General features: G+C 65.3%; 103 protein-coding genes, 2 tRNA genes and 1 other RNA gene (1 of these 106 only partly in view). 50 read left to right on the forward strand and 56 right to left on the reverse strand.

Features of this window, described 5'->3' with window-relative positions; all coding sequences use genetic code 11:
* Positions 1-238: 238 nt before the first annotated feature.
* The 3 genes from rnpB (at position 239) to ACP16H_RS14855 (ending at position 1577) form a co-directional block, all read left to right on the forward strand.
* Positions 239-652, forward strand: an RNA gene (gene rnpB, locus ACP16H_RS14845) — RNase P RNA component class A.
* 131 nt (positions 653-783) lie between these two features.
* Complete coding sequence (gene rpmG / locus ACP16H_RS14850) at positions 784-951, forward strand: 50S ribosomal protein L33 (RefSeq protein ID WP_008885060.1); 168 nt, start codon at positions 784-786, stop codon at positions 949-951.
* A 278-nt stretch (positions 952-1229) separates the two neighbouring features.
* Positions 1230-1577, forward strand: a complete 348-nt coding sequence (locus tag ACP16H_RS14855) for a hypothetical protein (protein ID WP_425072877.1) — start codon at positions 1230-1232, stop codon at positions 1575-1577.
* A 51-nt stretch (positions 1578-1628) separates the two neighbouring features.
* On the opposite strand, the gene ACP16H_RS14860 is transcribed toward ACP16H_RS14855, so the two are convergent.
* The 3 genes from ACP16H_RS14860 to ACP16H_RS14870 all read right to left on the reverse strand — a co-directional run bounded on the left by ACP16H_RS14860 (position 1629) and on the right by ACP16H_RS14870 (position 3296).
* Positions 1629-2093, reverse strand: coding sequence for a cupin domain-containing protein (locus tag ACP16H_RS14860; protein ID WP_425072878.1), 465 nt, complete (start codon positions 2091-2093; stop codon positions 1629-1631).
* A 107-nt stretch (positions 2094-2200) separates the two neighbouring features.
* Positions 2201-2941, reverse strand: coding sequence for a Bax inhibitor-1/YccA family protein (locus ACP16H_RS14865; protein ID WP_425072879.1), 741 nt, complete (start codon positions 2939-2941; stop codon positions 2201-2203).
* A gap of 142 nt (positions 2942-3083) precedes the next feature.
* Positions 3084-3296: a DUF1127 domain-containing protein gene (locus tag ACP16H_RS14870; protein WP_425072880.1), complete on the reverse strand. Its 213-nt coding sequence runs from the start codon at positions 3294-3296 to the stop codon at positions 3084-3086.
* 207 nt (positions 3297-3503) lie between these two features.
* Here ACP16H_RS14870 and ACP16H_RS14875 point away from each other — a divergent pair, with 207 nt between their 5' ends.
* A complete protein-coding gene (locus ACP16H_RS14875) occupies positions 3504-4394 on the forward strand; it encodes a LysR family transcriptional regulator (protein ID WP_425072881.1) in 891 nt (296 codons plus the stop codon).
* A gap of 6 nt (positions 4395-4400) precedes the next feature.
* On the opposite strand, the gene ACP16H_RS14880 is transcribed toward ACP16H_RS14875, so the two are convergent.
* On the reverse strand, positions 4401-4805 hold the full coding sequence (locus ACP16H_RS14880; RefSeq protein WP_425072882.1) for a hypothetical protein: 405 nt from the start codon (positions 4803-4805) through the stop codon (positions 4401-4403).
* A 54-nt stretch (positions 4806-4859) separates the two neighbouring features.
* The gene (locus tag ACP16H_RS14885; RefSeq protein WP_425072883.1) at positions 4860-5882 is read right to left on the reverse strand and encodes an alkane 1-monooxygenase; all 1023 of its coding nucleotides are present in this window, start codon (positions 5880-5882) and stop codon (positions 4860-4862) included.
* Between the two features lie 175 nt (positions 5883-6057).
* Here ACP16H_RS14885 and ACP16H_RS14890 point away from each other — a divergent pair, with 175 nt between their 5' ends.
* Positions 6058-7743 (forward strand): NAD(P)H-dependent oxidoreductase subunit E, encoded by a 1686-nt coding sequence (locus tag ACP16H_RS14890; RefSeq protein WP_425072884.1) that lies wholly within the window; start codon positions 6058-6060, stop codon positions 7741-7743.
* A 90-nt stretch (positions 7744-7833) separates the two neighbouring features.
* Here the strand turns inward: ACP16H_RS14890 and ACP16H_RS14895 are convergent, their stop codons facing one another.
* Positions 7834-8727, reverse strand: coding sequence for a lytic transglycosylase domain-containing protein (locus ACP16H_RS14895; RefSeq protein WP_425072885.1), 894 nt, complete (start codon positions 8725-8727; stop codon positions 7834-7836).
* 100 nt (positions 8728-8827) lie between these two features.
* On the opposite strand from ACP16H_RS14895, the gene ftsY reads away from it, so the two are divergent.
* The 3 genes from ftsY (at position 8828) to ACP16H_RS14910 (ending at position 11543) form a co-directional block, all read left to right on the forward strand.
* Positions 8828-9901 carry a signal recognition particle-docking protein FtsY gene (ftsY, locus tag ACP16H_RS14900; protein ID WP_425072886.1) on the forward strand — a complete coding sequence of 358 codons (1074 nt, stop codon included), beginning with the start codon at positions 8828-8830 and terminating at the stop codon, positions 9899-9901.
* Positions 9902-9984: 83 nt separating this feature from the next.
* A complete protein-coding gene (locus ACP16H_RS14905; RefSeq protein ID WP_425072887.1) occupies positions 9985-10887 on the forward strand; it encodes an EamA family transporter in 903 nt (300 codons plus the stop codon).
* Between the two features lie 74 nt (positions 10888-10961).
* Complete coding sequence (locus ACP16H_RS14910) at positions 10962-11543, forward strand: inner membrane-spanning protein YciB (protein WP_425072888.1); 582 nt, start codon at positions 10962-10964, stop codon at positions 11541-11543.
* A gap of 150 nt (positions 11544-11693) precedes the next feature.
* On the opposite strand, the gene ACP16H_RS14915 is transcribed toward ACP16H_RS14910, so the two are convergent.
* On the reverse strand, positions 11694-12128 hold the full coding sequence (locus ACP16H_RS14915; protein WP_425073039.1) for an Lrp/AsnC family transcriptional regulator: 435 nt from the start codon (positions 12126-12128) through the stop codon (positions 11694-11696).
* A gap of 107 nt (positions 12129-12235) precedes the next feature.
* On the opposite strand from ACP16H_RS14915, the gene ACP16H_RS14920 reads away from it, so the two are divergent.
* The 5 genes from ACP16H_RS14920 (at position 12236) to ACP16H_RS14940 (ending at position 18791) form a co-directional block, all read left to right on the forward strand.
* Positions 12236-13369: a type III PLP-dependent enzyme gene (locus tag ACP16H_RS14920; protein WP_425073040.1), complete on the forward strand. Its 1134-nt coding sequence runs from the start codon at positions 12236-12238 to the stop codon at positions 13367-13369.
* Positions 13370-13441: 72 nt separating this feature from the next.
* Positions 13442-15736, forward strand: coding sequence for a xanthine dehydrogenase family protein molybdopterin-binding subunit (locus ACP16H_RS14925; RefSeq protein WP_425073041.1), 2295 nt, complete (start codon positions 13442-13444; stop codon positions 15734-15736).
* The gene (locus ACP16H_RS14930; protein WP_425073042.1) at positions 15714-16769 is read left to right on the forward strand and encodes a DUF2235 domain-containing protein; all 1056 of its coding nucleotides are present in this window, start codon (positions 15714-15716) and stop codon (positions 16767-16769) included. The genes ACP16H_RS14925 and ACP16H_RS14930 overlap by 23 nt, the downstream gene beginning before the upstream one ends.
* 199 nt (positions 16770-16968) lie before the next feature.
* Positions 16969-17442 (forward strand): CoA-binding protein, encoded by a 474-nt coding sequence (locus ACP16H_RS14935; protein WP_425073043.1) that lies wholly within the window; start codon positions 16969-16971, stop codon positions 17440-17442.
* 386 nt (positions 17443-17828) lie between these two features.
* Positions 17829-18791 carry a pirin family protein gene (locus tag ACP16H_RS14940; protein ID WP_425073044.1) on the forward strand — a complete coding sequence of 321 codons (963 nt, stop codon included), beginning with the start codon at positions 17829-17831 and terminating at the stop codon, positions 18789-18791.
* A gap of 67 nt (positions 18792-18858) precedes the next feature.
* Here ACP16H_RS14940 and ACP16H_RS14945 read toward each other — a convergent pair whose 3' ends face one another.
* From ACP16H_RS14945 to ACP16H_RS14960, 4 genes are all read right to left on the reverse strand, one after another.
* Positions 18859-19170, reverse strand: coding sequence for a phosphoribosyl-ATP diphosphatase (locus ACP16H_RS14945; RefSeq protein WP_425073045.1), 312 nt, complete (start codon positions 19168-19170; stop codon positions 18859-18861).
* Positions 19171-19179: 9 nt separating this feature from the next.
* The gene (locus ACP16H_RS14950; RefSeq protein ID WP_425073046.1) at positions 19180-19587 is read right to left on the reverse strand and encodes a hypothetical protein; all 408 of its coding nucleotides are present in this window, start codon (positions 19585-19587) and stop codon (positions 19180-19182) included.
* Positions 19588-19644: 57 nt separating this feature from the next.
* Entirely contained in the window at positions 19645-20403 is a 759-nt protein-coding gene (gene hisF, locus ACP16H_RS14955) for an imidazole glycerol phosphate synthase subunit HisF (RefSeq protein WP_425073047.1), read from the reverse strand.
* Between the two features lie 295 nt (positions 20404-20698).
* Positions 20699-21154: a DUF4168 domain-containing protein gene (locus ACP16H_RS14960; RefSeq protein ID WP_425073048.1), complete on the reverse strand. Its 456-nt coding sequence runs from the start codon at positions 21152-21154 to the stop codon at positions 20699-20701.
* Positions 21155-21403: 249 nt separating this feature from the next.
* On the opposite strand from ACP16H_RS14960, the gene ACP16H_RS14965 reads away from it, so the two are divergent.
* The gene (locus tag ACP16H_RS14965) at positions 21404-21883 is read left to right on the forward strand and encodes a DUF302 domain-containing protein (protein ID WP_425073049.1); all 480 of its coding nucleotides are present in this window, start codon (positions 21404-21406) and stop codon (positions 21881-21883) included.
* 390 nt (positions 21884-22273) lie between these two features.
* Here the strand turns inward: ACP16H_RS14965 and hisA are convergent, their stop codons facing one another.
* Positions 22274-22996 carry a 1-(5-phosphoribosyl)-5-[(5-phosphoribosylamino)methylideneamino]imidazole-4-carboxamide isomerase gene (hisA, locus tag ACP16H_RS14970; protein WP_425073050.1) on the reverse strand — a complete coding sequence of 241 codons (723 nt, stop codon included), beginning with the start codon at positions 22994-22996 and terminating at the stop codon, positions 22274-22276.
* A gap of 145 nt (positions 22997-23141) precedes the next feature.
* Between hisA and ACP16H_RS14975 the strand changes: the two genes are divergently transcribed.
* Together ACP16H_RS14975 and ACP16H_RS14980 are read left to right on the forward strand one after the other, a co-directional pair.
* Positions 23142-23528 (forward strand): DUF2147 domain-containing protein, encoded by a 387-nt coding sequence (locus ACP16H_RS14975; protein WP_425073051.1) that lies wholly within the window; start codon positions 23142-23144, stop codon positions 23526-23528.
* Positions 23529-23617: 89 nt separating this feature from the next.
* Positions 23618-24004, forward strand: a complete 387-nt coding sequence (locus ACP16H_RS14980) for a DUF2147 domain-containing protein (RefSeq protein WP_425073052.1) — start codon at positions 23618-23620, stop codon at positions 24002-24004.
* Positions 24005-24010: 6 nt separating this feature from the next.
* Here the strand turns inward: ACP16H_RS14980 and hisH are convergent, their stop codons facing one another.
* The 9 genes from hisH to ACP16H_RS15025 all read right to left on the reverse strand — a co-directional run bounded on the left by hisH (position 24011) and on the right by ACP16H_RS15025 (position 32235).
* Positions 24011-24646: an imidazole glycerol phosphate synthase subunit HisH gene (hisH, locus tag ACP16H_RS14985; protein ID WP_425073053.1), complete on the reverse strand. Its 636-nt coding sequence runs from the start codon at positions 24644-24646 to the stop codon at positions 24011-24013.
* An 89-nt stretch (positions 24647-24735) separates the two neighbouring features.
* On the reverse strand, positions 24736-25323 hold the full coding sequence (gene hisB / locus ACP16H_RS14990) for an imidazoleglycerol-phosphate dehydratase HisB (RefSeq protein WP_425073054.1): 588 nt from the start codon (positions 25321-25323) through the stop codon (positions 24736-24738).
* Between the two features lie 128 nt (positions 25324-25451).
* Positions 25452-25526: transfer RNA gene (locus ACP16H_RS14995), tRNA-Gly, on the reverse strand.
* A 51-nt stretch (positions 25527-25577) separates the two neighbouring features.
* Positions 25578-25652: transfer RNA gene (locus ACP16H_RS15000), tRNA-Gly, on the reverse strand.
* Between the two features lie 104 nt (positions 25653-25756).
* Positions 25757-26146: a VOC family protein gene (locus ACP16H_RS15005; protein ID WP_425073055.1), complete on the reverse strand. Its 390-nt coding sequence runs from the start codon at positions 26144-26146 to the stop codon at positions 25757-25759.
* Positions 26137-26535: a rhodanese-like domain-containing protein gene (locus tag ACP16H_RS15010; protein ID WP_425073056.1), complete on the reverse strand. Its 399-nt coding sequence runs from the start codon at positions 26533-26535 to the stop codon at positions 26137-26139. Before ACP16H_RS15010 ends, ACP16H_RS15005 begins: the two co-directional genes overlap by 10 nt.
* A gap of 88 nt (positions 26536-26623) precedes the next feature.
* The gene (locus tag ACP16H_RS15015) at positions 26624-27136 is read right to left on the reverse strand and encodes a YegJ family protein (RefSeq protein ID WP_425073057.1); all 513 of its coding nucleotides are present in this window, start codon (positions 27134-27136) and stop codon (positions 26624-26626) included.
* Between the two features lie 201 nt (positions 27137-27337).
* Positions 27338-30781, reverse strand: a complete 3444-nt coding sequence (locus ACP16H_RS15020; protein ID WP_425073058.1) for a pyruvate carboxylase — start codon at positions 30779-30781, stop codon at positions 27338-27340.
* Positions 30782-31056: 275 nt separating this feature from the next.
* Entirely contained in the window at positions 31057-32235 is a 1179-nt protein-coding gene (locus ACP16H_RS15025) for an alpha-hydroxy acid oxidase (RefSeq protein WP_425073059.1), read from the reverse strand.
* A 133-nt stretch (positions 32236-32368) separates the two neighbouring features.
* On the opposite strand from ACP16H_RS15025, the gene ACP16H_RS15030 reads away from it, so the two are divergent.
* Both ACP16H_RS15030 and ACP16H_RS15035 read left to right on the forward strand, forming a co-directional pair.
* The gene (locus ACP16H_RS15030; protein WP_425073060.1) at positions 32369-33787 is read left to right on the forward strand and encodes a hypothetical protein; all 1419 of its coding nucleotides are present in this window, start codon (positions 32369-32371) and stop codon (positions 33785-33787) included.
* Positions 33788-33901: 114 nt separating this feature from the next.
* Positions 33902-36325, forward strand: a complete 2424-nt coding sequence (locus ACP16H_RS15035) for an ATP-dependent helicase (RefSeq protein ID WP_425073061.1) — start codon at positions 33902-33904, stop codon at positions 36323-36325.
* 193 nt (positions 36326-36518) lie between these two features.
* On the opposite strand, the gene ACP16H_RS15040 is transcribed toward ACP16H_RS15035, so the two are convergent.
* Positions 36519-37469 carry a methyltransferase gene (locus ACP16H_RS15040; RefSeq protein WP_425073062.1) on the reverse strand — a complete coding sequence of 317 codons (951 nt, stop codon included), beginning with the start codon at positions 37467-37469 and terminating at the stop codon, positions 36519-36521.
* 131 nt (positions 37470-37600) lie between these two features.
* On the reverse strand, positions 37601-38080 hold the full coding sequence (locus ACP16H_RS15045) for an Lrp/AsnC family transcriptional regulator (RefSeq protein WP_425073063.1): 480 nt from the start codon (positions 38078-38080) through the stop codon (positions 37601-37603).
* 118 nt (positions 38081-38198) lie between these two features.
* Between ACP16H_RS15045 and hppD the strand changes: the two genes are divergently transcribed.
* A complete protein-coding gene (hppD, locus tag ACP16H_RS15050) occupies positions 38199-39293 on the forward strand; it encodes a 4-hydroxyphenylpyruvate dioxygenase (protein ID WP_425073064.1) in 1095 nt (364 codons plus the stop codon).
* A 99-nt stretch (positions 39294-39392) separates the two neighbouring features.
* Here hppD and ACP16H_RS15055 read toward each other — a convergent pair whose 3' ends face one another.
* Entirely contained in the window at positions 39393-42794 is a 3402-nt protein-coding gene (locus ACP16H_RS15055; protein WP_425073065.1) for a hypothetical protein, read from the reverse strand.
* Positions 42795-42964: 170 nt separating this feature from the next.
* On the opposite strand from ACP16H_RS15055, the gene ACP16H_RS15060 reads away from it, so the two are divergent.
* Positions 42965-43663, forward strand: a complete 699-nt coding sequence (locus ACP16H_RS15060) for an SIMPL domain-containing protein (RefSeq protein WP_425073066.1) — start codon at positions 42965-42967, stop codon at positions 43661-43663.
* A gap of 48 nt (positions 43664-43711) precedes the next feature.
* On the opposite strand, the gene ACP16H_RS15065 is transcribed toward ACP16H_RS15060, so the two are convergent.
* From ACP16H_RS15065 to ACP16H_RS15080, 4 genes are all read right to left on the reverse strand, one after another.
* Positions 43712-45004, reverse strand: coding sequence for an O-acetylhomoserine aminocarboxypropyltransferase/cysteine synthase family protein (locus ACP16H_RS15065; protein ID WP_425073067.1), 1293 nt, complete (start codon positions 45002-45004; stop codon positions 43712-43714).
* Between the two features lie 87 nt (positions 45005-45091).
* Complete coding sequence (locus tag ACP16H_RS15070; protein ID WP_425073068.1) at positions 45092-45646, reverse strand: DUF421 domain-containing protein; 555 nt, start codon at positions 45644-45646, stop codon at positions 45092-45094.
* A 36-nt stretch (positions 45647-45682) separates the two neighbouring features.
* Positions 45683-46819, reverse strand: coding sequence for a WD40/YVTN/BNR-like repeat-containing protein (locus ACP16H_RS15075; RefSeq protein WP_425073069.1), 1137 nt, complete (start codon positions 46817-46819; stop codon positions 45683-45685).
* Between the two features lie 243 nt (positions 46820-47062).
* Positions 47063-48097, reverse strand: a complete 1035-nt coding sequence (locus tag ACP16H_RS15080; protein WP_425073070.1) for a hypothetical protein — start codon at positions 48095-48097, stop codon at positions 47063-47065.
* Positions 48098-48207: 110 nt separating this feature from the next.
* On the opposite strand from ACP16H_RS15080, the gene ACP16H_RS15085 reads away from it, so the two are divergent.
* Positions 48208-48714, forward strand: a complete 507-nt coding sequence (locus ACP16H_RS15085) for a hypothetical protein (protein WP_425073071.1) — start codon at positions 48208-48210, stop codon at positions 48712-48714.
* Between the two features lie 39 nt (positions 48715-48753).
* Here ACP16H_RS15085 and ACP16H_RS15090 read toward each other — a convergent pair whose 3' ends face one another.
* On the reverse strand, positions 48754-49446 hold the full coding sequence (locus ACP16H_RS15090; RefSeq protein WP_425073072.1) for a metal-dependent hydrolase: 693 nt from the start codon (positions 49444-49446) through the stop codon (positions 48754-48756).
* Positions 49447-49615: 169 nt separating this feature from the next.
* On the opposite strand from ACP16H_RS15090, the gene ACP16H_RS15095 reads away from it, so the two are divergent.
* The 5 genes from ACP16H_RS15095 (at position 49616) to ACP16H_RS15115 (ending at position 53679) form a co-directional block, all read left to right on the forward strand.
* Positions 49616-50344 carry a methyl-accepting chemotaxis protein gene (locus ACP16H_RS15095; protein WP_425073073.1) on the forward strand — a complete coding sequence of 243 codons (729 nt, stop codon included), beginning with the start codon at positions 49616-49618 and terminating at the stop codon, positions 50342-50344.
* Positions 50345-50522: 178 nt separating this feature from the next.
* Entirely contained in the window at positions 50523-50810 is a 288-nt protein-coding gene (gatC, locus tag ACP16H_RS15100; RefSeq protein WP_425073074.1) for an Asp-tRNA(Asn)/Glu-tRNA(Gln) amidotransferase subunit GatC, read from the forward strand.
* Positions 50810-52297 carry an Asp-tRNA(Asn)/Glu-tRNA(Gln) amidotransferase subunit GatA gene (gene gatA, locus ACP16H_RS15105; RefSeq protein WP_425073075.1) on the forward strand — a complete coding sequence of 496 codons (1488 nt, stop codon included), beginning with the start codon at positions 50810-50812 and terminating at the stop codon, positions 52295-52297. Before gatC ends, gatA begins: the two co-directional genes overlap by 1 nt.
* Before the next feature lie 51 nt (positions 52298-52348).
* On the forward strand, positions 52349-53014 hold the full coding sequence (locus ACP16H_RS15110) for a hypothetical protein (RefSeq protein WP_425073076.1): 666 nt from the start codon (positions 52349-52351) through the stop codon (positions 53012-53014).
* Positions 53014-53679: an N-acetylmuramoyl-L-alanine amidase gene (locus ACP16H_RS15115; RefSeq protein ID WP_425073077.1), complete on the forward strand. Its 666-nt coding sequence runs from the start codon at positions 53014-53016 to the stop codon at positions 53677-53679. Before ACP16H_RS15110 ends, ACP16H_RS15115 begins: the two co-directional genes overlap by 1 nt.
* Here the strand turns inward: ACP16H_RS15115 and ACP16H_RS15120 are convergent.
* Together ACP16H_RS15120 and ACP16H_RS15125 are read right to left on the reverse strand one after the other, a co-directional pair.
* Positions 53664-55064, reverse strand: coding sequence for a helix-turn-helix domain-containing protein (locus ACP16H_RS15120; RefSeq protein WP_425073078.1), 1401 nt, complete (start codon positions 55062-55064; stop codon positions 53664-53666). The genes ACP16H_RS15115 and ACP16H_RS15120 overlap by 16 nt on opposite strands.
* A 46-nt stretch (positions 55065-55110) precedes the next feature.
* The gene (locus tag ACP16H_RS15125; protein WP_425073079.1) at positions 55111-56337 is read right to left on the reverse strand and encodes a multidrug effflux MFS transporter; all 1227 of its coding nucleotides are present in this window, start codon (positions 56335-56337) and stop codon (positions 55111-55113) included.
* A gap of 267 nt (positions 56338-56604) precedes the next feature.
* Between ACP16H_RS15125 and ACP16H_RS15130 the strand changes: the two genes are divergently transcribed.
* The 10 genes from ACP16H_RS15130 to ACP16H_RS15175 all read left to right on the forward strand — a co-directional run bounded on the left by ACP16H_RS15130 (position 56605) and on the right by ACP16H_RS15175 (position 63835).
* A complete protein-coding gene (locus ACP16H_RS15130; RefSeq protein ID WP_425073080.1) occupies positions 56605-58137 on the forward strand; it encodes an acyl-CoA carboxylase subunit beta in 1533 nt (510 codons plus the stop codon).
* A gap of 11 nt (positions 58138-58148) precedes the next feature.
* Complete coding sequence (locus ACP16H_RS15135) at positions 58149-58520, forward strand: hypothetical protein (RefSeq protein WP_425073081.1); 372 nt, start codon at positions 58149-58151, stop codon at positions 58518-58520.
* The gene (locus tag ACP16H_RS15140; protein ID WP_425073082.1) at positions 58517-58978 is read left to right on the forward strand and encodes a DUF6497 family protein; all 462 of its coding nucleotides are present in this window, start codon (positions 58517-58519) and stop codon (positions 58976-58978) included. The genes ACP16H_RS15135 and ACP16H_RS15140 overlap by 4 nt, the downstream gene beginning before the upstream one ends.
* 205 nt (positions 58979-59183) lie before the next feature.
* Positions 59184-59330, forward strand: coding sequence for a hypothetical protein (locus tag ACP16H_RS15145; RefSeq protein WP_425073083.1), 147 nt, complete (start codon positions 59184-59186; stop codon positions 59328-59330).
* 84 nt (positions 59331-59414) lie between these two features.
* Positions 59415-59783 carry a hypothetical protein gene (locus ACP16H_RS15150; protein WP_425073084.1) on the forward strand — a complete coding sequence of 123 codons (369 nt, stop codon included), beginning with the start codon at positions 59415-59417 and terminating at the stop codon, positions 59781-59783.
* Between the two features lie 343 nt (positions 59784-60126).
* Positions 60127-60342, forward strand: a complete 216-nt coding sequence (locus ACP16H_RS15155; RefSeq protein ID WP_425073085.1) for a hypothetical protein — start codon at positions 60127-60129, stop codon at positions 60340-60342.
* Positions 60343-60501: 159 nt separating this feature from the next.
* Positions 60502-60711 (forward strand): hypothetical protein, encoded by a 210-nt coding sequence (locus ACP16H_RS15160; protein WP_425073086.1) that lies wholly within the window; start codon positions 60502-60504, stop codon positions 60709-60711.
* A gap of 131 nt (positions 60712-60842) precedes the next feature.
* Positions 60843-62843, forward strand: a complete 2001-nt coding sequence (locus ACP16H_RS15165; protein WP_425073087.1) for an acetyl-CoA carboxylase biotin carboxylase subunit — start codon at positions 60843-60845, stop codon at positions 62841-62843.
* A complete protein-coding gene (locus tag ACP16H_RS15170) occupies positions 62840-63250 on the forward strand; it encodes a hypothetical protein (RefSeq protein ID WP_425073088.1) in 411 nt (136 codons plus the stop codon). Before ACP16H_RS15165 ends, ACP16H_RS15170 begins: the two co-directional genes overlap by 4 nt.
* Positions 63251-63337: 87 nt before the next feature.
* Entirely contained in the window at positions 63338-63835 is a 498-nt protein-coding gene (locus ACP16H_RS15175) for a hypothetical protein (protein ID WP_425073089.1), read from the forward strand.
* Positions 63836-63941: 106 nt separating this feature from the next.
* Here the strand turns inward: ACP16H_RS15175 and ACP16H_RS15180 are convergent, their stop codons facing one another.
* A complete protein-coding gene (locus ACP16H_RS15180) occupies positions 63942-64394 on the reverse strand; it encodes a DUF4174 domain-containing protein (RefSeq protein WP_425073090.1) in 453 nt (150 codons plus the stop codon).
* Positions 64395-64560: 166 nt separating this feature from the next.
* Here ACP16H_RS15180 and ACP16H_RS15185 point away from each other — a divergent pair, with 166 nt between their 5' ends.
* Both ACP16H_RS15185 and scpA read left to right on the forward strand, forming a co-directional pair.
* Entirely contained in the window at positions 64561-65508 is a 948-nt protein-coding gene (locus ACP16H_RS15185) for a hypothetical protein (RefSeq protein ID WP_425073091.1), read from the forward strand.
* Entirely contained in the window at positions 65459-67600 is a 2142-nt protein-coding gene (gene scpA, locus ACP16H_RS15190; protein WP_425073092.1) for a methylmalonyl-CoA mutase, read from the forward strand. Before ACP16H_RS15185 ends, scpA begins: the two co-directional genes overlap by 50 nt.
* A gap of 110 nt (positions 67601-67710) precedes the next feature.
* On the opposite strand, the gene ACP16H_RS15195 is transcribed toward scpA, so the two are convergent.
* From ACP16H_RS15195 to nhaA, 4 genes are all read right to left on the reverse strand, one after another.
* On the reverse strand, positions 67711-68328 hold the full coding sequence (locus ACP16H_RS15195; protein ID WP_425073093.1) for a phage tail protein: 618 nt from the start codon (positions 68326-68328) through the stop codon (positions 67711-67713).
* A 35-nt stretch (positions 68329-68363) separates the two neighbouring features.
* Positions 68364-68954: a phage tail protein gene (locus ACP16H_RS15200; RefSeq protein WP_425073094.1), complete on the reverse strand. Its 591-nt coding sequence runs from the start codon at positions 68952-68954 to the stop codon at positions 68364-68366.
* A gap of 30 nt (positions 68955-68984) precedes the next feature.
* Positions 68985-69635, reverse strand: a complete 651-nt coding sequence (locus tag ACP16H_RS15205) for a phage tail protein (RefSeq protein ID WP_425073095.1) — start codon at positions 69633-69635, stop codon at positions 68985-68987.
* Between the two features lie 205 nt (positions 69636-69840).
* Positions 69841-71037 (reverse strand): Na+/H+ antiporter NhaA, encoded by a 1197-nt coding sequence (gene nhaA, locus ACP16H_RS15210; RefSeq protein WP_425073096.1) that lies wholly within the window; start codon positions 71035-71037, stop codon positions 69841-69843.
* A gap of 143 nt (positions 71038-71180) precedes the next feature.
* Here nhaA and ACP16H_RS15215 point away from each other — a divergent pair, with 143 nt between their 5' ends.
* From ACP16H_RS15215 to ACP16H_RS15235, 5 genes are read left to right on the forward strand one after another with little or no spacing between them, the layout of a single operon-like run.
* The gene (locus ACP16H_RS15215; protein WP_425073097.1) at positions 71181-71798 is read left to right on the forward strand and encodes a VOC family protein; all 618 of its coding nucleotides are present in this window, start codon (positions 71181-71183) and stop codon (positions 71796-71798) included.
* Positions 71795-72274, forward strand: coding sequence for an N-acetyltransferase family protein (locus ACP16H_RS15220; protein ID WP_425073098.1), 480 nt, complete (start codon positions 71795-71797; stop codon positions 72272-72274). The genes ACP16H_RS15215 and ACP16H_RS15220 overlap by 4 nt, the downstream gene beginning before the upstream one ends.
* 54 nt (positions 72275-72328) lie before the next feature.
* Positions 72329-73015 (forward strand): TerB family tellurite resistance protein, encoded by a 687-nt coding sequence (locus ACP16H_RS15225; protein ID WP_425073099.1) that lies wholly within the window; start codon positions 72329-72331, stop codon positions 73013-73015.
* Positions 73016-73022: 7 nt separating this feature from the next.
* A complete protein-coding gene (locus tag ACP16H_RS15230; protein ID WP_425073100.1) occupies positions 73023-74027 on the forward strand; it encodes an endonuclease/exonuclease/phosphatase family protein in 1005 nt (334 codons plus the stop codon).
* A 43-nt stretch (positions 74028-74070) separates the two neighbouring features.
* Positions 74071-74436, forward strand: a complete 366-nt coding sequence (locus ACP16H_RS15235) for a hypothetical protein (RefSeq protein ID WP_425073101.1) — start codon at positions 74071-74073, stop codon at positions 74434-74436.
* A 92-nt stretch (positions 74437-74528) separates the two neighbouring features.
* Here ACP16H_RS15235 and ACP16H_RS15240 read toward each other — a convergent pair whose 3' ends face one another.
* From ACP16H_RS15240 to ACP16H_RS15275, 8 genes are all read right to left on the reverse strand, one after another.
* Positions 74529-76067, reverse strand: coding sequence for a Ppx/GppA family phosphatase (locus tag ACP16H_RS15240; protein WP_425073102.1), 1539 nt, complete (start codon positions 76065-76067; stop codon positions 74529-74531).
* A gap of 85 nt (positions 76068-76152) precedes the next feature.
* Positions 76153-77451: a flagellin gene (locus ACP16H_RS15245; RefSeq protein ID WP_425073103.1), complete on the reverse strand. Its 1299-nt coding sequence runs from the start codon at positions 77449-77451 to the stop codon at positions 76153-76155.
* A 256-nt stretch (positions 77452-77707) separates the two neighbouring features.
* Positions 77708-79009, reverse strand: a complete 1302-nt coding sequence (locus ACP16H_RS15250) for a flagellin (protein WP_425073104.1) — start codon at positions 79007-79009, stop codon at positions 77708-77710.
* Between the two features lie 243 nt (positions 79010-79252).
* Positions 79253-80551: a flagellin gene (locus ACP16H_RS15255; RefSeq protein ID WP_425073105.1), complete on the reverse strand. Its 1299-nt coding sequence runs from the start codon at positions 80549-80551 to the stop codon at positions 79253-79255.
* Positions 80552-80915: 364 nt separating this feature from the next.
* Complete coding sequence (locus tag ACP16H_RS15260; protein ID WP_425073106.1) at positions 80916-83090, reverse strand: RNA degradosome polyphosphate kinase; 2175 nt, start codon at positions 83088-83090, stop codon at positions 80916-80918.
* Between the two features lie 270 nt (positions 83091-83360).
* Positions 83361-84077: a chromosomal replication initiator DnaA gene (locus ACP16H_RS15265; protein ID WP_425073107.1), complete on the reverse strand. Its 717-nt coding sequence runs from the start codon at positions 84075-84077 to the stop codon at positions 83361-83363.
* Positions 84074-85153, reverse strand: a complete 1080-nt coding sequence (locus tag ACP16H_RS15270; RefSeq protein WP_425073108.1) for an AI-2E family transporter — start codon at positions 85151-85153, stop codon at positions 84074-84076. The genes ACP16H_RS15265 and ACP16H_RS15270 overlap by 4 nt, the downstream gene beginning before the upstream one ends.
* Before the next feature lie 226 nt (positions 85154-85379).
* Positions 85380-87599, reverse strand: a complete 2220-nt coding sequence (locus ACP16H_RS15275; RefSeq protein ID WP_425073109.1) for a pentapeptide repeat-containing protein — start codon at positions 87597-87599, stop codon at positions 85380-85382.
* Positions 87600-87732: 133 nt separating this feature from the next.
* On the opposite strand from ACP16H_RS15275, the gene proS reads away from it, so the two are divergent.
* The 3 genes from proS (at position 87733) to ACP16H_RS15290 (ending at position 90655) form a co-directional block, all read left to right on the forward strand.
* On the forward strand, positions 87733-89073 hold the full coding sequence (gene proS, locus ACP16H_RS15280; protein WP_425073110.1) for a proline--tRNA ligase: 1341 nt from the start codon (positions 87733-87735) through the stop codon (positions 89071-89073).
* 311 nt (positions 89074-89384) lie between these two features.
* The gene (locus ACP16H_RS15285; RefSeq protein ID WP_425073111.1) at positions 89385-89906 is read left to right on the forward strand and encodes a DUF2937 family protein; all 522 of its coding nucleotides are present in this window, start codon (positions 89385-89387) and stop codon (positions 89904-89906) included.
* Entirely contained in the window at positions 89903-90655 is a 753-nt protein-coding gene (locus ACP16H_RS15290; protein WP_425073112.1) for a hypothetical protein, read from the forward strand. Before ACP16H_RS15285 ends, ACP16H_RS15290 begins: the two co-directional genes overlap by 4 nt.
* 70 nt (positions 90656-90725) lie before the next feature.
* On the opposite strand, the gene glmM is transcribed toward ACP16H_RS15290, so the two are convergent.
* The 9 genes from glmM to ACP16H_RS15335 form a co-directional block, all read right to left on the reverse strand.
* Positions 90726-92069 carry a phosphoglucosamine mutase gene (gene glmM / locus ACP16H_RS15295; RefSeq protein ID WP_425073113.1) on the reverse strand — a complete coding sequence of 448 codons (1344 nt, stop codon included), beginning with the start codon at positions 92067-92069 and terminating at the stop codon, positions 90726-90728.
* On the reverse strand, positions 92066-93082 hold the full coding sequence (gene folP / locus ACP16H_RS15300; protein WP_425073114.1) for a dihydropteroate synthase: 1017 nt from the start codon (positions 93080-93082) through the stop codon (positions 92066-92068). Before folP ends, glmM begins: the two co-directional genes overlap by 4 nt.
* Positions 93083-93132: 50 nt before the next feature.
* Positions 93133-94071, reverse strand: coding sequence for a dihydroneopterin aldolase (locus ACP16H_RS15305; RefSeq protein WP_425073115.1), 939 nt, complete (start codon positions 94069-94071; stop codon positions 93133-93135).
* A 108-nt stretch (positions 94072-94179) separates the two neighbouring features.
* Positions 94180-94827, reverse strand: coding sequence for a cell wall hydrolase (locus ACP16H_RS15310; protein ID WP_425073116.1), 648 nt, complete (start codon positions 94825-94827; stop codon positions 94180-94182).
* Between the two features lie 164 nt (positions 94828-94991).
* Complete coding sequence (locus tag ACP16H_RS15315) at positions 94992-97502, reverse strand: putative PEP-binding protein (RefSeq protein WP_425073131.1); 2511 nt, start codon at positions 97500-97502, stop codon at positions 94992-94994.
* Positions 97503-97796: 294 nt separating this feature from the next.
* Positions 97797-100022, reverse strand: coding sequence for a glycine--tRNA ligase subunit beta (gene glyS, locus ACP16H_RS15320; protein ID WP_425073117.1), 2226 nt, complete (start codon positions 100020-100022; stop codon positions 97797-97799).
* Positions 100023-100141: 119 nt separating this feature from the next.
* Positions 100142-101002 carry a DUF1206 domain-containing protein gene (locus tag ACP16H_RS15325; RefSeq protein WP_425073118.1) on the reverse strand — a complete coding sequence of 287 codons (861 nt, stop codon included), beginning with the start codon at positions 101000-101002 and terminating at the stop codon, positions 100142-100144.
* Positions 101003-101267: 265 nt separating this feature from the next.
* Entirely contained in the window at positions 101268-101786 is a 519-nt protein-coding gene (locus ACP16H_RS15330; protein ID WP_425073119.1) for a DUF6446 family protein, read from the reverse strand.
* Positions 101787-101789: 3 nt separating this feature from the next.
* On the reverse strand, positions 101790-102734 hold the full coding sequence (locus ACP16H_RS15335) for a glycine--tRNA ligase subunit alpha (protein ID WP_425073120.1): 945 nt from the start codon (positions 102732-102734) through the stop codon (positions 101790-101792).
* Between the two features lie 162 nt (positions 102735-102896).
* On the opposite strand from ACP16H_RS15335, the gene ACP16H_RS15340 reads away from it, so the two are divergent.
* The gene (locus ACP16H_RS15340; RefSeq protein WP_425073121.1) at positions 102897-104834 is read left to right on the forward strand and encodes a peptidoglycan-binding protein; all 1938 of its coding nucleotides are present in this window, start codon (positions 102897-102899) and stop codon (positions 104832-104834) included.
* Between the two features lie 110 nt (positions 104835-104944).
* On the opposite strand, the gene ACP16H_RS15345 is transcribed toward ACP16H_RS15340, so the two are convergent.
* Together ACP16H_RS15345 and ACP16H_RS15350 are read right to left on the reverse strand one after the other, a co-directional pair.
* Entirely contained in the window at positions 104945-106234 is a 1290-nt protein-coding gene (locus ACP16H_RS15345) for an MFS transporter (RefSeq protein WP_425073122.1), read from the reverse strand.
* 116 nt (positions 106235-106350) lie between these two features.
* Complete coding sequence (locus ACP16H_RS15350) at positions 106351-107256, reverse strand: DMT family transporter (protein WP_425073123.1); 906 nt, start codon at positions 107254-107256, stop codon at positions 106351-106353.
* Between the two features lie 204 nt (positions 107257-107460).
* Between ACP16H_RS15350 and ACP16H_RS15355 the strand changes: the two genes are divergently transcribed.
* Positions 107461-109080 (forward strand): FAD-dependent oxidoreductase, encoded by a 1620-nt coding sequence (locus ACP16H_RS15355; RefSeq protein WP_425073124.1) that lies wholly within the window; start codon positions 107461-107463, stop codon positions 109078-109080.
* 378 nt (positions 109081-109458) lie between these two features.
* Here the strand turns inward: ACP16H_RS15355 and ilvC are convergent, their stop codons facing one another.
* The gene (gene ilvC / locus ACP16H_RS15360) at positions 109459-110481 is read right to left on the reverse strand and encodes a ketol-acid reductoisomerase (RefSeq protein ID WP_425073125.1); all 1023 of its coding nucleotides are present in this window, start codon (positions 110479-110481) and stop codon (positions 109459-109461) included.
* Between the two features lie 130 nt (positions 110482-110611).
* On the opposite strand from ilvC, the gene ACP16H_RS15365 reads away from it, so the two are divergent.
* Both ACP16H_RS15365 and ACP16H_RS15370 read left to right on the forward strand, forming a co-directional pair.
* Positions 110612-111067 (forward strand): Lrp/AsnC family transcriptional regulator, encoded by a 456-nt coding sequence (locus ACP16H_RS15365; protein ID WP_425073126.1) that lies wholly within the window; start codon positions 110612-110614, stop codon positions 111065-111067.
* On the forward strand, positions 111064-111127 hold the 5' end (the start) of the coding sequence (locus tag ACP16H_RS15370) for an Lrp/AsnC family transcriptional regulator (protein WP_425073127.1). Its footprint extends 401 nt past the window's final position; 64 of the gene's 465 nt are visible here — the first part of the coding sequence; the start codon lies at positions 111064-111066; its stop codon lies beyond the right edge, outside the window. The genes ACP16H_RS15365 and ACP16H_RS15370 overlap by 4 nt, the downstream gene beginning before the upstream one ends.

A 111127-nucleotide genomic window follows, 5' to 3' on the forward strand; every position in this document is an offset into this window, starting at 1 on the left:
GGGGGGCCCCGCTGCTTTTGGCGGGTGTTGTTGGCGGGGGGGGGGGGGCGCCCCCCCCCCCCCCCCCGCCGGGGAGGCGCTGCCGCCCCGGACCCCTCCGAGGTATTTGCATCAAGATGAAGGCAGGGGCGGGTTTTGCGCCCTACGGGTGATATTCGTCGCTGCAGTCCGTTCACTGGGCACCATCGGCTGAACGAGGGCTTGCTTTGTGGCACGCGGCTTTCTATGTGGGGCGCGCGCGGAGGGCCGGACGGCCGCTTGGGGTAACCCGAGAGGAAAGTCCGGACTCACCGAAGCACCGGTGCCGGGTAACGCCCGGGCAGGGCAACCTGACGGAAAGCGCCACAGAAATGATACCGCCCCCGGGTTCGCCCGAGGGTAAGGGTGAAACGGTGGGGTAAGAGCCCACCGGGGGGATGGCAACATCGCCCGCATGGCAAGCCCCACCGGGAGCAATGCCTAATAGGGACCCCGCGTCCGCCTGATGCCTCCCCGGGTTCGCCCGGCTGGTCATATCGGGACAGGGCGGCTTTGGCCCGAGGGGTTCGGGTTGGCAGCTAGAGCCACGTGGCAACGCGTGGCCCAGAGGAATGGTCGTCGAACCGGGGGAGACCCCGGGGAACAGAATCCGGCTTACAGGCCCTCCGCGCATCAAAAACCTGCTTTATACGCAGGGCAGCCTGTTGACTCGGGCGCAGGCCCGAGTAAAAGGCAGGCTCCATACGATTTTCACGCGCGGGGCGCTCCCCCGGCGTTGCAAGGGACAACCCCGGGAGACCTACCATGGCGAAGCCGACCACCATCAAGATCCGCCTGAACTCGAGCGCAGGCACCGGCCACTTCTACGTGACCAAGAAGAACGCACGCACCATGACCGAGAAGATGACCGTGCGTAAGTACGACCCGGTTGCGCGCAAGCACGTCGAGTACAAGGAAGGCAAGATCAAGTGATCTTGCGTCCCTGACGGGACCTCACAGGATTTGAACAAGGCCGCGCGGGAAACTGCGCGGCCTTGTCGCGTTTGGCGGTGGTACAGCGATTTTGTGCAGGTGCAGAAACCGCTTGCCGGGTTTTGTCTACGATGGTATGCTGATAAGTGATTGATTTCACGTCATAACGGCTATGCGCTGTTGTGCGTGGTCCCGGTCTTACGTTTCTGTCATGCTGCGATGCAGAAGATTCACTGGCGGTCGGAAAGACTGCTGCGATCAGATCCGTGGAGATCCCCATGACCATCCGTACCCTTGCCGTGCTGGCCACTCTTGCCTTGCCGATGGCCGCTCAGGCCGAGACCGTGACCCTGAAGCAGATGGAAGGTGCAACCGTGCACCACGCCACCGTCGACATGTCCGTCTACTGGACCAAGGGCGCGGGCGAAGCCGTCGAACTGGTGGCCTACTACGCCGCAAAGGATGACGCGGCGGGCGGCAAGCTGCAGATGGCGCTGGTGGACGGCGACTCGGTGACCTTTGGTCTGCCGGGGCACGTGGGCCAGATGTTTACCTTTGCCCGCGAAGGCGACGTGGTGAGCGTGGCGACCACCGGCACCTCGCCGGAAACGCTGGCGATGAACTGACTTCTTTATGTGTGCCGAGTGACGGGCCGCGCGGGCAACTGCGCGGCTTTTTCATTTGGGAATGGGGTCTGCGGGGCGACCGTCTCCATGGGTCCAGCGGCGCTCGGCGGACGTTCGGTCCACATGCAGCACACGGTCGTTGTTCCGGGGATAGTGCACGCGGTCGCGCGGCTTGCGCGTTCCGATGACAAGGTAGCGGGCAGGCGCGTCGCTGCGGTTCTCGAGCCGATGCTCCCGCGCAGCTCCGGCGGCGAATGTCGCGGCCATACCGGGCAGAAGCGGGCTTTCGTCGCTGCCCTCGATCAGTACCACCTCACCGTCGAGCATGTAGACCATTTCGTCCTCCTCTTCGTGCCAGTGGGCATGTGAACTGCTGGCGCCCGGAGCGAGGATTTCGACGAAGGCGCCGAATTGCGTTAGCCCGCCGCTGTCCGAGAACAAAAGCGTCTCCCATTGACCCAGGGCCTCCGAGGTGCCGTTTTCGCGCGTAACCTTGTCTTCGGTGATACGTGGCATGGTTGTCCTCCCTCTCGTGCAGAGGGTAGCGCAAATCCCTGGCGGCGGGGCAAAAGAAAAGGGCCGGTCACTTGGACCGGCCCTTTGTCTGTCAGATGTGGGAACAATCAGTCGTCGTTGCCCATGAACAGGTACATGATCGAGCGGAACATCGCGATGAACGAGATGTACAGCTGCAGCGCGCCAATGATGGCGGCCTTGTCGAGGAACTGCTGCGCCTCTGCGCCGCCGTGCATGCGGGCTTCGAGGTAGGTGTTCTTGATCTCCTGCGTCGAGGTGGCGGTCAGGATCGCGAACACGGCCAGGATGGCGATGTTGTAGATCTGGAAGCCGCCCGACCCCATGCCGAAGAACATGCCGAAGATACCCCAGGCCACCAGGCCCCAGGTCATCATGCCCGCAACCTGGCCGATCGGGCCAAGGTTACGCTTCGTCAGGTAGCCGGTCATGGTCAGGCCGAGGAAGCCGACCGAGGTCAGCAACAGGCCGGTGATGACGTCCATCATGTTGAACATGATGAAGATGGTCGACAGCGACACGCCGGTCAGCGCGGCATAGGCCCAGAACAGGCCGTTCAGCGCGCCCACGGACAGCTTGTGCAGGGCAAAGTTCGCCACCAGCACAAAGGCCAGCGGGCCAAAGATCACGATCCAGACGACCGGCGACACAAGGAGAACCTGCTGAAGCGCCGGGGATTGCGAGACCAGGTAGGCCAGCGCAAAGGTCATCAGCAGTGCGCCGGACATCAGCCCGTACACCTTGTTCATGTGGGACCGCAGCCCCTCGTCAATCTGCGCAGCGCGGGAGCCGGAAATGCCCCGGGCCCCGACTGTTTCATATTCAGCCATTGAATGCCTCCGAATGGAACCCTGTTGAACTCCGCGCTTCATAGCACGGACCCCGCGCGCGAACGCGGACCCTAGCGGAAATATCGGCAAGCTGGCCCGCGTTTTCAAGGCTTTCGACCCGGTTTCCGGCGAAAGATGCAGATTACTCGTACCAATGGCCGGGGGCATCCCAGAAGGGGCGGTCGGCCTCGGCTTGTGCGGCGGTGCGGCTGAGGCCGATGTCTGCGAGGGCGGCGTCATCCAAATGGCGCAGGGTGCGGCGCTGCCGGGCGATGGCCTGCCATGCACGCAGGCGGGCGAAGGGGCGCAGGGCGGGCAGGCGGGGCGCGCGGGGGAGGGAGAGGGTGCGTTGCATGGGTTGTATCCTTTTGCGTCCGAGGGCGGGCAAGCAGGTGCCGTTAATGCTCCGGCGTCTGACCGGGCATGTGCGCAGAACCTGCCGCCTTACCCATCACAGTTTGTGGTGAGGTGGCGATTTCGATTTGAGTGATTGATATATGCCCGCTGTGGATGTATTTTGAAAACGAATGTTGTTGAAACCTTCCATCACAAGGCTTGATGAATGCGAAATCTGGACATCACGGTATTGCGGTCATTCGTTGCGGTGGCAGAGGCCGGCGGGGTCACGCGCGCCGCCGGATTTCTCAACCTGACGCAATCCGCTGTCTCCATGCAGTTGAAACGGTTGGAAGAAATGCTTGGGCTACAGTTGCTCGACCGGTCCGGGCGCGGCGTGGCGCTGACGCCCGCCGGGGCACAGCTGCTGGGCTACGCGCAGAAGATGGTGGAGCTGAACGACGAGATCTATTCGCGGCTGACGGCGAACGAATGGGAGGGCGAGATCGTCCTCGGCGTGCCGCATGACATCGTTTACCCGGTGATTCCGCAGGTCTTGCAACGCATGGGCCGCACGCATCCCCGCGTGAAAGTGCAACTGCTGAGTTCCTTCACGCGCGCCTTGAAGGCGCAGTTCGCCAAGGGCGAGGTGGATGTGATCCTGACGACGGAACCGGGGATCGACACCGGCGGCGAGATGCTGCTGGAGGTGCCGATGCGCTGGATCGGCGCGCCGGGCGGGCACGCACGCAAGGGGCGGCCGCTGCGGGTGGCCTTTGCGCGCGCCTGCGGGTTCCGGGAGCACGCCCTGGGCGCGCTGGACCGGGCGAACCTGAACTGGGAACTGGCGGTGGATTCCGACAACGACATGACCGTGGACGCGACGATCAGCGCGGACCTTGCCGTGACGGCGCGGCTTCAGGGGCACGCCCCGGCCTTTGTCGAATACATTGAGGACGACGCGCTGCCCGAACTGGGCACGCAGTTCATCAATTTGTACGCAGGCAACGGCAAGACCGCGATCACCGGCGTGTTGTGCGACTACATCCGCGAGGGCATGACGGCGCTGCGCAAGGATGGCGTCACGCGGCCCGCGCTGGAACTGGCCAAGGGCTGACGCGCGTCAGACCCCCACGTCCGGCCCGTAACACATCATCGGCTCGTCGTTCTGGCGCGCTTCGTAGAGGACCGTGGCGGTCGGATCGTTTTCGAACACCGCGCGCAGCTTCGACCCCTCATTGAAGAAGCTCCAGCATTGCGGGTCTTCCGGCGCGTCCTCGTAGACGAAACAGATCTGGCCCGCGTCGGCCTCGTACCAGTAACCTTCCTTGCACTTCCCATCGAGGAAGGACCAGCGGACGCGGCGGTCGGGGAGGTATTCTTCGACCCCGTAGGACTGTCCGGCCATGCCGAAATACAGCGTCTTGCCGTCGACATAGGATTCGAAGGCCTGCGCCGAAAGCGGCTCTGCCGCCAACGCGGGCAGAGAGGAAGCGGCGAGGAGGGCGGATGCAAGCAGGTGTCTCATGCCACAATTCTGCCAGAATCCGGCAAGATCGCAAAGAGACGGTTTAACGAATGGTTAAGCGGCGGACGGCGAGTCGGCGGTGCTTTGCCAATCCCTGACCCGGTGATCCATCACGCGCCGCCAAAGCGGCGGGACAAGGGCGATCACGGCCATCACCGGCAGGGAATGCGGCAGGATCGGCATTTGCGCGCGATCGAGGTCCAGCCCCGGGTAAGGCCGCGTCGGGTGGGCGTGGTGGTCGGAATGACGCGGCGCGTTGAGCATCAGCGCCGAGGAAAACCCATGCGGGGCGTTCCAGCTGTGCCGGGGACCGACAGGTTCGTATTTGCCCGGCGCGATTTCGCGGCGGCGCAGCCCGTAATGCTGGACGTAGTCCGACAGCAGCAGTTGCGCCTGCGCGTAGAGGGACAGACCGATCAGGGCCAGCACGCCCTTTGGTCCGCCAATCGCAAAGGACAGTGCGAGCGAGGCCAGCGCACCCAGCCCATAGGCGGTGTAGGGCGTCGGCCCCGTGGGACGCAGACGCCGCTCTGCCCGGTGGCCTTCGCGCAGCGCCCCGCGCCAGGCACGCAGGGCGAAACGATAGTAACCCTCTCCAAAGGCTGCGGAATTCGGGTCCTGTGGCGTCGCGGCATGGACGTGGTGAACCCGCGTATGTGCCGAGGCGTGGAACCCGAACAGCACGGAGGAATAGACCGCAATGCCGAGGCGGCGCAGCGCGCGCGGCGCGCGGTGGATCAGCTCGTGGGCGTTGGAATTGCTGACCTGCCCGAGGTACAGTGACAGGGCGAAGAACACGAACACCTTGTCAAGCAGCGGCTGCGAGGTTTCTGCCAGCATCCAGACGCCGCCATAGAGCAGCGGGAAATGCAGCAGACCCAGAGCCGCGGACAGCGTATTCCCGGCGGGAAACTCCGCCCCCGGATGATCTGGCGCGGCCAGCGCGGTGATCTTGTCCATGAAAAAGGTGAAGACGGTGATGTAGAGCAGCGCCAAGGACGGAAAGGGCGCACCCACACCGATGGCCAGCGCCAGAAGCGCCACCATGCCAAGCGTTGCCAGCGTGAATCGTGCCATGTCCCACCACCCCGATACCATTGGATGTCTTACGCTTATCGGAACTTTCCGTCACCCATCGGGCAAAAGCCGGGGCATTTGTAGGCGGTTCACCGCTTCAAGGCGTCGTTTTTCATCTGCGCAGGTCGCGTGGGCGCGGATATGTTGCGCGGGAACGGATCAGGGAGGTACGACCATGGCACTCGACGAGCGCAAGGGCGTCTGGAAGAACGCACGCGGCAAGGGGCGTAACACGCCGAAGGGCCGGCAGGTCGACGATCAGGCGCTGGCCGAGGTGCGCACGCTTCTGGGCGACACCGAGCGGCGGCGGGACCTGCTGATCGAGTTCCTGCATCTGATCCAGGATGAATACGGCCATCTGTCGGCGGCGCATCTGCGCGCCTTGGCCGACGAGATGCGCCTGTCCATGGCCGAAGTCTACGAAGTCGCGACCTTCTACGCGCATTTCGACGTGGTGAAGGAAGGCGAGGCCCCGCCGCCCGCCCTGACGATCCGTGTTTGTGACTCGCTGTCCTGCGAGATGGCCGGGGCCGAGCAGTTGCGCGCGGCGCTGGAGTCCGGCATGAACCCGGAAGAGGTCCGCGTCCTGCGCGCGCCCTGCATGGGACGCTGTGACAGCGCGCCGGTGCTGGAACTGGGCCACAACCACATTGGTCACGCCACGGTCGAAAAGGTCGAGGCCGCCATCGCAGCGGGCGAAACCCACGCCCATGTCGAGCCCTACGAGGCTCTCGAGGCCTACCTCGAAGAGGGCGGCTATGCGGAACTGAAATCGCTGCGCGAGAACGGCAACTGGGAAGAGGTGCAGGAGCGCATCCTAGCCTCCGGTCTTCGTGGTCTTGGTGGTGCGGGCTTCCCTTCGGGGCGCAAGTGGGGCTTTGTCCGGGCCAACCCCGGGCCGCGTTACCTGGCAGTGAACGGGGACGAAGGCGAACCCGGAACCTTCAAGGATCGCGTGTACATTGAGGGCGAACCGCATGTTTTCCTTGAGGGAATGCTGATCGCCGCTTGGGCGGTCGAGGCCGAGCGCGCCTTTATCTACATGCGCGACGAATACCCCGCGATCCACGAAATCCTGAAGCGCGAGATCAAGGCGCTGGAAGATGCGGGGATCGTCGAACCGGGGTACATCGATCTGCGCCGTGGCGCGGGTGCCTACATCTGCGGCGAAGAATCCGCGATGATCGAATCTATCGAAGGCAAGCGCGGCATCCCGCGCCACCGCCCGCCCTATGTCGCCCAGGTCGGCATCTTCAATCGCCCGACCTTGGTGCACAACGTCGAGACGCTGTACTGGGTGTCGAAGGTCTGCCGCGAAGGTCCGCAGATCCTGTCCAAGGTCGAAAAGAACGGCCGCAAGGGACTGCGCTCCTACTCGGTTTCCGGTCGGGTCAAGCAGCCCGGCGTTCACCTGCTGGCCGCCGGATCCACCATTCTGGACGTCATCGCGGCGGCTGGGGGCATGGCCGACGGTCACACCTTCAAGGCCTACCAGCCGGGCGGCCCGTCGTCTGGCCTGCTGCCTGCGTCGATGGACGATATTCCGTTGGATTTCGATACCTTGCAGCCGCATGGCACCTTCATCGGGTCCGCTGCCGTGGTGGTCCTGTCGGATCAGGACAGCGCCCGGGACGCGGCGCTGAACATGTTGCGGTTCTTCGAGGATGAATCCTGCGGTCAGTGCACGCCCTGCCGTGTCGGCTGTGAAAAGGCGGTCAAGCTGATGAGCGCGCCGAAGTGGGACACGGGGCTGCTGGAAGAGCTGTGTCAGGCCATGGGCGACGCGTCGATCTGTGGTCTGGGACAGGCGGCACCGAACCCGATCCGTCTGACGATGAGGCATTTCCCGGATGAGGTCTGACGCCTTGAGGTAAAGGCTGTGGGCATGTCGGGAAAGTGAAATCTCCGACATGCTCCTTCGGTGCGTAATGCGGTTATACAACGTCAAACATCAATCGTTGCGGTAGACGGCGCAGATGCAACCGCGCTGTTTGAGGCGAGAACAGAGGCTCCACGCGGCATTGCGGCTGTCGCGGCCAAGACGCGCCATGTAGTATCCGCCCTTGGGACTTGCACGGCTTTTCGACCAGATGAGGAAAGGTTCCTCCTTTCCGATCAGGCCTTTGCAGCTGCGTGTTGCAGCACTGTACTTGCTTAGCGCAGCCTGTTTCGAGATGCCAAAGGCGACCTGAACACCCCATTTCGGCATCACCGGTTTTGGCGGCTCGGGGTCCGGGTAAGGGGTCAGCCGCCGGTTCCGCGCCAGTTCGTAACAGGCTTGCTGGAACGGCAGGTCCTTGGACAATCGGTAGTCGTGGCTCTCTGGCGGCGTATCTCGCCAAGTTTCGGCATTCAGGCCCGTGATGATGCGCACGTAGTCGACGGTCTCGCGCGCAAGGCCCCCTGTTCCGGCAATCAGCCCTTCGGCGCGACGTTCGCCGCCGTTATAGCCCACGGCGGCCAAGCCATGATTGCCATAACGTCGGGTCATTTCCCCGAGGTATTCGGCGGAAAATTCCAATGCTTCTGCGGGGTTGTAGGGGTCTTTCAACCCGCGCAGCTTTGCCGTCGAGGCGATGAACTGCGCGATCCCCATGGCCTTTGCATGGCTGAGCGCGTGCGGGTCGAACCGGCTTTCCTGCCAGATCAACCGCGCAAAGAACCCCGGATCGAGGTCGTTCCTGACCGCAAAGGCCTCGATCGCCTGGCAGGTGTCGTAGACGAAAAAGGAGGGCCGGATGCATTGCACATGGCCGTGGGTGCCGGTCGAACACAGTGTACCCGGCTCGGCGGACAGCCGGACGGGCAGACACAGGATCAACAGGAACAGCCACCGCACCCACATGGGGTCAATAAGAGGGCTGGGCTGCGCGGGGTCAACTCACACTTTCATTAAGTGGCGCGGCGTATTAGGTGAAAGGGACCCAAGGCAGAAGGCGCGGTGCATGTCCTTTTTCGGAAAGCTGAAGAACAAGCTGTTCAAGTCCTCCTCGAAACTGGACGAGGGGCTGGAGGCCATCGTCGAAGATGGTGTCGACGCGCCGGAAGCGGACGAGGTTCCCGCACCGCAGGCCCCCATTGCCGCCATGAACCCCATGCCTCTGCCGGAGGAGACCGAGCCGCAGGGCACCACGCGCCCCGGCCTACTGGGGCGTCTGATCGGTGGCGGCAAGGCGGACGAGCCGCGCCGGGTGCTGGACGACGAGATGCTCGAAAGCCTTGAAGAGCTGTTGATCGCCTCTGATATGGGCGTCGACACGGCGCTGCGCGTGACCTCGAACATCGCAGAGGGACGCATGGGGCGGCGCGTGTCCGCCCGCGAGATCAAGGAGTTGCTGGCCGAGGAAATCGCCCGCGTAATGGAGCCGGTGGCGCGCCCCTTGCCGATCTATCCGCAAAAGCCGCAGGTGGTGCTGGTGGTCGGCGTGAACGGGTCGGGCAAGACCACGACCATCGGCAAGCTGGCGAGCCAGTTCAAGGCAGCGGGCAAGTCGGTGGTGATCGCGGCGGGCGATACCTTTCGCGCCGCAGCGGTGGAGCAGTTGCAGGTCTGGGGCCAGCGCGCGGGCGTGCCGGTGCTGACCGCGCCCGAGGGCAGCGACCCGGCCTCGCTGGCGTTCGACGCCATGACCCGCGCGCAGGCCGAGGGCGCGGACCTGCTGATGATCGACACGGCAGGCCGTTTGCAGAACCGCCAGGACCTGATGGAAGAATTGGCCAAGATCGTGCGCGTGATCCGCAAGAAAGATCCCGACGCGCCGCACAATACGCTGCTGGTGCTGGACGCCACCACGGGTCAGAACGCCCTGACGCAGGTCGAGGCCTTCCGCGCGCTGGCCGATGTGTCCGGTCTGGTGATGACGAAGCTCGACGGCACGGCCAAGGGCGGCGTGCTGGTTGCCTTGGCGGACAAGTTCGGCCTGCCGATCCACGCCATAGGCGTGGGCGAGCAGATCGACGATCTGGCCCCCTTCGACCCCGAGGAATTCGCCGCGGCGCTGACGGGCCTCGAGACCTGAACGCGTTTGCGTAACATCGGTGTTGCCTTGCGTGCCTCGGCGTCCCGGTGCATGGGGCGGGGAATGCGGCATGGAAACGTGACATGAGCGACTGGCTGATTTCCCTCGAAGGCACGGAGGCCGGGCACCAGCTTGCGCTGTGGTTGGCGGTGTCGGCGGCGATCCTGCACGCGGTCTTCGGTGCGCTGCAAAAGGGGCGGCATGACCCTTGGCTGTCGCGCGGGGCAATTGATGGCAGCTATGGTCTGATGGCCGCGCCCTTTGCATTGTTCGTGGTGCCATGGCCAGAGCCGCACATGTGGGCCATCTTTGCCGGGGCCTTTGTCATCCACTGCGTTTACAAAATCTTGCAGGCCTATGCATACACGCGCGGAGCCTACACGGTGGTCTACCCGGTGGTGCGCGGGACGGGGCCCTTGTTCGCGGTGATTGGCGCGGCGCTGGTGTTCGGAGAGCATTTCAACGCCGTGCAATGGCTGGGTGTGGCGGTGCTGCTGGCTGGGATCTTTGGCCTCGCGGTTTACAACTACCTGTTCCTGGAGGTGGCGCGCGACACGTTGCCTGCCGCCTTGGGCTTTGCGGTGGCGACGGGCCTCTTCGTGGCGCTTTATACGACATACGACGCCTATGGCATCCGGGCGACGGCAAACCCCTTCACCTTCCTCGCGTGGTTTTTCATGATCGACGGGCTGTTGATGCCAGTGATCGCGGCAGTGCGTTGGCGCAATATGGCGGAGGCGCCTGCGCTGGGGCCATTGATGGCGCGCGGCGTCACCGGGGCAGTTGTGGCTTTTCTCAGCTTTGGCTCGATCATGATGGCGACGCGGCTGGACAAGGTGGGCGAGGCGGCGGTGCTGCGCGAGACCTCGACGGTCTTTGCTGCGCTGATCGGCTGGCTGGTGTTGAAGGAAACCGTGGGGCCACGGCGCATCGCCTTGATGGCGCTGATCGCCGCCGGTGCGGTCATCGTTGAGTTGGGCGGCTGAAGCGCCTATCTGGGAGGCAGGCCAAGAAGGAGAGCGGCGTGGAGACGACAGAAGACAAGCGGGCAGTGAACCCGATGCTGAAAAGCGCGCTGGAGTTCGGCCCGATCTTGGGGTTCTTTGCCGCCTACCTGATGCTGAAGGACCGGGTCTTTGACATCGGCGGGACCGAGTACAAGGGCTTCATCCTGGTCACGGCGGGCTTTGTGCCGGTGCTGCTGGCGTCGATGGCGGCCTTGTGGAAGCTTACGGGCCACCTGAGCCGGATGCAGGTGGTGACGGCGGTGCTGGTGGTGGTGTTCGGCGGTCTGACGGTCTGGCTGAATGACGACCGGTTCTTCAAGATGAAGCCGACGTTGATCTACCTGCTGTTCGGTGGTGCGCTGGCCATCGGCCTGATGCGCGGCGAAAGCTGGTTGCAGTCGGTGATGGAGGGGCTGATGCCCCTGAAACAGGAAGGCTGGATGATCCTGACGCGCCGGATCATGTGGTTCTTCTTTGGACTGGCCGTGCTGAACGAGGTGATCTGGCGGACCATGTCCACGGACACCTGGGTGTATTTCAAGACCTTCGGGCTGACGGCGGGGATCTTTGTCTTCTTCATGACGCAGGCGGGTTTGTTCAAGACCTATGCCATCGAGGATGACGCCGCCGAGTGAGGCGGATGCAGTGGGGTTTCGCCTTGGCTGCGTCAAGGCGACCGGCGCGCGCTGCGCGCGCGAGGGGGCGCTGCCCCCGTCTGCCTGGCGGCAGTCTCCCCCGAGGTATTTGGGAAACCAAAGAAGCCGGGCCGGGTTAAGGGGCTGATCTCAGCCCGAGCGGTCGATCTTTGTACTGAGGTGGATGAGGCTTTCGGAACTGCGCACGCCCTTGGCTTCGCCGATACGGTCGAGGGTGGTGTCCAGCGCTTCGGTCGAGTCGGCGGTCAGGGTGACCAGCAGGTCGAAGCGGCCGGACGTGGTGTGCACGGCCTCGACCTGCGGCATGGATTTCAGGCGGGACAGGACGGCGGGCGTCTCGTTCGGCGCGACCGAGATCAGCACCGTGGCGCGCAGGGCGGGTTTCAGCGCCGCGCCGCGCCGGACGGTGTAGCCCGCGATCGCGCCGCGCTGCTCCAGCCGATCCAGCCGGGCCTGCACCGTGGTGCGCGCCAGACCGCAGCGGCGGGCGAGGTCGGCGACCGGCAGGCGGGCGTTCTCGGACAGGGCCGCGATCAGCGCGTGGTCGGTTTCGTCAAGTTGCATGGTCGTCTCGTCGTTCTGCTGCGCCTTATGCCACGGATCGCAGGCTTTGCCGATAGGTTTCGACGTGCGCTGCGTACAACATGGGGACAGCGAGCAGGAGGCACCCCATGTTGAGAGAAGCGTTTCGGACCGATCCGGCGAAGTGGCTGGCGCGCGAGCAGCCAGACGAGCCTGTGTTTTTTTACGACCCCGTGCGGCTGGAGCGGCAGGCGCGGCGGTTCGCGCTGGGGTTTCCGGGCGAAGTGACCTACGCGGTCAAGGCCAACCCCGATCCCATGGTGATCGAGGCGCTGGCGCGTGGTGGCGCGGATCGTCCGGGGATGGCGGCCTTCGACGTGGCCTCGCCGCAGGAGATGGAGCTGGTGCGCGGCGTCGCGCCAGAGGCACGGTTGCACTATCACAATCCCGTGCGCTCGATGGCCGAGATCGCTGCGGGCAAGCGACATGGCGTGACCTCTTGGTCGGTGGATCGCGCCAGCGAGTTGGACAAGCTGGGCGACATCACCGGTGCGGAAATCGCGGTGCGGTTGAAGCTGCCAGTGGCTGGGGCGGTCTATGATTTCGGATCGAAATTCGGCGCGGCCCCGGCGCAGGCGGCGGCGCTGCTGCGGCAAGTGGTGGATCGGGGCGGCGTGCCTTCGATCACCTTTCATCCCGGAACGCAGTGCCGGTCGGCGCGCGCCTGGGAAGCCTACATCGACGCCTCGGCAGAGGTGGCGCGCGAAGCTGGTGTCACGCTGCATCGGTTGAACGTCGGCGGCGGTTTCCCGGCGCACCGCGAGGATCCGGATCCGGACCTGCAGGAGATTTTCGACGCCATAAAGGCGCGTGTGGGGCAGGCTTTCGGCACGTTGCGCCCGGCCTTGGTCTGCGAACCGGGGCGGGCCATGGTGGCCGAGGCCTTTGAGCTGGCCTTGCGGGTCAAGGCCGTGTCGGGCGGGGCGGTCTTTCTGAACGATGGCATCTACGGCGGCCTCAGCGAATGGCGCGACCTGCAACCGTCGCAGCGGCTGACGGTCTTTGCCCCGGATGGGACGGAGCGCCGGGGCGCGTTGGAGGACCGCGAGGTCTTTGGCCCGACCTGTGACAGCCTTGACCGTCTGTCGGATCGGGTTGGGCTTCCCGGTGATCTGCAGGAGGGCGACCACGTCCTATTTCACGCCTGCGGGGCCTATTCCACGGCGCTTTCGACCCGGTTCAACGGCTACGGCGCGCGGCGGATCGTGACCCTTATGCGCTGACGGCGGGCACTGGACACGCCGCCTCATGGGACTAAAGTCGCGAGCAACGGAGAACGCGCGAGGGAGGTCACCATGGACAAGTTCGGCAAGAGCCAGCCGGTCAAACGGATCGAGGACAATCGGTTCCTGACGGGGCAGGGACGCTACGTGGATGACATCGCGCCGGAGGGGGCGCTGAGGGCCTATGTGCTGCGGTCGCCCGTGGCGCACGCCGTGCTGAAGGGGATCGACGTCACGGCGGCCAAGGATGCGCCCGGCGTGCATATGGTCATCACCCAAGCGGATCTGGAGGCGGCGGGCCTCGATGCGCAGATGACCTTTACCTGCGCCCCGAACCGCGACGGCACCAAGGGCGCCGCACCAAAGCGCCCCGTGCTGGCCGAGGACCGTCTGCGTTTCGTTGGCGAGGCCGTGGCAGTTGTCGTCGCCGATACGCTGCTACAGGCAAAGGATGCCGCCGAGCTGATCGAGATCGACTACGACGAGCTGCCGGTGAAGCTGGATTTCGACGCCGGTGGCGAGACGATTCATGACGTCGCCCCCGACAACCGGGGCTATGACTATGCCATCGGCGATGAGGAGGCGACCGAGGCGGCGTTCAAACGCGCGGCGCGGACGGTTCGTCTGGAGGTCGGCGACAACCGTATCATCGTGAACTCGATGGAGCCGCGCGGCGCCTTTGCCGAGTGGGACGGGGACCGGATGCACCTTGCCTTTGGCGGGCAGGGCGTCTGGGGCATGAAGGGCGAGCTGGCGCGCTGCTATGGCGTGGACGCCGACCGTGTGCGCTGCACCAATCCGGACGTTGGCGGCGGCTTTGGCATGAAGGGGATGGCTTACCCCGAGTATTTCGTTCTGCCCTATGCCGCGCAGCAGACGGGGCGTCCGGTGCACTGGATGTCCGACCGGACCGAGGCGATGCTGTCGGACAACGCGGGGCGTGACCTGACGACGCTGGCCGAGTTGGCCTTTGACGAAAACAACCGGATCCTGGCCTATCGCACGCATACGAAATCGAACCTTGGCGCGTATAACTCGCAGTTCGGACAGATGATCCAGTCGTTCCTGTTCAGCCGCGTGCTGACCGGGGTCTATGATATCCAGACGGTCTACCAGCGCGGCGAGGGGTTCTATACCAACACGACGCAGGTCGATGCTTACCGGGGGGCCGGTCGCCCCGAAGCGATCTACGTGCTGGAACGGGTGATGGACCGCGCGGCGCGCGAACTGGGTGTGGACCCGATGGAGCTGCGGCGGATCAATTTCATCAAGCCGGAGCAGTTCCCCTATAAGACCGTCGCGCCAGAGACTTACGACGTGGGCGAGTTCTCTCGCGTGATGGGCAAGGCAGAGCTCGCCGCAGATGTTGCGGGCTTTGCCGCGCGACGGAGCGAGAGCGAAAAAGCCGGTAAAATGCGCGGCTTGGGGATTTGTTATTACATCGAGTCTATCCTCGGAGCCCCGAACGAGGATGTAAAAGTGGAATTCGTGGACGACGGCGCGCTGATCTACGTGGGGACCCAGTCCAACGGGCAGGGGCACGAGACGGTGTTCCGCCAGTTCCTGTCCGACCAGACCGGCATTCCCGCCGACAAGATCCAGGTGATCCAGGGGGATTCGGACCTGATCGCCTCGGGCGGGGGCACGGGCGGGTCGCGCTCTGTCACGGTGCAGACCAACGCGACGTTGCAGGCGGTCAGCCAGATGGTCGCGGGGTTCTCGGAGTTCCTTGCCGGTGAGATGGGCGTCGATGCGGCGGATGTGTCCTTTGATGACGAGCAGTTCCGCGCGGAAGGGTCGAACCTGCATCCCACCATGCTTGAGGCCGCGCAGATGGCGCGGGAAGCGGGCCGCGAGGATCTGCTGAGCTGGCAGACCACGGCGACGCTGCCGGGGCGGTCCTTCCCCAACGGCTGCCACATCGCCGAGGTCGAGGTGGACCCGGAAACCGGCAAGACCACCTGCGACCGCTACACGGTGGTCGACGATTTCGGCAATCTCATCAACCCCATGCTGGCCGAGGGGCAGGTGCATGGGGGCGTGGCGCAGGGCCTTGGGCAGGCGCTGATCGAACGGGTGGGCTACGACGATCAGGGGCAGCTTCTGACGGCGACCTTCATGGACTATGCCATGCCGCGCGCCGACGATATGCCGATGATCGCCTTCTCGACGGAGGCGGTGCCTTCGACGGCGAACCCGATGGGCATGAAGGGCTGCGGCGAGGCCGGGACCGTGGGGGCGCTGGCGGCAGTGTCCAACGCGGTGCAGGACGCGCTGTGGGACAGGGGAATCAGGCAGGCGGACATGCCCTTCACGCCTGCACGAGTCTGGGCGATGTTGCAGGATGGACGTATCGCGGCTGAGTGAGACAGTACTGGGATGGTTCCGGCGGGGTCCCTCCGCCGGGCATTCCACCTATGAGCCGCGGCGGGGTCCCCGCGACCATGTCATCATCCTCGACGGCACGGCCTCTTCGCTGGACGAAGGGTTCGAAAGCAACGCGGGCCTGACCTACAAGCTGTTGAAAGAACGGCGCGATGTGTCGCTGTACTACGAGGCGGGCATCCAGTGGACCGACTGGGGCAGCACCGGGGACGTGATCCTTGGCCGTGGGATCAACCGGCAGATCCGGCGCGCCTATGGCTATCTCGCGTCGCGCTACCGGATAGGCGACCGGATATTCCTGATGGGGTTTTCGCGCGGGGCCTATGCGGTGCGTTCGCTGGCGGGGGTGATAGACCGGGTCGGGTTGCTGCGGCCCGAACATGCCACCGAGCGCAACATCCGGCAGGTCTATCGGCTGTATGAATACGACCCCGATGGCGCAAGCGCCGAGGTCTTTGCCCGCCAGCACTGCCACGACGTGACGCTGATCGAGATGATCGGTGTCTGGGACACGGTGAAGGCGCTGGGCTGGCGGGTGCCGCTGGTCTGGCGGCTGGCGGAGTCGCGGCACGGGTTCCACAATCACCAGTTGGGACGTTCGATCCGCCATGGGTTTCAAGCACTTGCCATAGACGAGACGCGCGATGCCTTTGCTCCTGTGCTGTGGGAAACGCCGCCGGACTGGCCGGGCGTGATGGAGCAGGTCTGGTTTCGCGGCACCCACGGCGACGTGGGCGGTATGCTGGGAACGTTCCAGGCGGCGCGGCCGCTGGCGAATATCCCGCTGGTCTGGATGCTGGAGCGGCTGGAGGCCTGCGCTCTGCCGCTGCCGCCGGGCTGGCGCGGGCGGTTCCCCTGTGACGTGGACGCGCCCTCGGTGGGGACGTGGCAGGGCTTCGGAAAGGTGTTCCTGCTGCGTCATCAAAGGGTTCTGGGCCGCGATCGGTCGGAGCGGCTGCACGAGAGTATTGACGCACCCTTACCGCAGCCTGCGTCGGAACGGATGGCAGGGTAGGGAAATCCGGCGCGTCAAGGCAATTCGCTCACTTTTTATTTACTGCCCTTTAACCTGTGTCTTTTGCGCCTATCTTTCAGTCAGGCTCGCGGGGACGGAACCCCTGCGACACCTTCACTGTCCCTCGTTCCGTAACTGCGCCCGGGTATTTTCTCCCGGGCGCTTTTTCTTTGTCTGAAGGCGGCGTACGGTTGGCGCCATGCAGATGACCTATTCCGACGACTTCCTCAAAGGCATCCTGACCCGCACCAAGGTGGTGGCGGTGGTCGGCGTGTCCATGAACCCGGTGCGGCCCAGCTACTACGTGGCGCGCTACCTGAGCCTGAAGGGCTATACCGTCATTCCGGTGAACCCCGGTCACGCCGGAGAAAAGCTGTTCGGTCAGGAGGTTAGGGCGACGCTGGCCGATTGTCCGGAGACGGTGGACATGGTCGATATCTTCCGCAGGTCGGAACATGTGCTGCCCATCGTCGAGGAGGCCCTGGCGGCGCTGCCGAACCTGAAAACCGTCTGGATGCAGATCGGCGTGGTGAACCACGACGCCGAGCGGCTGGCGCGGGCGCAGGGGCTGGACGTGGTGATGCACCGCTGCCCGAAGATCGAGTATCAGCGGCTGTTCGGCGAGCTGCGCATGGGCGGATTCAACACCGGGATCATCTCTTCGAAGCTGTGAGGCGTTGCGGGCGCACGGTGGGGTAACGGAGTGTGACGTGGCCGCGCCTTGTGGTTTGCGCGGCGTGCGTGGGGCAGATCTGGGTCGGTCCGGGCGCAAAGGTTAAGTTTTTTAACCTGTCTGAAGGCGCTGGAAGGGGTGAACCGGCCGGAAATCGGCCGATTCCCGGCCGGTTGGTGGCGCCGGGGACCATAGGGGCGGGCCTGATCTGGATGACCTTACGTCAGATTTGGTTAACGCGCCCGAATTTATCAGCGAAAATTCGTGTTATCGCCAGAATTTTGGATTTCTGTGCAAATTTGCACGCATGCGGCGGGGGCGTGGTGAATTGATTGCGGCGTGTCTCGCGTCATCTTTGGGGCAGAGACACGAGGAGGAAACGCCCCATGAGCTGGAACCCGAGCCTTGCCCCCGACGCCGCTGACGTGGACCCGGAGGCCATCGAAACGGTCATCATTCCCCGCGCCAGAGACCTTGGCGGGTTCGAGGTGCGCCGGGCCTTGCCGTCGGTGCAGCGGCAGATGGTGGGGCCGTTCATCTTCTTCGACCAGATGGGACCGGCGGAGTTCCTGACCGAGGGTGGCATCGTCGTGCGCCCGCATCCGCACATCGGCTTGGGCACGGTGACGTACCTGTTGAACGGGGAGTTCGAGCATCGTGACAGCACCGGCGCGCAGCAGGTGATCCGCCCCGGCGAGGTCAACTGGATGCTGGCGGGGCGCGGTGTGACCCATTCGGAGCGGACGCAGCCGGAGGTCCGTGCGAGGGGGCATGAATTGTTCGGCGTGCAGACATGGCTGGCCTTGCCGGAGGACCGCGAGGAGATGGCGCCGGATTTCGAGCATCACAAGGACCTGCCACTGTTGGAGGCGGAGGGGATCTCGGCGCGGGTGATCCTGGGGCGGGCGCATGGCGCGGAAAGCCCGGTGACGATGCAGTCCGAGACGTTCTACCTCGACGTGACGCTGACGGCGGGGGCGCAGTATCCCTTGCCGCAGGATCACGAGGATCGCGGGGTCTTTGTGCTGTCCGGGTCGGTGGAGGTCGCGGGCGATGTGTTCGAGGCCGGGCGGATGCTGGTGTTCCGGCCCGGCGACCGGGTGTCGGTCCGGGCGGGGGCGCAGGGGGCGCGGCTGTTGAGCCTGGGCGGGGCGACGATGGAGGGGCACCGGTATATCTGGTGGAATTTCGTCTCGTCGTCCAAGGACCGGATCGAGCATGCCAAGGAGGAATGGAAGGCGGCGCGCTGGGGTGAGGGGATGTTTTCCCTGCCCGTGGGGGACAAGGACGAACATATCCCGATCACGCCGGAGTTGGAGCGGATGAAGCCGAAGGAGCCGAAGGGCTAGGGACGGGAGCGGCGCTGTTTGCGCGAAGTGCGCAAAGGCGCCCCGCCCGCCGTCCCGTCACGGCGCGTCATTTCGGGCGGGCGGCTTTCTCGGCGATGCCGGATTGGCTTTGGCGGGATGCCAAGACATCCATCACCTGCGCGACGGTGACGCCGCGCGCGTGCAGCATGACGAGCAGGTGGAACAGCACGTCGGCGGCCTCGGAGGCGAGTTTATCGGGGTCGTTCTTCACCGCTTCGATGATGGCCTCGATCGCTTCTTCGCCGAATTTCTCGGCCGCCTTCTCGGGGCCCTTGGCGAGCAGTTTCGCGGTCCAGCTTTCATCAGGCGAGGCGGCGGCGCGGGTCTGGACGATCTTTTCAAGCTCTTCGAGGGTCATATCGGGTCCTTAGAGGCGGGTGTCGGCGTTGCGGATGCTGTCCATCAGCGCCCAGAGTTGCGGCTCGAGCGGGGTGCCAAGCACCTGTGGGCGGTTCAGGGGCGTGAAGACGGGGCGCGCCTCGGCCTGTTCTGCCTCGGACCAGTCGAGCAGTTGCGGGCCGTCCGGGGCGATGCCGATGCGGATGCCCCAGCGTTCGTCCGCGCCTGCGGTTTCCGACCAGTCGCCGATGTAGAGGCGGCAGAGCGGCAGGTGGTTGGGCGCATCGTGGGTGACGCCGATGGTGTACCAGCCCGCCGAGAGGTCGCCCACGTCGAGGTAGCCGGTGACCACGGTGGTGGGCTTGCCGCAGCAGTTGCAGGCGGTGTGTTCCACCTCGCCTTCGCGGATCGTGACGTCGGTGCCGTCTGACAGCATGGGGGCCTCCATTGACCGTTTCTGCGGTCTTACGGCGCTTTTCTCAAGAGGCGGTTATCAGAGCCTGACGGGGATGCCGGCGGCGGCCATGTGTTCCTTGGCCTCGTGGATCGTGTAGGTGCCGAAATGGAAGATCGACGCTGCCAGAACCGCGCTGGCATGGCCCTCGGTCACGCCTTCGACGAGGTGGTCGAGCGTGCCGACGCCGCCCGAGGCGATGACGGGAATGTCGACCGCATCGGCGATGGCGCGGGTCATGGGCAGGTTGAAGCCGGATTTCGTGCCGTCGCGGTCCATGGAGGTGAGCAGGATTTCCCCCGCGCCCTTGGCCGCGATCATGGTGGCGAATGCGACGGCGTCGATTCCGGTGGGCTTGCGCCCGCCGTGGGTGAACAGCTCCCACTTGCCGGGGGCGACGGTTTTCGCGTCGATGGCGCAGACGATGCACTGGCTGCCGAACTGGTCGGCGGCTTCGGCCACGACGTCGGGGTTGGCCACGGCGGCGGAGTTGAAGGAGACCTTGTCCGCACCCGCGAGCAGGAGGGCACGGACGTCGGCCACCGTGCGGACGCCACCGCCCACGGTAAGGGGGATGAAGCACTGTTCCGCCGTCCGCGTGACGACGTCGAACATGGTGCCGCGATTCTCATGCGTGGCATGGATGTCGAGGAAGCAGATTTCATCGGCGCCCGCCGCGTCATAGGCACGGGCGGATTCGACGGGGTCACCGGCGTCGACCAAGTCGACGAAGTTGACGCCCTTGACCACGCGGCCGTCGGCCACGTCGAGGCAGGGGATGATGCGCGTCTTCAACATGGCGCGTCGGATACTGCGATTCTGGCCATGGGGGAAGAGGGTGGCGTGCGGGCTTGTCCACAGGGGGCGGCAGGTGGTGCGCGATTGCACAGGGTGTCCTCTGTGCAGAGGTGGAAGGGGGCTCTGCCCCCGTCCCGTGCCGGGACTCCCCCGAGGGTATTTGTGAAACCAAAGAAGCAGCGGGCGCGGTGCTTGGGAATGTCGGGGGTTGGCGTCCGGGATCTTGGCGCAGACTGTAAATGCGCCGCCCCCGAGTGGTTGGGGGCGGCGCGGCAGGCACGGCTGTGGGGGATGGTCAGCCGTCGCCTTGGGGTGTCGTGTCGTTGGTGTCGGACTGCCGCGTCTTGACCAGCGCGGCGACACGGTCGTTCAGCTCGGCGTCGGTGTGCAGGGCCGCGCCGATGGCGTTGTAGGTGGCAAGGTCCATGCCGGGTGTCTCGTCGACCGCCGTCTTCATCCGGGTTACGGCCTCGGCCTGCACCGTTTCGGCGTCTGCCGGCTCGGCGATTTGGAGTTCCAGCAATGCCTCGGCGCGGATTTCCGTCACGGCGTCCACGGCTGTCACGAAGCTTTCGAGCTGCGCGTCGGTGAAGGACTGCGAAGGCATGTCCTCTTGCAGCATGGGTTGCCCCGGAGCGGGTGCGCTTTGCTCGGACGTCTGGTCAGATGTCTGGGCGAAGGCGGGAGCCAGCGGCGCGGCAAAGAGGGCTGCGAGGGTGGCGGTGCCGATGATCTTCGTCCGGATGGTCATGTCAGTCTCCTTTACGGGATTTGGCGCGAGGCTCGCGCTGCCCGTGTCGGAGAGGTGTGTCCGCAGGGCGGGTGCTTCAACGGGGCGTGTCGGGACGGGCGGGCGACGGGCGGGGGCCTGCCGAAATGGCGATCCGGGCTGGGCGGGTTTTCGCGACGCGTCAGGCGGTTTTCGCGGGACGGGGTTGAAACTGTGGAACGTCGGGACGGCTGCCGTGTTGGAAAGGCAGCGATGGCAGAGGAGGCCTTGATGAAACGCAGGATGCAGAGCCCGGTGGGGCAGGCGGTGAAATGGGTGGTGGCGGCGCTGGTGCTGGCGCCCACGGTGGCCTTGGCCGACGAGAACCTCGACTGGCTGGAGGCGGAGGGCACCGTGGCCGAGGCGGCGGACCGCTTGCAGGCTGTGGTCGAAGCGGCGGGCGCGACCGTCTTTGCCCGTGTCGATCATGCGGCGGGGGCCGAGGAGGCGGGGATGAGCTTGCCGGAGTCGCAACTGCTGGTCTTTGGCAATCCGAAGCTCGGGACGCCCGTCATCATGCGCAATTTCCGCGCGGGGCTGGTCCTGCCACTGAGGGTGCTGGTGGTCGAGGACGAGGGGCAGACCTGGTTCGTGACGCAGGACACGGTGCAGATGATGGATTCGGTCAATGTCGATGCCGAGGTCGAGGGCGTGGCGGCCATCGACGAGGCCTTGACCCAATTGACGGAGAAGGCGGCGAAGGCGGAGTGATCCGCGCGGCAAGCGAGGTGGTAGAGTGATCCGCGCTGTGCGCGAGGGGGGCGCTGCCCCCGTCCCGTGCCGGGACTCCCCCGAGGGTATTTGGAAAACCAAAGAAGATGGGAGCGGGGCGTTTCAGGCGCCGTTTCGGTCTTCTTGTGTCGTGTCAGGGGAGCGGTGAGCGCCAGTGGGACAAGATCTGGACCGTGGCGGGCCGAGGGGACTGGGCCTTGGTGACCGGGCTTGGGGGGGCTCGCTCGGCGGAGGCCGCGATTGGCCGGCGGGGGAGGGAGATCCTCGCCGCGGCGAGGTTAGGGAGGCGATGGCAGCGCCCGGCGGGCGCGGGCACGCGAGGGCGCTGCATAAGCCCATGAGGTCAGGCTATGATCTCAGGCCATGATCTCAGGCCTTGAGGGTGGCCAGCGCCTCCTTGAGGTCGAGGGCTCCGTCGTAGAGGGCACGGCCCGAGATGGCGCCGTTCAGCGGTGCGCCGCAGTCGCGTAGGGCTTCTAGGTCCTTCAGTGAGGAGACGCCGCCCGAGGCGATGACCGGGATCGACACGGCGTTGCCGAGCGCGGCGGTGGCCTCGACGTTCGGGCCCTGCATCGCGCCGTCGCGGTTGATGTCGGTGTAGACGATCGCCGCGACGCCCGCGTCCTCGAAGCTGCGGGCGAGGTCGGTGGCGTTGACGTCGGTGGTCTCGGCCCAGCCCTTGGTCGCCACCATGCCGTCGCGGGCGTCGATGCCCACGGCGACCTTGCCGGGGAATTCACGCGCCGCCTGCCGCACGAGGTCGGGGTTTTCCACGGCGACGGTGCCAAGGATGACGCGGGCGAGGCCCTTCGACAGCCACATCTCGATGGTTGCCATGTCGCGGATGCCGCCGCCCAGCTGGGCGGGGGTCTTTGTCTGCGACAGGATCTGTTCGACGGCCTGCGCGTTCACCGGCTGGCCCGCGAAGGCGCCGTTCAGGTCCACCAGATGCAGCCATTCACAACCGGCGGCGACGAATTCCATCGCCTGCGCGGCGGGGTCGTCGTTGAAGACGGTGGCCTTGTCCATGTCGCCGCGCAGGAGGCGCACGGCCTTGCCGTCCTTCAGGTCGATGGCGGGATAGAGGATCATCGGGTGCTTCCTTTTGACGTGCCCGTGCCCCGACGTCATGGCTGATGACGTTGCGACACGGGGGGCTTTGCGCTTTGGCCCCTGCTTGATCGCATGGGGGCGGGGGCGTCAAGGTGTCAACAGGTTCATAGGGAGGAACTGAGACATGAAACTTGCGGGATACGTGGCGGCCGTGATGCTGCTGGCGGGGGCGGCCGTGGCCGATCCGCTGGAGGGGACGTGGCAGACGGCGAAGGACGATAACGGGCATTTCGGTCACGTTCAGGTGGCGCCCTGTGGGGCTCAGCTCTGCGGCAAGCTGGTGCGGGCCTTCGATGGCAACGGCAAGCAGATCGACAGCGCCAATGTCGGGCGCAACATCATCTCGGAGACGGTGGCGTCGGGGAACGGTCAGTACAAGGGCAAGGTCTACTCGCCCGACCGCGACAAGACCTATGCGTCGAAGCTGGCGCTGAATGGCGACCGGCTGAAGGTGTCGGGCTGCGTGCTGGGCATCTGCCGCGATGGCGGGACCTGGGCGCGGGTGAAGTAAATCGGGCGTTTCCTGCACGATGGGGCCGGGCGCGCGGGCGTCCGGCTTTTTCGTTTTGGGCGGGGACGGAGGTGGCGTAGCATTGGGGAATGATGCGGTTTGTGCCATTTGTCGTGCTGGTTCTGACCTGCGGTGGGGCCTTGGCCGACCCGGTGGAGGGGCTGTGGCAGACCGAACCGGATGCGGGAGGCTTTGCCCATGTGGACATTGCCCCTTGCGGGCCGTCGCTGTGTGGCAAGGTGCGGGGCACCTTTCATCTGGACGGCAGCGCTTACGATACGCCGCTGGTGGGGGAATACCTTGTCTGGGACATGGTGCCGGAGGGCGGCGGGCAGTATCGCGGCAAGGTGTTTCAGCCGTCCTCGGGCGAGACCTTCAGCGGCAAGGCGCGGCTGACCGGAGAGCGGCTGAAGATGTCGGGCTGCGTGCTGGGCGGGCTGATCTGCCAAGGGCAGGTCTGGCGCCGGGTGAAGTGACGCCCGTCAGGGGCGCCATTTCAGGAAGTTGGCGATCATGCGCAGGCCTGCGGCGGCGCTTTTCTCGGGGTGGAATTGCAGGCCGATGCGGGTGCCCTGACCGACGATGGCGGTGACGTCGCCGCCGTAATCCACATGGGCGAGACGATGCGCGGGGGTGTCCATGACCATCTGGTAGGAATGGACGAAATAGGCGTGCTCGCCGGTTTCGATGCCGTCCAGCACCGGGTGGGGCGTGTCGATCACCAGGTCGTTCCAGCCCATGTGCGGGACTTTCAGCGTCTTGTCGGCGGGCCGGATGGCCTGCACTGTGCCGTCGATCCAGCCGAGGCCGGGGGTCTCTTCGTACTCGAAACCCGTGCGGGCCATGAGCTGCATGCCGACGCAAATGCCAAGGAAGGGGCGGCCACGAGTCTCGACGGCCTCGATCATGGCGTCGAAGCAGCCGGAGGCGCGCAGGGCGGCCGCGCAGGCGGGGAAGGCACCGTCGCCGGGCAGGACGATGTGGTCGGCCACGGCCACGGTTTCCGGATCCGAGGTCACGACGACCGATCCTGCGCCGGTCTCGGACGCCATGCGCTGAAAAGCCTTTTCGGCGGAGTGCAGGTTGCCGCTGTCGTAGTCGATGATGGCGGTGAGCATGATGTGCCTCGCTGCTGGGCCGGGTCGTTGGCGGGAGGGGGAGTCGGGGTGGAACCCCGACCTACGTGTCATTCAGGGGGCGCAAACCTTCAGAGGGAGCCCTTGGTCGACGGGATGGCGTCGCCCTTGCGCGGGTCCGGTTCCACCGCCTCGCGCAAGGCACGGGCGACGGCCTTGAATGCCGCTTCGGCGATGTGGTGGGAGTTCAAACCGTGCAGCTTGTCCACGTGCAGCGTGATGCCGCCGTGGGTGCTGAGCGCCTGGAAGAACTCGCGCACCAGTTCCGTGTCGAAGGTGCCGATCTTCTGGCTGGGCATGTGCAGGTCCCACACCAGGAAGGGCCGCGCAGACAGATCCAGCGCGGCGCGCACCAGCGTGTCGTCCATCGGCAGCAGGCACGAGCCATAACGGCGGATGCCGCGCTTGTCGCCGAGCGCCTGCACCAGTGCCTGACCCAGGGCGATGCCCGTATCCTCGACCGTGTGGTGGTCGTCGATGTGGAGGTCGCCCTTGGCGCGCACGGTCATGTCGATCAGCGAGTGGCGCGCCAGCTGGTCCAGCATATGATCGAAGAAGCCCACGCCGGTCTGCATGTCGTAGATGCCGGTGCCGTCGAGATTGATCTCGACGCTGATCTCGGTCTCGGCGGTCTTGCGGGTCACTGTCGCGCGGCGCATGGCGGTCTCCTGTTCGGGTCGCGCGCCTTATAGGCAGGACGGAATGCAGGTGAAAGGGGCCATCAGGCCGACGGACCTATTTCCTGCATGAGCGAGGAAGCGCTGCATCATAAAGGGAGTTTGGCGACTGGAGCGGGCGAGGCGATTCGAACGCCCGACCCTAACCTTGGCAAGGTTATGCTCTACCCCTGAGCTACGCCCGCATACCAGTCTGTCATCATCGCCTCGGGTGGGTGATCCCGAAGCTGTCCCACTGGAGCGGGCGAGGCGATTCGAACGCCCGACCCTAACCTTGGCAAGGTTATGCTCTACCCCTGAGCTACGCCCGCGAACCAGTTGGTAGAGGGGCGTTTAAGGGTTCCCCACGGGGGGCGCAAGCGGAAAAATTCGGGGCTGTCGAATTTTTTCCGCAAGGGCCAGCCGGGACTGGAAATTACGCTGCGGCAGGCTGGATCAGGTCCCAGCGATTACCCCAGGGATCGCGGAAAACGGCCACGGCGCCGTAGGCTTCGTGGCGCGGTTCCTCTTCGAACTGCACGCCTTGGGCGGTCATGTGGGCATGGTCGCGGGCAAAGTCGTCGGTGCGCAGGAACAGCCAGACGCGGCCGCCACCCTGCTGGCCGATGCTGGCGCGCTGGTCGCCCACGGCGCGGGCGAGCAGGATGTTGGTCGTGTGGTCGGGCCGACCGATGCGGACCCAGCGTTTGCCACCGCCCATATCGGTGTCTTCGAGCAGGTCGAAGCCCAGCGTCTGCGTGAAAAAGGCGATGCCCTCGTCGTAGTCCGGCACCAGAACCGCGAAGGCGGCGAGCGTCATCCCCATTGCGTGTCCTTTTCGATGGGGCCGCCCTGTTTCACCCAGTCGGTGAAGCCGTCACGCAGGTGCGCCGCCTCGAATCCCATGTCTTGCAGGGTCGCCACGGTTAGGGCCGAGCGCCAGCCGGACGCGCAGTGAAAGACGAAGCGTTTGGCTTCGCCGAAGACGGGTTTGAAATAGGGGCTGTCGGGGTCGATCCAGAATTCGATCATGCCGCGCGGGGCGTGGACGCTGCCGGGGATGTAGCCTTGTTTCTGGCGCTCCCGGATGTCGCGGATGTCGACGATGACCGTGTCGGGATCGTCCAGCCGGGCGATGGCGTCACGGGTTTCGATCTCGGTGATGCGCGCGCGGGCGGCGGCGACCATCTGCGCGGCGGTGGTTTTCAATGGCATGTGGGGCCTCCCTTTGGCGGGGAGGCTAGCCGAGGGCCGGGGGCTTGGCGAGGGGCTGAACTTCAGCGCCCTAGGTTAGCGCTCAGGTTCAACGCCAAGCGTCGGGAATCGGGTCGACGGAGAGGAGGTCGCGCAGGGGCGCGGCCTCGGCCTCGGGGAGGTCCCGGATCAGTACGCGGGTGGTGAAATGGCCGTACATGCGGCCATCGGTGTTCATGACTGACCAGTCGGCGATCTGGTCGCGGCTGAAGGTCACGGCGTCGCCAAGGCTGTGGCCGGGCATGTAAGCCGGTTCGTTGGCGAGGTGCCCGGCAAAGGTGCCGTCCTCGGAGAGGGACAGGCGGTCGACCCAGATGATTTCGTGGGCGACGTCGAAATGGGTGACGGGGATCTCGACCTTGAAGTTCAGGGCGGGGTGGATGTCGCGGTCCCCGGTCATCACGCGCGACAGCACGAGGTCCAGCTGGGCGCGGGCCTGACCGATGGCGCGGGTCATGGCGGGGTCTTCGGTGGGCGATGGGGCGGTCGTGTCCTGCGCGGCCAGAGGCAGGGCCGCACAGAGGCAGACCAGCAGTGCGGCGGTGCGGAGTGTGGACCTCATGGGCGGCGTTCCCGATGGTTGAACCTGTCGTTGGGAGAGGGACCTAGCACCTTCGACGCCGCGAGAGAAACGGGACGACCTGTCGCGCCGGGGAATCGGCGGGCTTCGGCGCAGGGGGCGGCGGGAGGTCGCCGGGGCGTCGTAAGACAGAACGCAAAAGGGCCCGCGCGCTGCGGGCCCTTTGCATGTTGCGGTCGCGGATTACTCCAGTTCGACCAGCAGGTCCTTGGCGTCGATCTGCGCGCCGGGCGTGACGTGCACGGCGGTCACCGTCCCGTCGCGTTCGGCGTGCAGGCCGGTTTCCATCTTCATCGCCTCGATGGTCAGCAGCAGGTCGCCGGTCTTGACCTTGTCGCCTGCCTTGACCCCGATCGAGGACACCACGCCCGGCATCGGCGCGCCGATGTGGTTGGCATTGCCCGCCTCGGCCTTGGGGCGCGCGGCAGAGGTCGCCGCTGCCTTGCGGTCGGGCACGCGGATGGTGCGCGGCTGGCCGTTGAGTTCGAAGAATACGCGGACTTCGCCGTCGTCTTGCGTCTCGCCCACAGCTTGCAGTCGGATTTCCAGCGTCTTGCCCGGGTCGATTTCCGCCGTGATCTCTTCGCCGGGTTCCATGCCGTAGAAGAAGGTCCGCGTCGGCAGGGCGCGCACCGGGCCATACAGCTCGTGACGGGTGGCGTAATCGCTGAAGACCTTGGGGTACATCAGGTAGCCGTTCAGGTCCTCGTCGTCGATCTCGATCCCGTTCAGCTGCTTGGACAGGGCGGCGCGGGTTTCCTCGATATCCGTGGGCGCGGCCTTGAGGCCGGGGCGCTCGGTGAAGGGCTTGTCGCCCTTGAGGATCTTCTTCTGGATCGCCTTGGGCCAGCCGCCCGGCGGTTGACCGAGGTTGCCCTTCATCATGTCCACGACCGAGTCGGGGAAGCTGAGGTCGGTCTTGGGGTCCTCGACCTGGGCGCGGGTCAGGCCCTGCGACACCATCATCAGCGCCATGTCACCGACGACCTTCGATGAAGGCGTGACCTTCACGATATCGCCGAACATCTGGTTCACGTCGGCATAGGTCTGGGCGACCTCGTGCCAGCGTTCCTCCAGCCCTAGCGAGCGCGCCTGCGCCTTGAGGTTGGTGAACTGACCGCCGGGCATCTCGTGCAGGTAGACCTCGGAGGCGGGGGCCTGCATGCCGGATTCGAAGGCGGCGTACTGGCCGCGCACCGCTTCCCAGTAGTTCGACAGCTCGCGGATCGCGCCCATGTCGAGCCCGGTGTCACGGTCGGTGAAGCGCAGCGCCTCGACCACCGACCCAAGGGTCGGCTGCGAAGTGTTGCCCGACAGCGCGTCCATCGCCGCATCGACGCAGTCCACCCCGGCGCGCGAGGCCTCCATGATGGTGGCAATCGCCGCGCCGGAGGTGTCATGGGTGTGGAAGTGGATCGGCAGGCCGACCTCTTCCTTCAGCGTTTTCACCAAAGTGTAGGCAGCATTGGCTTTGAGGAGGCCGGCCATATCCTTCAGGCCGATGACATGGGCACCCGCGTCGCGCAGCTCCTTTGCCATGGCGACGTAGTATTTCAGGTCATACTTGGACCGGTCCGGGTCCAGCATGTCACCGGTGTAACACACGGTGCCTTCGAGGATTTTCCCCGAGTCCAGCACGGCATCCATGGCGACGCGCATGTTCTCGACCCAGTTGAGCGAATCGAAGACTCGGAAGACATCGACGCCGGTCTCGGCGGCCTGCTTGACGAAGAACTGCACCACATTGTCGGGATAATTCGTGTAGCCCACACCGTTGGCACCGCGAAGCAGCATCTGCGTCAGCAGGTTGGGCATGCGCGCGCGCAGGTCGCGCAGGCGCTGCCACGGGCATTCCTGCAAGAAGCGGTAGGCCACGTCGAAGGTCGCGCCGCCCCAGCATTCCATCGAGAACAGTTGCGGCAGGTTGTGCGCATAGGCGGGCGCGGCGTGGATCATGTCGATCGAGCGCATCCGCGTGGCCAGCAGCGACTGGTGACCGTCCCGCATGGTGGTGTCGGTGATGAGCAGCTTCTTCTGCTCGAGCATCCAGTCGGCGACGGCCTTGGGACCCTTTTCCTCCAACAGGTTACGGGTGCCGTAGGCGGGCGTTTCCGTGCGGTTCTTCGGTGCCTTTGCGGGCTTCAGATCCGGATGGGGCAGGGCGCGGCCTGCGGTCTCGGGATGGCCGTTGACCGTGATGTCCGCGATATAGGTCAGCACCTTGGTGCCGCGGTCGCGCCGCTTCTTGAAGTCGAACAGCTCCGGCGTCGTGTCGATGAACTTCGTCGTGTACTGGTTGTTCAGGAAGGTCGGGTGCTTCAGCAGGTTGATGACGAATTCGATGTTCGTCGTCACGCCCCGGATGCGGAATTCGCGCAGCGCGCGGTCCATTCTTTTGATCGCCTTTTCAGGCGTTTGCGCCTTGGCAGTGACCTTCACCAGCAGCGAGTCGTAGTAGCGTGTGATGACGCCGCCCGCGTAGGCCGTGCCGCCGTCGAGACGGATGCCCATGCCGGTGGCCGAACGGAAGGCGGTGATGCGGCCGTAGTCGGGGATGAAGTTGTTGGTAGGGTCTTCGGTGGTGATCCGGGTCTGAAGCGCGTGACCGGTCAATTTGACATCATATTGCGAGGCCTTGCCGGTAGCTTCTGCCAGCGACTTGCCCTCGGCGATGAGAATCTGCGCCTGAACGATGTCGATGCCGGTGACTTCCTCGGTGACGGTGTGTTCCACCTGCACGCGGGGGTTGACCTCGATGAAGTAGAAGGCGCCGGAGTCCATATCCATCAGGAACTCGACCGTGCCCGCGCATTCGTAGTTCACATGGGCGCAGATCTTGCGGCCAAGTTCGCAGATTTCCTCGCGTTGTGCCTCGGACAGGTAGGGGGCCGGGGCGCGTTCCACGACCTTCTGGTTGCGGCGCTGGACCGAGCAGTCACGCTCGTAAAGGTGGTAGATGTTGCCCTGCTTGTCACCGAGGATCTGCACCTCGACGTGGCGGGCGCGCAGGATCATCTTTTCCAGGTAGCCCTCGCCGTTGCCAAAGGCGGCCTCTGCCTCGCGGCGACCTTCAAGGACTTTTTCCTTCAATTCCTTGGCATTGTTGATCGGACGCATGCCGCGACCGCCGCCACCCCAGGAGGCCTTGAGCATCAGCGGGAAACCGATCTCCTCGGCTTCCTTGGCGATGGCATCCCAGTCGTCACCCAGAACCTCGGTCGCCGGGATGACCGGAACGCCTGCCGCGACGGCGACCTTGCGGGCGCTGGCCTTGTCGCCAAGGGCGCGCATGGTCTCGGCCTTCGGGCCAATGAAGGTGATACCGTTCTTGACGCAGGCATCTACGAAATCAGGGTTTTCCGACAGCAGGCCGTAGCCCGGGTGGATTGCGTCGGCGCCGGATTCCTTGGCGACGCGAATGATTTCGCCGATCGACAGGTAGGCCTGAACCGGACCCATGCCCTCGCCGATGCGATAGGCTTCATCCGCCTTGAAACGGTGGAGGCCGAGCTTGTCCTCCTCGGCAAAGACCGCGACGGTCTTTTTTCCCATCTCGTTCGCGGCCCGCATGATGCGAATCGCGATTTCGCCACGGTTGGCGACGAGAATCTTTTCGAAATCGGCCATAAGCGCTGGTCCTCCGACGCATTATTATTGCTTGGTTGCGCAACATTATTACTTTGACGATACGCCGCGACGCAGCGCAAGGGGGTTTGCAAATTAATTGTAAACCTTGGGATGGTTTGCAAAGTCGGCGACGCCCGCGCTTTTTCCCTGCGAGGCCCAGTCACTCAGGGCCCGTGTTTACGCAAGTCTCGCAAGGCGGAGGTGAGACCGCCAGCGCCGATGATCTTTGCCCGCGTGGGCGTTGCCTAACCGGCGCGGGAGATGGGCAGAAAAGGTCAAGTTTTCGGCGTTTCGAGAACAAGGTCACCGGACCAAAGCGCCTTGCCACGCAGATCCGTCGGCTTGGCCACGCCCAGTTGGCCGATGTTGGCGATAAGGTCCTTGTGCAGAATGTCGATCATATGGGCGGGCCCGCGGGCGCCGAGGGCGCAGAGCGCGTAATGCCAGGCGCGGCCCATCATGACGAAATCCGCCCCCAGCGCGAGGGCGCGCAGGATGTCGAGACCGGATTCGACGCCACTGTCGAAAATGATCGGCAGGGTGGTTGCCGCGCGTATGGCGGGCAGCACCTCGATGGAGGCCGGAGCCGCGTCGAACTGTCGCCCGGCGTGGTTCGAGACCCAGATGCCGTCGATGCCGAAGGTTTCGAGGCGCGCGGCGTCTTCGGGCCGAAGAACGCCCTTCACCACCAGTTTTCCGTCCCAATATTCCCGAAGCCGTGCCAGATAGTCCCAATCCGGGGCGGTCCGCAGCAAGTACCCGATATGGGCGGTCGGGTCGCGGGTCGTGTTGTCCTGCGTGTACCTGTCGAGTGTCTTCATCCGGGGCATGCCGTGGCGCAGGGTCTCGCGCAGGCGCGTGAGGGACCAGACCGGGGTCCGGAGGCATTGCCCGAGGATGCGCGGCGTCAGGCGCGGCGGCTGTGTCAGCCCGCCCTTGACCTGCGCCTCTCGCCGGGAGGCCACGGGGACATCGACGGTCAGCACCAGCACGTGAAAGCCGCTGTCGCGCGCCCGCGCCAGCATGTCGCGGCGCATATCCGGATCACGCGGCGGGTACAGCTGGAACCAGCCCTTGCCGCCTGTCAGGGGACCGATCTCCTCCGGGGTCGCCGTGGCCACGGTTGACAGCGTATAGGGCAGGTTATGCTTGGTTGCGGTCGTTGCCAGTATGCTTTCGGCGCGCGGCCACAGCAGGCCGGATTGGCCGACAGGGGCCATGCCGAAGGGCAGGGGGTGCTGCTCATCAAAAAGCCGGGTCGAGAGATCCGGTGCCACCTCGCCATGCAGGATGGACGGCATGAAGCGCACCGCATCGAGCGCCATGCGATTGCGGCGCAGCGTTGCCTGCGTCCCGGTGGCGGTGTTGAGATAGGCCCAGGCGAAGCGCGGCGTGCGCTTGCGCGCACGGGCGCGCAGGTCGGCGATGGTCATGTAGCGTCGGTGCAGATCCATGCCGCCATCTGACGCGAAACCAGGGGCCTGCGCCAGAACCATCAGCATTCGCTTCAACTGTTCAACATATTTTAAGCGCCTTCGATCAGTCTCGCCCCGGAAGTTGCCCCGCCCAAATGTTAAGGAGAGCGCCATGCACGCCATGCTACTGGACAGCCATTCGGACCGCCTGGACCGTTTGCAGATCGCCTTTCTGGAGGCGGGTATCCACGTCACGGGGTCGGGCAATCTGTCGGTCGCGCAGTGCTGCCTGAAGCGGGCGATGGTCGATGTCCTGCTGATCGACGAGGTGACGGCGGGGCAATACCTTGGGGACCTCGTGACCATGGCGGAGCGGCGCAATCCGAAGGTGATGACATTGATGCTGTCCAATCGCGTGGCGACGGCGACGGACCTCTGGTCGCAGCGGTTGGGGTCCTTGCATGCGGTGATGGAGGATCAGAGCGACCCGACCGTCGTGGCGCGCGTGGTAAAGGCCGCCATGACGGGTGCGGTGTCGGGGACCATGCCGGGTTCCATTTCTGGGAGGGCGGCAGAGGTGCCTGGACCTGCGGCACAGACGGACACCCCGGTTGCGAAACAGGTGGAGGATGTCGTGGCGCCTCCGATGCGTACGGAATCGGTGTTGGAAGCAAAGGCACGGGTGCATGCCCAGACAGCGCCAGCGTCGGCTTCAGGGCGGACGCCAGAGGTCGCGAGCGCGCCGCAATCCCCTGTCGCGCAGCGGTCGGACAGCTATCCGGCGTTGAAAGTGCATCCGGCACTGGCTGCCCAGCGTGCGGCAGAGGCGGACCGTCTGGCCGCCGAAGAACGTGCCGCCGCCGCCGCGGAACGGATGGAGCAGGCGCGGGCGCTGGCGCGGCAGCGGGCGCTGGAACATGCCGCGCAGGTGCGGGCCGCGCAGGCCGAGGCGACCGTGAAGGCCACGCCGCGCCGCGCTCCACAGGCAACGGTGCTGCGGGCGCAACCCCTGGCACCCTCGGTCCAGCCAGCCCGGGTGCAGCAGCCTGACCGGGTCCAGCACCCAGCGCGCGTGCAGCAACAGGCCAGTGTCCAGCAGCAACCGCGTCAGGTGGCTCCGGCTACGACAGCGCGAGTCGTCTCCATGCCGCAGACACAAAGCCAGTCGCAGGTTCCGGCGCCGCAGAAGGAGGCGCAGCTGTCCGGGCAAACCGTCCACCTGGAACCGCAAACGGTGCGCATGGTCGCGGCGCCTGCGGCTCAGAAGACGGCTCAGACGGCAGGCCAGACAGTGACTCCGGCACCACGCGCGGCGGTTCAGTCGGTGGCAGCGCCTCGGCCGGCTGCGCAGCCTGTGCAGCCCGTACATCGGCCCGTGGTCCAGCCGCGACCCAGCTATGACGATCCGGCGCCATACCCGACGCTGCGCCCTGCCGAGCCTGTGCATTATGCGCCGCAACAGCGCCCGTCGGCAGAGCCGGTGCCCTTCCCGCAGGCCGCGCCCGCAGCGCCTGTCGATGACGGTCAGCCGATCTTTCAAAGCTCGCGCCGCAGGTTGGGGGTGACCGCCGGGGCGTTGATGTCGGCCTGACGGAATGAGAACTTCGGAGGCGTAGGGGATGCGGGGGCAAACCGCTCCCGCCGCCTTCGGAACATAAGGCGAACGCATCTTTTCCTTTGCCGCGCGACCCGCTAGATTGCGGGGATGAGCAGTTTCGACGAATTCGACGCCTTCGAGGCTTCTTCGCTGTCCGCGCGCGCGATGGCCGCCCGGCCCATGCCTTATCTCGACGAGTTGAACCCGGCACAGCGCGAGGCGGTGGAATGCCTTGACGGTCCGGTTCTGATGCTGGCGGGCGCTGGCACCGGCAAGACGAAGGCGTTGACGGCGCGCGTGGTGCATCTGCTGAACACCGGCCGCGCCCGCCCGAACGAGATCCTGTCCGTGACCTTCACCAACAAGGCCGCGCGTGAGATGAAGAATCGTGTCGGCAACATGCTGGGGCAGGTGGTCGAGGGCATGCCCTGGATGGGCACCTTTCACTCGATCTGCGTGAAACTGCTGCGGCGGCACGCGGAACTGGTGGGGCTGAAATCGAACTTCACCATTCTCGATACGGACGACCAGTTGCGGCTGTTGAAACAGCTGGTGCAGGCGCATGGCATCGACGACAAGCGCTGGCCCGCGCGGATGCTGGCGAATATCATCGACGACTGGAAGAACCGCGCGCTGACGCCGGATCGTGTGCCCGCCGCCGATGCCGGGGCGTATAACCACGCCGGGCCGCGTCTGTACGCGGAATATCAGGCCCGCCTGAAGGAGCTAAACGCCTGCGACTTCGGCGATCTGCTGTTGCACATGGTGGTGATCTTCCAGGAACATCCCGACGTTCTGGAACAGTACCAGCGCTGGTTCCGATACATCCTTGTGGACGAGTATCAGGACACCAACGTGGCGCAGTACCTCTGGCTGCGGCTTCTGGCCTCGGCGCACAAGAACATCTGTTGCGTGGGGGACGACGACCAGTCGATCTACGGCTGGCGCGGCGCCGAGGTGGGCAATATCCTGCGGTTCGAAAAGGATTTTCCCGGCGCGCATGTGGTGCGGCTGGAACAGAACTACCGCTCGACCCCGCATATCCTTGCGGCGGCTTCGGGGGTGATCCGGGGCAATGCCAACCGTCTGGGCAAGGAGCTGTGGACCGAGGCGCAGGAGGGCGAGAAGGTCCGCCTGATCGGTCACTGGGACGGCGAGGAAGAGGCGCGCTGGGTCGGCGAGGAAATCGAGGCGATGCAGAGCGGGACACGCGGAATGCGTGGGTATTCTCTCGACGAAATGGCGATTTTGGTGCGCGCTTCGCACCAGATGCGCGCTTTCGAGGACCGCTTCCTGACCATCGGCCTGCCGTACCGCGTCATTGGCGGCCCGCGCTTCTACGAGCGGTTGGAGATCCGCGATGCCATGGCGTATTTCCGCATGGTTGTCTCGCCCTCTGATGACCTTGCTTTTGAACGGATCGTCAACACGCCGAAACGCGGCCTTGGCGACAAGGCGCAGCAGACCATCCAGCGCATCGCCCGCGCCAACGGTGTGCCGCTGGTGGACGGCGCGGCGATTGCGATCGAAATGGGCGAGATCAAGGGCAAGGGCGCGCAGGCGCTGGGCCGTCTGATCACCGATCTGGCGCGTTGGGGGCGGATGACGCGGGCAACGGTCCCCGTCGAAGGCGACGACGCGGTGCTGGAGGACCTGAACCGCCCAGCTGATCGCCCGGAAATCTCCCACGTCGAACTGGCGCAGATCATCCTTGATGAATCCGGCTACACGGAGATGTGGCAAAACGACAAGACGCCCGAGGCTCCGGGTCGCCTCGAAAACCTCAAGGAACTGGTCAAGGCCTTGGAAAACTTCGAGAACCTGCAAGGGTTCCTAGAACACGTGAGCCTCGTGATGGACAACGAATCCGACGATCACGGCGCCAAGGTTTCCATCATGACCCTGCACGCGGCGAAGGGGCTGGAATTCCCGGTGGTCTTCCTGCCGGGCTGGGAGGATGGGCTGTTCCCGTCGCAGCGCTCCATGGATGAAAGCGGCGTGAAGGGCCTCGAGGAAGAGCGACGTCTGGCTTACGTCGGGATTACGCGGGCCGAAGAGGTCTGCACCATCAGCTTTGCGGGCAACCGGCGCGTGTTCGGGCAGTGGCAATCCCAGATGCCGTCCCGTTTCATCGACGAACTCCCCGAGGACCACGTCGACGTGCTGACGCCCCCGGGCCTTTATGGCGGCGGCTACGGCGCAGCGGCCCCGATGGGCGGCTTCGGCGGCGTCAAATCCAACCTCGAAACCCGCGTGGCCGAGGCCAACGTCTACAATTCACCCGGCTGGCGGCGCCTGCAATCGCGCAGTCAGGACCGCCCCGTCAGCCAGCCGCGCGAGGCCAAGGGGCAGGTGATCGACCTCACCGCGGTCTCGGCCTTTGACATGGGCGAACGCGTGTTCCACCAGAAGTTTGGCTACGGCAGCGTCATCGGCATCGAGGGCGACAAGCTGGAAGTCGCGTTCGAAAAAGCGGGTACGAAAAAGGTCGTCGCCCGCTTCCTCTGTGCCGCCGACGACATCCCGTTCTGATCTCGCCCTCGAAACCACGCAGGGCGAGGGCCTCCGCCCCTGCTTCTTTGGTTTTCCAAATACCCTCGGGGAGTCGACCGAAGGGAGACCGGGGCAGAGCCCCGGCGCGGGCGCAGCCCGCGTTGCGCGGGGCCGCAGGTCCCGCGCGGGTCGCCGTGCCGCAGGCAAGGCGAAACTTCACGACGATCCGGCCTCAGCCCGCCAGCGCCATTTCCTCGTCGCCTGACCGCTCAAGCGGCAGCGACGCCCGACGCGCCGTCACGATCAGACTGTGCACATCCGCGCCGCGATCCTTGCGCAGAACCGCCTTGCTCAGCGACACCGACCCAAAGCCCGCGTCGGCCAGCAGTCCCTCGATATACGACAGCGAATGCGCAAACCGCCGGGTTTCGCGCAGGCGCACCGGCGCATCGCCAAGCTCGATGGTAAAGGCCAGCATCCCACCGGGGCGCAGCGCGTCGACGCACCAGCCGATGACCTGCTCCAGCGCGCCGAGGTAGATGAAGACATCCGCTGCCACGATCAGGTCCCAAGCGTCCGGCGTCCGCTCCATCGTGGCGATATCGCGTTTCTCCAGCGTATCGTAATCACCCTTCGCGGCGGCCTCGGACAACATCCCCTGCGAGATGTCGCAGCCTTCGAGGTGATCCACGTAAGGGCGCAGCAGCGCCCCCATCAAGCCCGTGCCACAGCCCAGATCCAGCGCCCGCGCAACCTGCGTCAGACCACTGGCCTGCATCGCCTCCAGAAGCAATTCCGGCCCGCGATACTCCAGCTTGTCACACAGTGAGGTCTCGAATCGCGGGGCATATTGATCGAACAGCATCTCGACAAAGGCCGAGGGCATGGATTCGGAGATCGGTTGCGGGCGGATCAGGTCGCGGTTGATGCTGGCGCCCAGCGGGTCCGAAGGATCAGCCTCGATCGCGCGGCCCCAGGCCTCGGCGGCCTCGTCCAGCGCGCCCGCGGCCTTCAGGTATTCGCCCATGCGGAACCACCCTGCGTGCCAGTTGGGGGCCAGTGCCAGCGCCTGTTGCAGGATTTCGACGGCGGCGGGCAAGTCGCCCAGATGCGCCATGGATTCGGCAAAGGCGGCGCGGCGGTCAGCCGCGAGGTCGCCGGACGAGAGAAGGACCCCGGTCATTCAACAGTCTTTCAAAGGGCCCGCTGGTGCCTCTTGGCAGGTCCGCGGCGGGGGACACGTTCCGCGCAGATCGCGCGGCCTGCGCGCATGTAGGAGCGGTTTGCGATTCCGTCAATATGGTTTGAAACGGCTCAGAGCACCGGCAGGGGGGCATCAGCCTTGGGTTGATCCATGACGATCTGAGAATGCACGCGGGCCACGGTGGGATGGGCCAGAAGCACCTCGTGAATCAGGCGGTTGAGCGCGGGCAGATCGGGGCACCAGACACGCAGAAGGTAATCGGCCTCGCCGGTCATGGTCCAGGCCGAGGTGATTTCGGGGCGGGTGCGCAGCAGGCGGTTGAAGTCGTTGCCCTGCGTCGTGCCGTGGCGCGCAAGCTGGACCTGGATGAAGGCCTGCACATGCAGGCCGATGCGCTCGGGGTCGATGGTGGCCCGGTAGCCGGTGATCGTGCCATTGTCCTCCAGCCGCTGACGACGGCGTCCGGCCTGGCTGGCGGAGAGGTTCAGCGCCTCGCCCAGATCCTGCGCGGTGGCGGTGCCGTTGCGTTGCAGACGGTCCAGAAGGGCCGTATCCGTCGCGTCGAGCGGTGTGCGGGTTTCCTGCGTCATTTCTCTCAATCGCGCGGCATGTGCGCGTTTATCAGCGGATGCGACCCCAGAATGCGCGCAAATCGCGTGTCAGTAAAGCTACCCTTCGCGCAGATCTTTACGCGCAGAGGAGAATGACATGGGACCGTTTCCGCACGATGCACCGCAATCGGTGATCTCCGAGGAGAACCCGGCCGGGACGGACGGCTTCGAGTTCGTCGAATTTGCCCATCCGGAGCCCGAGGAACTGCGCAGCCTGTTCCGTCGCATCGGCTATGTGCATGTGGCGAACCACCGTTCGAAGCCGGTAGAGCTTTGGCAGCAGGGCGACATCACCTACGTGCTGAACGCCGATCCGGACAGCTTTGCCGCGCGGTTTGTCGAGGAGCACGGCCCCTGTGCGCCGTCGATGGCCTGGCGGGTGGTGGATGCGCAGAAGGCGTTCGACCACGCGGTGGCGCAGGGTGCCGAGCCATACGAGGGGGCGGACAAGACGGTGGATTGGCCCGCGATCAAGGGGATAGGCGGGTCGCTGCTGTATTTCACCGACCAGTATTACGACACCTCGCCCTACAACGCCGAATTCCAATGGATCGAGCAGTCCAAGCCGCGCGGCGTGGGCTTTTATTACCTGGATCACCTGACGCACAACGTGTTCCGTGGGAACATGGACAAGTGGTTCCAGTTTTACGGCAAGCTCTTCAACTTCCGCGAGATCCGGTTCTTTGACATTCAGGGCAAATACACCGGCCTGTTCAGCCGCGCGCTGACCTCGCCCTGTGGTCGCATCCGGATCCCGATCAACGAGGATCGTGGAGAGACCGGGCAGATCGTCGCGTATCTGAAGAAGTACAAGGGCGAAGGCATTCAGCACATCGCGGTGGGCGCACGCGACATCTACGCTGCGACGGATGCCATTGCCGAGAATGGCGTGACCTTCATGCCGGGGCCGCCGGATGCCTATTACGACATGTCCTTTGACCGGGTGTCGGGACATGATGAGCCGGTGGAACGGATGAAGAAACACGGCATCCTGATCGACGGCGAGGGCGTGGTCGATGGCGGCGAAACAAAGATCCTGTTGCAAATCTTCTCGAAGACGGTGATCGGGCCGATCTTCTTTGAATTCATCCAGCGCAAGGGCGATGACGGCTTTGGCGAGGGGAATTTCAAGGCGCTGTTCGAGTCGATCGAACGCGAGCAGATCGAGAGCGGAGAGATTGCCGCGGAGTAAGGGCCAAGATTTCTCGTCCGAGAAATCTTGGCGCCGCAAAGTCTTCGTCGAAGACTTTGCGGGCGCTCCGTTAAAAGGACTGTCCCGGGATGACGCGCGTCAGCCGCGCGGCATTTGCAGGGTGACGTTCCGCCCGCCCTTGACGTAGCGCAGTTCGGATTCACCGATGGCTGCGACCTTGCCGCCGTCGATTTTGTCGCCCACCTTGACCTTCAGGTATTTGCCCGAGGCAAGGCGCACCAGCGCGCGGCGGTTCGACGGCGTGCCGTAGACCCCAATCAGGTTGATCTTGTTGAGGTTGATCGCGTTGCGCACCGTCGCAGACGCGGCGACCGAGGCGGAGGAGGGCACGGAGGGCTGCACGGTGCGTGGCGTGACAGTCGCGGCTGCGGCGGTTTGCACCGGTTCAGGGGCCGGGGTGATCTCGGCCTGCTTGACGATGGCTTCCATGTTGCGCGGACGGCCGACGGGTTCGAGCGAGTTGCGCACGGCCTGAGCGGTCGCCGGAGCGGCGGGCTGTTCCTCGACGGCCTGTTCCTGTGCGGTCTGCGGGCGGCGCTGCGGACGGAACCCGGCGAGTTCATCTCGCGAGATCCCGCGCAACGTGGCGCGTTCCTGCTGTTCGACCACGTCGTCGGGGCGAGCCTCGGGGCGGACGTTTTGCAACGGGTTGTTCCGTGCAGGTGCGGGCGCGGGCGTCACCTCGGTCCCGGTTGCAGCGGCGCCGTCCTCGATGGGGGCGGCGGGCGTTTCCGGCTGGGGCTGGGCCTGGGACGCCGGAGGCGTGGCCACGGCGGGCTGGGCGGCCGGTGCGTTGCGCAACGGCGGGATCACCGGCGGCAGACCTGCATAGACGCGCAGACCGTCCGGGGTCAGCGCGCCTTCGGGCGTGGCGCGAACAACGCCGCGCGGGTCGATGTCAAAGGTCATGCCCGCCGGGGGCGGAAGACCGGGATCGTCCAGGATGGCCTCGGCTGCCGGGTTGGGCGAGACGGGCAGGGCCACGGCGTCAAGTTCGCGCACGGAGGGGTCGATCGAGGCCACGTAGACGTCATCGACGCCATCGGTCGGAGGCGTCAGCGGCGCGGCGGGCGCGCGTTGCCAGATGCCGGTGGCGGCATAGGTGGCGTCGGCCTCCTCGGGCGTCAGGGTATAGGCGCCTTCGGGCGGCGCCGGGGGGATGACTGCGACGGGCGCGGGGTCGGGTTCGGGTGTGGTGGCGACCGCGACATCCTCCGGAACGGCTGTGTCTGTGCCGGGTTCGGGGAGGGTCTCGGGCGGCAGGAGTTGCACGTCCTCCACCGGCGTCGGTGTCTCGACCGAGGCGACGGTCGTGTCGTCCGAGCTGCCGAAGAGACCTGCGAAGCCGTTTTCCGTGAACAGGGCCGACCACGCGCCGACGCCGAGCATGAACAGCACGAGCAGGACTGTCAGCAACAGACCAAGGTAGCGCGGCCGTGCCGGGGCCGCCTGGGCCTTGCGGGCTCCGAAGACGGTCATCTTCTCGAGTTCGTCCTGCGGCGCAGCTTTTGCGGGCCTGGACTTCGTCACCGCCGGCTTGGCCGTGGGAACCTTCGGAGAGGTCAGGGGCGCGGTTTCCGGTGCCAGTGCTGGCGCCTTTGCCGGGGCGACCATCGGGGCTTCGGACAAAGGCGCGGCGACTTTGGCAGCGGGCGCGACCGGGGCGATGACCTCCGGGATCAGATCCGGTTTCGGGTCCAGCCTGGGCGCAAGCGGCACGAGATCCGGGACGAGATCGGCAGGCGGTTTGGCCGCTGGAGCGTTGCGCAGGGCGGTCATCGCCGCCGGCCCGGCAATGGCGGGGCGACGCAGCGCGGCAAGCCGCGTCAGCGGGTTCGGGTTGCCCGGCAGGGGCGCGGCCTCGGACGCGCGCGGCGCGATGGCCGGAGCGGAGCCGGTGCGCTTGGGTGCGGGAGGCGTTGCCTCGGTGGTCTCGGGCTTGGCGGACTTGCGGCGCAGGCCCAGACGCATGGGGCGTCGGCCCTTGGCAGGGGCCGCGGATACGGACTGGCCGGACGGCGGTGCGGCAGGGGCTGCTGCGTCCGGGGGGGGAGCCATCGCAGCGCCCAGCGATGGGGCCGGAGTCTGCGCGTCAGCAATCGGGTCCGGAAGCACGGCAGGGCCAAGCGCCGGGGTCGGTCCGGTCACATCTGCCGCGCCCAGCGGCGGAATGCCCGATGCCGAGGGCACGCCCGTGGGGCGCGTGGCCGCCGGAACGGGCCGGGAGGCCGGTGCCGGTGGGGTGGCTGACAGCGGCGCCGGGGCGGATTGCGCGGGCGGTTTGGGCGCCGGAGGAATTGCACGCGGTTTCGGCGCTGCATCGGCCTTGAACCCGGTAGTCTCGTCCCTGAGCGGCGCTGCGTACATGCTGGCGGGCGAGGGGCGCGGCGCGGGTTTCAGGTCCGTCGCCGGCTCGCCGGAGTCTTGTACCTCTGGCGTGGCCAGCGGGGTGAAGCGCGGTTTGAGCGGCGTGGTTTCCAGCGTCTCGGTCAGCAGGGGGCGGGGCGCGGGCGGCAAGTCGCCGTCCGTCCGCGCGGTGCGGGTCGAGGCGAAGGAAACAGCCGGTTCGGGCTCGGGTTCGGGTTCGGGCGCGTGGAGGTCTTCGGGCTCCGGGGTAAACGCCGGTTCGGGATCCGGGACCGGGGCGACATCCTCGTCCGGATGCGCTCGACGCGCGGCGGCTTCACCCTGGGTGGGCTCGGCGGGCTCGGCGGGCGCGTCATAGCTGCCCTCGGAGACGACCGGTTCGGGCTCGGACAGATCCGGCTTTTCCAGCGCGATTTCCGGCAATTCCAGCGCGAACTGAGCCGGTTCCGGGGAAACAGCGGCCGATTCCGGGATGGAAGGGGCGCTGGGGGCAGGGGTTACGACCGGCGGCTGAACCTCTGCCAGGAGGTCGTCGGGGGCCTGCACCGTCTGCACTTGCTGCACCGGGGTAAGGGCGGCGGCATCGGCGGCCACGATCTCGATCGGGCGGGCGGGACGGTCCACCGACCGCCTCCAGCCCGAGGCCTTGCCAAAGAACACCGGCCCGTCGAACTGCGCCGCATCGGCGCGGGCCATATGACAGGTGGGCGTGAAGCCGTGGTCGCGGGCGAAGGTCTCTGCCTCTTCCAGCGTCTCATGGGCCACGGCGGCGATCTGCAAACGCCCGCCGGACACCACGTGATCCCAGCTGAGCGCGTTCAGCGGATAGGGCGTCGCCCCGTCCAGGGCCGCGCGGATCGCCGCATCGCGTGCCGATCCATCGCCGCCCAGCGACGGCAGGTCGATGTAGCGGATCTGTTCGTTCGGAATGATGAGCGCGACTTCGGCCCCCTTGGGGTCGAGCGCTTCGGCGCGGTCGCGCATGGCGACAACCGCGACGTCAAGGTCGGCGTGGTCGATGGGCACTTCTTCGATCCGGGCCCAGGAGGACCCCATACGACGCAGAAGAGTGATGCCTTCGAACGAAAGGGCGAGCGCAAAATTCGATACCATGGCGCGGGTCTTACCAGTCCTGCCGTGCTCGGGGGAGGGTTAATCCCTTTTTCCGGGAGTATACGGCAAGTCTTTGCCGAGGAAAAGAAAGACCTCGCGCAGCGGATTGCCGGGATTAACCTTCTGCGGGAGGGTGTAACGAAATATCAAGCAACAACGGGAGCTTGGAAATGCGAATTCTGGCAATGATTCTGACGGTCGCGCTGGCTGGTCCGGCAATGGCCGAGGACATGGCGCGCATGACGGTCGCAGGCGAGGCGCGCGTGGTGGCGGTGCCGGACCTCGCCAAGGTGTCGCTGGGGGCGCAGGGCAAGGGGCAGACCCCTGTCGAGGCGATGAATGCCACGACCACGGCGCTGGAGGGAATCATGGCCCGGCTCAAGGAGTTGGGCATCGAGGACAAGGACATCCAGACGCGCGGCCTGTCGGTGAACGAGGAAACCCGCTGGGACCGCGACACCAATATCGAGGTCTTCATCGGCTACACTGCCAGCAACATCATCGAGGTCCGCGTGCGCGATATGGACCTGCTGAGCGATGTGCTGGGCAAGGTGCTGACCGAGGGGGCCAACCGTCTGAACGGGTTGAACTTTGAAATGCAGGATGACGCCGAGATGCGGGCCGAGGCGCGGCGCTCGGCGGTGCAGGACGCGATGGAGAAGGCGCAGTTGTTCGCCGAGGCGGCTGGCGTGCGCGTGGGGCGGGTGATCTCGATTGACGATACGGCGGAACCGCTGGTCGAGGGGCCGACGATGCGGATGCTGGAACCGGTGATGGAAGCCGCGCCCGAGGCCAAGGCCGTGCCGGTCGCCGTGGGCGAGGTCACCACGCGGGCCGAGGTGACGATGGTCTTTGAAATCCTGCAATGACGGCAGGCAGGGAGGTAGGTCGGGGTTAACCCCGACCTACGCGCGGATTCAGGCGGAGGCCTTGTTCAGCGCCTGATCCAGATCGGCGATCAGATCCTTGGCGTCTTCGATGCCGATGGAAATCCGCACCACGTTCGGCGCAGCACCCGCTGCCGCCTGCTGTTCCGGCGTCAGCTGGCGGTGAGTGGTGGAGGCCGAGTGGATCACCAGGCTACGGGTGTCGCCGAGGTTCGCCACGTGGCTGAAGATCTCCAGCGAATCCACGAACTTGACGCAGGCCTCGTAGCCGCCTTTCAGCGCCACGGTGAACAGCCCGCCCGCACCACGGGGGCAGATGCGTGCAACGCGGTCGTTGTAGGGCGAGCTTTCCAGCCCGGCATAGGTCACGCCCTCGACGGCGGCATGGCCTTCCAGCCACTTGGCAACTTCGGTCGCGTTCTGGACGTGCTTCTGCATCCGCAGCGACAGCGTCTCGATCCCCAAGAGCGTGTAATGCGCCGCCTGCGGGTTCAGTGTCATGCCGAGGTCGCGCAGACCGATGGCAATGCCGTGGAAGGTGAAGGACAGCGGGCCAAAGGTCTCGTGGAACTTCAACCCGTGGTAGGCGGGTTCCGGCGCGCTGAGCGAGGGGAACTTGTCCGAGGCCGACCAGTCGAACTTGCCCGAATCCACCACGACGCCGCCGGTCACCGTGCCGTTGCCGGTGAGGTACTTGGTCATCGAATGCACGACCAGCGTCGCCCCGTGCTCGATCGGGCGGCAAAGGTATGGCGTGGCCGAGGTGTTGTCGACGATCAGCGGAATGCCCGCCTTGTCGGCGATCCCCGCGATGGCGTCGAGGTCGGTGACATAGCCGCCCGGGTTTGCGATGCTCTCGCAGAACACGGCGCGGGTGTCGTCGTCAATCGCCGCCGCCACCGCGTCGAGGTCGTCGAAATCGACGAACTTGGCCGACCAGCCAAAGCGCTTGATGGTCTGCGAGAACTGCGTGATCGTGCCGCCATACAGGCGCGACGAGGCCACCACGTTGCGCCCCGGTGCCATCAGCGGGAACAGCGCCATGATCTGCGCCGCGTGCCCCGAGGAACAGCAGACCGCGCCGACACCGCCTTCGAGCACCGCGACACGTTCCTGCAGTGCCGCCACGGTAGGGTTGGTCAGGCGGGAATAGATGTAGCCGACTTCCTGGAGGTTGAACAACGCCGCCGCGTGCTCGGCATCGCGGAACACATAGGCCGTCGTCTGGTAAATCGGCGTCTGCCGCGCGCCGGTGGCCGGATCGGGCCGTGCGCCGGCGTGAATTTGCAGTGTGTCGAACCCGTAGGTGGGGTCTTGGGTCATGAATGCCTCCCTCGAATATGGTCAATTCGCAGGGACCGTATGCGAGCGTGTACCGGGCGGCAAGCGCCAGACCGCATTCGTCCGGTATCAGGTCGGGCGGGCGGGCAGATCGAGCCCGGCGCGGGCGAAATGCAATGGCGTGCCGTCCTTGCCGCGACCGATCACGCTGAAACTGCCGTCGGTTTCGAGGATCACCGAATCCACCTTGTCCGGATCAGCGGGCGAGGCCCCCCGGATGACCTTCATCAGCTCCGCCTCCAGCACGCGCTCGTCGTGCAACGCCTCGTGCATGATCTCGCCCCGGTGCATCAGCAGGCGCGGTTGCGATCGCACGATCTGTGCCACGCGATCCGAGGCCATGGACGCCCGCGCCAGCAACCACTGCATCCCGATCAGCACAAGCAGCGCCGTGATCCCCTCGGCCAGCGCAACGCTCTCCGACAACAGGATCGTTGCCAGAACCGACCCGATGGCCACAGTGACCACGAGGTCAAAGGCGTTGAGTTTCGCCAGCGTCCGCTTGCCCGAGACCCGCAGCATGGTGACGAGGGCGGTGTAGCCGAGGATGCCGACAAGGACCGTGCGCAGGATGTCCTGCCAGCCCTGGAACAGCATGTTCGAAATGACGTGTGATAGATCCATGCCGTCCCAACCCCTTGGGACGGCTGAGGTTCCCGCTCAGCGTGCCGCCTCGACACACAGCACCGTCGGAAGGTGCTGCGCCAGTTCCTGCCAGCTGTCGCCCTCGTCGGCAGTGGCAAAGACCGACCCGCTGTTCGTCCCGAAATAGACACCGCCCTCCGGGTCCACGGTCATGCCCTGCCGGAGCACGGTAAAGAAACAATGCTCCTGCGGCAGCCCATCACGGCAGGCCTCCCAGGTGTCACCGCCATCGCGCGACCGCCAGACCGCCGCCGAAGCCTCGGGCGGATACCGCCCCTGCGTGTCGCCATTCAGCGGCAGGGTCCAGAGCGTGTCGGGCTTCGTCGGGTGCACCGCGACGGGAAAGCCGAAGGTCGAGGGAAGCCCCGCCGTGATGTCATCCCACGACCGCCCGCCATCACGCGACCGGAAGACTCCGCAATGGTTCTGCTGGTAGAGCACATCCTCTGACCCCGGCGCGCGCACCATGTTGTGCAAGCAATGCCCGGTATCCCCGTCGCGCGGCCCCGCCGGGTGGTGATGTTGGCAGGCTTCAGCATTGGACAGCCGGTTGCGCCGCTCCCAGCTTGCCCCGCCATCTTCGGTGGCAAAGACCCCGGCGGCGGAAATTCCGAGCCACAGCTTCGACGGATCGCCTGGTGCCGCCACGATGGTGTGCAGCGTCAGCCCCACGGCCCCCGGCTGCCAACTGTCCGCCGAGGGATGGTCCGTCAGGCTCTCCACCGCCTGCCAACTGACCCCGTCGTCACCCGAGGAAAACAGCGTCGCAGGCTTCGCCCCGGCATAGAGCGTATCGCCCGCACGCCCCAGCGACCACATCGCCTGCACCCGGCCCGAGAAGGGCGCCACCTCGGCGCAGGGTTTCACCCCCAGCATGGCCGCCGTCTCGGGATCGTTGCGCACCCATTCGTCCATCTGCCCGTCGGCCAGCTTCACGACCTCCCAGCTCTCGCCACCATCGGTCGACCGCCAGATCCCGGCACCGAACCACTCATTGCCACCACAGGCCAGCAGCGTGTCCCCCACTGCGAGCGCATGGTTGATCGGCCAGCCATGACAATGCGGCCCGGTCTGCTGCCAGACGCCCCCAGTCTTGCGGAGTATGAACAATCCCTTGGTGGTGCCGACCAGCACCAAAATCGAACCCGCCATGATAAATCTCCCGTCGCGTTCCTCGACGCTAACACGAGTCGCTCCGCCCGTCGCGCAAAAAGAGTTGATATCCACTTAAATCCGCCGCAGCCGTAGGAACGCCGCCCGCTGCTTCTTTGGTTTTCCAAATACCCTCGGGGGAGTCTCCCGTCAGGGAGACGGGGGCAGAGCCCCCACTTTTCGGAACTCTTGCGCGCCGCGTCAGCGGCGCGCCGGTCGGTTCGCTCAGGCGAACCGAACCCCTCAGCGCATCCAGAACCCTTCGCGCTTGATCGTGTTGCGGATCGCCTGCTCCCGCCGGGGCAGGTCCTCGCGGTCGAACAGCGCGCGGACCTTCTGGCCACGCTTCTGGTAGATCATCCGCTTGAACGGATCGTACTGCTTCAGCAGCTTCTTGACCGCGTTCGGCGCGCAGATCTCCTCCAGCACCTCGATCGCCTTGTCGCTTTCGCGCGCGTAGAGCAGGGGCAGCGTGCGGTAATGACAGGTCACCTCGCCATCCAGCAAACCGGCGGGCAGGGTGTCGCGCCCGCCGCCGAAGGAATGGATCACGAGCGGCAGCGCGACCTGGTCCAGCCAGGGGTCCAGTGACTGGCACACCAGTTCTTTCGGCGCGTCGTCACGGATTTCCAAAGCGTAATCCAGGAACCGCTGCCCGAACAGCTTAGGACACTTGTAGAAGAAGAACCCGGCGTTGAAATACAGGTAGCGCTGCCAATACTCGTCCGGATGCGACAGGTCCAATGTCGACTCGAAATCCAGCCCGAACCGGTCATAAAGCGACTTCCAGATTTGCGCATACCCCGGCCCGTACAGCTCCAGCTGCGGCCATGTCCCCTCGCGCCGCAACGACGCCGTGGGGCGCTCGAAATCGAAGGGCACCGAGCCAAGGTCATCCAGCACCAGCGTATCCGTGTCGAAGAACACGAAGGGCTCGCCTGCGGGTAGGGCGAACAGCGCCTCGATCTTGTTGCCATAAGGGTAGGCGTGGCCGAAATGGCGGCTCTCGAAGGGCAGGAAGGTCGCGCCCATCTCGATCAGAGCGGCGCGGATGTCGCCATCCTTGATGCCCGGATCATTGGGCCAGAGCGCTCCCGGCTGCGGTTCCGCCACGAACAGCCGGAACCCGTCCTTCTGGGAACGCGCCTGTTTCGACGCGGCGAACAACAGCGCCTCGTAGGCCAGCCGTCCGTTCTGGCCGACAATCAGGATGTTGACCGTCTGCGGTTCGGCCTTCTGCGACCGAGACGTTTGCGATGAGGGCGCCTTGCGTGCCATGGTACTGCTCGTGCCGTGTTTTTCAGGCAGTATACGCAAGCCGGGGCCGGGTCGAAAGCGCCGATCTCACCCGGCGGCCAATTGATTGAGCCATCAAGGGGATTATCAGGATGAAAACGGGTGTTTTAGCGATACTGGCCGCGATGATCGCCGCCAGCATGGCCGTGGCGCAGGACAGCGGCGAAGCGCCGCCCGACTACGAGGCCAGCAGCGACGGCGGCCCGAACCTGTCGCAGTACACGGCCGAACCGCAGGTGCAGACCGGGCGCTTCCTGACCGCGCTGGAGGTCAAGCCGATCCTCGGTGCCACGCGCGCCAATTGGGTCGCCGTGCGCGAATGGGACGGCAAGGATCTCGTCTACGTCACCCATCTTTGGTCGTGGCGCTGCGGGCTGGTGGCAATCCGGGGGGCGGTGAACGGTGGCGCGTTGGAGGATTGGCCTCTGCCCGCCTGCCATGACGAGACCGCGCAACCCAACGCAGTCCTGTCAGAGGACGGCTTGCCCTACCTGTCCTATCCGCTGAAATCGGTCGAGACCGTGACCGTCGAAGTGATCTACGACGATCTGACCACGGAGAAGGCCAGCTTCAACCGGCTCGGAGTCTTGATCCCCTGAACCGAGGGTGGGTCGGGGAGGATCCCCGACCTGTGGGCCTCAGACCTCGATCGCTTCCAGCACCTGCGGCTCGATCACCGACACGCCGGGCAGGCCCGCGGCCAGCTTCTCGGCGGATTGCTCCAAAGCCGGGAAGGTGCGGTAGTGGCAGGGGATCACGGTCTTGAAATCAAAGTATTTCCTTGCGGCAAACGCTGCCAGTTCCATGTCCATCGTGTAATAGCCGCCCGCTGACAGGATGCCGATCTCGGGCTTGTAGTACTCGGCGATCCAGCCCATGTCCGCCATCGGGCAGGTGTCGCCCGAGTAATACAGCACCTTGCCGCCGCTCTTGAGGATGAACCCCGTCTCCATCCCCATGTAGCTTGCCTTGCCGTCCACGGTCATGGACGACGAATGCGACGCGGGCACAAGCGAAACGGTCACATCGCCAAAGGCCACCGTGCCGCCCTTGTTGAAGGCATGGCCCTCTTTCGCCCCGGCGGCAAACAGCGCCTGCGCCAGTTCGTACATTCCCGACACCGGCGCGCCGGTGCGCTGCGAGACCTCGACGATGTCCGAGGTATGATCGAAATGCCCATGGCTGATGAGAATCTGCGTTGCGCCCCCGATGGCGGCCTCTGCGTCGCGGCCCTCCATCATCGGGTTGCCGTTGATCCACGGGTCGATCAGCAGCACTTCGCCGCCGGTTTCGATACGAAAACTGCCGTGGCCCATCCAGATGATCTTCATACTTGTCTCCCTGATTGCTGGACTCCTTGCCCGGAGCCTAGCAGCCCGGCGCGCCGTGGCCAGAGCCGGGCCTCCTCGGCGCGATTTTAATTCCCGAACTTCAAGGTTTGCTAACGGGATGACCGATATTGAAAGGCATCACGTTCCAATCACTGGCCCAGGGGCACACATGAACAAACCGGTCACCGTCGCCGACAAGCCCCAGGACGAAGTCCGCCGGGCCATGATCGACCTCGTCGCGGAATCCCGCTCGCGCGCGGTGCGCATCGCGCTGTTCGGCGAGATGCTGCATCGCCCGGACCCCGAAGGCCGCGAAACCGAGGCCGAGCGTGCCAACAGCCTGAAAGTTCTGCTGGATACCATCCGCTGGCTCGAGCGGGCGCATGGCTTGCTGACCACGTTCGAGGACCCTTGGGAAGAATATCCCACGGAATATGTCGTCTGGTTGAAGCAATTCGCCAGGGCAGAGCCGGAAGCCATCGAAGCCTTGGGCAACATGGTCGACGTCTCGCGCGCTGTCGGTCAGGCGGCAGAGACGCGCAACGGCCAGCTCGGGGTTGCCCTGCGCGCCCATGACGAGGCGCGGCGCGGCGTGTTCATGCCGGCCATCACGCGGCTGTGCAATCGCATCTGGGCGCATATCGACAACCAAAGGGTGAAGGAGCGCGGCCAGGCCGAAGGGGCCGTTGCCACCACCCGCAAGGCGCTGCAACGGATGGAGCAAATCGCCACGCATGTCCGCCTCGTCGCAATCAACGCCGCGATCGAGGCCAACAAGCTGGGCGATGACGGGCGCGGCATCGCCTTCATCGCGGCCGAATTCAAATCCCTCGCCGAAGAGCTTCAGACCCTGTCTGCTACGGCCCGCAACGACATTTCGTCCATGGGCAAGAACTGACTCGCTTGGCGGTTGGTGTCCTGCCCGGTTTTCTGGCGGGATTGCCCATCCGGTCGGGCTGCCCGGCCGGCAATCCACATGATTCAGCGTCTTCGCAGCGCGATCCGGGACGGCACATGCTTGCGGGCAGGGCGGTGGGGCGGTAAAGCGGCGCTGATATTCAGCGAATGAGGCCCCCATGTCGATCGACATCGAGACCGCCGCCCGCGTCGCGAAACTCGCGCGGATCAAGGTGGAACAGGACGATTTGCCCGCCCTGGCACATGCTTTCAACGACATCCTGGGCTTTATCGAACAACTCAATGAAGTCGATGTCGACGGCGTGGAACCGATGGTGTCGGTCACGCCCATGCGCCTGAAACGCCGCAAGGACGGCGTGACGGATGGCGACATGCAGGACAAGATCCTGTCCAATGCGCCCGATGCGCGCGAAGGCTTCTTTGCCGTGCCGAAGGTGGTCGAGTGATGAGCGAACTGACGAAACTGAAGATTTCCGAGGCCCGTGACGCGCTGCGCAAGGGCGACGTGACCGCGGTTGAGCTGACCGAAGCCTGCCTGAGCGCCATCGACGGTGCCGGGGCTCTGAACGCTTTCGTGCATCATACGCCCGAAATTGCGCGCGCCCAAGCAGCGGCGGCGGACCAGCGGATCAAGGCGGGCGATGCGCCGTCGCTCTGCGGCATCCCGCTGGGGATCAAGGATCTGTTCTGCACCAAGGGCGTGCCCTCGCAGGCGGCTTCAAACATCCTCGGAGGCTTCAAGCCGGAATACGAATCCACCGTTTCGAGCCAGCTGTTCGACGCGGGCGCGGTCATGCTGGGCAAGCTCAACATGGACGAATTCGCCATGGGCTCGTCGAACGAGACCTCGGCCTATGGCAACGCGGTCAACCCGTGGCGCCGTGGCAATGACGACACCGCGCTGACCCCGGGCGGGTCCTCGGGCGGCTCGTCCGCAGCGGTTGCGGCGGACCTCTGCCTTGGCGCGACGGGCACCGACACCGGCGGCTCCATTCGCCAGCCCGCCGCCTTCACCGGCATCACGGGGATCAAGCCGACCTACGGGCGCTGCTCGCGCTGGGGCATCGTGGCCTTTGCGTCCTCGTTGGATCAGGCCGGACCGATGACCAAGGACGTGCGCGACGCGGCGATCATGCTGCAGGCGATGTGCGGTCACGACCCGAAGGATTCGACCTCCGCCGACCTCGCGGTCCCGGATTTCGAAGCGATGCTGACCGGCGACATTCGTGGCAAGAAGATCGGTATTCCCAAGGAATACCATATGGATGGCATGCCCGCCGAGATCGACGCGCTTTGGGCCGAAGGCCGCAAGATGCTGCAGGACGCGGGTGCCGAGATCCACGACATCTCGCTGCCGCATACGAAATACGCGCTGCCGACCTATTACGTCATCGCCCCCGCCGAGGCCTCTTCGAACCTCGCACGTTATGACGGTGTGCGCTATGGCCACAGGGCAAAGCTGGCGCATGGCGACGGCATCACCGAGATGTACGAGAAGACCCGCGCCGAAGGGTTCGGCGAAGAGGTCAAGCGCCGCATCATGATCGGCACCTACGTGCTGTCGGCGGGCTTCTACGACGCCTATTACAACAAGGCGCGCAAGGTCCGGACCCTCATCAAGAAGGACTTCGAGGACGCCTTTGCCGCCGGGATCGACGCGATCCTGACGCCCGCGACGCCCTCTGCGGCCTTTGGTCTGGGCGAGATGCAGGACGCCGATCCGGTCAAGATGTACCTCAACGACGTCTTTACCGTGACGGTGAACCTGGCGGGTCTGCCGGGCATCGCGGTGCCGACGGGGCTGGACAAGCAGGGGCTGCCGCTGGGGCTGCAACTGATCGGTCGCCCGTGGGAAGAAGGCGATCTGCTGAATACCGCCTATGCGCTGGAACAGGCGGCGGGGTTTGTTTCCAAACCCGCCAAATGGTGGTAAGCGGCGGCGATTGGTTCGGGTAATTCCGACGTGGGACGAGAGGCAAGGCCCTTGATACGCTTGATACTTGGTGGTGTGGCTGCACTTGCGCTGACGGCCTGCACGACGTCGATTCCGGACAGCGCGGCTGGCGTGGTGGACACGGGGCAGGGCGTCGGTTTCGGCGACTATGACCAGTACCGCACCGCGCGCGAGGCGCAGTTGACCGGCGGTACGACCGACAACACCGACGCGATCGCGCGTCAGGCGGCGGCTGCGTTGAACTCTGGGCAGGCGCCGGTCGATGCCTCGCCCTCGAACCCGGCACCTGCAGTGGTCGAAGCGTCGAACGGCATCTCGGGCGAGAACGACTTCAACGCCGTTTCCGCACAGCGGGACATCGCGGCGGATGCGGCGCTGATCGCGCAGAACCGTGCGCAGTACCAGGTCATCCAGCCGACCGACCTGCCGACCCGTCCGGGCTCGAACCGCCCGAACATCGTGGAATACGCGCTGCGCACGACGAACCCGGTGGGCACTTCGCTGTACAAGCGCTCGTCCTTCCGGGCCGAGACCAAGTACGCGCAGGCCTGCGGCTCCTTCCCCTCGGCGGATCTGGCGCAGGAGGAATTCCTCGCGCTGGGCGGGCCTGAGCGTGACAAGAAGGGGATGGACCCGGATGGGGACGGCTACGCCTGTGGCTGGAACCCGGCTCCGTTCCGCGCCGCCAAGGGCTGATGCCGCACTGGCACCCCTCTCCGAATTTCACAGACAGGCGCGGGTGTTCCGCGCCTGATCTGATTCTGCTCCACTACACCGCCATGACCAGCGCCGAGGCCGCGCTGGACCGCCTGTGTGACCCGCAGTTCGAAGTCTCGGCGCATTACCTGATCGCCGAGGACGGGCGACTGTGGCAGATGGTGCGCGAGGAAGACCGCGCCTGGCATGCCGGGGCAGGGCGTTGGGGCGACTGTGTCGACGTCAATTCGCGTTCCATCGGGATCGAATTGGCCAATGCCGCAACGCACCCCTTCCCGGAGCCGCAGATGCGCGCACTGGAGGATCTCCTGCGCGGCATCATGGACCGATGGGGCATCCCGCCGGAGCGTGTCGTGGCGCATTCCGACACGGCCATCGGGCGCAAGATCGACCCGGGCGGGCGCTTTGACTGGCACAGACTGGCGCGGCAGGGGCTGGCGGTCTGGCCGCAGCATGGCGAGGCGGGGGATTTCCTGCTGGATGCGCGGCGTTTCGGGTATGATTGCGAAACCGCCAGCGAACAGGACGTTCTGACCGCCTTCCGCCTGCGCTTTCGCCCCTGGGCCGGTGGGCCTTTGGACGACGAAGACCGGCGCCTGATGCACGATCTGGCGCGGCGCTACCCGGTTCAGTCCAGCTTGTAGGGCAACACGTCGCGGTGGTTCGGCGTGGTGGACAGCTTCTTTTCCAGCGGCGGAACCGAGCGCTGGTGACAGTTGGTCCGCTCGCAGATCCGGCAGGAGATCCCGATGGGTTCAAAGGCCGAGGCGCGCGTCACGTCCAGATCGTCCGCATAGACCAGCGCCGAGGCATGGCGCACCTCGCAACCCAGCGAAATCGCATAACGCCGCACGGGCGCGCCGAAATGGCCGCCGGATTTCGACACGTCATGGGCGAGGCTGATATAACGTACGCCGTCCGGCGTTTCAGCCAGCTGGCGCAGGAACCGACCGGGTGTCTCGAACGCGCGGTGCACGTTCCACAGCGGGCAGGCCCCGCCAAACCGCGCGAATTGCAGCCGCGTGGCAGAGTGGCGTTTCGTGATCGTTCCCGCCTGATCGACGCGGACAAAGAAGAAGGGCACGCCCTTGGCACCGGGCCGTTGCAGGGTGGACAGGCGATGCGCCACCTGCTCGATCGAAGCACCGAACCGCGCCGCCAGCAATTCCAGATCGTGCCGCGTCTCCTGCGCGGCGGACAGGAAGGCCTTGTAGGGCATCATCGCCGCCCCGGCAAAGTAGTTGGCCAGACCCAGCTTGGCGATGGCGCGTGCCTCGTCGGACTGGAACCGGGCGAGGTCCAGCGTCGCATCAAGCAGCTGGTTCTGCCGCAACAGGGCGATCTGCACCATCATCTGAAAGGCCTGCGTCTCGACCGGGAGCAAGGACGACAGCACCATCTCCTTGCGCGCGGGATCATAGGTGCGCATCGGCGCATCCTGCGTGAAACGCACGGAAATCCCCGTCTGCTCCAGCCGCGCGGCAGCGGCGGAGCGCAGGTCGCCCTCGGTGGCCAGTTGCGTGGCAAAGCGCTCGGCGGCGCGGTCCACGGCGTCGATGTAGTTGTCGCAGTAGTGAAAGAAGTCGCGCACCTCTTCCCATGGCGAGGGCTGCAATTGCGATCCCTCGCGGCCCAAAGCTTCGTCCAGCGAGGCAAGCCGTTCGTGGGTCTGGCGATAGGCGCGGTGCAGCGCAAGGAAGGCGCGCGCCAGCACCGGCGCGTTGGAGGCGGTCAGCCGCAGGTCGGCCAGTTGTGGCGCGGCCTCGCCGAACACCGGGTCGGCCAGCGCCTCGCGCATGTCGGTGACAAGCCGTTCCGCATCGCCCTGTCCCAGTTCAGTGACGTCGAAGCCGAATTCCTGCGCCAGCGCCAACACAACCGTCGTCGACACGGGCCGGTTGTTGTTCTCCATCTGGTTCAGGTAGGGCAGGGAAATGCCCAGCTTGGCGGCGAAATCCTTCTGCGTCAGGCCAAGGCGTCCGCGAATGTCCCGCAGCTTTGCCCCTGCATAGAGTTTCTGCGTCGCCATCTTTTGCACCTTTGCCACCAGCTAGTGTGGTGTTTTGCAACTTTGCTCAGGCGAGGTCCAGCCCTCCAAGCTGACGTTCCCGCCGTATAACCAGAAGGATAGCGACAATTGATCCGGCTCCCGAGCCGAACATCATCCACAACAGCGGCCATGCGCCGGTCTCTGGCGTCAACATGGTCCCGGCCGCCTGGCTCAGCACCGCGCCGCCGCCCAGCATGATCGCACCCGCGAGGCCAGAGGCTGTGCCGGCCAGGTGAGGCCGCACCGACAGCGCGCCGGCGGTTGCATTGGGAATGGTCAGCCCGTTGCCAAGGCCAACAAGGGTCATGAAGCCAAAGAAGGTGAAGGCGGTGCCCAGCCCCACGGCAAAGAACACCAGTGAGGCCAACATGCCTCCAGTCACGATCATGCCACCCCACAGCACCATCCGGTTGATCCCGAACCGCGCCGAGAAGCGCCCCGAGATGAAGTTCCCCGCGGCGTAGCCCACGGCGGGCGCGCCAAACAGCATGCCCAGCACGCTGGCCGACAGGCCAAAGACCTGCATCCCGACAAAGGACGCGCCGCCGACGTAGGAAAAGAACGCGCCCGACGACAGTGCGCAGGCCCCGGCGTAGCCCCAGAAACGCGGCGACGTCAGCAGTTCGGGGTATTGGCCGAACTGTTGCGCAAAACTCAGGCCGCTGCGCTGCGCCGTCTCGCCAAGGTCCTGCCAGCACAGCCAGAGCATCCCGGCGCCAAGGATCAGCATCACGACGAAGTTGGACTGCCAGCCGTAATGTTCTGCGAGAAAGCCGCCGAGAATCGGCGCGACCATCGGCACCAGAGACATGCCCATGGTGACATAGCCGATCATCGAGGCGGCCTGATCCGGCGGATACAGATCGCGCACCACGGCCCGGCTGAGCACCATGGCGACCACGACGCTGGCCTGTGCCATGCGGAAAGCGAGAAAGCTGAAGGCCGTCGGGGCAAAGATCGTCCCTACGGTCGCAACGAGGAAAATCGCCATGCCCCACAGGATCACGGGCCGCCGCCCGACCTTGTCCGACAACGTGCCGACAAAGAGTTGCAGCACGGCATTCACTGCAAGGTACAGCGATACCGCCAGCTGCATCGTGGCGTAATCCGTGCCGTAGTGGTCGGCCATCAGTTGCAGGCCGGGCACGAAGATGTTCATGACAAGCGCGCTCATCCCCGAGAGGGCGACAAGCGTCATGATATGCGGCGGGGCAGAGCGGTCGAGGAACCGCGGCGTCGGTGCTGAACTCATGGGTTTAGCGGTAGGCGGGTGCGACAGATTTGTCCATCCGTTACATGCCCTGAACATGCAGTTTCTCTTTGCATGGATTAAGGGGGCATGTTTGCGCCTGACATGGCGGGTGGGCCGGAAATGATCGCGCTATCGGCCAAGATTTCCGGTTTTGCAATTATGCAATTTGCAAATCTGCATGTTTCCATAATTTGCAAAGTTGCAAGGAAATGCTTGAGGCAGCGTAAACCCGCTGTATGTTCCGCGCAAACGAGAAGGGGCCTTCCGATGAAAGACATCATTCAGGAACTGCACGATCGCCGCGAAAACGCCCGTCTGGGCGGTGGACAAAAGCGCATCGACGCACAGCACGCCAAGGGCAAGCTCACCGCGCGCGAGCGCATCGAGCTGCTGCTCGACGAGGGGTCCTTCGAGGAATACGACACCTTCGTCGCCCACCGCTGCACCGACTTCGGCATGATGGCGAACCGCCCCTACGGCGACGGCGTCGTGACCGGCTGGGGCACCATCAACGGCCGCATGGTCTATGTCTTCTCGCAGGACTTCACCGTTCTTGGCGGCTCGGTCTCCGCGACCCACGCGCAGAAGATCTGCAAGATCATGGATATGGCGATGCAGAACGGCGCGCCCGTGATCGGTCTGAACGACTCCGGCGGCGCCCGCATCCAGGAGGGCGTGGACGCGCTCGCAGGCTACGCCGACATCTTTCAGAAGAACATCGAGGCCTCGGGCGTGATCCCGCAGATCTCCGTCATCATGGGTCCGTGCGCCGGCGGGGCGGTGTATTCGCCCGCCATGACCGACTTCATCTTCATGGTGAAGGACACCTCTTACATGTTCGTCACCGGTCCCGACGTGGTGAAGACCGTGACCAACGAGGTCGTCACCGCCGAGGAGCTGGGCGGCGCCACGACTCACACCAAGAAATCCTCGGTCGCCGATGGTGCGTTCGAGAATGACGTCGAGGCGCTGGCAGAGGTCCGCCGCCTTGTCGACTTCCTGCCGCTCAACAACCGCGAAAAGCCGCCCGTCCGCCCGTTCTTTGACGAGGTGGACCGCGTCGAGGCTTCGCTGGACACGCTGATCCCCGACAACCCCAACATGCCCTACGACATGAAGGAGCTGATCACCAAGGTTGCGGACGAAGGCGACTTCTACGAGATCCAGCAGGATTTCGCGGGCAACATCATCACCGGCTTCATGCGCCTCGAAGGTCAGACCGTGGGCGTCGTCGCCAACCAGCCGATGGTGCTGGCGGGCGTTCTGGACATCGACTCCAGCCGCAAGGCCGCGCGTTTCGTGCGTTTCTGCGACTGCTTCGAAATCCCGATCCTGACACTGGTGGACGTGCCGGGCTTCCTGCCGGGCACGGCGCAGGAATACAACGGCGTCATCAAGCACGGCGCGAAACTGCTCTTCGCCTATGGCGAGGCGACCGTGCCAATGGTCACCGTCATCACCCGCAAGGCCTATGGGGGTGCCTATGACGTGATGGCGTCCAAGCACATGAAGGCCGACGTGAACTACGCATGGCCCACCGCGCAGATCGCCGTGATGGGCGCCAAGGGCGCGGCCGAGATCATCCACCGCGCCGACCTCGGCGACCCCGACAAGATCAAGGCCCATGCGGACGAGTACGAAGACCGCTTTGCCAACCCCTTCGTGGCGGCAGAGCGTGGCTTCATCGACGAGGTGATCCAGCCGCGCTCGACCCGTCGACGGGTGGCGCGCGCCTTTGCGATGCTGCGCAACAAGCAGCAAAGCATGCCCTGGAAGAAGCACGACAACATTCCGCTCTAAGGCCGGGACCGATGGGGGAGAATGTCGATACGACGGTCCGCCGCCTGCGCGGCGGCTGGATCGAACAGCGGACAGAGGAGGGCTATATCCTGGCCCGTCACTGGCCGCCGCGTTTCGACATCTCTGCCTCGACCGAACTGCCGCCCCTGCGGGCGGCGCGGCTGGCGCGCCAGGTCCGTCAGGACCTCTGGCGGGCCTTGAAATCATTGCGTGGATTCTCTCCTGTGGTGGAAATTCGCTTTACGAAACATGGTTTGGCTGTTACCGCTGGTGGGCGCGTCGAGGGGCGCGCACCCCACGGTATCGAGTCTCTTGTTCAGGCGGTTCTGGATGATCCTGCGCGTCGTTCGCGCTGGCAATCCTGGGCCCGGAGAGACGTATGAACCGTGTATCGAGATATACCGCAGCGGGTGCGCCCGATGCGATAGCTGCCCCGGCGGGAGGAGCGGGCGTCTTAGGACGACTGTGCCGGGGCTGCTTCAATTTCACCCTGATCACCCTGATAAGCGCGCTGCCCCTGCGGGCAGAAATCCTGCCTTTGTCCGGGCTGGAATTCGCCTTTCATGACGAAATCGACGAGGCGCCGACCTACCGGATGCGCTACGTCGTTCCCGCGCTGTCCGGGGATGCCGTGGACTTTGACGCCATGGCCGACGACATGGCGCAACTGTGTGAAGCCGACGCCCTGCCACGCCTCACTGAGCAGGGGTACGAACCGTTTCGGGTTGTCGTCACGCTGATGGCCGAGCCGGTCGAATTCGGCGTCATGACCCCCGAAATCCGCCAGTTCTTCGAGAGCTACACCGTCGAGAACGGCCTCTGCATCTGGGAGGCTTTCTGATGAATCCACAATATCTTGCGGCGCGACTCTCCTGTGGACAACATTGTGCGACTTCCGAGTCACAGGCAAAATACCTCGCTCCGGACGCATATCTTTTCCACAAGGCAACCGTTATCCTGTCCCTCGATTGCACCCAAGCAATCGAGACCTCGAACCGAGGCACCGAACCCTTTGGTGTTTCGATAAAAACTGACAGGAGTAACAGATGTCCAAGAGCATCAAACTTCTTGCCATGCTGTCCTTCGTGGGCGCGCTCGCAGCGTGCGCACAGCAGGAAGAACAGGCGGAATACGTGGTGGTCGACCCCGAGCCGATCTCCGTGGAGCCCGTCTACACCGGCAAGTACAAGTAAGAACCTATCGGGGCGGAGGTTCGCCTTCGTCCCGACATTCCTATCGAGCACGGCTGCTACGGCCCCCAACAGAAAGGGCCGGGTATGCTGAAGCACCGCGGCTTCCCGGGGCGTCTCCCGGGCACCGACTACCAGTTCACGATCCGCCGCGCGAACCCCGATGGGGCGACGCCGCTGATCCGCCGCGACCGTTTCCGCGATCGCCGCAATCCCGACAAGAAGGCCGACTGGGTCTTCATGTCCGCCCTGTGGCATTACTTCGGCGACCAGCCCTTTGAGCGTGGCAACCTGGATGCGGGTCGCCTGTCGTGGATGTTTGGCCGCGAAGTCAAACCCTATGACCCGGACAATTTCGATCCGACCGACTACGAGGCGCTTCTTGTCATCGACGAGGCCATGGCGCGTGCATCCTTCCCCGAGGCCTTCGACGAGCAGGAGCCCTGGGAAAAGTAATGCGCGTGTCCTTGCCGATCCCTGACCGATTTGCGCGGCCCGCTGCCGATGCAATTTTGGCCGCCCATTCGCGCTATGCAGGAGCGGGCGCTTCTGCAACCTTGCGCGCAGGGCAGGGGATATGGCTGCAGCTGGCCACACGTTCCGCCTTTGCCCTTCCCCCAAAGGGGCGGCCGTCCATGTCCCCGGAGCGGTCGCCCCGCTTGGGCGTGTCTTCGGTGAATATGGTTTATCGGCAACAGCTTGCCCACGTGTTCTTCATGTGGAGAAAAGGCTGGAAACATGGCGGCTTTGACGTATTTTCTTCCTCAGAGCAGAAAAAAAACAAATCTGAGGCAATCCCATGCACCGGTCCATCCGTAGCTTACGCATCCCTTTTGCCATCCTGGCATTGCTGTTCCTCGCGTCCTGCGGCGACACGCTCGTCGAACAGGGGGCCGTCGGCATGGCGGCCGGTGGCGCCGCAGCCATGGTCCTTGAAAGGGACGCCGTCACCGGCATGGCCATCGGCGCCGCTGCAAACATCGCGTACTGCCGCCAATACCCCTCGCGCTGCTGAGCTCGGGCAGGCCTCTCGGCGGCTTTCGGCGCAAGCGAGGGCATTTCCTGCGCTGAAAACGGCGCAACTTGCATTTTCTGATGGAACGCAAGTCGCGTACGGTGCGTTTGGATGCATAATCCGGACTCGGGCTGCGGCTCGGAACAGAGAGGACAACACATGCGTATTTTCACCCTTATTGCAGCAATGGCAGCCACCCTCAGCGTTGCGGCGTGCTCTGGCACCGACCTCGAGCGTGGCGTCATGGGCGCAGGCATCGGCGCGGCAACTGCGGCGGCAACCGGTCGCAACGTGGCGGCAGGCGCGGCCATCGGCGGCACGGCCGGCGTGGTCTGTGACGACGTCACCCCGCAGCTCTGCACCAACTAAGACAGATTCCGATGCGGGCGTAAGCCCGGCATCCACCGCAAACGTGAACGCCGCCCGGACCGTGCAGGTCCGGGCGGCGTTTGCATGTTCAATGGCGCGTTTTGCGACGCGCAAGACCGAAGGGACGACAGATGTTTGACAAGATCCTGATCGCGAACCGGGGCGAGATCGCCTGCCGGGTCATCAAGACCGCGCGCAAGATGGGCATCAAGACGGTGGCGGTATACTCCGACGCCGACAAGAACGCGCTGCACGTGGAGATGGCCGACGAGGCGATCCACATCGGCCCGCCGCCCGCCAACCAGTCCTACATCGTGATCGACAAGATCATGGACGCCATCAAGCAATCCGGCGCGCAGGCCGTGCACCCGGGCTATGGCTTCCTGTCGGAAAACGCCAAGTTCGCCGAGGCGCTGGAACGCGCCGAAGTCGCCTTCATCGGACCGCCGAAGGGCGCGATCGAGGCCATGGGCGACAAGATCACCTCCAAGAAGATCGCGCAGGAGGCGGGCGTGTCGACGGTTCCCGGCTACATGGGGCTGATCGAGGACGCCGACGAGGCGGTGAAGATCTCCAACCAGATCGGCTACCCGGTGATGATCAAGGCCTCTGCCGGCGGCGGCGGCAAGGGGATGCGCATCGCGTGGAACGACGAGGAGGCGCGCGAAGGCTTCCAGTCGTCCAAGAACGAGGCCGCCAACTCCTTCGGGGACGACCGAATTTTCATTGAAAAATTCGTCACCCAGCCTCGGCACATCGAGATCCAGGTCCTCTGTGATGCGCATGGCAACGGCATCTACCTGAACGAGCGTGAATGTTCGATCCAGCGCCGCAACCAGAAGGTCGTCGAAGAGGCACCGTCGCCCTTTCTCGACCCCGAAACCCGCAAGGCGATGGGCGAGCAGTCCGTGGCGCTGGCAAAGGCCGTGGGCTACACCAGCGCGGGCACCGTGGAATTCATCGTCGACGGCGAGCGCAACTTCTACTTCCTCGAGATGAACACCCGTCTTCAGGTGGAACACCCGGTGACCGAACTCATCACCGGCGTCGACCTGGTGGAACAGATGATCCGCGTCGCCAATGGCGAGCCGCTGGCGATCACGCAGGACGACGTGCAGATCAATGGCTGGGCCATCGAGAACCGTCTCTATGCCGAGGACCCGTATCGCAACTTCCTGCCCTCCATCGGTCGCCTGACCCGCTACCGTCCGCCTGCCGAAGGGCCGCTGGGCGCGGGTGTCGTGCGCAATGACACCGGCGTCTACGAGGGCGGCGAGATCTCGATGTACTACGACCCGATGATCGCCAAGCTCTGCACCTGGGCCCCGACGCGCCTCGAGGCCATCGAGGTCATGCGCAACGCGCTGGACAGCTTCGAGGTCGAGGGCATCGGCCACAACCTGCCCTTCGTCGCTGCCGTGATGGACCATCCGAAGTTCATCTCGGGCGACATGACCACCGCTTTCATCGCCGAGGAATACCCCGAGGGCTTCGAGGGCGTGACGCTGGATGAGCAGCATCTGAAGCGCGTCGCGGCGGCGGCCGCGGCCATGAACCGCGTGGCGGAAATCCGGCGCACCCGCGTCACCGGCACTCTGGGCAACCACGAGCGCCGCGTCGGCACCGAGTGGGTGGTGACTCTGCAAGGGGCGGATTTCCCGGTCTCCATCGCGGCGGATCATGATGGGTCGACCGTGACCTTTGCGGATGGCACCAGCCACCGCGTCGAAGGCCAGTGGACGCCCGGCATGAGCCTCGCGCGGATGACCGTGGACGGCGAGGGTCTTGTCCTGAAGGTGGACAAGATCACCCAGGGCTTCCGCCTGCGCACCCGTGGCGCCGACCTGAAGGTCAACCTGCGCACCCCGCGTCAGGCCGAGCTGGCCAGGCTCATGCCCGAGAAGCTGCCGCCCGACACCTCCAAGCTGCTGCTCTGCCCGATGCCCGGCCTGATCGTGAAGATCAACGTCGAGGAAGGGCAGGAAGTGCAGGACGGTCAGGCGCTCTGCACCGTCGAGGCCATGAAGATGGAAAACATCCTGCGCGCCGAGCGCAAGGGCATCGTGTCCAAGATCAACGTGGCCGCCGGTGACAGCCTGGCCGTTGACGAAGTCATCATGGAATTCGAATGATGCTTCGCCGCGCCGCCGCGATCTGGATCATGCACAGCCTGGCGTTCGTCGCCGGGCTCGTGCTGTCCGGTGTCGTGGCGGTGGGGCTTTGGGCCATCGTGCCCACGACGGGCGCCGCCTGGCTTGTGGCCGGTGCGGCGCTTGCGGTGTCCATCGTGGCTGTCGGTGCCGGGTACGGCCTGTACCTGACGCTGATCGGCCTGCTTCTGGATGTCGAACTGGGCTGGGCTTACTATCTGCTGGGCCCGGTGATCGTTCTGGCCGTGATGGGGCTGGTGTTCACGACGGTCTATGCGGGCATGCTGAGCGTCGGCGGCGGGCCGGTTCTGGGCTACGTGCTGCTCTATGTCATCGGCGGGCTCATCATGCTGCGACGCGCCGGATCGGCACGGGACGATGCGACATGAGCGCAATTGCGCATATCGCGGTGGGGGCAACCAAGTCTCAACCTGTTTGTCGTATCCTCCGCGGTCATGCGGAGTGCGCTGCGACATATGATGTCCCTCTTCGGGGTCTTGCTGCTTTTGGCGGCCTGCTTCCCCTTGGACAAGGAGGAGGACCTGCGCGCGGGCTTGCGGGGCATCGTCTACCTCGCCCAGACGCGACGCTTCGAATCCAAAAGCACCTGCACGGCGGCGATCTTCGATCTGGCCTCGGACGCGGTGCGCACCCCTGCGGTGCGGCGCGTGTCGAACGTGCGGGAGGGGATCGAACTGGCCAAGCAGGGGCGCATCGTCGCCTTCGACGTGCCGGGGCTGACGCCCAACATGGTGTCCGAGCAGATGATGTCCATCAATCTGTACGAGGGGATGGGGCTGATCTCCAGCTTTATCGGGCCGTCGATGGAATGCATGGACGACCAGTTTCAGGTGGACGTCTACTACGCGCTGATGACCGAGGACAGCATGGCGATCTACGATCCCACGTCGAACGCCATGATGCTGTTGCATCGGCCGAAAAAGTTACTGTTCTACATGCGCGGCAACGTCTGACGTTAACCATTTCCATTGATAACAAAGGGAAAATGGAAATTGCGGCTGGCAATTTGATGCCGCAATCCGGCAATTGGTTAACGGCTCGGAGAACGCTGCAAAGGGGTCAAAAGCCCTTCAGCTCGTCCTGTCGCAGAGGCAGCTTGTCGATCGACCGCGAGATTTCCCGCACCGACCATGGGCGCGGCTTGCGCGTGACGATCGTGCCGTCCTTGGCCATGATGACCAGCGCGAACCCGCGTGGACGCAGCGCCTTGCGCACCGAGGTCTGCGCCGCCGGGTCGCTGTCCGCGATGATGACCACGTCGCGTTCGTCCAGTGCCGCGTACCGCTCGGTCAGCAGGGCAATCTGTTCCTGGAAACGCGGATCGGCAGGATTGTCTGCAAAAACCACGACGGGCCGCTTGATCCACAGCCAGTCCTCCAACGATGTCTCGGCGGCGTCGATCACGACGCTGACCTCTTCGCCCGCCTCCACGTCTGCCGCCAAGACAGGCAGGGGATCAACGGCAAGAGCCATGACGAGGCTCAACAGGGCGGGGCGCAGGACTGTCTTCATGCCGTTGAATATATGCCCGGGGCAGGCGGCTGCACAGGGGCAGGCTGCGACGCCCGACGAAAATTTTATCTTTAACAGCATGGTCACACGGACCTGCGCATCGTCCCTCCCGACCAATCCGGCCCGCGCATGGGGCGCTGCCGGGGCAGCGGGGACACGCGCGACCATGGAAATCATCCTGCACCTCGGGGCGCATCGTAGCGCCTCAACCAGCTTTCAGTCGTACCTGCGCGCCAACCGTGACGGGCTGGGCGAGCATGGGCTGGGCTTCTGGGGACCGTGGCGCACGCGGAACGGCTTGCTGCACGGTATCGCCGACCGACCCGAGAGCGAGGCGCAGACCCGCCGCGCCACGGGCCGCCTGCAGCTGGCGCTGGAGGGGGCGCAGCGCAACGGCGTGCGGCGTCTGGTGGTGTCGGACGAGAACATGATGGGCTCGCCCCGCCGCTGCCTGCGGGCTGGGGCGCTCTATCCCGGTGTGGGCGAACGGGTGGCGCGGCTGGCGACGGCCTTTGGCCATGTGCGTACCATTTCCTTGCAAGTCCGCGCGCAGGACCTGTGGTGGGCCTCGGTGATTTCTTACCTCATCCCGCGCGGCGAGGCGGTGCCCGAGGCAGCGAAGATCGCCGCGCTGGCCAGCAACACGCGCACATGGCGCGATGTCATCACCGACATCGCCTGCGCCTGCCCGGGGGCCGAGATCGTGGTGACCCCGTTCGAGCGCTTTGCCGATCACCCGGACCGACTGTTGGGCATGATGACCGGCCTTGGCCATCTGCCCGATGCGCGGCCCGGCGAATTCTGGCGGAACCGCCGCCTGACCCTGCACGAGTTGCGTGAAACCATCGCGGATCGGGGCGAAGACCCCGGCCGCCTCCCGGAGGGAGAGGGGCGTTACATGCCCTTCGACGACCGCCAGCGCGCCGCGCTGCGCGAAGCCTATGCCGACGACCTGTTCTGGCTCGAAGCCGGAGCAGAGGGTTTGGCCACACTGACAAAGGATGCGGACCCCATGCGCCCGGGCTTCTCCCCGGCCATCGGTCCGAAAGAGAGAGGACAACGACATGACCGACCAGCCAAAAGGCCTGCCCGACGATTGGCGCAAGACCGCTGAGAAGGAACTGCGCGGCAAGCCGGTGGACAGCCTGACCTGGGACACGCTCGAAGGTATCCCGGTCAAGCCGCTCTACACCGCCGCCGACACCGAAGGCCTTGCCCACATGGGCACGCTGCCCGGGCAGGAGCCCTTTACCCGTGGCGTCAAGGCGACCATGTACGCGGGCCGTCCCTGGACGATCCGGCAGTACGCGGGCTTCTCCACCGCCGAGGAATCCAACGCTTTTTACAGGAAAAACCTCGCTGCCGGTCAGCAGGGCGTCTCGGTCGCCTTCGACCTTGCAACGCACCGGGGCTATGACAGCGACCACCCGCGCGTGGTGGGCGATGTGGGCAAGGCCGGTGTGGCGATCGATTCTGTCGAGGACATGAAGATCCTTTTCGACGGTATCCCGCTGGACAAGATTTCCGTGTCGATGACCATGAACGGCGCGGTGATCCCGGTGCTGGCCTCCTTCATCGTTGCGGGCGAGGAGCAGGGCCATGACAAGGCCGTGCTGTCGGGGACCATCCAGAACGACATCCTCAAGGAGTTCATGGTCCGTAACACCTACATCTACCCGCCCGCGCCCTCGATGCGGATCATCTCGGACATCATCGCCTACACGTCCGACAACATGCCGAAATTCAACTCGATTTCCATTTCCGGCTACCACATGCAGGAAGCGGGCGCGAACCTCGTGCAGGAGCTCGCCTTCACCATCGCGGACGGCAAGGAATACGTGAAGACGGCGATGGACGCGGGCATGGACATCGACAAGTTCGCGGGCCGGCTGTCGTTCTTCTTCGCCATCGGCAAGAACTTCTTCATGGAGATCGCGAAACTGCGCGCCGCGCGCCTGCTGTGGCACCGCGTGATGACGGACCTCGGCGCCAAGGACCCCCGGTCCAAGATGCTGCGCACGCACTGCCAGACCTCGGGCGTGTCGCTGGCCGAGCAGGACCCCTACAACAACGTGATCCGCACGGCCTACGAAGCCATGTCCGCCGTTCTGGGCGGCACGCAGTCCCTGCACACCAACGCGCTGGACGAGGCGATCGCCCTGCCGACCGAATTCTCGGCCCGGATTGCGCGCAATACGCAGTTGGTTCTGCAGGAAGAAACCGGCGTGACCAAGGTCGTCGATCCGCTCGCCGGGTCGTATTACGTCGAAAGCCTGACGGACGAGCTGGTGCAGCGCGCGCAGGCCCTGATCGACGAAGTGGACGAGATGGGCGGCATGACCAAGGCCGTGGAATCCGGCATGCCCAAGCTGCGCATCGAGGAAACCGCCGCCCGCCGTCAGGCCGAGATCGACCGGGGCATCGACGTCATCGTCGGCGTGAACAAGTACAAGCTGCAGAAGGAGGATGAACTCGACATCCTCGACGTGGACAACGTGAAGGTGCGCGAGGCACAGGTCGCCCGGCTGGAACAGATCCGCGCCACACGCGACGAGGCGGCCTGCACGGCGGCCCTGTCCGAGCTGGAGCGTCGGGCGAAGGAAGGCGGCAACCTGCTGGAGGCTGCCGTCGAAGCGGCGCGCGCGCGTGCCAGTGTTGGAGAAATCAGCATGGCCATGGAAAAGGTGTTCGGACGTCACCGCGCTGAGGTAAAGACCCTCGCGGGCGTCTACGGTGCGGCCTACGAGGGCGACGAAGGCTTTGCCGCCATTCAGAAATCGGTCGAACAGTTCGCCGAGGACGAAGGCCGCCGCCCGCGTATGCTGGTGGTGAAGATGGGGCAGGACGGTCACGACCGTGGGGCCAAGGTCATCGCCACGGCCTTTGCGGACATCGGCTTTGACGTGGACGTGGGCCCGCTGTTCCAGACCCCGGACGAGGCGGCGCAGGACGCCATCGACAACGACGTGCACGTCATAGGGATCTCGTCGCAGGCCGCTGGTCACAAGACGCTTGCCCCGCAGCTGGTGCAGGCGCTGAAGGAACAGGGCGCGGGCGACATCATCGTGATCTGCGGCGGGGTCATCCCGCACCAGGATTACGAGTTCCTCTACAACGCCGGGGTGAAGGCGATCTTTGGCCCGGGGACCAACATCCCCGAGGCGGCGCAGGACATCCTGAAACTGATCCGCGAAGCGCGGGCTTGAAACTCTCGCCTGAAACTCTGGCCTGAACCCCCGGCCTGAAGACCCTGAAGAAACGCAACGGGGCCCGTGAAACACGGGCCCCGTTTTCATGTCTGTCGTTCTCCACGTCGTCAGGACCGCGGCGGGTAGAGGCCTTGAGTCGCGATGCACCAGTTGAGGGTGATGAAGGGCGGGCGGTTTTCGTGCGGCTGGCTGCCGCCCGTCATCGTCACGGCATTGGCGGCCATTGTGTCTGACGCGGCTGTGGGATCGTAATAGGCCGATCCACGGCCCGGCCCGACGCCCGTGGCCGGGTAGGCGTTTTGGGGATGCGACAGCGTGCCGTTCGCCGAAGACGCCCTCAACGAGTGGCTGTGTGCAGGCAACTGGCTGGTATTCAGGGTGACCGTCTCGGTGCCGCTTGCCTGGCCTTGGGTATACATCGACAGGCCCGGTCCGCGACCGTTGTGGATCGGCGTGCGGCCGTTCAGGTTCGGCAGGGCGAATGTCGTCGTGCCATTGCCGCCGTAGATCGTTCCGATCAGCGAGAAAAGCGCGGTGTTTTGCGCGATCGGCAACAACGTTCCGTCCGCCCTGGCGTAGGAGCGCGGACACCAGTTCATCGGGAAAGCCTTCAGCTGTCCAATATAGGCATCCTGCGCGAGGGCCGGAGCGGCGGGCGCCGCCAGCGTGACGGTGGTCAGGGCCACGGCGGCGAGGCGGGTCAAACGGGTGCGGGCGGACTGCATGATGGTCTGTCCTTTGTGTGCGTGGGTCATGGGGATCACGAGCGGCTCGGGAAGATGCCCTGTGTCGCGATGCACCATGTGGTCGCGATGAAGGGCATGCGGTTCTCGTGCGACTGGCTCCCGCCGGCGTTTCCGACAACGTTCGGGTTCATCGTCGTGTTTGTCCCGCTTGGGGCGTATGTGGTGACACCCGGCGTCGCGGCGAAGTGGTTGTTGCCTGCAGTGGCGGCCGTGGCGTTGGCCGATGTGCCCATCAGGTTGTGATTGTGGCCGGGCATGCTCGGCACGGTCAGGGTGACGGTCTCTGCGCCGCCCTTCTGGCCGACAGTGTAGTCCGAGTTGCTGCCCGACAGAGTGCCTTGGCTGACGGAAGCGCGCCCGCGCATGTCCGGCAGGGCAAAGCTCGTGCGGCCGTCACCGCCATAGGTCGTGCCAAGCAGCGAGTACAGCGCCTGGTTCTGGTTGATGGGAAGGATCTGCCCGTTGAGGGGCGCCCAGCCCCGAGGGCAGAAGTTAAAGCCGAAGGATTTGATTTCCGACAGGATCTGGTTCTGTGCGGTGGCCGGTCCGGCAAGGGCCGCGACCACGACCGCTGCGACCAGCGCGAAGGATGTCTTGTGTGTCATGTCATGTGTCCTGAAAATGGAAGGCCCGGGTCAGCTGCGCGAGGGGTAGATGCCCTGCATCGCCACGCACCACTTGATGACGAGGTAGGGCGCCATGTTGTTGTGCGGCTGGCTTTGCCCGGTCTGAGAGATCGTTCCCGTACCCATGGAGACACTGGGGGTGTCCGGGGCATAAAGATTGCCCGTGGTGCCGTTGGTATTCGGCTGCGCCAGGAGATTGCCCGCAGGAGTGGTCTGTGTCCCGGCGTCGTTGATGGCCGATAGGGTGTGGGTGTGCGACGGGATTTGGTTCACGGTCAGCGTAACCTGTTCCGCCCCCGACTTTTCGCCGAGTCTCACCGGCTGGAGGCCGGGGCCGTCACCCATTTCGATATTGCTGCGGCCGCGCAAGTCGGGCAGGGCAAAGGTGGTGCGCCCGTCGCCGCCATAGGTCGTCGTGTAAAGCGAAAACAGCGCGTCGTTGCTGGCGATGGCCAGCAATTGGCCATTGGCTTCGGACCAGCCCAGTGGGCAGAAGCTGCCCGCAAACGCGCGGATTTCGCCGATGTAGGGCTCGGCGCCGTCCTGCGCCATGGCCGGCGCAGCGGAAAGGGTTGCGCAGACGAGTGGCAGGCTGGCGAGCACGGCTTTTGGGGTGACGGCTCTGAGCGACCGTTGCAGGCCGTCGAACATTGAAGTCATGGGGTCGTCCTCAAATGGGTCTTGTGGAACGCGGGGACGTGGGCCCCCGCAGGAAAATCGCACGCGAATACACAACCTTATTGGGTCTTCCCTTGCGTCACATGTCAACCTTTAAGAGAGTCCGCCTGTCGCGGCGGTGACACACGCAAAAGGCCCCGCGTCTTTCGAGCGCGGGGCCTTGGTTTGGTTCGGTGTGTGAATGGCGTCAGGCGACGGCGTTTTCAGCCTTCGCTTCGGCCTTTGGCGCGTCACGGGTGGACAGGCGCAGCGCGATGTACCCCATGATGCCCGACAGGATCGACCCGGAAAGCACGCCAAGGCGTACCTCGTTCATCAACGCCTGATCTGTGAAGCTGAGCGAGCCGATGAAGAGCGACATGGTAAAGCCGATCCCCGCAAGGCAGGCGATGCCGTAGATCTGCGCCCAGTTCGCCCCCGAGGGCATCCGGGCCAGACCCAGCTTCACCATTGCAAAGGTGATCCCGAAGACGCCCAGCTGCTTGCCGAGGATCAGACCCAGCGCGATGCCCATGGGCAGGGGCGCCATCAGGTCGCCGAAAGTCATGCCCTTCAGCACCACGCCCGCGTTGGCAAAGGCAAAGATCGGCACGATCACGTAGAGGACGTAGGGCGACAATCCGTGTTCCAGCGAATGCAGCGGGGATTTCCCGTACTTGTCCTTCAGCGGGATGAAGAAGGCCGTGACCACGCCCGCGAGCGTCGCGTGTACGCCGGATTTCAGCACCAGCACCCAGAGGATCACGCCCAGCATCAGGATCGGGGCCATGCGGTGAACCTTCTTGTGATGCAGGAACCACATGCCCGCCAGCGGGATCAGCGAGAGGAAGAGGTAATCGACCTTCAGCTCGGCGGTGTAGAACAGCGCGATGATGACGATGGCCCCCATGTCGTCGAGGATCGCCAGCGTCAACAGGAAGACCTTCAGCGACGAGGGGACGCGGTCCCCCACCAGTGCAAGAACGCCAAGGGCAAAGGCGATGTCGGTCGCCGCCGGGATCGCCCAGCCGCCCACGGTCGCCGGGTTGCCCCAGTTGAAGGCCAGGTAGATCAGTGCCGGGAACGCCATGCCGCCGATCGCCGCCACGCCGGGCAGCACCACGTCGGAGGGATTCTTCAGCTTGCCTTCGAGTAGCTCGGCCTTCAGTTCGAGACCGATCAGAAAGAAGAAGATGGCCATGAGGCCGTCGTTGATCCAGAGGATCAGGGGCTTTTCCAGCCCTTCGCCGTTGATTGTGACGGCGAAATAACTGCCCAGAACACCATCATAGGCTCCGGCCAGTCCCGAATTGGCGACGATCATCGCCAGAACAGCGGACAGCATCAATAATATGCCCCCCGAAGCCTCGTGGCCGAAGAAGCGGTCCAGCGCGCGAAGCAGCATCCATATCCCTCCTATGGAAATTCATTAGTCATTCAGTCGGAGATAGGCACTTTGTCGCGCGTATCAATGCGATAGGCACCTTTTTCCGCTATGCAGCATGGTTAACCGGGGCTATCGTTCTGCGACTGCACGGAAAATCTGCCATGTTCAAAATGACCCTCGATCATATCGCCGTTCTGGGCGAGACCTTGGCAGAGGCCGTGAGGCACGTGGAAAAGGCGCTTGGCCAGCCGATGGAGCCGGGCGGCGTGCATCCCCGGTTCGGCACGCATAACCAGCTGATCGGGCTGAATCCCGAGCTGTATATCGAAGCGATTGCCATAGACCCCTCGGCCCCCGACCTGCCTGATGCGCGCTGGTTCGGGCTGGATACGTTCCAGGGGCCGCCGCGTCTGGACAAGTGGATTTGCGCGGTGGACGACATGGCCGCCGCGCTGGAGGCGCTGCCCATGGCGGGCCGCCCGGTGGAGCTGTCGCGCGGCACGCTCAGCTGGACCATGGCGGTGCCGGAGGATGGCTTGCTGCCCTATGACGGGCTGTTCCCGGCGCTGATCCAGTGGCACACGCCGGTACCTCCGGGCAAGTCCTTGGCGGCGGACGACAATACACTGACCGGGCTTGTGGTCTCGCACCCGCTGGCGGACGCTTTGCAGGCGCTGCTGGCACCGCATCTGGACGCGCCGCTGGTGCGGTTTCAGGCGGGTGCACCGGGCCTGACGGCGACCATCCACCAGTGCCACACGGAAAAGACCCTGCAATGATCCTCCGCCCGGCGGAGCCGCGCGACGCGGCGCAGATCGCGGCCATCTGGAACGACGTCATCGAGACCTCGGCGGCGACCTTCACCACCCTGCACAAGACGCCCGAAGGGCTGGTGGCCGACATGGCCGCCCGCGGCCCCGCCTTTCAGGTGGCGATGAACGGGGACCGTGTGCTGGGCCTTGCCACCTACAGCCAGTTCCGCGGCGGTCCCGGCTATGCGCACACCATGGAGCATTCGATCCAGCTGGCGCCCGAGGCGCGGGGCAGGGGCGTCGGCCGCGCCCTGATGGTCGCGTTGGAGCATGTCGCGCGCACTGAGGGGGTGCATTCCCTCTGGGCCGGTGTCTCGGGCGAGAACCCCGGCGGGGTCGCGTTCCACCAGGCGCTGGGGTTCTCGGAAATCGCCCGCCTGCCAGAGGTCGGGTTCAAGTTCGGGCGCTGGATGGACTTGATCCTGATGCAGAAAATTCTCTGACACTGCGGGATTTCCGGTCCTGACAGGAATGCTGCAACGCGGTAGGATGCCCTTATGTCAATCTGGACACGCATCACCAGCGCGCTGGCCGCGCTGACCTCGGGCGAAGGGCTGAGCCAGCTTTTCGACCGCCTGCGCGCGACTCCGCCGGAACGCTCCGTGGCCTTTACCATCGCCGTGATCGCCCTCTCCGCCAAGATGGCCAAGGCTGACGGTCTGGTGACCCGCGACGAGGTGACGGCCTTCCGCGAGGTCTTTGCCATCGCGCCGGAGGACGAGAAGGACGCCGCCCGCGTCTTCAATCTCGCGCGGCAGGACGTGGCCGGGTTCGAAGACTACGCCCGCCGCATCCGCGCCATGTTCGACGAGAACACCGACACCCTTTGCGACCTGATGGAGGGCCTGTTCCACATCGCCATGGCTGACGGCACCTACCACCCGGCAGAGGATGCGTTTCTCGAACGGGTGTCGGAACTCTTCGGGATGCCGGAACACAGGTTTACCGCACTGCGCGCCCGCTTCGTGCCCGATGCCGCGCCCGACCCCTACACGATCCTCGGCGTGACGCCGGACATGACCCTGCCGGACATCCGCAAGCACTGGCGGCAACTGGTCCGCGACAGCCACCCGGACGTGATGATGGCGCGCGGCGTGCCGGAGGAAGCGGTGAAACTGGCGGAACGGCGCATGGCCGACATCAACCGCGCCTGGGAAGAAATCTCGGCGCGCGAGACCGCCTGAGCCGGGCGTGCGCATCGCCACCTACAACGTCGAATGGTTCGACTCGCTCTTCGACAACAAGGGGCGGCTGATGCTGGATGATCGTTGGTCTTCGCGCCGCGACATCACGCGGGTCCAGCAGGCCGAGGCGCTGGGGATCGTCTTCACCGCCATGGATGCCGATGCGATCATGGTGATCGAGGCGCCCGACACCTCTTCGCGCCGCTCTACCACGCGGGCGCTGACCCATTTCGCCGAGGCCTTTGACCTGCGCACCACCGCCGTGGTCACCGGCTTCGCCAATGACACGCAGCAGGAAATCGCGCTGCTCTACGACCCGGCAGTGCTGAGCGTCCGTCACGATCCGCAATCCAGCGAGGCCGCACCGCGCTTTGACGCCGCGTTTGAAATCGACCTCGATATCGACGCCACCATGGACAGGGTGCAGTTCTCGAAACCGCCGCTGGAACTGGCCGTCACCACCGCCGCCGGAAAGACCCTGCGCCTGATCGGCGCGCATCTGAAATCCAAGGCCCCCCACGGCGCGCGCTCGCGCACCGAGATCATGCGCTTTTCCATCGCCAACCGGCGCAAGCAACTGGCGCAGGCCATCTGGCTGCGCCGCCGGATCGAGACGCATCTGGCGGCAGGCGAGTCCCTGATGCTGCTGGGCGATCTGAACGACGGCCCCGGTCTGGACGAATTCGAACATCTGTTCGGGCGCTCCTCGGTCGAGATCATCCTCGGCGACGGTGGCCCGCATCTGTACGACCCGCACGCTGAAGAGGCGCTGGCCCGCCGCATCGGTGCCCAGCCCTCGACCGCGCGTTTCTACATCGACAAGCAGAAACGCTACCTGTCGGCGCTGCTGGATTACATCATGGTCTCGGACGACCTGCGCGTGCACAACGCGCCGCTCTGGCGCATCTGGCATCCGTTCGACGACCCGCGCTGCTGGAAGATCCCGGAACTGCGCGATGCGCTGCTGACGGCTTCGGACCATTTCCCGGTGACCGTCGACCTCGATCTGTGACGCGCCCCTTTGCGCGCAAGCGTCACGCGACTATATTTAGGGCATGACACGCACAGCAGCCCTTCTGTCCCTCACGCTCCTCGCCGCGCCGCTCCCGGTGGCGGCACAAGAGGACGACGGTTTCAACCTCATGGAGGAAGGGGCCAAGCTCTTTTTCCGCGGCCTCATGTCCGAGATGGAACCGGCGCTGGACGAGATGGAGCAGGCCCTGCGCGAGATGCAGCCGCTGATGGAGGATTTCGCCACCCAGATGGGCCCGGCCCTGCGCGGCATCCTCGAAGAGGTGGACGATTGGAGCCAATACGAGCCGCCCGTGATCCTGCCCAACGGCGACATCGTCATCCGCCGCAAGACCCCGCTGGACCCGGACGCCCCGACTGCGCCCGCTCCCGACGAAATCGAACTCTGACAGGGGCACCGCGCCCCTGCTTCTTTGGTTTTCCAAATACCCTCGGGGGAGTCTGCCGTAAGGCAGACGGGGGCAGCGCCCCCTCTACAGGTTCAGCCCGCGGTAACCCCGAAATCCTCGGCCCCCAGCGATTGCGCCAGCGACTTGTACCGCGCCCGGGCGACCTCGCCGAACAGGTCCATCATGTCCGAATCCAGCGACAGCGACAGCTGCGTGCCGTCCCAGCTCATGCGCGCATGTCCGGCCGAGGCCTCGAGTGTCCAGAGCATCGCGCCAAAGCGCATGGCCTTGCCCAGCACTTCCGCCTCGCGCTGGTGGACGTCGTCCAGCAACGCATAGATGTTCTCGAACCGCGTGCCCTCGCGCTTGTTCTTGTAGCGGTGCAGCAGCGCCAGCCCGAGGTAGACCCGTTCCCAGTGCTTCAAGCCGCCAAGGTTGGCGCGGGTGGCATTGTCGAAACAGGTCTCGGCCCGGTAATCGGGATGCGCGCGCCAGCTGACGTCATGCAGCAGGCAGGCAGCGTGGATCAGGCGTTTGCGCGCGTCCGTGGCGTCCGGGAACAGCGGCAGAACAAAGTCGTACAGCTGGCGGCCAAAGCCGGGCAGGCGGGCGTCCTTCGCCTCGGCAAAGCGGCAGGCCTCGATCAGCGGATCGCGGTCGCGCAACGCCTGCGGCATCTGTTCGTACAGCAGGCCCTCGCGGATGCCGTAACTGGAAATCGCAATATCGGAGGGCTGGAAACACTCTACCACCCCGGCCAGAACCTCGGCGGCAAAGGGCACCAGCGCCATGCGCGTCGCGGATACGCCCGCCGCCTTGCGCAGCACCTCGTGGTCTTCGGTTTCCAGGTAGGCGATGGTGTCGCGCACGGATTTCGCGTCCATCCGGTATTCGTGCAGAACGTGCAGCGGATAGTCCCGGCGCAGCATGTCCAGCCGCGCGATGGCCCGCCAGCTGCCGCCGACAAGGAACAAGCGGTCGCGTTGCGTGCCCATGTAATCGGCCAGCGCCTTGAGTTCCTTGCGGATATGTTTGGCGCGCCCCTCGGCGCCGCCTTCGACGTCCTTGAGCTTGTACGGGCCAAGCGCCGAGGTCATGCGGCGGCCCACTTTGCCCTGGCCGATCTCGGCCAGTTCCATGCTGGAGCCGCCGATGTCGCAGACCAGCCCGTAGGATCCGGGCCAGCCCAGCAGCACGCCCTGCGCCGAAAACCGCGCCTCCTCAGCCCCGTCGATCACATGGATGCCCAGGCCTGTTTCGGCTTCGATCTCGGCCTGAAACTCCGGACCATCCTCGGCATCGCGCATGGCCGCGGTGGCGACGACGGACATGTCCGACAGTTCCATCCCGCGCGCGAGCAGGCTGAAGCGGCGCATCGCGGCCAGGGCGCGTTTGCGTCCCTCGGGATTCAGGCGGCCCGTCTGCATCATGCCTTCGCCAAGGCCGCACATGATCTTTTCGTTGAAGTAATAAGCGGGGCTGCGTGCAGCCCCGTCAAAGACGACCATCCGGACAGAGTTCGAGCCGATGTCCACCACGCCGACCCGGCTGACGGCCCGGGACTGCGGGTCATCGAAGAGGGCGGGACCGAAGGGATCCCAATGGCCGTGGCTGTCGTCCTGGCTGTCCATGTCGCGCTCTCCCCGCTTGCCCCGAAGTCCTAGGTCGACAGGCGGGGAGGGTCAAGAAACGTCATGGGTGCCAAGGGGTTCAGTTTCACCGGAACAGTTGCAACAGGTATTGGGGCGACTGATTGGCGATCGAGAGCGACGTGACGGACAATTGTTGTTGCACCTGAAGGGCCTGCAGGGCGGCAGCGGTTTCCTCCATATCGGCATCCACCAGCGTTCCGATTCCCGATTTCAGCGCAGAGGAGAGACCGGAGATGAAATCGGTCTGCGTTTCCAGCCGCATTTCCGAGGAGCCGAAGCTGGCCGAGGCGTCGATGGCGGTCTCCAGCAGGCGGTCGATGTCGGCGAGGGCCGCGTCGGCCCCGGCCTCGGAACTGACGTCTATGTAGGACAGCGAGGACAGCCCGCCGCCGATGGTGCTGCTGGCATGGGCGGCATATTGATCGACCTGAACGGCGAAATCCGCGCCGGTCTGTCCCGCACCGGTGAAGGTGATCGTATTGCCGTCGGCCTGCGCCGTGATGCCACCGGTGGCTGTGGCACCCATGCTGGCCTCGACATAGCGGTTGTAGGCGGCAGCAAGGGCGCGGCTGACGTCGGCCATGGTGTCGCCATCGCGGGCCACGTAGTTGATTTCATTGCCCGATGACGTGTTGGCCGGTGCGTCGCCCGTACTGCCGGAAATGGTGATCGAGAAGCCGGTTCCAGCCGTGACGGCCTGTCGGGCGCTGCTGCCGAAGGTGGTGACGCCGGTGGGGGCTGTGGCTGCCCCGGTCAGGGTGCCTGTGGCGGCATCGCCAAAACCGGTGATGTCATTGGCGGCGACGGCCAGGGCGCTGAGGCCTGTGCCGATGCTGGACAGGCCCATGCCCAGATCCTGCTTGCGCACACGGATGTCGCTGGCACGCACGCCGTCCGATGCCCGGTCGAGCGACGCAAGCACGTTGATCGCGCCGCTGTTTTCGGTCTGCGAGGTGTTCTTCAGAAGGTTCAACCCGTTGAACTGCGCAGCGCCGACCACCGCCCCGATCTGGTCGCGCAGGGCGGAAATATCCGCCTGAATTTTATCGCGGTCGACGTTTTCTTCCTGCGAGGCGACGATCTTTTCCTTCATCTGGGTCAGCAGGTCCACCACGGTTTCGGACCCCTTGCGGGCGACGGCGACGGAGGACTGTCCAAGGTTCAGGCTGTCCTTGATCCGGGCAAAGCCCGCCACGTCGGATTCCATGGTCTTGGAAATCGCCCAGACCGCGGCGTTGTCGCGCGCGGAATTAACGCGCTTGCCGGTGGCCACCATTTCCCGGGTGTCGGACAGGCGCTTGTTGATGGACTTCAGGGTCTGGAGCGCCGTCATGGCGCCTTGGTTCGTCAGAATGCTGGACATGGCACTCACCTAAGTGTTTCGGATCCCGCTGCGCAGGCCGTTTGCCTGCGAATGCCTTCTGAACCTGCGGTCCGCGTCATGCGGGCGCGCGCCACTACGGGGTAAGTGCCCCGTAAACGTAGCGGACAAACATGAACGCTGCGCTAAGATTCGTTTCCACAGGGTAGGGGGTTTGGAAAAAAAACATGGCCCGCAAACAAGTTGCGGGCCATGCTGTGCCTGTATGAAACGCCTGCCGGCGTCGGTCAGTCGCGGGTTAGCGGAAGAGCGACAGCAGCGACTGCGGCGCGTTGTTGGCGATGGACATGGCCTGAACCGCCAGCTGCTGCTGCACCTGAAGGGCCTGCAGACGGGCCGAGGTTTCTTCCATGTCGGCATCGACCAGCGTACCGATGCCGGATTTCAGCGCGTCGGTCAGACCGGTGACAAAGTCGCTCTGGGTCTCGATGCGCATCTGTGCCGAACCGAAGGCGGCGGCAGAGTCGATGGCCGTGTCGATCAGGCCGTCGATGGAGGCCAGGGCGGAGTCCGCACCGCTCTGGGTGGTCACGTCGATGTCTGCCAGCGCCTGCAGACGGCCACCGATGGTGTTGTTTGCATCCGCACCAACCGAGGCGACAGTCACGGCGATGGTATCGGTCGCGTTGGTCACCCCGGAAGTGACGGTCAGACCGCTGCCGTTGGCCGTGACATTGAAGTCGTTGGTATCCAGGCCCTGTTCTGCGACATAGGTCGCGTACATCTCGGCCAGTTTGCCTGCAACATCCTCGGCGGTTTCGCCGTCGCGCGCCACGTAGACGACGGATGCGCCTGCGGCTTCGGCCTGGGTCATCGCCGCCGCAGCAGAGTTGCGATAGTCTGCCTGGGTAAACGACGAGTCATCGGCGTCCGTACCGAAGATCTGCAGCGCGAAGGCCTTGCCCGCTTCGACAGTGACGCCGGAGAGGTCGATGTTGACGCTTTGTGTGGCGTTCAGGGTGCCGGTTGCCTCGGATGCGGTAAAGGTACCGCCGGTTGCCGAAACCGACTGCGCCCCGGTGCCCAGGTCCTGCTTTGCCACGCGGATGTCGGTGGAGGTCACCGAACCGTCCGACGCGCGGTCGATGGACGCCAGCACGTTGATGCCGCCCGAATTCGCGTCGGTCGAGGTGTTCTGCAACATGTACTGGCCGTTGAACTGGGATGCGTTCACGACGGCGCTCACCTGGTCACGCAGAGCGTCGATGTCGGCCTGGATCTTGGTCCGGTCGACGTTCTCTTCCTGAGAGGCGACGATCTTGCCCTTGATCTGGGTCAGCAGGTCCGTGACCGTCTCGGCGCCATTGCGGGCCACGTCGATGGTCGCCTGACCGAGGCTGAGGGAGTCGGAGATGCGCTTGAAACCTGCGACGTCGGATTCCATGGCCTTTGAGATGGCCCAGACAGCGGCATTGTCCTTGGCGGTCGCGACGCGCTTGCCGGTCGAGATCATGCCTTGTGTCGCACCCAGGTCGCGGTTGACCATTTTCAGGGTCTGGAGTGCGGTCATTGCGCCGGTGTTTGTGAGAATGCTGGACATTCGTTAGTTCGCTTTCATTTTCAGGGCGTGTTTTACGCCGGTTGTGCAGCCGCGATGGCCACTTCGGGAAAGCGTCTTCTGACGTGTGCAGATACCTGTCGGTCTGCGGTTCCACCCCTCATCGGGTGGAATTCGGGTCGGCCCGCCCGCTGATGCGGGCGAGACCGTGGCGCGACCCCGGGGCGGCGTCTGATTGCCGACCTTTTGTCAGCGGACCAGATGCCCCGGGGGCGGCCGTTTACCTTAGCGGAAGAGACCCAGCAGGGACTGCGGTGCGCTGTTGGCGATGCTCATCGCCTGAATGCCCAGCTGTTGCTGGACCTGCAGCGCCTGCAGTCGTGCAGAGGTTTCTTCCATGTCGGCGTCGACAAGAGTGCCGATACCGGATTTCAGTGCGTCGGTCAGACCCGAGACGAACTCGGACTGGGTTTCCAGTCGCATTTCAGCCGAACCAAAGGCCGCCGCGGAGTCGATCGCTGTGTCGATCAGCCCGTCGATGGCCGCCAGTGCGGAGTCCGCGCCAGCTTGGGTCGAGACGTCGATGCTGGACAGCGCTTCGAGACGACCGCCGATGGTGTTGCCCGCGTCGGCACCGATCGATGCAACAGCCACGGCAATGGTGTCGGTCGCGGTGGTTACGCCCGAGGTCACCGTCAGGCCGGACCCGCTGGCCGTCATGTTGAAGTCGTTGGTGTCCAGACCGTTGTCGGCGGCATAGGTCGCGTAGGCATTTGCCAGTGCGCTGGCCACGTCGGCTGCGGTGTCACCATCACGCGCGACATAGGTGATGTCGGTTGCAGCGGCTTCACCCTGCGTGATCGCAGCGGCAGCAGAGTTGCGGTAATCGGCCTGGGTGAACGACGAGTCGTCCGCATCGGTGCCGAAGATCTGCACCGAGAATGCCTTGCCTGCTTCGACGGTCACGCCGGACAGGTCCACGGTCGCGGTCTGCGTGCCGTTCAACGTTGCGGTTGCCTCGGATGCGCTGAACGTACCACCCGATGCCGAGACGGAGGCCGCGCCGGTGCCCAGGTCCTGCTTGCGGACGCGGATGTCGGACGAGGTCACGCCGTCGAACGAACGGTCGATGGAGGCCAGCACGTTGATGCCGCCGGAGTTCGCATCGGTCGAGGTGTTCTTCAGCATGTACTGGCCGTTGAACTGCGACGCGTCGACGACGGCGCTGATCTGGTCACGGAGGGCTTCGATGTCCGTCTGGATCTTGGCGCGATCGACGTTTTCCTCCTGCGAGGCGACGATCTTTTCCTTCACCTGGGTCAGCAGGTCGGTCACGGTCTCGGCACCCTGACGGGCGACGGAGATGGTGGCCTGACCGAGGCTGAGGGATTCGGAGACCTTCTTGAAGCCCGCGACGTCGGACTCCATGGCCTTGGAGATCGCCCACACGGCGGCGTTGTCCTTGGCGGAGTTCACGCGCTTGCCGGTCGAAATCTGGTTCTGGACAGAGCCCATCTGCTTGTTGATGTTTTTCAACGTCTGCAGAGCAGCGGTTGCCCCGTTGTTGGTGAGAATACTCGACATGGTTGTCGCCTTTCGGTTCTTGGCGCGTTTGCGCCGGGATTTGCCGGTTTCCTTCTCCGGCTTTCAGAACCGTCCTTCTGACGCTACGGACCGTGTCCTCATTGACACGTCCGCGCCACTTGTGAGTGCAGGGGCAATCTGCGCTTTGGCGCTTAAGGTCTATTTAACGATTTGCGGCCCCCAAGGGGTCATTTCGCGGCATCAAAAAGGCAGGCTGCCCCGGTTGTGCCCAAGGCATGAAAATGGCGGTAACCCTGATGGGCCACCGCCTTGGAATGGTTGAAAATCTTGCCGATGGTTGATGCCACGACACCTGTGGTTGTCCGCCCCCGACGCTCGCAGCGGCACGCGAAAGGGTAAGTTTTCAATCCTCCGTGTGGGTCAGTTGCGGTACGTCCTTGGCGCCCGCCGATCCGCGCCCCGACAACGAGGGATTTTCCATGAAGAAGCGGTGGCAGTTGAAGGCAAAGGCCCCCTCTGGCACGGCATAGCGCGTGAATTTGCCCGACGGGTCCATGACCCAGCTTTGCGCCGTGTCCGCCAGATTCGCGGCCATGATCTGGCTGACGATCTGCGCTTTCACGGTCGGGTTCATGATCTCGACCCCGGTTTCGATCCGGCGGTTCAGGTTGCGGCCCATCCAGTCGGCGGAGGATATGAAAACGCGCGCCTTGCCGTGCGGCAATCCGTGGCCGTTGCCGAAACAGGCGATGCGGGAATGTTCGAGAAACCGCCCGATGATGGATTTCACGCGGATGTTGTCGGACAGGCCCTTGATACCGGGACGCAAACCGCAGATGCCACGGATGACGCAGTCGACCTGCACGCCGCCCTGCGATGCCCGATACAGCGCGTCGATCATGTCCGGTTCGATTAGCGAGTTCATCTTGAGCCAGATCGCCGCGGGGCGACCGGCCTTCGCGTGCGCGATCTCCTTTTCGATCATCTCGATCATGCCGGTCTTCAGCGTGTGCGGCGAGATCAGCAGGTTCTCCAGCCCCTCTGGCATGGCGTAGCCAGACAGATAGTTGAACAGCTTGGCCGCATCGCGCCCCAGCGCGGCGTCACAGGTAAAGAAGCTGAGGTCGGTGTAGATCTTCGCGGTGATGGGGTGGTAGTTGCCGGTGCCCCAATGGGTGTATGTAACCAGCTTGTCACCTTCGCGGCGCACCACCTGGCTGATCTTGGCGTGGGTCTTCCATTCGAGGAACCCGTAGACCACATGCGTGCCCGACCGTTCCAGCCGCCGCGACTGGCGAATGTTGGCGGCCTCGTCAAAGCGGGCTTTCAGTTCCACCAAGGCGGTGACGGACTTGCCCTCTTCGGCGGCCTCGCAGAGCGCATCGACAATGGGCGAGTTCTTCGACGTGCGGTAGAGCGTCTGCTTGATCGCCACCACGTTCGGGTCCAGCGCCGCCTGGTTGAGGAAGCGCACCACCATGTCGAAGGTCTCGTAAGGGTGGTGCAGCAGCATGTCCTTCTGCTTGATGGCATCGAACATGTTGCCGTCGTGGTCCTGCACCCGCTCGGGCACGCGCGGGGTGAAGGTCGGCCACAGCAGGTCGGGACGTGAATCGAGCACCAGTTCCTTGGTGTCGGCGGTGCCCAGCATGCCGTCCAGTTCGATGACTTCATCAGGCGACACATGCAGTTCGCGCATGACGATCTCGCGCAGCGCCTTGGGCGCGCCGGTGGAGATCGTCAGTCGCACCACTTCGCCCCGGCGACGGCGCTTCAGCGCCACTTCGAATTCGCGCACGAGGTCCTCGGCTTCCTCCTCGACCTCGAGATCGCTGTCCCGCAAGACGCGGAACCCGAAGTGGTCCTTCTCGCGGTATCCGGGGAAGAGCGAGTCGATGTGCAGCAGGACGACGTCCTCAAGGTAGATGAAACGGTGCTGCCCCGGTTCGGCGGGCAAGCGCATGAAGCGGTCGATCTGGGCGGGGATCGGCAGCAACGCCTGAAGGGGCCGCTTGTCACGGATGCGTTCCAGTTGCAACGCGAGGCAGTAGCCCATGTTCGCGATGAACGGAAACGGGTGCGCCGGGTCGATGGCCAACGGCGACAGCACCGGGAACACCTGGTTGAGGTAGCTTTCGTTGAGGTGTTTCTTGTCCTCGGCGCTCAGATCGTTGCGGCTGACGACGTGGATGCCTTCGGCGGCCATGAGGTCCTTGAGCTCGCCCAGCATGCGCTGCTGTTCCGCCATCAGCCGGCGGGCGTCCTCGTCGATCAGCACCAGTTGTTCGGCCGGGGTCAGGCCATCGGCGGCGGGCGTCGTATTGCCGTTGTGGGCCAGTTCGCGCAGACCGGCGACGCGCACCGTGTAGAATTCGTCGAGGTTCGTCGCCGAGATCGACAGGAACCGCAGGCGTTCCAGCAGAGGGACACGCGGGTTCTCGGCCTCTTCGAGCACGCGCCAGTTGAAACCTAGCCAGCTGAGTTCACGGTTGAAGAAGCGCCCGGGACCGGTGTGATCGAGGTCGGGCAGGTCGGTGGGCGCGGGCAGGGCGCTCTTGAGAAAATTGGCTTGGGTCATTGCGGGCTTATGCCTCTGGTATTGCAACGGAATGATGACGGATCGGAACGCTTGCGCCTATCTTTGCGCCGCCTGGGGGCGGTTCGCAAGGCGGGGAGGTGTTTCGCCGCGCTGGTGCGCGGCGACCGGCGGGGCGCGGGGGCCGCCGGGGGGGGGGTGGGTGCGGGGTGGTGCGGGTGCGGCCCCGGGCTGGGGGGGGGCTCTGCCCCCGTCTGCCTGTCGGCAGCCGCCCCCGCGGTATTTTCGTCAAGATGAAGGGGCAGGGCAGCGCTATCGGGTGGCGTCGTCGCTTTCCGATCCGGACGGCGTATCGAGGAGGCGGGCGAGCACCTCCGAGGCCAGTGCGCGGGTGACGGGCCGCTTTGTGGCGAGACTTGTTTCGTCGAGCGCGGCCACGAGGTCGCGAGCGGCGGCATGGCTGCGCGGCATATGCCGGGTGAGATAGGACAGGACCTCGGGGACCGGCGCGATCTGGCGGTCGGCGAAGAGCTTCGCCAGAACGGCCGTCAGCAACGCGTCGTCCGGTGCACCGAGGCGGGCGGCCTGAGCGCCCATCATGCGGCTTTTCAGGTCGGGGACCGTCAAAGGCCAATGCGTCGGCTCGCGTTCCGAGGTCAGCAGCAGTGACTGCCCCTGCGCCAACGCGAGGTTGTGCAGGTGGAACAGCGCCTCCTCTGCGGGACGGTTGCCGGCGATGGACTCGATGTCCTCGACGCAGACGGGGTGGTCGGCGAGGGACGGGATGTCGGCAGTGGGCAGGCTTACGGCTGTGACGATGCGGGCATCCGAAAGCCGTGCCCAGACGTGCGCGAGGTGGGTCTTGCCCGACCCCTTTGGCCCACAGAGCACCATCTTGCGCGCGGGCCAGTCCCGCCAGCGTTCCACCAGTGCTACCGCCATGGCATTGGCAGAGCTTACGAAAAACTCTTCGCGCCCCAGTGCCTCGCGGACGGGCAGGGGCAGGGGAAGCTGTTCGGGCTGGGTCATGCGCGCGGGTCGCTGCCGTTCTGGCCGATCAGGCCGAGGTAGAGGCGCGAGCTCTTGTACTGGTCGGCGAGGAAGCGGACGATGACACCGAGAGCGGCGGCGAGCGGCACGGCGACCAGCATGCCGATGAACCCGAAGAGCGCGCCGAAGACGGACAGTGCCAGCAGCAGCCAGACCGGGTGCAGGCCGACGGAGTCGCCCACAAGGCGCGGGGTGACGATGTTGCCCTCGATGAACTGGCCGGACTGGAAGATCGCCCAGACCGCCACGATCCACCACCATTCGCCCCAGAACTGGAACATGGCGAGGCCGATGGCGAGGCCGCCGCCGACGATGGCGCCGACGTAGGGGATGAAGGTCAGAAGGCCCGCGACGACGCCGACGACGAGGCCGAATTGCAGGCCGACGGCCCAGAGGGCGATGGCGTAGTAGGTGCCGAGGATCAGCATGACCGAGCCCATGCCGCGAATGAAGCCCGCGAGGACGCCGTCGATCTGGCTGGCGAGGTGGCGGATGGTCTGCTTGTGATCGAGCGGTACGAGGTCGTCGATCTTGGCGATCATGTTGTCCCAGTCGATCAGCATGTAGACGGCCACGACCGGTACGATGAGGAACAGCATCAGGACGTTCAGCAGCGAACCCACTGAAGACAAAGCGGTTTCCGCGACGACCGCGCCCTTGGACTTGATGGTTTCGCCGATGGAGATGAGGGTTTCCTGAACCACGTTGCCCTCGATCATGACAGAGGGGAAGCGTTCGGTCAGGAAGGCCTGCAGGTCGCGGAACAATTGTGGTGCGATTTCAAAGAGCTGGATGACCTGACGCACGAACATCGGAACCACGGCGAGGGCCAGGATGACAAAGATCACGATGGCCACGACGGTGATGATCCCCACCGAGGCGCCGCGGGAAAACCCAGCCTTTTCAAGGCGATCCGCGACGGGGTCGAGGCAATAGGCGATGGCGCCGCCCAGCACGAAGGGCAAGAGCACGTTGCCGAGGAACCAGAGGATCACGGCGAAGATCACGAAGGCGATCCCCCAGTATTTCAGCTGTGTCCTGACCGCCAATGCCATGATCTTTGCTCCTGTCTTCTCCCTGTTTCGCCCGCGCAGCATTTCGATGCAAGAGGGGCGTTTCGGGCGATGCACAATCCATGCAGAAACCATGCGGAAACCATGTGTATCGCATGCGCAGCATTTTGGTTGGTTTGGAAGGGGTGCGAGGGCCTGTCCCGTAACCGGCGGCGCGGTTGGGCCGGGTTGGTCGCGTGTTTGGAAGGCAGGGGGATGGGGCCCCGGATCAGGGCTTGGCTTCGGGTGGAGGCGGCGGGGTGTAGCCCTCGGGATCGGCCTGCCACTTGCGCCATTCGGTTGAGAATTCGAAAAAGTCCAGTTCGTGTTTGGGCCAATGGTCGGGCTGGGTGAGGGGGCCGGTGGCGGCCTTGTCGAGGTCGGTCACGCTGGCATCTCCAAAGGTTGCATCGAGTTGCTGTTGTGTCATGTGCCAATCTGACATGGACAGGTCTGTCAATGCCGCACCTCGGAGAGCAGCGGCGCTTAGAGACCTGTTCCCCTCCAACCGCGCCCCTCCGAGGAACGCCCACTCCAACCGCGCCGCTTGGAGGTTCGCCCCCTCCAATCGCGCCCCTCCGAGGAACGCCCCCTCCAACCGCGCCGCTTGGAGGTTCGCCCCCTCCAACCGCGCCCCTCCGAGGAACGCCCCCTGCAACCGCGCCTCTGAGAGGTGCGCCCCCTGCAACCGCGCCTCTGAGAGGAACGCCCCCTCCAACCGCGCCCTTCCGAGGAACGCCCCCTGCAACCGCACCTCTGAGAGGTGCGCCCCCTCCAACCGCGCCCCTTCGAGGTCCGCCCCCTCCAACCGCGCCCTTCCGAGGAACGCCCCCTCCAACCGCGCCCATCGGAGGTCCGCCCCCTCCAACCGCGCCGCTTGGAGGTTCGCCCCCTCCAACCGCGCCCCTCCGAGGTTCGCCCTCTCCAACCGCGCCCCTTGGAGGTTCGCCCCCTCCAACCGCGCCCCTCCGAGGCTCGCCCTCTCCAACCGCGCCCATCGGAGGTCCGCCCCCTCCAACCGCGCCCTTCCGAGGATCGCCCCCTCCAACCGCGCCCCTTGGAGGTTCGCCCCCTCCAACCGCGCCTCCCACAGATGCGCCCTGCGCAGGTCCAGATCAGACAGCGAGCGGGGCGGAAGGGCGGCGAGAGCGTCTTTGTGCCGCCTTTCCCAAGACGCTGCGTAGCGTTCATCTTCTTGAGCGATTTGAGCCGAGCAGTCCTCTGGCGTGTCATCCTTTCCCAAAAGCTGTGTGCACCACAGCGCCTGGTGGCGAGCGAGGATTGGATTGGGGTCGACCGAGTCCCCGTCCTTATCGCGTGCCAGTGGGCCGGGACCACAGGCGAGATGGGGGATACCCTGGTCTGTGCACCACTGCGCGCGAAACACTTGTTGGGCCTCGTCGTAGGGTAGCCAGCCACGTGGTGTTTCGACGAATTCAACGTTGCTCAACTTCGCGGGTCTAAAGAGATTGGGGTACCACGTACGCATCCACCAGCGCTCGGCCAGAAGGCGGTCGGCAAGGTAGGTCAGTTCGGGTCGGTAGCTTCCGAAGGAGGCGAAGTCCGGGTCTGGATGAAGAGTGATGTGCTTTACGCGAGCCTTTAGTTCGGGCAACGTGAGTTCTGCCAAATCGGTAACAAGCGCACGATGTTCGCGCTGGTAAAAAGAGAAAATTGGGTATGCCGTTCCGGCAAAGGAGACCCGATCCCATTTGGCGTATTCGGAGAAGGTGCCCTCGGTAGTTAGGAATCCGTAGGTGGTTAGCGCGAGGAAGGTGACCGTCCATGCGGTGCGGCGGGTGGCGGTCCAGAGGCGCGTGGCGGTGGTGCCGCGCAGCATCCGCCAGCTGGCCACCCCGGCGACCAAAGAGACAAACAGGGGCAGGCCGCAAAAGACCATGGTCAGCAGTTCATCGTGTTTCGGCATGGAGCGCCACCAGAACCCTGCCAGCACCAGCGGCGCAAAGAGAAAGATAGACGCGAAGGCGACGGTATTGGCGAGGCGCTTCAACGGGTAGGGGTGATGCGCGCCGGGGCGGCGGGCGAGGGCCATGTCGCTGACGATCCATGGAGCGATGCTTTCGCCCGCCGGGCTGTTACCTTCGGGAAGGTCGTGCAGCGCCTTCCAGAGTTTCAGGAGGTAAAGGTGCATGTGGATGTAGAGCATCGCGCCGAGGGTGGGGGCGATGTAGAAGAAGAGGTTCGTCGGGATGGAGACGCCGATCAGCGGCAATTGGGTCTCGCGCTCGGTGATGAAGAAATCCGCATCCTCGACGCCCAGCAGCGTGACGCCGACAAACGCGAGGTAGGAGAGCAGGCCGAACCAGCTGGTGCGGGCCATCTTGGTCAGGGTTTCGATACGGGCGAGGGTGTCTGCATTGCCGGACGGTGCAGGGTGGCGGGCGGCGCGGCGGCTGCGCAGATGGCGCAGGTTGGCTTTCTTTGACATGGCACCCCTCACACGTTCCGGGTGCAAGGATGCCGGAAAGTGCCGCCGGGTCAATGGGAGAGGCCCGCGCCGTGCTTGCCAAGGCCTGCGTTATCCCGCAAAACCCCCGTCAAACATCCATCAGAGGTCCGTCATGCGCCTGTCCCGCTACTTCCTGCCCGTTCTCAAGGAGACGCCCGCCGAGGCGCAGATCGTCTCGCACCGCTACATGCTGCGCGCCGGCATGATCAAGCAGGCGCAGGCGGGGATCTATTCCTGGCTGCCGCTGGGCTTCAAGGTGCTCAAGAATATCGAGAATATCGTCCACGAGGAACAGCAGCGCGCGGGGCATATCCCGCTGCTCATGCCGACCTTGCAGTCGGCGGACCTGTGGCGGGAGTCGGGGCGCTACGAGGCCTATGGCGAGGAGATGCTGCGCATCACCGACCGGCATGGCCGCGACATGCTGTACGGGCCCACGAACGAGGAGCTGGTGACGGATATCTTCCGCTCTTACGTGCGGTCCTACAAGGACCTGCCGCTGACGCTGTACCACGTGCAGTGGAAGTTCCGCGACGAGATCCGTCCGCGCTTTGGCGTGATGCGGGGGCGCGAGTTCTACATGAAGGACGGCTACAACTTTGACCTGACGAAGGAAGATGCGCTGCACGCGTATAACCGGCATCTGGTCAGCTACCTGCGGACCTACGAGCGGATGGGCCTTCAGGCGATCCCGATGCGCGCGGATGGCGGGCCGATTGGCGGCGATTATACCCACGAGTTCCTTGTCCTGGCGGAGACTGGCGAGTCGGAGGTGTTCTATGACAGCGAGATCACCGACCTGACCTTTGGCGACCGCGCGATCGACTATGACTCGGTCGAGCAGTGCCAGGCGGTGCTGGAAGAGTTCACTTCGCGCTATGCCCGCACGGACGAGACCCATGACGAGGCTGTGTTCGCGCAGGTCCCCGAGGAGCGTCGGCGCACGGCGCGCGGCATCGAGGTGGGGCAGATCTTCTACTTTGGCACGAAGTATTCCGAGGCGATGGGCGCGCTGGTTCAGGGGCCGGATGGCAAGCAGGTGCCGGTGCACATGGGCTCGCACGGGATCGGCGTGTCGCGCCTGCTGGGCGCGATCATCGAGGCGTCGCATGACGAGAAGGGGATCATCTGGCCGGAGGGCGTGACGCCGTTCCATTGCGGGATCGTGAACCTCAAGCAGGGCGATGCCGAGGCGGATGCGGCCTGCGAGGCGCTCTATGCCTCGATCCACGCGCTGGGGCTGGAGGCGCTGTACGACGACACCACCGAGCGCGCGGGCGGCAAGTTCGCGACGATGGACCTGATCGGCCTGCCGTGGCGGATCACGGTCGGCCCGCGCGGGCTGAAGAACGGCGTGGTCGAAGTGACCTGCCGCCGCACGGGCGAGAGCGAGGAGATGCCGCCCGAGGCCGCGGTGCTGAAGATCGCGCAGATCTACGGCAAGGCGAAGTGATACGCGAGCGCGCCGGTCCTGATGTGGAGCGGTGTGGCTGGAACCGGGAAGGGGCCGTCGCGGAGAACGCGGCGGCCTTTTCTATGGCGAGCTGTCTTGTTGCGGACGGCGGACGGGGCAGGGGAACAGTCCCGTGCACGGGTAGGGACCACTTGCCCGGAAGGCGACGTGACGCTCGAAGGGGCAAAGTGGCATAGATGCAGCGGAGCTTCGCGGGTCTGTGGCAATCAGCGGGCAAAGTCATTGGCTTCGCTTGATCCGGTACAGGTGGAGGCCCTAGTCTTTCACAGGTGAGAGTGGGGAGAGACGGCATGATCCTGCGGGTTCTGGCGATGGCAGGGGGACTGGCGGGCGCGCTGGGCGCGTCGCAGTTCCCGGAGTTCTCGCAGCAATACATGCAGCGGTTGGGCGGCGCGGTCGATGAGCTGTCGCGGCAGGTCGTGCGCTACGAGGCAGATGCGGATGCGGCAGGGATGACGTTGCCGCTGTACCTGTCGGCCCTGGCGGCAGAGGGGCCATTGGCGCGGACGCAGGCGGCGAACATGGCGGCGGATGTGGCGCGGCGCAACGATCTGGCGGCGGACCTTGCGGCCTTGCAGGGGGCGGGGCCGTTCATGCGGGCAAAACTCGCGACGCATCTGGGTGACGCGCAGATTTGGGCGCGGGCGCGCGAACAGTTCAAACCGGCGGTGCCTGTGACCTTTGAAGGGGCGAGTTTCGCGGGAACCGGCTTCGTGGCGGGTTGGGTCGCTCTGTCGGCTGTGTTCTGGTTCCTGTCGCGCCTGTGGCACACGGTGCGCGCGCCGCTCCGGCGCAGGAGGGCGGTGGCATGAGCGGGCAGGTGCAAAGGCTTTTGGAGATCGAGGTGACCCACGGGGCCTATGCCGTGGCGCCGATCACGATCCGGCCCGATGAGGATGCGGTGCAGGTGCTGCACCGCAAGGGGATGGCGTTCCACACCGACGACGGCACCGGGCGGGCCGTGGTTCTGGGACGCGAGGCCGAGGACGGTGCGTTGCGGTTTTTGCTGATGGCATCGGACGGGTTCGTCCGCGCGATGACGGGCGGGCTGGCGCCTGACGAGACGGCCAACTTCGATATGACGGAGGCATCGGTTGTCGATGGCCTTGTCATCGCGCGTCTGCGTGATGTCTCGACCGGTGTGCGGGTGCATGGAGAGGTGCCTCTGGCGGCGTTGGAGGTCTCTCTGGACCCGCAGGGTGAAGCGCCCATACGGGTCAAGTTGGCGTTTCCGGCGGTGACGGCGCGGTTGCGCTGCATCGTTTACGGGCTGCCTGAGTCTGCGACCTCGGTGCAGGTTACGGGCCAAAGCATGGGCCAAAGTACGGGCATGACCTTCCCGCTGGCGCCGGTGGCGACTGCGGAACACGGGCTGCGCTTTGAAGGTCTGTCGGCACAGGCGGTGCCGCTGGACTGGCAGGGGCAGCACATGGACCTGCGGTACGACACCGGGGGCGGCGAAGAAGTGCGCGCGCTGCCTGATCCAGATGGCCAGAGTTTGGACAGCATCACGGAAGATGGCGAAACGTTCGCCGTGGCGACGGTGGTCGTGCGGCTTTAGGGACCAAGGCTTTTCGTCGAAAAGCTTTGGTGCGGGAAGAGCCTTCCTCGAAGGCTCTTCGGGGCACGTGTCAGGCGACCGCTTCGACTTCGGCCACGATGCCGTCCACCACGGTGGTCAGCAGCACGTCGTCCTCGCATTCCGCCATGACTCGGATCAGCGGTTCTGTGCCGGACTTGCGGATCAGCAGGCGGCCCTTGCCGATCAGCTTTTCCTCGGCGTCGCGGATCACCGCCTGCACGCGGGCGTCCTCCAACGGCAGCACGCCCGCGCCGTAGCGGACGTTCTTCAGCAGTTGCGGCACCGGGGCAAAGCTGCGGGTCAGCTCCGAGGCCTGACGCCCGGTGCGGACCATCTCCGACAGGAATTGCAGGCCCGCCATGAGGCCGTCGCCGGTGGTGGCGAAGTCCGTCATGACGATGTGGCCGGACTGCTCGCCGCCCAGGTTGTAGCCCTTGGCGCGCATGGTCTCGACCACGTAGCGGTCACCCACGTTGGTGCGTTCGAGGCGCAGGCCTTTCGAGGTCATGAAGCGTTCCAGACCAAGGTTGGACATGACGGTGGCCACCAGCGCGCCACCCTTCAGGCGGTCTTCTTCGGCCCAGCGCGCGGCGAGCAGCGCCATTATCTGGTCGCCGTCCACCACTGCGCCGGTCTCGTCGATCAGGATGATCCGGTCGGCGTCGCCGTCGAGGCAGATGCCCACGTCCGCCCCGGTCTCGCGGACCATCTGTGCGGCCTTCTGCGGCTTGGTCGAGCCGCAGTCGGCGTTGATGTTCACGCCGTTGGGTTCGTCCCCCATGGCGACCACGTCGGCGCCCAGTTCCCAGAGCACCTCGGGCGCGGTTCGGTAGGCCGCGCCATTGGCGCAGTCGATCACCACCTTGATGCCGTCGAGGCGCAGGCCGGTCGGCAGGGTGGATTTCACCCGCTCCTGATAGCGGAAGCGGCCGTCGTCGATGCGCTTGGCGCGGCCAATGTTGTGCGGCTGGGCGGGGGCGACGCCGCTTTCGACCAGCGCCTCGATCTCGGCCTCGACCGTGTCCGACAGCTTGAAGCCATCGGGGCCGAAGAACTTGATCCCGTTGTCGGCGGCGGGGTTGTGCGAGGCCGAGATCATGATGCCCAGATCGGCGCGCATGGAGGGGGTCAGCAGGCCAACGGCGGGCGTCGGCACCGGGCCGAGCAGCAGAACATTCATGCCCGTCGAGGTCAGGCCCGCGGTCAGCGCGTTTTCGAACATGTAGCCCGACAGGCGCGTGTCCTTGCCGATCACCACGCGGTGTACGCCGTTGTGTTCATTGCGGAAATAGCGGCCCACGGCGGCGCCCAGAGAGACGGCCATCTCGACAGTCATGGGGTAGGTGTTGGCGGTGCCGCGCACCCCGTCGGTGCCGAACAGCTTGCGGGTCATGATGAAAATTCTCCGTTTGAAATGGCGTTCCACATGGACAGGGCCTGTGCTGTTTCGGCGACGTCGTGCACGCGGATGATCTGGACGCCCTGCGCGGCCATGGCGAGGGCGATGGCCACCGAGCCGGGCATCCGCTCGGATGCCGGGTTGGCACCGGTGATGCGGCCGACAAAGCCCTTGCGCGAGGCGCCCACGAGGATCGGACAGCCGAGGCCGTGGAACAGCGACATGCCGTTCAGCAGGGTCAGGTTGTGGTTGATGGTCTTGCCAAAGCCGATGCCGGGATCGACCACGATACGGCAGCGCGCGAGGCCCGCGGCCTCCAGCGTTTCGATCTGCCGTTGCAGGAAGTCATACACGTCCAGCAGCACATCGTCGTAATGGATGTTGTCCTGCATCGTTTCGGGGCCGCCCAGCGTGTGCATGACGCAGACGGGACGGTTCACGCGGGCGCAATAGGCGGCCAGCATGGGATCGTAGGTAAAGCCCGACACGTCATTGACCAGCCGTGCGCCCGCATCGACAGCAGCCTCGGCCACCGAGGATTTGCGGGTGTCCACCGAGATCGGCACCGGCATGTCGCTGGCAATCGCGCGGATCACCGGCTCGACGCGGGCGATCTCGGCCTCGGGCGGGACGGTGACGGCACCGGGGCGGGTGCTTTCGCCGCCGATGTCGAGGATGTCCGCCCCGGCGGCGACCATGGCCCGCGCCTGCATCAGCGCAGCGGCGGCGGTCTGGAACTGGCCCCCGTCCGAGAAACTGTCCGGTGTCACGTTGAGGATGCCCATGACGCGCATCTGGTCGAAGACCATCCCGGCCACCGCGGGGCGCGGTGCGCTCAGGCGGATGCGCCAGTCGTCGGGGAGGGCGTCGATCCCCACGGGGCGGGGCGCCGCGTCACGGCGATGTTCGACAAGATGGGTGAACCAGCCCGGGCCGCCCGCCAACAGCAGGGCACCTTCGGGGCGGGGGGCGTCAAAACGCACGATCGGCCGGTAGTACGCAGTCATGGCGTTTCCCTGACCCAAAGCACCGCCCATTTCAAGGGCGGTTTCGTGCCTCAGAACAAGGCAGCGCCCACGTCAACCGCACGTTGCGAAACACCGCCGTTTTCCGGCAGGTCTTCGCCGATGACCAGCATCTCGCAGGCTTCCATCTCGGCGGCGAACCAGCCGGTCAAGCCGACCGAGTCGCGCGGGCCGACGCCGGGGCCCTCGGTCGCATCGAGCACGATCTTCGACGGGGCCCAGATGCAGATCTGGCCGTTCTTCATGGCCCAGTCCAGTTCGGTGCGGGTGGCCACGACCTTGCAGCGCAGGTCACGGGCTGCCAGCCGCCAGCCGTTCTGCTCGATCGCCAGCAGATCGACCCGGCGCTGGGTCATCTTGTGCCCGGTTTGCAGCGGTGCCTCGGGGGGCAGGCCGCAGCACAGGATCACAGGCGCCTTGCGCGCCGCCAGTTCGTCGATCCATGCGCCAAGCGACGGATGGTCGATGGCGGCGTTCGACAGGTAGACCACGCGCGGGTGCGGGCGCTCGGAGGCCACTTCCTGCGCCAGGGTGTTGAGATGCGCTGCCACATCCGCGCGGGCGCGCACGATCTCGACCCCCAGTGCGCCGGGACCGCGGTCCAGCTTCTCGATCCGGACAAAGGCGCGCAGGGCCTGCGGTTCCAGCAGGATGCGTTCCGCCACGCGCTCGGCCAGCGTTTCCAGCAGGTTCAGCCGCTCGGCGGCCAATTCGTGCGCGATGGCTTCGGTGACGCGGTCGTAAGACAGGATGCGGTCCACGTCATCGCCGATGTCGCCGGTGAAGGGCGCGACTTCGACCACCACGTTGAACTGCACGCGCTGCTTGGTGCCGCGCTCGGCCTGAAAGGCGCCGATCTCGACCTCGACGATGTGATCGCGCAGGGAAATACGGTCGCGCGGCGCGTCACCGGCGGTGGCGATGGCACGCTCTGAGGGATGCGCAAAGGCGAGGCGGATTTCAGAGACCATGGGGCGGCTCCTTGCGGTCGGACTTGGCGGCACCATAGGGTAAGCCGCGCGGGAACGGCAGGGCCAAAACGGCGCATCCGGGGCGGAAAACGCCCGACTGGTCAGGTCTTAACGAGAGGCGTGGTAGAACACGTGGTCGCCGATGCTGGCGGTGCGCGTGAATACCGTGGCCCATTTGGGCCGCACCGCGTTGGTGTGGTAGTAGGTCGCGCCTCGGGTCAGCGGGCGGGGCGCGCCGCTGAGCATCATCTTGGCAACCTTGCCCACGCGCTCCCAGCTTGCGGGTTCGTGGATCTCTTCGGGGCGGCCGTCGCAGGTATACGTGAACTGGCAGGCGTATTTCCTGCCGGTGCCCTGATTGACCACACCGCAGACCGAGCCGGGGAACTTCGGCGAGGACACGCGGTTCATGATGACCTCGGCCACGGCAAACAGCCCCTGCACGGATTCGCCGCGTGCCTCGAAGTAGAGCGCCTCGGACAGGCATTCCCATTCCGCGCCGCCCTGCGCCTGCGGCTGGGCTGCGAGCCATTGGGCGTCGTAGCGGATCTTGCCCGCGCCCTGAATGGCGGCGGCGGGGATCGGCGTGACGAGCGATTTCAGGTGTCCGGATTGTGCCCGCGCCAGTGCCTTGGTTTCGAGGTTGACCAGTGTGCGCGCCTGCTGCGCCGGGTCGGCCTGAGCGGTCATGGCGGGCAGGGCAAGCGTCATCATGGACAGGCACAGGGCCTGAAGAGCGGACTTGGCACGGATCATCGCGGCGGTCTCTTGTTCAAGGAAAACGTCGTCCCGATCCGAGCCGGGACCAGCGGTTTATATAAAATTGGCGTCAATCCGTAAAGCGTCACAGGCGCGCAGGCACTTGCGCAGATGCGTGATCTGTGGGCGCTGCGCCTAATCCCTTGTCAAACAGTGAAGAATCACAACCGGGGCGGACGTTCGACGCCGGTTTCGCGCAGCGCCAGCTGGGCTGCGGCGAGTCGCGCGACAGGCACGCGGAAGGGCGAACAGCTGACATATGTCATCCCGACCTCGCGGCAGAAGGCGATAGATTCGGGGTTGCCGCCATGCTCGCCGCAGATGGACAGGGTGACCGCATCATTCGTGGCCCGCGCGCGCTGCACGCCAAGCGCCACCAGCTCTCCCACGCCATCGATGTCGAGCACGTGGAAGGGGTCCTCCTTGAACACGCCCTGCTGCACGTAATCCGACATGAAGCGCCCGGCATCGTCGCGCGACAGGCCGTAGGTCATCTGCGTCAGGTCGTTGGTGCCGAAGGACAGGAACTGACAGTGCGGCGCGATCTCGTCGGCGCGCAGGCAGGCGCGCGGCGTCTCGGCCATGACGCCCAGACGGTAGGTGAAGGTGCGGCCGCGTTCAGCCCGGACCTCGGCGGCGACAGCGTCGATGCGGGTGCGCAGCAGCTCGACCTCGCGCTTGGCGCTGACGAGCGGCAGCATGATCTCGGGGACCACGGGCGCGCCCTCGCGCGAGGCATCCAGAGTCGCCTCGAAGATGGCGCGCGCCTGCATGTCGTAGATTTCCGGCACGGTGATGCCCAGACGCACGCCGCGCAGGCCCAGCATGGGGTTGTATTCGGCCAGCGATTCGACCCGACGGGTGACGTCGCTGATCGGCAGATCCAGCGCCTCTGCCAGGTCGCGCAGCCCCGCGCGGTCCTGCGGCAGGAATTCGTGCAAGGGCGGATCGAACAGCCGGATGCAGACCGGCAGTCCTTCCATGATGCGGAATAGTTCCGTGAAATCAGCGCGTTGCATGGGCAGCAACACCGCCAGCGCCGCCTGCCGATCCTCGGTGGTATCGGCAAAGATCATCTCGCGCATGGGGGTGATGCGATCGTGTTCAAAGAACATGTGCTCGGTCCGGCACAGCCCGATCCCCTGCGCCATGAAGCGCCGCGCGGTGGCGGCATCGGCAGGGGTGTCGGCATTGGCCCGGATCCCAATGTCACGCGCCTTGTCGGCCCAGCCCATGAGCGTCTGGAAGGCGTCGTCCAGCGCCGCCTCGACCATCTGGACGCTGCCCTCCAGCACCTCGCCCGAGGTGCCGTCGATGGTGATCGTGTCGCCCTCGCGGAAGATGCGCCCACGCTCGCCGATCAGGGTCTTGCGGTCCAGGTGAAACCCCATGCGCGCGGCGCCCACCACGCAGGGCAGGCCCAGCCCGCGCCCGATCACGGCGGCATGCGAGGTCATCCCGCCACGCTCCGTCAGCACCGCCACGGCGGCGTGCATGCCGCGAATGTCCTCGGGCGAGGTCTCGCGCCGGACCAGTATACACGGCTCGCCCCGCGCCGCACTGGCCTGCGCCTCGGCAGAGGAAAACACGATCTTGCCGGTGGCCGCACCGGGCGATGCCGCGATGCCGCGCCCGATCACCACGCGGGAGGCACCCGGCGCCACCTGCCGGTGCAACAGCTCTGATATGGCGCGCGGCTCGATGCGCATGACGGCCTCGGGCTGCGAGATGATGCCATCCTCGGCCAGCCTGACGGCGATCCGCACCCCCGCCCGCGCCGAGCGCTCCACCCGCACACCGTCGAGGATATGCACCTCGCCGCCCCGGATGGTGAACTCGATCTGCATCTCTTCGCGCAGGCGGCGGCGCATGAGCCCGGCAAAATCGATCAGCTTGTCAAAGGCTTCCGGGGCCAGATCCTGCAGGGACGGCCCGCGCGGGTCTCTCTCGAGATACAGCGACTTGTGCCGCTGGCGCAGGGCATCGCGGCCCTGACTCTGGCTCAGGTAGCGCCCGGTCAGCTGCGGCCGGCCGGTTTCCGAATTCGCCAGTTGCAACACGCCCGAACCACATTCGCCGCGCCCGAGACCCAGCGCCATCTCCTGGACGACCAACCCAAGCCCCGCATCCACGGGCGCGCCCTTGGCCTGACGCAACAGCCGTGCCGTCGTCCCTTCCCAAGCGCGGGCCATGGATCGCAAGACCTCGCGCAACTGCACGGCAGGGTCCTGCGGAAAAGGCTCCTCCGCCTCGTCCTCGTAGGCCCCCAGTGCCGCCGACAGGCCCGCCTGGCCGATATCCTCGATCTCGTCGAACTGGTCGGGGTCGAGCCGCGCCACATGCACCGCATAGGCCTGCACGAACCGCAGGTACAGCGCCGCCGCCGCCTCGTGCCCGATCTCGTCCGACAGCGCCACGTACCGCGCATCGTTCATGCCGATGTTCAGGATCGCGCTCGGTCCGCCCCAGTCAGGATCCTCCGACGAAGGCCGCACACAAAGCAGCGCATCGGGATCGAAGGACGACAGCAGCCCGGGCATGTCGGGCATTTCGCCGCCTGCGATGCGATGCACCTCGTCAAAGGACAGCGCCACGGTGCGCGGCACCGGCAGGTCCAGCCGCACCAGCCGCTGCAGACACTTCGCCCGCCCGCCATGGGTCGGGGTGCTCATCGGCGCCGAAGGCGTGATCAGCGTGATGTCACGGTCGTCGGAGAGGGCTTTCTGCACTGCGGCATCCTTTGCGGTTCCGGGCGCAGAATACGCCGTGACGGTTCCATGACAAGATGGGAAACCGTCGCGGCAGACGCCCAGACCGACCTCTCGCCAAAGGCGCGTGCTGCCTCAGCGCCAAAGGCGCGTCCTGTCCCGCGCCGAAGGCGCGCCGGTCGCCTGAGCGTCAGCTCAGGCGAAACCCATGGCACCGAAAACCGCGAACCGGACGCCCAAAGCGTGTCCGGGCGCGCCTCAGCCGTCCAGCTTCGTCAGGTCGGCGACCTGCAAACAGGTGTGACGGATGCGCGACAACAGGTTCAGACGGTTGCGCCGCACCACCTGGTTGTCGGAATTCACCTGCACCGCGTCAAAGAACGCGTCGATGGGCGCGCGCAGACCGGCCATGGCCTCCATGGCCGCGGCGAAATCCTCCGCCTCCATGGCGGGGGCAATCTTTGCCTCGGCGGCGTCCAGTGCAGCGAACAGTGCCTTTTCTTCCTCGGTCTCGGCGAATTTCACATCCGCGCCGTAGGAATACTCGACACCGTCCTTCTCTTCGGCCTGCGTCAGGATGTTGTTGGCCCGCTTGAAGCCCTGCACGAGGTTCGTGCCATCCTCGGACCCCAGCAAAGCCTGCAAGGCCTTGGCCCGCTTCACCAGCAGCACGAGGTCGTCCTTGTTCGGCATCGCGAGGCAAGCGTCGATCACGTCGTGACGCACGCCCTGATCGCGCAGGAAGACCTTGAGCCGGTCGTGGAAGAAGCCCAGCAGATCGTCCGAGACATCCGGTTCGTGGTCGACGATCTTCTGCACCCAAGCCGGGCCGTTGCCGTCGAGCTTCTCCAGCAGCGTCCGCACGGCGGACCCGAACACGCCATGATGCGCGATCTCGCCCAGCAGTTCGTCGCGCAGCTCGGCCTCGGTCTCTGCATCCGGGTGGCCAATGCGGTGACGCAGGATCTGCGCGTCAAAGAAACGGTCGAGATGCAGCCGCAGCCCATTGGTCAGGATCAGCCGGATCACCCCCAGCGCGGCGCGGCGCAGCGCAAACGGGTCCTTGGACCCGGTGGGCTTTTCGTCGATGGCCCAGAAGCCGGTCAGCGTGTCCAGCTTGTCGGCCAGCGCCACGGCGACGGACACCGGCGCGGTCGGCACGTCATCGGACGGGCCCAGCGGCGAATAATGTTCCTGGCACGCAGCCGCCACTTCGACAGGCAGACCGGCGGCCTCGGCGTAGTAGCGGCCCATCAGGCCCTGCAACTCGGGGAATTCATAGACCATTTCCGACGACAGGTCGGCCTTGGCCACTTCGGCGGCCTGCTGCGCCAGCGCGGCATCGGCGCCGACCTTGGGGGCCAGTTCGCGCGCCAGTGCGGCGATGCGGTCGATCCGATCCTTCTGGCTGCCCAGCTTGTTGTGGAAGGTCACGTTGGACAGGCGGTCGGTCCAGGCGGTCAGGCCCTCGCGCTGCGCCACGCGCAGATCGTTCTCCCAGAAGAATTTCGCATCCGACAGGCGCGCCGCGAGAACCTTCTGGTTGCCCGCAAGGATCGTCGCGCCATTGTCGGCGGTCTCGATATTGGCGACGGTGACGAATTTCTCGATCCGCCCCGTCGAGGGGTTCCGGACCGAGAAGAACTTCTGATGCTCTTTCATCGAGGTCTGCAAGACTTCCGGCGGCAGGCCAAGGAAAGCCTCGCCGATGTCGCCCATCAGCACGACAGGCCATTCCACCAGCCCGGACACCTCGGCCAGCAGGCCCTTGTCCTCGACCACTTCCAGCCCCTGCGCAAAGGCCGCGTTGGTGGCGTCGTTCCAGATATGTTCAGCCCGTTCCGTGGCGGACAGCATGACCTTGGCACGCTTCAACCGCGCCTCGTAGTCCTCGAAGGAGGTCACGTCGAACGCGCCATCGCCCATGAAGCGGTGCCCCTCGGTGGTCTGCCCCGCCTTGATCCCGTCGATGTCCAGATCGACCACGCGGTCGCCTGCCTCGTCACGCATGAGGCAGATGATGCGATGCAGCGGACGCACCCAGCGCAGGCTGCCCGCGCCCCAGCGCATGGATTTCGGCCAAGGGAAGCCGCGCACGGTCTTTTCCAGCACCTCGGCGACGATCTCGTCGGCCTTGCGGCCGGGGGTGACCACGGTGGCGTAATAGAAGGCACCCTTCTTGTCCTCGCGCTCCTCCAGCTGCTCGCGGGTGACCCCGGCGCCGCGCATAAAGCCCTCGAGCGCTTTCTCGGGCGCGCCGACCTTCGGCCCGCGACGCTCCTCGCGCTGGGTGGGGGACTCGGGCGTCAGCCCGTCGACGGTCAGCGCCAGACGGCGCGGCGTGTGGAAGGCGGCGGCGGAGGCATAGGTCAGACCCGCCTCGACCAGACCGTCGGTCACCAGCTTCTTCAGATCCTCGGCGGCGCGCGCCTGCATCCGTGCGGGGATTTCCTCGGAAAAGAGTTCGATCAGAAGGTCCGGCATCGTCTCACCACAGCTTTGCCCGCGCCTTGGCCGGGGCCATGCGCGGGCGTGTCACGTTTGTTGCGGTGTCTAGCGGGCGGGCGCTCTGGTCGCAAGCGCCCTTGGACCGTGGGGCGCGATCAGGCGGTCGCCTCGCGCAGCTTGCCCTCGGCCTTGAGCTTGGCACGCTTGGCCAGCGTCATCACGTCGGGCCCGGCATAGCGCGGCAGAACGCGGTAATACCCCTCGACGGCGTTCTCGACCGCAAAGCCGATCAGCCCAAGGCCCACGATCCCCAGCAAGATCCGCCCAAAGGCCATGGAGCGCAGCTGATGCAGGGCCTCGCCCACACCCCCGGCCTGCGACGGATCGGCGTTCAGCGCGGCAATGACGATGGAAACCCCGATGATGCCGATGACGACGCCCATGGCGACGCAGCCGAATTTCATCACCGGATCGAGCTTGCGCGCGGTCGGGGTGACGCGTATGTGCTCCTTGTAGCGCTCCTTGATGCCCTTGCGGATGTAGTAGGCGCCCGCGCCAATTGTGATGACGCCGGTGATGCCGACCAGCCAGATGCCGAACGGCATGGACATGAGCTTTTGCGTCGCCGTCTGGGTGCCGCCGTCTCCGCCGCCCGAGCCACCCATGGCGGTCGCGGCAACCGAAGCCCCGATGCCCGCGTGGATCAGGCCGGTCACGACCAGACCGATGCGGGCGACGATGCCCTTGGTATCCGATCCGTAACAGTCAAGATCCAGCCAGGCGTCCACCAGCCGCCAGACCATGTAGGCCCAAAGACCAAGCGCAATGAGCCAGAGCGCAATCTGCCCGCCGGGATGGCTGCGCAGGTCGGCGAGGGCGTCGGTGGTGCCCTGCGCCTGCCCGCCCTGAACGGCGGCAAGAAAGGCAAGACCGCCGACGACGGTATATACGGCGGCACGGGCAAAATAACCTGTGCGCATGACGGGAGGGACCCAGGCGGGCGCTTTGTCGGACATGGGGGCGTTTCCTCTGCTGGTTGCAGGAGAAGCGCGCGAGAGCACGGTTTGGTTCCCTTGGGGGCCGTTCCCAGGCGGAGCGCGCCTGCCGCGCGCACAGATCAGCGCGCCCTGCGGGCCCGCCGGAGATATTTGGACCAAGAAGAAATATGGGCGCGCGGCCCCGTCTTCTTTGGTTTCGAAAATACCTCCGCCGGAGGCAACGGGCCGCGCAGCGGCTCAATAAGCCTGCGCAGCAGCCCTTTGGATCACGCGTGGGCCGCGATCACTCGCGTTCAGGGCAGTTCTCGCCCAATGGCGTGCCGTCATAAGCCTTGTCGCCGCAGTCGTTGATTTCCTGCCAGACGTAGCCGCGTCCGTCACTGGTGATGGCCACCACGCGGTCGATGCCGAATTCCATGTTGCGCTCACCGGTGAAGACCAGCGCCGTGCCTGCCTCGATCTCGGCGCCGATGGCGGCGGCGTCGAAACATTCGAACCAGTAGGGCGCGTTGCGCGGTTCGGCGCCGTCGTACATCTCGTAGGTTTCGGTCAGCATCGGGATCGACATGTCGGTGCGGAAACACGCCCGGTAGCGGATGGGCGAGCTGGTGGCGTCGATGGCCTCGAAGTCCGAGATCAGGATCCCCTCGGGTTCGCCCGTGGCGAGGTTGGTCAGCATCACGTCATCTACGCCCGTCGCCGCCACGGGTTCGTAGTAGTAATAGACCTGCGTGTAGTAGACCACTGCGCCAAAGATCAGTGATACCAGCACGATGATGCTCCCGAGGATCTTGCCGCTCATGGGTCAGACTGCCACGGCTTCGGATGTCCAGCCACCCGCTTCGGTTGTGACGAAGGCATCTGCGCACATTTTCGCCAGTGCGCGGACGCGGCCGATGTAGGCCTGGCGTTCGGTGACCGAGATCACGCCGCGCGCGTCGAGCAGGTTGAAGATGTGGCTGGCCTTGATCGTCTGGTCGTAGGCCGGGTGCGCCATGACGATGCGTTTGCCGGTCTTGGGGTCCTCTGCCTCGCGCGCCAGGATCGCCTTGCACTCGGCCTCGGCCTCCTCGAAGTGGCGCAGCAGAAGGGCCGTGTCCGCCGTGTCGAAGTTGAAGCGCGAGTATTCTTCCTCGGTCTGGCGGAAGATGTCGCCATAGGTCAGCGGGATCGGCGCGTCGGGCGCGTTGAAGGGCATGTTCATGACGTGGTCGACGCCCAGCACGTACATGGCGAGGCGTTCCAGCCCGTAGGTCAGTTCCCCGGACACGGGCGCGCAGTCATGGCCGCCCACCTGCTGGAAATAGGTGAACTGCGACACTTCCATGCCGTCGCACCAGACTTCCCAGCCCAGCCCCCATGCGCCCAGCGTCGGGCTTTCCCAGTCGTCCTCGACAAAGCGCACGTCATGAAGGCCGAGGTCGATGCCGATGGCTTCGAGCGAGCCGAGGTAGAGCGCCTGAAGGTTCGGCGGAGAGGGTTTGATGATGACCTGGTACTGGTAATAATGTTGCAGGCGGTTCGGGTTCTCGCCGTAGCGGCCATCGGTCGGGCGGCGCGAGGGCTGCACGTAGGCGGCGGCCCAGGCCCGCGATCCGAGCGCGCGCAGCGTGGTGGCCGGGTGGAAGGTGCCGGCACCCACTTCCATGTCGTAGGGTTGCAGAATCGCACAGCCCTTGTCGGCCCAGTAGGCCTGCAGGCGCAGGATGATTTCCTGGAAAGAGCGGGGTTTCGGCAGGGTCGTCGACATGTCGGGCCTCCTTGCAGCGGCTGGGGCGGCGGATTGCGGCCTGATTAGGCGGCAACAGGGGCGGGGTCAATCGGCGGCTCACGTCATTTTCGCGTGCACGGCCTGCATGATCTGTTAAGACATGCCCTGATTATACATTCAGTACCGAAGGTCCGTGACACGATGTCGAGCCATTTGAAATCCCTTGCCTTTGCACTGGTTCTTGCGGGGCAGGGCGCCTTTGCGCAGGACGCGCCGGAGCAGTTCTTCATCCAGGTCGAGGCGCGGACCTCGCTGGCCGGAGCGCAGTCGAGCGTCCGCCAGGTCGCGCAGGGCCTGCCGAACGTGAACGGCTTCTCGCTGGGCGGAGGCTGGTACGGCGTGGCCGTCGGCCCCTATTCCAGCCGCGAGGAGGCCGAGGCCTTCCTTGGCGAACTGCTGCGCTCGGGCGCCGTTCCGGCGGACAGCTACGTCGAAAGCAACCGTGTCTATGGCCGCCAGTTCTGGCCGGTGGGCGCGCAGCTGGGGCAGGACGGCACCGAGGCGCAGGCCGATGCGACGCAGGACCCGGCCTCGGATGTGGCGGCTCTGGCGGATCAGCTGGCGGCAGCACAGCCTGCCGCGGACCCGGCGCCGGTTGAGGAGCCCGTTGAGGCACCCACGGAGGCTCCCGTCGACACCACCTTGTCCGAAGACACCCGGCAGGCGGTCATCGAGGACGCACAGCAACCGGGCGTCGTGACCGACGAGGCGGTGACTGCGTCGGAAACCCCGGTGGAGCGTCCTGTCGCCGTCACCGATCCCGAAGGCCCGCGCGAGGCCCGCGCCTCTGAAAGCGCGCTGACCCGCGAGGACCGCGACATGCTGCAGATCGCCCTTCAGTGGGGGGGCTTTTACGAGGGCCGTATCGACGGAGCCTTCGGCCCCGGCACGCGCCGGTCCATGGCCGCCTGGCAGGAGGCCAACAACCTCGAAGCGACAGGTATCCTGACCACCATGCAGCGCTCGGAACTGCTGCGGCAGTACAACTCGGTGCTGGATGGCATGGACATGCGCGACACCGTGGACGACCGCGCAGGCATCGTGATGCAGATGCCCATGGGCGTCGTTCAGTTCGACCGCTACGAGGCGCCCTTTGCCATCTACAAGGCCAGCACCGACCTTCCCGTGCAGGTGTTGCTGATCTCGCAACCCGGCGATGCGCGCACGCTGAACGGTCTGTATGAAATCATGCAGACACTGGAGATCGTGCCGCTGGAGGGCGAACGCCGCCGCGACCAGCGTGGTTTCCTGCTGACCGGGGCGAATGATCGCATCGTGTCGCACACCGAGGTCGGCCTGCAGAATGGCGAGATCAAGGGCTTCAGCCTGATCTGGCCGGCGAACGACGAAGAGCGTCGCGGTCGCGTGCTGAAGATCATGCAGGACAGCTACCAGCGCCTGCCGGGCGTGCTGGACCCCGCCGCCGTCAGCGATGCCGGGCAGGCCGTGGACCTCGTGTCGGGCCTCAAGGTGCGCACGCCCAAGGGCAATGGTTCGGGCTTCTTCGTGGACAACCGTGGCACCGTGCTGGCGTCGAACGCCGTCACCGGCCAGTGCGAGCGTGTGACGATCAACGGCACCTATGACGCGCAGGTTGTCGCTTCGGACGCGGGGCTGGGCGTGTCGCTGCTGCGGCCCGTCGCGGCGCTGTCCCCGCGCCGCTCGGCGCAGTTCACTACCGACACGCAGCGCCTGCAATCCGAGGTCGCCGTGGCGGGTTACAGCTTTGGCGGGGTGCTGACCGCACCGACACTGACCTTTGGCACGCTGGAGGACACCAAGGGCCTGAACGGCGAGCAGGGAGTAAAGCGTCTGGCGTTGAACGCCATGCCCGGCGACGTGGGCGGCCCGGTCTTCGACGCGGGTGGCAATGTCATGGGCATGCTGCTGCCGCGCGAAATGGAGGGCGGGCGGCAGTTGCCCGATCAGGTCAGCTTTGCCGCGAAGGGCGAGCTGATCCTCGACTTCCTTCAGGCCAATGGCGTGCAGGCCACGGCGCGGGTCGATGGCGGCGCGCTGGCGCCGGAGGACCTGACGGCGCTGGCGGTGGACACCACCGTTCTTGTCAGCTGCTGGTAAGCGGAAGGCGGGGCCGCCCGGCCCCTCGCACAACGATCTGCAAGGCCCTGCCATCGGCGGGGCCTTTTTTCTTGGGGTGGGATTGCCTGTCGTTGTGTCCGGGCGGGCAGCTATTCGAGCCGTGCCGCCAGTCGTCTGGCCAAGGCCAGACACAGGGCCATCGCCGCCAGCAGAAAGACCGCACCGAACAGCCACGCATGTGAAGTGGAAGAGAGCTCGGCGATTGCGCCTGCCATGACCAATCCCGCCGCGGCACCGAGTTGCTGGATCAGGGAGCGCAGCGACAGCAGCGTTGACCGCTGACGATCCGCGACACAGCGATGCAGGAGGCTGCTCGCCGGGGTCTCGCTCGCCCCCAGAAGGATGGAATAGACGACGAAGGCGGCGACAAATCCGCCGATGCCGCCCTGTACTGCCAAGGCGACCTGAGCCAGGGCGAGACCGGCAAAGACAACTGCAAGCGTGACGGCAGGGCGCCGCCCGAACACCCGGTTGATATGGGTCGACAGCGAGGCGCCAAGGGCGATGGCAAAGAAATAGCCCGCCGTCAGGGCACCGATGGCGGCGTTGGCGTAGCCCGCATCCAGCATGGGTTTCGCATATGTCGGCCAGATCACCTCGACCGGGTTCGTGGCCATGAGAAACAGCGCCAGCGCCGCCAGAAGACGCGCCAGCGTGGGATGCCTCAGGGCCAGCCCCCCGGCTTCGGCGATCACCGTCGGGACACTGGCGAACCCGTGCCACAGCGCGTCGGGGTTCAACGGACGCGGCGTCTCGGTGATGGCGACCACGGTGTAGACCAGCACGCCGACCATCACGACAAAGCTCGCGGCGTAGGACACGTCATAGACGCTGGTCCCAAGGCGCAGACCCATCGCGCCGACCGCGTCGGGCAGCAAGCCGCCAAGGACCGCGCCGACCGCGAGGCCCATCGCATTGGCCCAGTGCGCCCGTGCAAGGGCGGGCTGGACATCGACATTCGGTGCTTCGGCTCTGAAGGTCTCGACGAACCATGCGTCCAATGTGCCGGACCGCAGGGCACGTCCGAACCCGATGAAGGCAAAGGACAGCGCAAGGACGGTGAAGTCGGCGGACGACAGGAACAGCGCCTGCGACACCAGGCTGGCCACGACCGCCGCGAGAAAGACCGGCTTGCGCCCGATGGTGTCGGCCAGACCTCCAAACGGCAGTTCCATCGCCATCGTCGTGATCGCGTAAATGCCGAAAAGCAGCGAAATCTGGAAAAGGTCCATGCCGCGATCGGTCAGCGCCAGCGCCACCACGGCGACCGTCAGACCCATGGCAAGACGGTCAAGGAACTGATGGACCTGGAACACCCGGATGTGGCGTCGCGCCCTGTCCGGCAGTGCCTTGAAAGAGAACGCGATATCCGTTGCCATGGCGGCAGCATCCGCCTTTGCGGATCGGCGCGCAATGCCTCATCCCGCTGACGGGGATGCCGGGCGCCATCCGCAGGGTGAACGGGCCAGCCTGTGCGCGTCTGGCACAGGAACCGTCAGCGTCCGAACAGGCGTCTGAGCGCCCCCCATTGGCTCAGGAACACGCCCGTCAGGATCAGCACAAGCGCCAGCAGCAGGCTCGGGTGCAAAGGCTCCCCCAAGATCACGATCCCCAGCACCACCGACCAGAGCGGCACCTGGTAGTTCGTCAGGCTCATGAACACCGGTCCCGCCGACCGCACCACGAGGACGCGCAGCAGGTTCGCCCCCGCCGTGGGGACCAAACCGAGGATGGCGACCACGATCAGCGTCGTCGTGCCGGGCATCACCGGTGCGCCTTCGCGCAGCCAGGCCATCGGGATCACCAGGCAACTGCCGACGATCAGCGGCACGGCGGCCAGTCCGATGGGATCGACCGGGGGCAGGCGGCGCATGACAACCGTGCTGACGGCGTAACACCCCGCAGCAGACAGGCAGGCGAGGCGGCCATAAGGCTCCATCGCCTCGCCGGTGGAGGCAAAGGCCTCCGGGCCGATCAGCACCGCGACACCTATGAACCCGATGACAAAGCCCGCAAGGCGGCGCGGGGTCATGCGCTCTCCGGGCAGGAAGACATGCGCCAGCGGCAAGACGATCAGCGCCACCGCAGCCATGCTGACACCCGCAAACCCGGAAGTGACATATTGCAAACCCCAGCTGAGCAGCATGAAGGGCACGGCGGTGGACAACAGGCCGATGACGATCAGCGCGCCCCAGGGGCGGTCATCGCTCAGGAACAGCTTGCCGCCCGCAAACCGCCAGATGACCACGGTCAGGGCTGCGGCGAATCCAATGCGGAACGCGGCCAGCCAGAAGGGGGTCATGCCGCGCAGGGCGATCTCCATGAAAAGGAAGGTCGCGCCCCAGACGAGTCCCAGCGCGCCCACCATCGCCCAGCTTTTGGGTGTGATCTCGGGTGTCATGGCGTCGCGTTAGACCCGTCGGGCAGGCGCTGCAATGGGGAAGGGCGCGCGCGACGCGCAAGTCAAGCCACGGGAAAGATGCATCTTTTTTGGCGTACAATTGTATGCCATTGAAAACAAACAGAAAAATATTGCAACTTGTCTCCGGCTACGGCAAAAGCCGCATATCGCTGCGCTGCAGCATCGACTTTCGGGACATCCTTCATGACGCAACGTATCCTCATCCTTGGCGGCGGGTTCGCCGGTCTCTTTGCCGCGCGCGAGCTGCGCAAGCGTTTGCCGTTGGATGTGCGGATCGAACTCATCAACGCCGAGAATTACTTTGTCTTTCAGCCGCTTCTGCCCGAAGTGGCGGCCGGTGCGATCACCGCGCTGCACGCCGTCACACCGCTGCGCCGCCTGCTGAAGGGCATCAAGGTGCGCAAGGCCCGCATCCAGGAGGTCGACACCACCCGCCGCGTGGTCACGATCTTCCAGGGGGTGCAACGGCGCCCGACCGAGGTCGGCTACGATCACCTCGTCGTGGCGCTGGGGCAGGAAACGGACCTGTCGCGCATGCCCGGACTGGCGGATCACGCGCTGACCATGAAGACCCTCGAGGACGCGCGCCGCCTGCGCGCCCATGTCATCGAACGTCTGGAACATGCCGACATCACCCAGTTGCCCGAGGTCAAACGCGAGGCGCTGACCTTCTGCGTGATCGGTGCGGGATTCTCGGGGGTCGAGACCGTGGGCGAGATGAAGGAAATGATCGACCGCTCGCTGAAATACTACCCCAATGTTTGGCCCGAAGAGGTGCGCGTCGTGGTGGTAGAATACGCGCAGAACGTGTTGGGCGAACTGACGGCCAAACTGGGGCGCTACGCCGCCGCGCAGCTGGAAAAGCGCGGCATCGAGATCCTGCTGGGACGCGGCGTGCAATCGGCCACCGGCACGCGGCTGATCCTCTCGGATGGCACCGAGATCCCGACGCGGACCATCGTCGCCACCATCGGCAATGCGCCCTCGCGGGTGGTGCAGGACATGCCGCTGGAACACGTCCACGGTCGGATCAAGGTGACGCGCGACCTGCGCTGCGAGGGGCATGACGATGTCTGGTCTCTGGGCGACTGCGCGCTGATCCCGATGAAGGACGGCGCGACGGAACGCTCCGACTTTGCCCCGCCCACCGCGCAATTCGCCGTGCGCGAGGCCCGTGCGCTGGCCGAGAACATGGCCGCCGCGCTGGCGGGCAAGCCGATGAAGCCCTTCCGCTACAAGAGCCAGGGGGCGCTGGCCTCGCTGGGGGCGCGGCGTGGTGTGGCCGAGGTCTGGGGCTTTAAACTGTCGGGCTTTCCGGCCTGGCTGCTTTGGCGCGCCTATTACGTGGCCTTCCTTCCGGGCTTTCAGACCAAGGTGAACGTGCTGCTGAACTGGGTGATGGATGCGGTTTCGCCGAGGTCCACCGTGCAGCTGCGCAGCTACACGCCGCCCGCCGCGCGCTACGTGCATTACCGCGCGGGCGATCGGGTGTTCGAGGCCGGGACGCGTGCCGATGGTTTTTACACCGTGATCGAAGGCGCGGTGGAACTGACCTATCCGGACACGCACACCGGGGAACCTGTGACGAAGCGTGTCACTGCCGGGCAGCATTTCGGCGAGCGCATGGTCCTGGGGCAGGAGCGGCGCTCGGGCACCGTACACGCGCTGGAGGACACCAAGGTTCTGGTGCTCGACCGCGAGGAATTCCTCAAGATCGCCGATGCCTTCCCGGTGATGCGCGGGTATTTTCAGGGCTATATGAAACAGACCTACGACATCGACTGGACGCCGGGTCAGAGGTAGGGACCCGAGCGATCTTCGACGAAGATCGCTCGGCCCGCGAAGGTCTTTCGTCGAAAGACCTTCTGTCGCCCGATCGCAAAGGTTAACGCAAAAGATTCCGGCGCAACGGGGGATTGGGGCGTCGCGGTGAGTCGAAGGGCGCAAGCTCGTCAAACCGGCCGGGACTCGGCGGGAAACCGGCCGGTTCTCCCCTTACAGACAGGTAACCTTTGTCACCAAACCCTTCCGCGTTTGTGGTGGCCCGCGTCCAGCGCCCGACATGTTGCGCCGCGCGGTGCATTCACCCGGCCGAACGCAGCCTTTACGCTTTCCCGAAAGGTTAACGCGAAAAGGGCGACCCGAGGGCCGCCCTTCCGGTGTCAGACGTGGTCGTCCGGATCAGTTCTTGGACTTGTCGACCATCTTGCCGGCAGAGATCCACGGCATCATTTCGCGCAGCTTGGAGCCGACCTGCTCGATCTGGTGCTCGTCGTTGGCGCGGCGCGACGCCTTCAGCGTCGGCTGGCCCACGGCGTTTTCCAGCATGAAGTCACGCACGAACTTGCCGCGCTGGATGTCCTGCAGGACTTCCTTCATGCGGGCCTTGGTTTCGTCGTAGGGCAGGATGCGCGGGCCGGTGACGTACTGGCCGTACTCTGCGGTGTTCGAGATCGAGTAATCCATGTTGGCGATGCCGCCTTCGTAGATCAGGTCGACGATCAGCTTCACCTCGTGCAGGCACTCGAAGTAAGCCATTTCAGGGGCATAGCCTGCTTCCACGAGGGTCTCGAAGCCCATGCGGATCAGTTCCACGAGGCCACCACAGAGCACAACCTGCTCGCCGAAGAGGTCGGTTTCGCACTCTTCGCGGAAGTTGGTCTCGATGATGCCCGATCGGCCGCCGCCGATCGCGGAGCAGTAGGACAGGCCGATTTCCAGCGCCTTGCCGGTGGCGTCCTGATGCACGGCCACGAGGCAGGGCACGCCGCCGCCCTTGACGTATTCACCGCGCACGGTGTGGCCCGGACCCTTCGGCGCCATCATGATGACGTCGACGCCTTCGGGCGCTTCGATCAGGCCGAAGTGGATGTTCAGGCCGTGGGCAAAGGCAATCGCGGAACCGGGGCGCAGGTTGTCCTTGATGTACTTCTTGTAGGTTTCCGCCTGGAGTTCGTCGGGCATGGTGAACATGATGACGTCGCACCATGCGGCCGCTTCGGCCAGACCCATGACCTGCAGGCCTTCGCCCGAGGCTTTCTTGGCCGAGGGGGAGCCTTCGCGCAGGGCGACGACGATGTTCTTTGCGCCGCTGTCGCGCAGGTTCAGGGCATGGGCGTGGCCCTGCGAGCCGTAGCCCAGGATGGCGACTTTCTTGTCCTTGATCAGGTTCACGTCGCAGTCGCGGTCGTAGTAAACGCGCATTGTTCTTGCTCCTCGCTTGAATATTGGGCGGCAAGATAACCCCGGCGGCGCGTTGGTGTTTGCGTTTTTTGAGTATTTTCGCCAAAGAGAAGCGCAAGTATTCGTAGTATTGCCATCTGGCGGGAAAATCATGCTCGACGACACGGATCGGCGCATTCTGCGCTACTATCAGGCCGACCCGGATTCGGGTCTGGCGGGACTGGCCGAACAGGCCGGGGTCACCTCGTCCACACTGGCGCGGCGGCTGGAGCGGCTGCGCGAGAAGGGTGTGCTGCGCGGTGTCCAGGGTGTGATCCATTGGCCCGCGCTGGGGTGGGAGGTCGAGGTGTCCTTGCGGGTGACGCTGGACAAGACGCAACCGCGCGCCTTTGACGAATTCATCGCCGCCGCCCGCGAGGTGCCGGAGGTTTTGGAGATCCAGACCTTCCTTGGTCAAACCGACGTGCGCTTGCAGGTCATCGCGCGGGATATGCAGCATTATCAACAGCTTTACCGGCAAAGGGTGCTGACCCTGCCGCATATCAATGACATCGAGGCCCTGATGCACGTGGCCCGCGTCAAGGATACGGAGGCGCTGCCGCTGTGATTGCGCTGGACGACATCGACCGCGCGCTCATCCGGGCACTGACCGAGGATGCAACCGCTT

This window comes from Sagittula sp. S175 (assembly GCF_049800975.1).
GTDB lineage: Bacteria > Pseudomonadota > Alphaproteobacteria > Rhodobacterales > Rhodobacteraceae > Sagittula.

What these genes read in the sequence shown, in the direction of transcription:
- ACP16H_RS14875 (WP_425072881.1), top strand. Translation starts at nt 3,504, where the DNA reads ATGCGAAATCTGGACATCACGGTATTGCGGTCATTCGTTGCGGTGGCA.
- ACP16H_RS15315 (WP_425073131.1), bottom strand. Translation starts at nt 97,502, where the DNA reads ATGAGCACCCCGACCCATGGCGGGCGGGCGAAGTGTCTGCAGCGGCTG.
- gatC (WP_425073074.1), top strand. Translation starts at nt 50,523, where the DNA reads ATGTCGATCGACATCGAGACCGCCGCCCGCGTCGCGAAACTCGCGCGG.
- ACP16H_RS15220 (WP_425073098.1), top strand. Translation starts at nt 71,795, where the DNA reads ATGATCCTCCGCCCGGCGGAGCCGCGCGACGCGGCGCAGATCGCGGCC.
- gatA (WP_425073075.1), top strand. Translation starts at nt 50,810, where the DNA reads ATGAGCGAACTGACGAAACTGAAGATTTCCGAGGCCCGTGACGCGCTG.
- ACP16H_RS15095 (WP_425073073.1), top strand. Translation starts at nt 49,616, where the DNA reads ATGAACAAACCGGTCACCGTCGCCGACAAGCCCCAGGACGAAGTCCGC.
- ACP16H_RS15260 (WP_425073106.1), bottom strand. Translation starts at nt 83,090, where the DNA reads ATGACCCAAGCCAATTTTCTCAAGAGCGCCCTGCCCGCGCCCACCGAC.
- ACP16H_RS14940 (WP_425073044.1), top strand. Translation starts at nt 17,829, where the DNA reads ATGAGCTGGAACCCGAGCCTTGCCCCCGACGCCGCTGACGTGGACCCG.
- ACP16H_RS15245 (WP_425073103.1), bottom strand. Translation starts at nt 77,451, where the DNA reads ATGTCCAGCATTCTGACGAACCAAGGCGCCATGACGGCGCTCCAGACC.
- ACP16H_RS14865 (WP_425072879.1), bottom strand. Translation starts at nt 2,941, where the DNA reads ATGGCTGAATATGAAACAGTCGGGGCCCGGGGCATTTCCGGCTCCCGC.
- hisA (WP_425073050.1), bottom strand. Translation starts at nt 22,996, where the DNA reads ATGATCCTCTATCCCGCCATCGACCTGAAGGACGGCAAGGCCGTGCGC.
- ACP16H_RS15335 (WP_425073120.1), bottom strand. Translation starts at nt 102,734, where the DNA reads ATGTCGACGACCCTGCCGAAACCCCGCTCTTTCCAGGAAATCATCCTG.
- ilvC (WP_425073125.1), bottom strand. Translation starts at nt 110,481, where the DNA reads ATGCGCGTTTACTACGACCGCGACTGCGACGTGAACCTGATCAAGGAC.
- ACP16H_RS14890 (WP_425072884.1), top strand. Translation starts at nt 6,058, where the DNA reads ATGGCACTCGACGAGCGCAAGGGCGTCTGGAAGAACGCACGCGGCAAG.
- ACP16H_RS15355 (WP_425073124.1), top strand. Translation starts at nt 107,461, where the DNA reads ATGACGCAACGTATCCTCATCCTTGGCGGCGGGTTCGCCGGTCTCTTT.
- ACP16H_RS15015 (WP_425073057.1), bottom strand. Translation starts at nt 27,136, where the DNA reads ATGAGGTCCACACTCCGCACCGCCGCACTGCTGGTCTGCCTCTGTGCG.
- ACP16H_RS15240 (WP_425073102.1), bottom strand. Translation starts at nt 76,067, where the DNA reads ATGGACAGCCAGGACGACAGCCACGGCCATTGGGATCCCTTCGGTCCC.
- ACP16H_RS15235 (WP_425073101.1), top strand. Translation starts at nt 74,071, where the DNA reads ATGACACGCACAGCAGCCCTTCTGTCCCTCACGCTCCTCGCCGCGCCG.
- ACP16H_RS14855 (WP_425072877.1), top strand. Translation starts at nt 1,230, where the DNA reads ATGACCATCCGTACCCTTGCCGTGCTGGCCACTCTTGCCTTGCCGATG.
- ACP16H_RS15040 (WP_425073062.1), bottom strand. Translation starts at nt 37,469, where the DNA reads ATGACCGGGGTCCTTCTCTCGTCCGGCGACCTCGCGGCTGACCGCCGC.
- ACP16H_RS14945 (WP_425073045.1), bottom strand. Translation starts at nt 19,170, where the DNA reads ATGACCCTCGAAGAGCTTGAAAAGATCGTCCAGACCCGCGCCGCCGCC.
- ACP16H_RS14885 (WP_425072883.1), bottom strand. Translation starts at nt 5,882, where the DNA reads ATGGCACGATTCACGCTGGCAACGCTTGGCATGGTGGCGCTTCTGGCG.
- nhaA (WP_425073096.1), bottom strand. Translation starts at nt 71,037, where the DNA reads ATGCTGCTTCGCGCGCTGGACCGCTTCTTCGGCCACGAGGCTTCGGGG.
- scpA (WP_425073092.1), top strand. Translation starts at nt 65,459, where the DNA reads ATGACCGACCAGCCAAAAGGCCTGCCCGACGATTGGCGCAAGACCGCT.
- ACP16H_RS15075 (WP_425073069.1), bottom strand. Translation starts at nt 46,819, where the DNA reads ATGGCGGGTTCGATTTTGGTGCTGGTCGGCACCACCAAGGGATTGTTC.
- ACP16H_RS14925 (WP_425073041.1), top strand. Translation starts at nt 13,442, where the DNA reads ATGGACAAGTTCGGCAAGAGCCAGCCGGTCAAACGGATCGAGGACAAT.
- ACP16H_RS15325 (WP_425073118.1), bottom strand. Translation starts at nt 101,002, where the DNA reads ATGTCCGACAAAGCGCCCGCCTGGGTCCCTCCCGTCATGCGCACAGGT.
- ACP16H_RS15035 (WP_425073061.1), top strand. Translation starts at nt 33,902, where the DNA reads ATGAGCAGTTTCGACGAATTCGACGCCTTCGAGGCTTCTTCGCTGTCC.
- ACP16H_RS15185 (WP_425073091.1), top strand. Translation starts at nt 64,561, where the DNA reads ATGGAAATCATCCTGCACCTCGGGGCGCATCGTAGCGCCTCAACCAGC.
- ACP16H_RS15135 (WP_425073081.1), top strand. Translation starts at nt 58,149, where the DNA reads ATGGGGGAGAATGTCGATACGACGGTCCGCCGCCTGCGCGGCGGCTGG.
- ACP16H_RS15195 (WP_425073093.1), bottom strand. Translation starts at nt 68,328, where the DNA reads ATGCAGTCCGCCCGCACCCGTTTGACCCGCCTCGCCGCCGTGGCCCTG.
- ACP16H_RS15345 (WP_425073122.1), bottom strand. Translation starts at nt 106,234, where the DNA reads ATGGCAACGGATATCGCGTTCTCTTTCAAGGCACTGCCGGACAGGGCG.
- ACP16H_RS15020 (WP_425073058.1), bottom strand. Translation starts at nt 30,781, where the DNA reads ATGGCCGATTTCGAAAAGATTCTCGTCGCCAACCGTGGCGAAATCGCG.
- ACP16H_RS14870 (WP_425072880.1), bottom strand. Translation starts at nt 3,296, where the DNA reads ATGCAACGCACCCTCTCCCTCCCCCGCGCGCCCCGCCTGCCCGCCCTG.
- ACP16H_RS15170 (WP_425073088.1), top strand. Translation starts at nt 62,840, where the DNA reads ATGATGCTTCGCCGCGCCGCCGCGATCTGGATCATGCACAGCCTGGCG.
- ftsY (WP_425072886.1), top strand. Translation starts at nt 8,828, where the DNA reads ATGTCCTTTTTCGGAAAGCTGAAGAACAAGCTGTTCAAGTCCTCCTCG.
- ACP16H_RS14935 (WP_425073043.1), top strand. Translation starts at nt 16,969, where the DNA reads ATGCAGATGACCTATTCCGACGACTTCCTCAAAGGCATCCTGACCCGC.
- ACP16H_RS15140 (WP_425073082.1), top strand. Translation starts at nt 58,517, where the DNA reads ATGAACCGTGTATCGAGATATACCGCAGCGGGTGCGCCCGATGCGATA.
- ACP16H_RS15250 (WP_425073104.1), bottom strand. Translation starts at nt 79,009, where the DNA reads ATGTCCAGCATTCTCACAAACACCGGCGCAATGACCGCACTCCAGACC.
- ACP16H_RS15130 (WP_425073080.1), top strand. Translation starts at nt 56,605, where the DNA reads ATGAAAGACATCATTCAGGAACTGCACGATCGCCGCGAAAACGCCCGT.
- ACP16H_RS15070 (WP_425073068.1), bottom strand. Translation starts at nt 45,646, where the DNA reads ATGGATCTATCACACGTCATTTCGAACATGCTGTTCCAGGGCTGGCAG.
- ACP16H_RS15350 (WP_425073123.1), bottom strand. Translation starts at nt 107,256, where the DNA reads ATGACACCCGAGATCACACCCAAAAGCTGGGCGATGGTGGGCGCGCTG.
- ACP16H_RS15060 (WP_425073066.1), top strand. Translation starts at nt 42,965, where the DNA reads ATGCGAATTCTGGCAATGATTCTGACGGTCGCGCTGGCTGGTCCGGCA.
- ACP16H_RS15365 (WP_425073126.1), top strand. Translation starts at nt 110,612, where the DNA reads ATGCTCGACGACACGGATCGGCGCATTCTGCGCTACTATCAGGCCGAC.
- ACP16H_RS14980 (WP_425073052.1), top strand. Translation starts at nt 23,618, where the DNA reads ATGATGCGGTTTGTGCCATTTGTCGTGCTGGTTCTGACCTGCGGTGGG.
- ACP16H_RS15065 (WP_425073067.1), bottom strand. Translation starts at nt 45,004, where the DNA reads ATGACCCAAGACCCCACCTACGGGTTCGACACACTGCAAATTCACGCC.
- ACP16H_RS15175 (WP_425073089.1), top strand. Translation starts at nt 63,338, where the DNA reads ATGATGTCCCTCTTCGGGGTCTTGCTGCTTTTGGCGGCCTGCTTCCCC.
- ACP16H_RS15225 (WP_425073099.1), top strand. Translation starts at nt 72,329, where the DNA reads ATGTCAATCTGGACACGCATCACCAGCGCGCTGGCCGCGCTGACCTCG.
- ACP16H_RS15310 (WP_425073116.1), bottom strand. Translation starts at nt 94,827, where the DNA reads ATGATCCGTGCCAAGTCCGCTCTTCAGGCCCTGTGCCTGTCCATGATG.
- folP (WP_425073114.1), bottom strand. Translation starts at nt 93,082, where the DNA reads ATGACTGCGTACTACCGGCCGATCGTGCGTTTTGACGCCCCCCGCCCC.
- ACP16H_RS15200 (WP_425073094.1), bottom strand. Translation starts at nt 68,954, where the DNA reads ATGACACACAAGACATCCTTCGCGCTGGTCGCAGCGGTCGTGGTCGCG.
- glmM (WP_425073113.1), bottom strand. Translation starts at nt 92,069, where the DNA reads ATGACCCGCAAGCTGTTCGGCACCGACGGGGTGCGCGGCACCGCCAAC.
- ACP16H_RS15150 (WP_425073084.1), top strand. Translation starts at nt 59,415, where the DNA reads ATGCTGAAGCACCGCGGCTTCCCGGGGCGTCTCCCGGGCACCGACTAC.
- ACP16H_RS14895 (WP_425072885.1), bottom strand. Translation starts at nt 8,727, where the DNA reads ATGTGGGTGCGGTGGCTGTTCCTGTTGATCCTGTGTCTGCCCGTCCGG.
- ACP16H_RS15180 (WP_425073090.1), bottom strand. Translation starts at nt 64,394, where the DNA reads ATGAAGACAGTCCTGCGCCCCGCCCTGTTGAGCCTCGTCATGGCTCTT.
- ACP16H_RS15145 (WP_425073083.1), top strand. Translation starts at nt 59,184, where the DNA reads ATGTCCAAGAGCATCAAACTTCTTGCCATGCTGTCCTTCGTGGGCGCG.
- ACP16H_RS15275 (WP_425073109.1), bottom strand. Translation starts at nt 87,599, where the DNA reads ATGTCAAAGAAAGCCAACCTGCGCCATCTGCGCAGCCGCCGCGCCGCC.
- hisB (WP_425073054.1), bottom strand. Translation starts at nt 25,323, where the DNA reads ATGCGCCGCGCGACAGTGACCCGCAAGACCGCCGAGACCGAGATCAGC.
- ACP16H_RS15305 (WP_425073115.1), bottom strand. Translation starts at nt 94,071, where the DNA reads ATGGTCTCTGAAATCCGCCTCGCCTTTGCGCATCCCTCAGAGCGTGCC.
- ACP16H_RS14975 (WP_425073051.1), top strand. Translation starts at nt 23,142, where the DNA reads ATGAAACTTGCGGGATACGTGGCGGCCGTGATGCTGCTGGCGGGGGCG.
- ACP16H_RS14910 (WP_425072888.1), top strand. Translation starts at nt 10,962, where the DNA reads ATGCTGAAAAGCGCGCTGGAGTTCGGCCCGATCTTGGGGTTCTTTGCC.
- ACP16H_RS15125 (WP_425073079.1), bottom strand. Translation starts at nt 56,337, where the DNA reads ATGAGTTCAGCACCGACGCCGCGGTTCCTCGACCGCTCTGCCCCGCCG.
- hppD (WP_425073064.1), top strand. Translation starts at nt 38,199, where the DNA reads ATGGGACCGTTTCCGCACGATGCACCGCAATCGGTGATCTCCGAGGAG.
- ACP16H_RS15045 (WP_425073063.1), bottom strand. Translation starts at nt 38,080, where the DNA reads ATGACGCAGGAAACCCGCACACCGCTCGACGCGACGGATACGGCCCTT.
- ACP16H_RS14965 (WP_425073049.1), top strand. Translation starts at nt 21,404, where the DNA reads ATGAAACGCAGGATGCAGAGCCCGGTGGGGCAGGCGGTGAAATGGGTG.
- ACP16H_RS15215 (WP_425073097.1), top strand. Translation starts at nt 71,181, where the DNA reads ATGTTCAAAATGACCCTCGATCATATCGCCGTTCTGGGCGAGACCTTG.
- ACP16H_RS15005 (WP_425073055.1), bottom strand. Translation starts at nt 26,146, where the DNA reads ATGGGGATGACGCTCGCCGCCTTCGCGGTTCTGGTGCCGGACTACGAC.
- ACP16H_RS15290 (WP_425073112.1), top strand. Translation starts at nt 89,903, where the DNA reads ATGAGCGGGCAGGTGCAAAGGCTTTTGGAGATCGAGGTGACCCACGGG.
- glyS (WP_425073117.1), bottom strand. Translation starts at nt 100,022, where the DNA reads ATGCCGGACCTTCTGATCGAACTCTTTTCCGAGGAAATCCCCGCACGG.
- ACP16H_RS15030 (WP_425073060.1), top strand. Translation starts at nt 32,369, where the DNA reads ATGCACGCCATGCTACTGGACAGCCATTCGGACCGCCTGGACCGTTTG.
- ACP16H_RS15285 (WP_425073111.1), top strand. Translation starts at nt 89,385, where the DNA reads ATGATCCTGCGGGTTCTGGCGATGGCAGGGGGACTGGCGGGCGCGCTG.
- ACP16H_RS15055 (WP_425073065.1), bottom strand. Translation starts at nt 42,794, where the DNA reads ATGGTATCGAATTTTGCGCTCGCCCTTTCGTTCGAAGGCATCACTCTT.
- ACP16H_RS15115 (WP_425073077.1), top strand. Translation starts at nt 53,014, where the DNA reads ATGCCGCACTGGCACCCCTCTCCGAATTTCACAGACAGGCGCGGGTGT.
- ACP16H_RS15330 (WP_425073119.1), bottom strand. Translation starts at nt 101,786, where the DNA reads ATGAGCGGCAAGATCCTCGGGAGCATCATCGTGCTGGTATCACTGATC.
- hisH (WP_425073053.1), bottom strand. Translation starts at nt 24,646, where the DNA reads ATGCTCACCGCCATCATCGACTACGACAGCGGCAACCTGCACTCCGCC.
- hisF (WP_425073047.1), bottom strand. Translation starts at nt 20,403, where the DNA reads ATGTTGAAGACGCGCATCATCCCCTGCCTCGACGTGGCCGACGGCCGC.
- ACP16H_RS15155 (WP_425073085.1), top strand. Translation starts at nt 60,127, where the DNA reads ATGCACCGGTCCATCCGTAGCTTACGCATCCCTTTTGCCATCCTGGCA.
- ACP16H_RS14960 (WP_425073048.1), bottom strand. Translation starts at nt 21,154, where the DNA reads ATGACCATCCGGACGAAGATCATCGGCACCGCCACCCTCGCAGCCCTC.
- ACP16H_RS15010 (WP_425073056.1), bottom strand. Translation starts at nt 26,535, where the DNA reads ATGCCATTGAAAACCACCGCCGCGCAGATGGTCGCCGCCGCCCGCGCG.
- ACP16H_RS15085 (WP_425073071.1), top strand. Translation starts at nt 48,208, where the DNA reads ATGAAAACGGGTGTTTTAGCGATACTGGCCGCGATGATCGCCGCCAGC.
- rpmG (WP_008885060.1), top strand. Translation starts at nt 784, where the DNA reads ATGGCGAAGCCGACCACCATCAAGATCCGCCTGAACTCGAGCGCAGGC.
- ACP16H_RS15080 (WP_425073070.1), bottom strand. Translation starts at nt 48,097, where the DNA reads ATGGCACGCAAGGCGCCCTCATCGCAAACGTCTCGGTCGCAGAAGGCC.
- ACP16H_RS14950 (WP_425073046.1), bottom strand. Translation starts at nt 19,587, where the DNA reads ATGCTGTCAGACGGCACCGACGTCACGATCCGCGAAGGCGAGGTGGAA.
- ACP16H_RS14860 (WP_425072878.1), bottom strand. Translation starts at nt 2,093, where the DNA reads ATGCCACGTATCACCGAAGACAAGGTTACGCGCGAAAACGGCACCTCG.
- ACP16H_RS15270 (WP_425073108.1), bottom strand. Translation starts at nt 85,153, where the DNA reads ATGGCATTGGCGGTCAGGACACAGCTGAAATACTGGGGGATCGCCTTC.
- proS (WP_425073110.1), top strand. Translation starts at nt 87,733, where the DNA reads ATGCGCCTGTCCCGCTACTTCCTGCCCGTTCTCAAGGAGACGCCCGCC.
- ACP16H_RS15160 (WP_425073086.1), top strand. Translation starts at nt 60,502, where the DNA reads ATGCGTATTTTCACCCTTATTGCAGCAATGGCAGCCACCCTCAGCGTT.
- ACP16H_RS14915 (WP_425073039.1), bottom strand. Translation starts at nt 12,128, where the DNA reads ATGCAACTTGACGAAACCGACCACGCGCTGATCGCGGCCCTGTCCGAG.
- ACP16H_RS15120 (WP_425073078.1), bottom strand. Translation starts at nt 55,064, where the DNA reads ATGGCGACGCAGAAACTCTATGCAGGGGCAAAGCTGCGGGACATTCGC.
- ACP16H_RS15025 (WP_425073059.1), bottom strand. Translation starts at nt 32,235, where the DNA reads ATGGATCTGCACCGACGCTACATGACCATCGCCGACCTGCGCGCCCGT.
- ACP16H_RS14920 (WP_425073040.1), top strand. Translation starts at nt 12,236, where the DNA reads ATGTTGAGAGAAGCGTTTCGGACCGATCCGGCGAAGTGGCTGGCGCGC.
- ACP16H_RS15165 (WP_425073087.1), top strand. Translation starts at nt 60,843, where the DNA reads ATGTTTGACAAGATCCTGATCGCGAACCGGGGCGAGATCGCCTGCCGG.
- ACP16H_RS14880 (WP_425072882.1), bottom strand. Translation starts at nt 4,805, where the DNA reads ATGAGACACCTGCTTGCATCCGCCCTCCTCGCCGCTTCCTCTCTGCCC.
- ACP16H_RS15205 (WP_425073095.1), bottom strand. Translation starts at nt 69,635, where the DNA reads ATGACTTCAATGTTCGACGGCCTGCAACGGTCGCTCAGAGCCGTCACC.
- ACP16H_RS15340 (WP_425073121.1), top strand. Translation starts at nt 102,897, where the DNA reads ATGTCGAGCCATTTGAAATCCCTTGCCTTTGCACTGGTTCTTGCGGGG.
- ACP16H_RS14930 (WP_425073042.1), top strand. Translation starts at nt 15,714, where the DNA reads ATGGACGTATCGCGGCTGAGTGAGACAGTACTGGGATGGTTCCGGCGG.
- ACP16H_RS15265 (WP_425073107.1), bottom strand. Translation starts at nt 84,077, where the DNA reads ATGACCCAGCCCGAACAGCTTCCCCTGCCCCTGCCCGTCCGCGAGGCA.
- ACP16H_RS15090 (WP_425073072.1), bottom strand. Translation starts at nt 49,446, where the DNA reads ATGAAGATCATCTGGATGGGCCACGGCAGTTTTCGTATCGAAACCGGC.
- ACP16H_RS15255 (WP_425073105.1), bottom strand. Translation starts at nt 80,551, where the DNA reads ATGTCGAGTATTCTCACCAACAACGGGGCAACCGCTGCTCTGCAGACG.
- ACP16H_RS14905 (WP_425072887.1), top strand. Translation starts at nt 9,985, where the DNA reads ATGAGCGACTGGCTGATTTCCCTCGAAGGCACGGAGGCCGGGCACCAG.